107 protein-coding genes and 1 riboswitch (2 of these 108 only partly in view) are annotated in these 114,003 nt (G+C 56.2%); of the genes, 50 read left to right on the top strand and 57 right to left on the bottom strand.

Annotated features, from left to right (window positions below):
• From ndk to SERS4_RS0119140, 11 genes are all read left to right on the top strand, one after another.
• Positions 1-401: the 3' portion of a nucleoside-diphosphate kinase gene (gene ndk, locus SERS4_RS0119190; RefSeq protein WP_012146321.1), read on the top strand. It extends 25 nt beyond the left edge of the window; the window shows 401 of its 426 coding nt (coding positions 26-426); the start codon falls outside the window, past its left edge; the stop codon is at positions 399-401.
• Between the two features lie 298 nt (positions 402-699).
• A complete protein-coding gene (locus SERS4_RS0119185) occupies positions 700-1,896 on the top strand; it encodes a bifunctional tRNA (adenosine(37)-C2)-methyltransferase TrmG/ribosomal RNA large subunit methyltransferase RlmN (protein WP_012146320.1) in 1,197 nt (398 codons plus the stop codon).
• Between the two features lie 87 nt (positions 1,897-1,983).
• On the top strand, positions 1,984-2,733 hold the full coding sequence (gene pilW, locus SERS4_RS0119180) for a type IV pilus biogenesis/stability protein PilW (protein WP_017893687.1): 750 nt from the start codon (positions 1,984-1,986) through the stop codon (positions 2,731-2,733).
• Complete coding sequence (gene rodZ, locus SERS4_RS0119175) at positions 2,723-3,694, top strand: cytoskeleton protein RodZ (RefSeq protein ID WP_017893686.1); 972 nt, start codon at positions 2,723-2,725, stop codon at positions 3,692-3,694. Before pilW ends, rodZ begins: the two co-directional genes overlap by 11 nt.
• Before the next feature lie 47 nt (positions 3,695-3,741).
• Positions 3,742-4,863: a flavodoxin-dependent (E)-4-hydroxy-3-methylbut-2-enyl-diphosphate synthase gene (gene ispG / locus SERS4_RS0119170; RefSeq protein ID WP_012146317.1), complete on the top strand. Its 1,122-nt coding sequence runs from the start codon at positions 3,742-3,744 to the stop codon at positions 4,861-4,863.
• Between the two features lie 138 nt (positions 4,864-5,001).
• Positions 5,002-6,276 (top strand): histidine--tRNA ligase, encoded by a 1,275-nt coding sequence (gene hisS / locus SERS4_RS0119165; protein WP_017893685.1) that lies wholly within the window; start codon positions 5,002-5,004, stop codon positions 6,274-6,276.
• Positions 6,277-6,289: 13 nt separating this feature from the next.
• Positions 6,290-6,910: a YfgM family protein gene (locus SERS4_RS0119160; protein ID WP_012146315.1), complete on the top strand. Its 621-nt coding sequence runs from the start codon at positions 6,290-6,292 to the stop codon at positions 6,908-6,910.
• A gap of 11 nt (positions 6,911-6,921) precedes the next feature.
• A complete protein-coding gene (bamB, locus tag SERS4_RS0119155; protein ID WP_017893684.1) occupies positions 6,922-8,103 on the top strand; it encodes an outer membrane protein assembly factor BamB in 1,182 nt (393 codons plus the stop codon).
• 130 nt (positions 8,104-8,233) lie between these two features.
• A complete protein-coding gene (gene der / locus SERS4_RS0119150; RefSeq protein WP_012146313.1) occupies positions 8,234-9,718 on the top strand; it encodes a ribosome biogenesis GTPase Der in 1,485 nt (494 codons plus the stop codon).
• Between the two features lie 102 nt (positions 9,719-9,820).
• A complete protein-coding gene (locus SERS4_RS0119145) occupies positions 9,821-10,777 on the top strand; it encodes an AEC family transporter (protein ID WP_012146312.1) in 957 nt (318 codons plus the stop codon).
• A gap of 13 nt (positions 10,778-10,790) precedes the next feature.
• Entirely contained in the window at positions 10,791-11,012 is a 222-nt protein-coding gene (locus SERS4_RS0119140; protein ID WP_017893682.1) for a zinc ribbon domain-containing protein, read from the top strand.
• A 4-nt stretch (positions 11,013-11,016) separates the two neighbouring features.
• Here the strand turns inward: SERS4_RS0119140 and SERS4_RS0119135 are convergent, their stop codons facing one another.
• From SERS4_RS0119135 to SERS4_RS0119125, 3 genes are read right to left on the bottom strand one after another with little or no spacing between them, the layout of a single operon-like run.
• Positions 11,017-11,358 carry a protealysin inhibitor emfourin gene (locus SERS4_RS0119135; RefSeq protein WP_017893681.1) on the bottom strand — a complete coding sequence of 114 codons (342 nt, stop codon included), beginning with the start codon at positions 11,356-11,358 and terminating at the stop codon, positions 11,017-11,019.
• Positions 11,358-12,419: a M4 family metallopeptidase gene (locus SERS4_RS0119130; RefSeq protein ID WP_017893680.1), complete on the bottom strand. Its 1,062-nt coding sequence runs from the start codon at positions 12,417-12,419 to the stop codon at positions 11,358-11,360. Before SERS4_RS0119130 ends, SERS4_RS0119135 begins: the two co-directional genes overlap by 1 nt.
• A gap of 41 nt (positions 12,420-12,460) precedes the next feature.
• A complete protein-coding gene (locus tag SERS4_RS0119125) occupies positions 12,461-13,543 on the bottom strand; it encodes a LacI family DNA-binding transcriptional regulator (protein ID WP_017893679.1) in 1,083 nt (360 codons plus the stop codon).
• 365 nt (positions 13,544-13,908) lie between these two features.
• On the opposite strand from SERS4_RS0119125, the gene SERS4_RS0119120 reads away from it, so the two are divergent.
• Together SERS4_RS0119120 and SERS4_RS0119115 are read left to right on the top strand one after the other, a co-directional pair.
• Positions 13,909-15,216, top strand: coding sequence for an MFS transporter (locus SERS4_RS0119120; RefSeq protein ID WP_017893678.1), 1,308 nt, complete (start codon positions 13,909-13,911; stop codon positions 15,214-15,216).
• A gap of 11 nt (positions 15,217-15,227) precedes the next feature.
• A complete protein-coding gene (locus SERS4_RS0119115; protein WP_017893677.1) occupies positions 15,228-17,594 on the top strand; it encodes a TIM-barrel domain-containing protein in 2,367 nt (788 codons plus the stop codon).
• A gap of 6 nt (positions 17,595-17,600) precedes the next feature.
• On the opposite strand, the gene xseA is transcribed toward SERS4_RS0119115, so the two are convergent.
• Positions 17,601-18,977 carry an exodeoxyribonuclease VII large subunit gene (gene xseA / locus SERS4_RS0119110; RefSeq protein ID WP_026142492.1) on the bottom strand — a complete coding sequence of 459 codons (1,377 nt, stop codon included), beginning with the start codon at positions 18,975-18,977 and terminating at the stop codon, positions 17,601-17,603.
• A gap of 170 nt (positions 18,978-19,147) precedes the next feature.
• Between xseA and guaB the strand changes: the two genes are divergently transcribed.
• The 4 genes from guaB (at position 19,148) to SERS4_RS0119090 (ending at position 24,293) form a co-directional block, all read left to right on the top strand.
• A complete protein-coding gene (gene guaB, locus SERS4_RS0119105) occupies positions 19,148-20,611 on the top strand; it encodes an IMP dehydrogenase (RefSeq protein ID WP_012146304.1) in 1,464 nt (487 codons plus the stop codon).
• Between the two features lie 101 nt (positions 20,612-20,712).
• Positions 20,713-22,290, top strand: coding sequence for a glutamine-hydrolyzing GMP synthase (gene guaA, locus SERS4_RS0119100; RefSeq protein ID WP_012146303.1), 1,578 nt, complete (start codon positions 20,713-20,715; stop codon positions 22,288-22,290).
• A gap of 198 nt (positions 22,291-22,488) precedes the next feature.
• Positions 22,489-23,670 (top strand): MFS transporter, encoded by a 1,182-nt coding sequence (locus SERS4_RS0119095; RefSeq protein WP_026142490.1) that lies wholly within the window; start codon positions 22,489-22,491, stop codon positions 23,668-23,670.
• A gap of 83 nt (positions 23,671-23,753) precedes the next feature.
• On the top strand, positions 23,754-24,293 hold the full coding sequence (locus tag SERS4_RS0119090; RefSeq protein ID WP_017893674.1) for a GNAT family N-acetyltransferase: 540 nt from the start codon (positions 23,754-23,756) through the stop codon (positions 24,291-24,293).
• An 11-nt stretch (positions 24,294-24,304) separates the two neighbouring features.
• Here SERS4_RS0119090 and SERS4_RS0119085 read toward each other — a convergent pair whose 3' ends face one another.
• Positions 24,305-24,679: a helix-turn-helix domain-containing protein gene (locus SERS4_RS0119085; protein WP_017893673.1), complete on the bottom strand. Its 375-nt coding sequence runs from the start codon at positions 24,677-24,679 to the stop codon at positions 24,305-24,307.
• A 126-nt stretch (positions 24,680-24,805) separates the two neighbouring features.
• Here SERS4_RS0119085 and SERS4_RS0119080 point away from each other — a divergent pair, with 126 nt between their 5' ends.
• Positions 24,806-25,639 carry an enoyl-CoA hydratase/isomerase family protein gene (locus SERS4_RS0119080; RefSeq protein WP_017893672.1) on the top strand — a complete coding sequence of 278 codons (834 nt, stop codon included), beginning with the start codon at positions 24,806-24,808 and terminating at the stop codon, positions 25,637-25,639.
• Positions 25,640-25,715: 76 nt separating this feature from the next.
• On the opposite strand, the gene SERS4_RS0119075 is transcribed toward SERS4_RS0119080, so the two are convergent.
• Complete coding sequence (locus tag SERS4_RS0119075; protein WP_017893671.1) at positions 25,716-27,500, bottom strand: hybrid sensor histidine kinase/response regulator; 1,785 nt, start codon at positions 27,498-27,500, stop codon at positions 25,716-25,718.
• Positions 27,500-28,129, bottom strand: a complete 630-nt coding sequence (locus SERS4_RS0119070; protein WP_017893670.1) for a response regulator transcription factor — start codon at positions 28,127-28,129, stop codon at positions 27,500-27,502. The genes SERS4_RS0119075 and SERS4_RS0119070 overlap by 1 nt, the downstream gene beginning before the upstream one ends.
• 177 nt (positions 28,130-28,306) lie before the next feature.
• On the opposite strand from SERS4_RS0119070, the gene SERS4_RS0119065 reads away from it, so the two are divergent.
• Entirely contained in the window at positions 28,307-28,621 is a 315-nt protein-coding gene (locus SERS4_RS0119065) for a hypothetical protein (protein WP_012146296.1), read from the top strand.
• A gap of 217 nt (positions 28,622-28,838) precedes the next feature.
• The gene (locus tag SERS4_RS0119060; protein WP_017893669.1) at positions 28,839-31,874 is read left to right on the top strand and encodes an autotransporter domain-containing protein; all 3,036 of its coding nucleotides are present in this window, start codon (positions 28,839-28,841) and stop codon (positions 31,872-31,874) included.
• A gap of 22 nt (positions 31,875-31,896) precedes the next feature.
• Here the strand turns inward: SERS4_RS0119060 and rluF are convergent, their stop codons facing one another.
• Entirely contained in the window at positions 31,897-32,697 is an 801-nt protein-coding gene (gene rluF, locus SERS4_RS0119055; protein WP_017893668.1) for a 23S rRNA pseudouridine(2604) synthase RluF, read from the bottom strand.
• Between the two features lie 198 nt (positions 32,698-32,895).
• Between rluF and SERS4_RS0119050 the strand changes: the two genes are divergently transcribed.
• Positions 32,896-33,204: a YcgJ family protein gene (locus SERS4_RS0119050; RefSeq protein ID WP_051071215.1), complete on the top strand. Its 309-nt coding sequence runs from the start codon at positions 32,896-32,898 to the stop codon at positions 33,202-33,204.
• On the opposite strand, the gene SERS4_RS0119045 is transcribed toward SERS4_RS0119050, so the two are convergent.
• Positions 33,201-33,674 carry a helix-turn-helix domain-containing protein gene (locus SERS4_RS0119045; protein WP_017893666.1) on the bottom strand — a complete coding sequence of 158 codons (474 nt, stop codon included), beginning with the start codon at positions 33,672-33,674 and terminating at the stop codon, positions 33,201-33,203. The genes SERS4_RS0119050 and SERS4_RS0119045 overlap by 4 nt on opposite strands.
• A gap of 95 nt (positions 33,675-33,769) precedes the next feature.
• Here SERS4_RS0119045 and SERS4_RS0119040 point away from each other — a divergent pair, with 95 nt between their 5' ends.
• From SERS4_RS0119040 to SERS4_RS0119025, 4 genes are all read left to right on the top strand, one after another.
• A complete protein-coding gene (locus SERS4_RS0119040; RefSeq protein ID WP_017893665.1) occupies positions 33,770-35,005 on the top strand; it encodes an MFS transporter in 1,236 nt (411 codons plus the stop codon).
• A 115-nt stretch (positions 35,006-35,120) separates the two neighbouring features.
• Positions 35,121-35,828 (top strand): UTRA domain-containing protein, encoded by a 708-nt coding sequence (locus SERS4_RS0119035; RefSeq protein WP_017893664.1) that lies wholly within the window; start codon positions 35,121-35,123, stop codon positions 35,826-35,828.
• 9 nt (positions 35,829-35,837) lie between these two features.
• Positions 35,838-36,815: a sugar phosphate isomerase/epimerase gene (locus SERS4_RS0119030; protein WP_017893663.1), complete on the top strand. Its 978-nt coding sequence runs from the start codon at positions 35,838-35,840 to the stop codon at positions 36,813-36,815.
• Between the two features lie 107 nt (positions 36,816-36,922).
• On the top strand, positions 36,923-38,188 hold the full coding sequence (locus tag SERS4_RS0119025) for an MFS transporter (RefSeq protein WP_026142488.1): 1,266 nt from the start codon (positions 36,923-36,925) through the stop codon (positions 38,186-38,188).
• A gap of 41 nt (positions 38,189-38,229) precedes the next feature.
• On the opposite strand, the gene SERS4_RS0119020 is transcribed toward SERS4_RS0119025, so the two are convergent.
• Positions 38,230-38,655, bottom strand: a complete 426-nt coding sequence (locus SERS4_RS0119020) for a GNAT family N-acetyltransferase (protein WP_017893661.1) — start codon at positions 38,653-38,655, stop codon at positions 38,230-38,232.
• Positions 38,656-38,723: 68 nt separating this feature from the next.
• A riboswitch (TPP riboswitch) is annotated at positions 38,724-38,815 on the top strand.
• A 36-nt stretch (positions 38,816-38,851) separates the two neighbouring features.
• Between SERS4_RS0119020 and thiM the strand changes: the two genes are divergently transcribed.
• From thiM to SERS4_RS0119005, 3 genes are all read left to right on the top strand, one after another.
• The gene (thiM, locus tag SERS4_RS0119015; protein WP_017893660.1) at positions 38,852-39,646 is read left to right on the top strand and encodes a hydroxyethylthiazole kinase; all 795 of its coding nucleotides are present in this window, start codon (positions 38,852-38,854) and stop codon (positions 39,644-39,646) included.
• The gene (gene thiD, locus SERS4_RS0119010; RefSeq protein WP_017893659.1) at positions 39,643-40,443 is read left to right on the top strand and encodes a bifunctional hydroxymethylpyrimidine kinase/phosphomethylpyrimidine kinase; all 801 of its coding nucleotides are present in this window, start codon (positions 39,643-39,645) and stop codon (positions 40,441-40,443) included. The genes thiM and thiD overlap by 4 nt, the downstream gene beginning before the upstream one ends.
• Positions 40,444-40,529: 86 nt before the next feature.
• Entirely contained in the window at positions 40,530-40,988 is a 459-nt protein-coding gene (locus SERS4_RS0119005; protein ID WP_012146284.1) for an inhibitor of vertebrate lysozyme family protein, read from the top strand.
• 61 nt (positions 40,989-41,049) lie between these two features.
• Here SERS4_RS0119005 and gutQ read toward each other — a convergent pair whose 3' ends face one another.
• The 16 genes from gutQ to SERS4_RS0118925 form a co-directional block, all read right to left on the bottom strand.
• On the bottom strand, positions 41,050-42,021 hold the full coding sequence (gene gutQ, locus SERS4_RS0119000) for an arabinose-5-phosphate isomerase GutQ (protein ID WP_017893658.1): 972 nt from the start codon (positions 42,019-42,021) through the stop codon (positions 41,050-41,052).
• The gene (locus SERS4_RS0118995) at positions 42,014-42,787 is read right to left on the bottom strand and encodes a DNA-binding transcriptional repressor (protein ID WP_012146282.1); all 774 of its coding nucleotides are present in this window, start codon (positions 42,785-42,787) and stop codon (positions 42,014-42,016) included. Before SERS4_RS0118995 ends, gutQ begins: the two co-directional genes overlap by 8 nt.
• Positions 42,788-42,870: 83 nt before the next feature.
• Positions 42,871-43,227, bottom strand: coding sequence for a transcriptional regulator GutM (gutM, locus tag SERS4_RS26545; RefSeq protein ID WP_071593037.1), 357 nt, complete (start codon positions 43,225-43,227; stop codon positions 42,871-42,873).
• 51 nt (positions 43,228-43,278) lie between these two features.
• Positions 43,279-44,058, bottom strand: a complete 780-nt coding sequence (gene srlD / locus SERS4_RS0118985) for a sorbitol-6-phosphate dehydrogenase (protein WP_017893656.1) — start codon at positions 44,056-44,058, stop codon at positions 43,279-43,281.
• 10 nt (positions 44,059-44,068) lie between these two features.
• Complete coding sequence (srlB, locus tag SERS4_RS0118980) at positions 44,069-44,431, bottom strand: PTS glucitol/sorbitol transporter subunit IIA (protein WP_012146279.1); 363 nt, start codon at positions 44,429-44,431, stop codon at positions 44,069-44,071.
• Between the two features lie 22 nt (positions 44,432-44,453).
• Positions 44,454-45,434: a PTS glucitol/sorbitol transporter subunit IIB gene (locus SERS4_RS0118975; protein WP_017893655.1), complete on the bottom strand. Its 981-nt coding sequence runs from the start codon at positions 45,432-45,434 to the stop codon at positions 44,454-44,456.
• A gap of 15 nt (positions 45,435-45,449) precedes the next feature.
• Positions 45,450-45,998, bottom strand: coding sequence for a PTS glucitol/sorbitol transporter subunit IIC (locus SERS4_RS0118970; RefSeq protein WP_004941528.1), 549 nt, complete (start codon positions 45,996-45,998; stop codon positions 45,450-45,452).
• Positions 45,999-46,263: 265 nt separating this feature from the next.
• Positions 46,264-47,313 (bottom strand): class I fructose-bisphosphate aldolase, encoded by a 1,050-nt coding sequence (gene fbaB / locus SERS4_RS0118965; protein ID WP_017893654.1) that lies wholly within the window; start codon positions 47,311-47,313, stop codon positions 46,264-46,266.
• Positions 47,314-47,527: 214 nt separating this feature from the next.
• Entirely contained in the window at positions 47,528-48,214 is a 687-nt protein-coding gene (locus SERS4_RS0118960; protein WP_017893653.1) for a GntR family transcriptional regulator, read from the bottom strand.
• 127 nt (positions 48,215-48,341) lie between these two features.
• Positions 48,342-49,814: a mannitol dehydrogenase family protein gene (locus SERS4_RS0118955; RefSeq protein WP_017893652.1), complete on the bottom strand. Its 1,473-nt coding sequence runs from the start codon at positions 49,812-49,814 to the stop codon at positions 48,342-48,344.
• 58 nt (positions 49,815-49,872) lie between these two features.
• Positions 49,873-51,162, bottom strand: a complete 1,290-nt coding sequence (locus tag SERS4_RS0118950) for an MFS transporter (protein ID WP_012146274.1) — start codon at positions 51,160-51,162, stop codon at positions 49,873-49,875.
• A gap of 88 nt (positions 51,163-51,250) precedes the next feature.
• A complete protein-coding gene (locus tag SERS4_RS0118945; protein WP_017893651.1) occupies positions 51,251-52,267 on the bottom strand; it encodes a Zn-dependent oxidoreductase in 1,017 nt (338 codons plus the stop codon).
• 14 nt (positions 52,268-52,281) lie between these two features.
• Complete coding sequence (gene manD, locus SERS4_RS0118940; protein ID WP_012146272.1) at positions 52,282-53,496, bottom strand: D-mannonate dehydratase ManD; 1,215 nt, start codon at positions 53,494-53,496, stop codon at positions 52,282-52,284.
• A 181-nt stretch (positions 53,497-53,677) separates the two neighbouring features.
• Positions 53,678-54,595 (bottom strand): lipid kinase YegS, encoded by a 918-nt coding sequence (gene yegS / locus SERS4_RS0118935; protein WP_017893650.1) that lies wholly within the window; start codon positions 54,593-54,595, stop codon positions 53,678-53,680.
• A gap of 488 nt (positions 54,596-55,083) precedes the next feature.
• Complete coding sequence (gene yegQ, locus SERS4_RS0118930; protein WP_026142487.1) at positions 55,084-56,436, bottom strand: tRNA 5-hydroxyuridine modification protein YegQ; 1,353 nt, start codon at positions 56,434-56,436, stop codon at positions 55,084-55,086.
• A gap of 178 nt (positions 56,437-56,614) precedes the next feature.
• Entirely contained in the window at positions 56,615-56,953 is a 339-nt protein-coding gene (locus tag SERS4_RS0118925; protein WP_017893648.1) for a YegP family protein, read from the bottom strand.
• A gap of 352 nt (positions 56,954-57,305) precedes the next feature.
• Between SERS4_RS0118925 and SERS4_RS0118920 the strand changes: the two genes are divergently transcribed.
• Positions 57,306-57,569, top strand: a complete 264-nt coding sequence (locus tag SERS4_RS0118920; protein WP_012146268.1) for an antitoxin — start codon at positions 57,306-57,308, stop codon at positions 57,567-57,569.
• Positions 57,570-57,571: 2 nt separating this feature from the next.
• A complete protein-coding gene (locus tag SERS4_RS0118915; RefSeq protein ID WP_012146267.1) occupies positions 57,572-57,958 on the top strand; it encodes a type II toxin-antitoxin system VapC family toxin in 387 nt (128 codons plus the stop codon).
• On the opposite strand, the gene baeR is transcribed toward SERS4_RS0118915, so the two are convergent.
• From baeR to SERS4_RS0118885, 6 genes are read right to left on the bottom strand one after another with little or no spacing between them, the layout of a single operon-like run.
• Complete coding sequence (baeR, locus tag SERS4_RS0118910; RefSeq protein WP_017893647.1) at positions 57,955-58,671, bottom strand: two-component system response regulator BaeR; 717 nt, start codon at positions 58,669-58,671, stop codon at positions 57,955-57,957. The genes SERS4_RS0118915 and baeR overlap by 4 nt on opposite strands.
• Complete coding sequence (gene baeS / locus SERS4_RS0118905) at positions 58,671-60,053, bottom strand: two-component system sensor histidine kinase BaeS (RefSeq protein ID WP_017893646.1); 1,383 nt, start codon at positions 60,051-60,053, stop codon at positions 58,671-58,673. The genes baeR and baeS overlap by 1 nt, the downstream gene beginning before the upstream one ends.
• On the bottom strand, positions 60,053-61,483 hold the full coding sequence (locus SERS4_RS0118900) for an MFS transporter (protein ID WP_017893645.1): 1,431 nt from the start codon (positions 61,481-61,483) through the stop codon (positions 60,053-60,055). Before SERS4_RS0118900 ends, baeS begins: the two co-directional genes overlap by 1 nt.
• Positions 61,484-61,493: 10 nt before the next feature.
• Positions 61,494-64,574 (bottom strand): multidrug efflux RND transporter permease subunit MdtC, encoded by a 3,081-nt coding sequence (gene mdtC, locus SERS4_RS0118895; protein ID WP_017893644.1) that lies wholly within the window; start codon positions 64,572-64,574, stop codon positions 61,494-61,496.
• On the bottom strand, positions 64,571-67,690 hold the full coding sequence (locus SERS4_RS0118890) for an MdtB/MuxB family multidrug efflux RND transporter permease subunit (RefSeq protein ID WP_017893643.1): 3,120 nt from the start codon (positions 67,688-67,690) through the stop codon (positions 64,571-64,573). The genes mdtC and SERS4_RS0118890 overlap by 4 nt, the downstream gene beginning before the upstream one ends.
• Positions 67,690-68,931: an MdtA/MuxA family multidrug efflux RND transporter periplasmic adaptor subunit gene (locus SERS4_RS0118885; protein ID WP_026142486.1), complete on the bottom strand. Its 1,242-nt coding sequence runs from the start codon at positions 68,929-68,931 to the stop codon at positions 67,690-67,692. Before SERS4_RS0118885 ends, SERS4_RS0118890 begins: the two co-directional genes overlap by 1 nt.
• Before the next feature lie 270 nt (positions 68,932-69,201).
• On the opposite strand from SERS4_RS0118885, the gene SERS4_RS0118880 reads away from it, so the two are divergent.
• Positions 69,202-70,155 carry an aldo/keto reductase gene (locus tag SERS4_RS0118880; RefSeq protein WP_017893641.1) on the top strand — a complete coding sequence of 318 codons (954 nt, stop codon included), beginning with the start codon at positions 69,202-69,204 and terminating at the stop codon, positions 70,153-70,155.
• A 5-nt stretch (positions 70,156-70,160) separates the two neighbouring features.
• Here the strand turns inward: SERS4_RS0118880 and SERS4_RS0118875 are convergent, their stop codons facing one another.
• Genes SERS4_RS0118875 through yegD form a run of 3 tightly spaced genes read right to left on the bottom strand, consistent with a single transcriptional unit; the run spans position 70,161 to position 72,628 of the window.
• The gene (locus SERS4_RS0118875; protein ID WP_017893640.1) at positions 70,161-70,670 is read right to left on the bottom strand and encodes an AAA family ATPase; all 510 of its coding nucleotides are present in this window, start codon (positions 70,668-70,670) and stop codon (positions 70,161-70,163) included.
• On the bottom strand, positions 70,664-71,227 hold the full coding sequence (locus SERS4_RS0118870; RefSeq protein ID WP_017893639.1) for a GNAT family N-acetyltransferase: 564 nt from the start codon (positions 71,225-71,227) through the stop codon (positions 70,664-70,666). The genes SERS4_RS0118875 and SERS4_RS0118870 overlap by 7 nt, the downstream gene beginning before the upstream one ends.
• 48 nt (positions 71,228-71,275) lie before the next feature.
• Positions 71,276-72,628 (bottom strand): molecular chaperone, encoded by a 1,353-nt coding sequence (yegD, locus tag SERS4_RS0118865; protein ID WP_012146257.1) that lies wholly within the window; start codon positions 72,626-72,628, stop codon positions 71,276-71,278.
• A gap of 166 nt (positions 72,629-72,794) precedes the next feature.
• Between yegD and alkA the strand changes: the two genes are divergently transcribed.
• Positions 72,795-74,291 (top strand): DNA-3-methyladenine glycosylase 2, encoded by a 1,497-nt coding sequence (alkA, locus tag SERS4_RS0118860; RefSeq protein ID WP_017893638.1) that lies wholly within the window; start codon positions 72,795-72,797, stop codon positions 74,289-74,291.
• A 5-nt stretch (positions 74,292-74,296) separates the two neighbouring features.
• On the opposite strand, the gene SERS4_RS0118855 is transcribed toward alkA, so the two are convergent.
• The 3 genes from SERS4_RS0118855 to SERS4_RS0118845 all read right to left on the bottom strand — a co-directional run bounded on the left by SERS4_RS0118855 (position 74,297) and on the right by SERS4_RS0118845 (position 76,716).
• Positions 74,297-74,647, bottom strand: coding sequence for a DNA-binding protein (locus tag SERS4_RS0118855; RefSeq protein WP_012146255.1), 351 nt, complete (start codon positions 74,645-74,647; stop codon positions 74,297-74,299).
• 265 nt (positions 74,648-74,912) lie between these two features.
• Complete coding sequence (mgtE, locus tag SERS4_RS0118850; protein ID WP_012146254.1) at positions 74,913-76,346, bottom strand: magnesium transporter; 1,434 nt, start codon at positions 76,344-76,346, stop codon at positions 74,913-74,915.
• A gap of 190 nt (positions 76,347-76,536) precedes the next feature.
• Positions 76,537-76,716: a YfgG family protein gene (locus SERS4_RS0118845; protein WP_012146253.1), complete on the bottom strand. Its 180-nt coding sequence runs from the start codon at positions 76,714-76,716 to the stop codon at positions 76,537-76,539.
• A gap of 398 nt (positions 76,717-77,114) precedes the next feature.
• Here SERS4_RS0118845 and SERS4_RS0118840 point away from each other — a divergent pair, with 398 nt between their 5' ends.
• Positions 77,115-79,334 carry a GGDEF domain-containing phosphodiesterase gene (locus tag SERS4_RS0118840; RefSeq protein ID WP_037410756.1) on the top strand — a complete coding sequence of 740 codons (2,220 nt, stop codon included), beginning with the start codon at positions 77,115-77,117 and terminating at the stop codon, positions 79,332-79,334.
• Positions 79,335-79,366: 32 nt separating this feature from the next.
• On the opposite strand, the gene ppx is transcribed toward SERS4_RS0118840, so the two are convergent.
• Positions 79,367-80,917 (bottom strand): exopolyphosphatase, encoded by a 1,551-nt coding sequence (gene ppx / locus SERS4_RS0118835; protein ID WP_012146251.1) that lies wholly within the window; start codon positions 80,915-80,917, stop codon positions 79,367-79,369.
• A gap of 10 nt (positions 80,918-80,927) precedes the next feature.
• Positions 80,928-82,991, bottom strand: a complete 2,064-nt coding sequence (ppk1, locus tag SERS4_RS0118830; protein ID WP_017893636.1) for a polyphosphate kinase 1 — start codon at positions 82,989-82,991, stop codon at positions 80,928-80,930.
• 394 nt (positions 82,992-83,385) lie between these two features.
• Between ppk1 and SERS4_RS0118825 the strand changes: the two genes are divergently transcribed.
• The 3 genes from SERS4_RS0118825 to pstB are packed head-to-tail and all read left to right on the top strand — an operon-like array spanning position 83,386 to position 88,050.
• Positions 83,386-85,560 (top strand): ABC transporter permease subunit, encoded by a 2,175-nt coding sequence (locus SERS4_RS0118825; RefSeq protein WP_017893635.1) that lies wholly within the window; start codon positions 83,386-83,388, stop codon positions 85,558-85,560.
• Positions 85,557-87,209: a phosphate ABC transporter permease PstA gene (pstA, locus tag SERS4_RS0118820; protein ID WP_017893634.1), complete on the top strand. Its 1,653-nt coding sequence runs from the start codon at positions 85,557-85,559 to the stop codon at positions 87,207-87,209. Before SERS4_RS0118825 ends, pstA begins: the two co-directional genes overlap by 4 nt.
• Positions 87,210-87,237: 28 nt before the next feature.
• Entirely contained in the window at positions 87,238-88,050 is an 813-nt protein-coding gene (pstB, locus tag SERS4_RS0118815; RefSeq protein ID WP_012146247.1) for a phosphate ABC transporter ATP-binding protein PstB, read from the top strand.
• Positions 88,051-88,128: 78 nt separating this feature from the next.
• Here the strand turns inward: pstB and speG are convergent, their stop codons facing one another.
• From speG to purM, 3 genes are all read right to left on the bottom strand, one after another.
• Positions 88,129-88,683 (bottom strand): spermidine N1-acetyltransferase, encoded by a 555-nt coding sequence (gene speG / locus SERS4_RS0118810; protein ID WP_012146239.1) that lies wholly within the window; start codon positions 88,681-88,683, stop codon positions 88,129-88,131.
• Between the two features lie 133 nt (positions 88,684-88,816).
• Positions 88,817-89,455 carry a phosphoribosylglycinamide formyltransferase gene (purN, locus tag SERS4_RS0118805; protein WP_017893633.1) on the bottom strand — a complete coding sequence of 213 codons (639 nt, stop codon included), beginning with the start codon at positions 89,453-89,455 and terminating at the stop codon, positions 88,817-88,819.
• Positions 89,455-90,492, bottom strand: a complete 1,038-nt coding sequence (purM, locus tag SERS4_RS0118800) for a phosphoribosylformylglycinamidine cyclo-ligase (RefSeq protein ID WP_026142483.1) — start codon at positions 90,490-90,492, stop codon at positions 89,455-89,457. The genes purN and purM overlap by 1 nt, the downstream gene beginning before the upstream one ends.
• A 255-nt stretch (positions 90,493-90,747) precedes the next feature.
• Between purM and upp the strand changes: the two genes are divergently transcribed.
• Together upp and uraA are read left to right on the top strand one after the other, a co-directional pair.
• On the top strand, positions 90,748-91,374 hold the full coding sequence (gene upp / locus SERS4_RS0118795; protein WP_017893631.1) for a uracil phosphoribosyltransferase: 627 nt from the start codon (positions 90,748-90,750) through the stop codon (positions 91,372-91,374).
• 62 nt (positions 91,375-91,436) lie between these two features.
• On the top strand, positions 91,437-92,729 hold the full coding sequence (gene uraA / locus SERS4_RS0118790) for a uracil permease (protein ID WP_017893630.1): 1,293 nt from the start codon (positions 91,437-91,439) through the stop codon (positions 92,727-92,729).
• 49 nt (positions 92,730-92,778) lie between these two features.
• Here the strand turns inward: uraA and SERS4_RS0118785 are convergent, their stop codons facing one another.
• Together SERS4_RS0118785 and SERS4_RS0118780 are read right to left on the bottom strand one after the other, a co-directional pair.
• Positions 92,779-93,027, bottom strand: coding sequence for a GlsB/YeaQ/YmgE family stress response membrane protein (locus tag SERS4_RS0118785; RefSeq protein WP_006316897.1), 249 nt, complete (start codon positions 93,025-93,027; stop codon positions 92,779-92,781).
• 29 nt (positions 93,028-93,056) lie between these two features.
• Positions 93,057-93,572: a hypothetical protein gene (locus SERS4_RS0118780; RefSeq protein WP_012146232.1), complete on the bottom strand. Its 516-nt coding sequence runs from the start codon at positions 93,570-93,572 to the stop codon at positions 93,057-93,059.
• A 228-nt stretch (positions 93,573-93,800) separates the two neighbouring features.
• On the opposite strand from SERS4_RS0118780, the gene hda reads away from it, so the two are divergent.
• Positions 93,801-94,502 (top strand): DnaA inactivator Hda, encoded by a 702-nt coding sequence (gene hda, locus SERS4_RS0118770; RefSeq protein WP_026142482.1) that lies wholly within the window; start codon positions 93,801-93,803, stop codon positions 94,500-94,502.
• 51 nt (positions 94,503-94,553) lie between these two features.
• On the opposite strand, the gene arsC is transcribed toward hda, so the two are convergent.
• Positions 94,554-94,907 carry an arsenate reductase (glutaredoxin) gene (arsC, locus tag SERS4_RS0118765; RefSeq protein ID WP_017893628.1) on the bottom strand — a complete coding sequence of 118 codons (354 nt, stop codon included), beginning with the start codon at positions 94,905-94,907 and terminating at the stop codon, positions 94,554-94,556.
• 20 nt (positions 94,908-94,927) lie between these two features.
• On the bottom strand, positions 94,928-96,391 hold the full coding sequence (locus tag SERS4_RS0118760) for a M48 family metallopeptidase (RefSeq protein ID WP_012146229.1): 1,464 nt from the start codon (positions 96,389-96,391) through the stop codon (positions 94,928-94,930).
• 349 nt (positions 96,392-96,740) lie between these two features.
• On the opposite strand from SERS4_RS0118760, the gene SERS4_RS0118755 reads away from it, so the two are divergent.
• Entirely contained in the window at positions 96,741-97,283 is a 543-nt protein-coding gene (locus tag SERS4_RS0118755) for an Rrf2 family transcriptional regulator (RefSeq protein ID WP_017893627.1), read from the top strand.
• Positions 97,284-97,430: 147 nt separating this feature from the next.
• Entirely contained in the window at positions 97,431-98,639 is a 1,209-nt protein-coding gene (locus SERS4_RS0118750; RefSeq protein WP_017893626.1) for an NAD(P)/FAD-dependent oxidoreductase, read from the top strand.
• Between the two features lie 45 nt (positions 98,640-98,684).
• Here the strand turns inward: SERS4_RS0118750 and SERS4_RS0118745 are convergent, their stop codons facing one another.
• Complete coding sequence (locus SERS4_RS0118745) at positions 98,685-99,146, bottom strand: Lrp/AsnC family transcriptional regulator (protein ID WP_017893625.1); 462 nt, start codon at positions 99,144-99,146, stop codon at positions 98,685-98,687.
• A gap of 193 nt (positions 99,147-99,339) precedes the next feature.
• Between SERS4_RS0118745 and SERS4_RS0118740 the strand changes: the two genes are divergently transcribed.
• Together SERS4_RS0118740 and SERS4_RS0118735 are read left to right on the top strand one after the other, a co-directional pair.
• Entirely contained in the window at positions 99,340-99,957 is a 618-nt protein-coding gene (locus SERS4_RS0118740) for a LysE family translocator (protein WP_012146225.1), read from the top strand.
• 168 nt (positions 99,958-100,125) lie between these two features.
• Positions 100,126-101,196, top strand: a complete 1,071-nt coding sequence (locus SERS4_RS0118735) for an AI-2E family transporter (RefSeq protein WP_017893624.1) — start codon at positions 100,126-100,128, stop codon at positions 101,194-101,196.
• A gap of 49 nt (positions 101,197-101,245) precedes the next feature.
• Here the strand turns inward: SERS4_RS0118735 and bcp are convergent, their stop codons facing one another.
• Entirely contained in the window at positions 101,246-101,710 is a 465-nt protein-coding gene (gene bcp, locus SERS4_RS0118730; protein ID WP_012146223.1) for a thioredoxin-dependent thiol peroxidase, read from the bottom strand.
• 2 nt (positions 101,711-101,712) lie between these two features.
• The gene (locus tag SERS4_RS0118725) at positions 101,713-102,318 is read right to left on the bottom strand and encodes a glycine cleavage system transcriptional repressor (RefSeq protein WP_197724626.1); all 606 of its coding nucleotides are present in this window, start codon (positions 102,316-102,318) and stop codon (positions 101,713-101,715) included.
• Between the two features lie 110 nt (positions 102,319-102,428).
• Here SERS4_RS0118725 and dapA point away from each other — a divergent pair, with 110 nt between their 5' ends.
• The 6 genes from dapA (at position 102,429) to ypfH (ending at position 109,271) form a co-directional block, all read left to right on the top strand.
• The gene (gene dapA, locus SERS4_RS0118720) at positions 102,429-103,310 is read left to right on the top strand and encodes a 4-hydroxy-tetrahydrodipicolinate synthase (protein WP_012146221.1); all 882 of its coding nucleotides are present in this window, start codon (positions 102,429-102,431) and stop codon (positions 103,308-103,310) included.
• A gap of 16 nt (positions 103,311-103,326) precedes the next feature.
• On the top strand, positions 103,327-104,379 hold the full coding sequence (gene bamC / locus SERS4_RS0118715) for an outer membrane protein assembly factor BamC (protein WP_017893621.1): 1,053 nt from the start codon (positions 103,327-103,329) through the stop codon (positions 104,377-104,379).
• A gap of 126 nt (positions 104,380-104,505) precedes the next feature.
• Positions 104,506-105,219, top strand: coding sequence for a phosphoribosylaminoimidazolesuccinocarboxamide synthase (gene purC / locus SERS4_RS0118710; RefSeq protein WP_012146219.1), 714 nt, complete (start codon positions 104,506-104,508; stop codon positions 105,217-105,219).
• Positions 105,220-105,383: 164 nt separating this feature from the next.
• The gene (locus tag SERS4_RS0118705) at positions 105,384-106,250 is read left to right on the top strand and encodes a neutral zinc metallopeptidase (RefSeq protein WP_012146218.1); all 867 of its coding nucleotides are present in this window, start codon (positions 105,384-105,386) and stop codon (positions 106,248-106,250) included.
• A gap of 201 nt (positions 106,251-106,451) precedes the next feature.
• Entirely contained in the window at positions 106,452-108,464 is a 2,013-nt protein-coding gene (locus SERS4_RS0118700) for a tRNA(Met) cytidine acetyltransferase TmcA (protein WP_017893620.1), read from the top strand.
• Between the two features lie 117 nt (positions 108,465-108,581).
• On the top strand, positions 108,582-109,271 hold the full coding sequence (gene ypfH / locus SERS4_RS0118695; protein ID WP_017893619.1) for an esterase: 690 nt from the start codon (positions 108,582-108,584) through the stop codon (positions 109,269-109,271).
• A gap of 153 nt (positions 109,272-109,424) precedes the next feature.
• Here ypfH and SERS4_RS0118690 read toward each other — a convergent pair whose 3' ends face one another.
• From SERS4_RS0118690 to SERS4_RS0118675, 4 genes are read right to left on the bottom strand one after another with little or no spacing between them, the layout of a single operon-like run.
• Positions 109,425-109,610, bottom strand: coding sequence for a YpfN family protein (locus tag SERS4_RS0118690; RefSeq protein ID WP_012146215.1), 186 nt, complete (start codon positions 109,608-109,610; stop codon positions 109,425-109,427).
• A gap of 2 nt (positions 109,611-109,612) precedes the next feature.
• Positions 109,613-110,287 (bottom strand): M15 family metallopeptidase, encoded by a 675-nt coding sequence (locus SERS4_RS0118685; RefSeq protein WP_017893618.1) that lies wholly within the window; start codon positions 110,285-110,287, stop codon positions 109,613-109,615.
• Positions 110,284-111,411, bottom strand: coding sequence for a succinyl-diaminopimelate desuccinylase (gene dapE, locus SERS4_RS0118680; RefSeq protein ID WP_012146213.1), 1,128 nt, complete (start codon positions 111,409-111,411; stop codon positions 110,284-110,286). The genes SERS4_RS0118685 and dapE overlap by 4 nt, the downstream gene beginning before the upstream one ends.
• Positions 111,408-111,773: an ArsC family reductase gene (locus SERS4_RS0118675; protein WP_017893617.1), complete on the bottom strand. Its 366-nt coding sequence runs from the start codon at positions 111,771-111,773 to the stop codon at positions 111,408-111,410. Before SERS4_RS0118675 ends, dapE begins: the two co-directional genes overlap by 4 nt.
• Before the next feature lie 229 nt (positions 111,774-112,002).
• Between SERS4_RS0118675 and SERS4_RS0118670 the strand changes: the two genes are divergently transcribed.
• Complete coding sequence (locus SERS4_RS0118670; protein WP_012146211.1) at positions 112,003-112,428, top strand: GNAT family N-acetyltransferase; 426 nt, start codon at positions 112,003-112,005, stop codon at positions 112,426-112,428.
• Positions 112,429-112,518: 90 nt separating this feature from the next.
• On the opposite strand, the gene SERS4_RS0118665 is transcribed toward SERS4_RS0118670, so the two are convergent.
• From SERS4_RS0118665 to SERS4_RS0118655, 3 genes are all read right to left on the bottom strand, one after another.
• Complete coding sequence (locus SERS4_RS0118665; protein WP_017893616.1) at positions 112,519-112,950, bottom strand: GNAT family N-acetyltransferase; 432 nt, start codon at positions 112,948-112,950, stop codon at positions 112,519-112,521.
• Between the two features lie 11 nt (positions 112,951-112,961).
• A complete protein-coding gene (locus tag SERS4_RS0118660; RefSeq protein ID WP_017893615.1) occupies positions 112,962-113,441 on the bottom strand; it encodes a tetratricopeptide repeat protein in 480 nt (159 codons plus the stop codon).
• A gap of 130 nt (positions 113,442-113,571) precedes the next feature.
• Positions 113,572-114,003, bottom strand: the 3' end of a protein-coding gene (locus SERS4_RS0118655) for a TonB-dependent siderophore receptor (protein ID WP_026142479.1). The gene runs 1,740 nt beyond the window's last position; the window shows 432 of its 2,172 coding nt (coding positions 1,741-2,172); its start codon lies off the right edge, out of view — the gene reads right to left on this strand; its stop codon occupies positions 113,572-113,574.

The following is a 114,003-nucleotide window of genomic DNA, read 5'->3' as shown; positions in this document are numbered from 1 at the left end:
TCATTAAACCAAACGCTGTAGCTAACAACGACATCGGCGCAATCTATGCTCGCTTTGAGCGTGCCGGTTTCAAAATCATCGCATCCAAAATGCTGCGTCTGACTCGCGAACAAGCCGAAGGCTTCTACGCTGAGCACAAAGGCCGCCCATTCTTCGATGGCCTGGTTGAGTTCATGACCTCTGGCCCGATCGTGGTTCAGGTTCTGGAAGCAGAAAACGCAGTACAGCGTAACCGTGACATCATGGGCGCAACCAACCCGGACAACGCACTGGCCGGCACCCTGCGTGCTGACTACGCGGACAGCTTCACTGCCAACGCCGTACACGGTTCTGACGCAGTAGAATCTGCACAGCGCGAAATCGCGTATTTCTTTAATGAGAGCGAAATCTGCTCACGTTAATTTGCTCGTCGCCTTTCAAGCTGTAGGGGGCGATATATTCGCCCCGATTGGCTCAGGCGCAGCATGCAGCGCCGCTACTCGAATTTTTCATTCATCGGCTGAAACAATAAAAATGCCCTGAATGTCTTTCAGACGTGGAAAGCTGCTACTAAAATTTGTACAATGCCGCGCCCCTGATGAGGCTTCTTGTCAGGGGCGCGCTTTTAGCGCCGTCACCGCAATTTATGCGGGTTGAACGACGCACTTACTTTCCACTCTTTCGCGCCGTAACGTGTAACAACGAGGCCAGAGATCAATTATGTTAGAACCCATCACGTCCGAGCACATCGTGTCTGAAAATAATTCGCTGACTACTCAATCCGTTAACGCGGAACAACCGGCTGTGGCCAAAATTAACCTGCTGGATTTGAACCGTCAGCAACTGCGTGAGTTTTTCGCCAAAATGGGCGAGAAACCCTTCCGTGCCGATCAGGTCATGAAGTGGATGTACCACTATTGCTGCGATGACTTTGAGCAGATGACCGACATTAACAAGGTCCTGCGCAATAAATTGCAGAGCGTCGCCGAGATCCGTGCGCCAGAAGTGGCGGAAGAACAACGCTCAGCCGATGGCACCATTAAATGGGCGATCAAAGTGGGCGATCAGCAGGTCGAAACCGTGTATATCCCAGACGGCGACCGTGCGACCCTGTGTGTCTCTTCCCAGGTGGGTTGTGCACTGGAATGCAAATTCTGTTCGACCGCGCAGCAAGGCTTTAACCGCAACCTGCGCGTGTCGGAAATCATTGGTCAGGTTTGGCGTGCGGCGAAAATTATCGGTGCGCTGAAAGTGACCGGCGAACGTCCGATCACCAACGTGGTGATGATGGGCATGGGTGAGCCGTTGCTCAACCTGAACAACGTGGTACCGGCGATGGAAATCATGCTGGACGACTTCGGTTTTGGCCTGTCCAAGCGTCGTGTGACCCTGTCTACTTCCGGCGTGGTGCCGGCACTGGACAAGTTGGGCGATATGATCGACGTTGCACTGGCAATCTCGCTGCATGCGCCGAACGACAAGATCCGCGACGACATCGTGCCGATCAACCGTAAATACAATATCGAGACCTTCCTGGCGGCGGTACGTCGCTACCTGGCAAAATCCAATGCCAACCAGGGGCGGGTAACGGTTGAATACGTGATGCTGGACCACATCAACGACAGCACCGACGACGCGCACCAGCTGGCAGAAGTCCTGAAGGACACGCCATGCAAGATCAACCTGATCCCATGGAACCCGTTCCCGGGGGCACCTTACGGCCGCAGCTCCAACAGCCGGGTGGATCGTTTTTCCAAAGTGTTGATGGAATACGGCTTTACGACTATTGTTCGTAAAACCCGTGGTGATGATATCGATGCCGCCTGCGGGCAACTGGCGGGTGAAGTGATCGACCGTACCAAGCGTACCCTGAAAAAGAAAATGGCCGGGGAACCTATCTCTGTACGTGCGGTCTGAATCCTATAGCATGATTTTTTTGTTATCTTACAGTCTGTTATGTGAATGGACGTCAAGGTGACATCAGACAAGGAAATGAATGCAGGCATGAAGCTGACTCTGTGGGGAACGTTGCTGGCGGCTGGTTTATTGGCCGGCTGTTCCGGTTCAACGCCGGAAGAAAAAGACGCGCAGTCACAAGCGGGCCAGACGCGTTTGCAACTGGGTCTGGAATATCTCAAGCAGGGCGATTTACCCGCCGCGCGACAGAATCTGGAGAAAGCGGCAGACGCTGCCCCACAGGATTACCGTACCCAATTGGGCATGGCGCTTTATGAGCAGCGGATGGGCGAAAATAGCGCGGCCGAACAGCGTTATCAGCAAGCGCTCAAACTTGCGCCGAACAATGGCACCGTGCTGAATAATTACGGTGCGTTTCTTTGCAGTTTAGGGCAGTATGTACCGGCACAACAGCAGTTTAGCGCTGCGGCAGTAGCACCGGATTACGGTCAGGTTGCCGACAGCCTGGAAAACGCAGGTTACTGTTTTCTCAAGGCCGGACAGAACGATGAAGCACGTACCTTGTTAACGCGTGCCATGAAGATCGATCCGGACAAAGGCACTCCACTGTTGGTGGAGGCAGAAAAGCAATTTGGAGAAGGGAAGCGCGCACAGTCGCAACTTTTACTCGATAGTTATCAGCATGTTCTGCCGGCTAGCGCCGACAGCTTATGGTTACAGATTCGTTTCGCCGCGTTAGCCGGGCGCCAGGATAGCGTGCAACGCTATGGCAAGCAGTTATCGCGAAGTTTTCCACAATCCAAACAGTACCAGCAGTTCTTAGCTAATGAATACTGAAGCCTCCCAAGATAAAACTGTATCAATGACGACAGGCGAACGTCTGCGTCAGGCCCGTGAACAACTCGGGTTGAGTCAACAGGCCGTTGCAGAACGCCTGTGCCTCAAAATGTCTACCGTGCGCGATATCGAAGAAGACAATCTGTCCGCAGATTTGGCTTCAACCTTCGTGCGGGGTTATATCCGTTCCTACGCCAAGCTGGTGCGTTTGCCAGAGGATGAACTGCTGCCGATGCTGGCCAAGCAGGCTCCGTTGAAGGTTGCGAAAGTTGCACCAATGCAGAGTTTTTCATTGGGCAAGCGCCGCAAAAAACGCGATGGCTGGCTGATGAGCTTCACCTGGCTGATCGTTTTCGTGGTGGTTGGCCTGACCGGCGCCTGGTGGTGGCAAAACCACAAGGCCCAGCAGGAAGAGATCGTCACCATGGCCGATCAATCCTCTGCGCAGCTTTCACAAAACAATGAAGGCCAGTCAGTGCCGTTGACCGACAGCAATGCCGACAACAGCGCGCCTCTGGCTGACAATGGTTCCACGCCGGTAGATACCGGCGTTGCTCCACAGCAGTCTCAGACTCCGACCGTTAGCGGCAGTGCAACCGCGCAGCAGCCTGCGGTGGTTTCACCAAGCCAGACGACGCTGCCTGAGACCACGCCTGCGGCTCCAACTGCGCCGTTACCAACTGCCGACGCGGGCGTGACTGCCCCGGCTGTTGATCCTAACGCGCTGGTTATGGAGTTCTCCGCCGATTGTTGGTTGCAGGTGAGTGATGCCAACGGTAAAACGTTGTACAGCGGCAGCCAGAAAAGCGGCGGCAAGTTGAGCCTGGCGGGTACCGCGCCGTACAAACTGACCATTGGCGCCCCGGCTGCAGTACAGATTCAATATCAAGGTAAGCCGGTTGATTTAAGCCGGTTTGTTAAGTCAAACCGTGTTGCTCGTCTGACCGTTGCCGCGCAGTAATTGCGCGGCCATTGTCGTTAAGTCAGGGCAACAATGGAGAGTAAGTAATGCATAACCAATCGCCCATCATCCGTCGAAAATCAACGCGAATTTACGTCGGCAATGTGCCTATTGGTGATGGTGCGCCGATTGCCGTGCAGTCGATGACTAACACCCGTACCACTGATGTTGAAGCAACGGTTAATCAGATCAAAGCGCTGGAGCGCGTGGGCGTTGATATCGTCCGCGTTTCAGTCCCCACCATGGATGCCGCCGAGGCGTTCAAACTGATCAAGCAGCAGGTTAACGTGCCGCTGGTCGCCGATATCCACTTCGATTACCGTATCGCGCTGCAGGTTGCCGAGTATGGCGTAGACTGCCTGCGTATCAATCCGGGCAATATCGGTAACGAGTCGCGTATCCGTTCAGTCGTAGACTGCGCGCGCGATAAAAATATCCCAATCCGTATCGGGGTGAATGGTGGTTCGCTGGAAAAAGACATCCAGGAAAAATACGGTGAGCCTACGCCGGAAGCGCTACTCGAATCCGCCATGCGCCACGTTGATATCCTTGATCGTCTCAACTTCGATCAGTTCAAAGTGAGCGTTAAAGCCTCCGATGTGTTCCTGGCGGTGCAATCCTATCGTCTGTTGGCTGCGCGTATCGATCAGCCGTTGCATCTGGGCATCACCGAAGCCGGTGGCGCACGCAGTGGTTCAGTGAAGTCGGCGATTGGTTTGGGGCTGCTGCTGTCGGAAGGCATTGGCGATACTCTGCGCATCTCATTGGCAGCCGATCCGGTGGAAGAAGTTAAGGTCGGTTTCGACATTCTGAAATCGCTGCGCATCCGCGCTCGCGGCATTAACTTTATCGCGTGCCCGACCTGTTCACGTCAGGAATTTGACGTTATCGGAACGGTCAACGCGTTGGAACAGCGTCTGGAAGACATCATCACGCCGATGGACATTTCGATTATCGGCTGTGTGGTCAATGGCCCGGGCGAAGCGTTGGTTTCCACGCTCGGCGTTACCGGTGGCCATAAAAAGAGCGGTTTCTACGAAGATGGTGTGCGCCAGAAAGAACGTTTCGACAACGAGCAGATGATTGACCAGCTGGAAGCCAAAATTCGCGCCAAGGCGTCGATGATGGATGAAAGCAATCGCATCGCGGTCAACCTGCTGGAAAAATAAGCATTACACCGATACGGCGGGCTTTTTAGCCCGCTTGTTTATGAACCCGGGAGCAGAACTCGGTATTCGCGTTGAATACGGGGCGGCAAAGTCCCTATAATCGGGTTCATTTTTATAGACAACGGACAGAGAACTCACGTGGCAAAGAACATTCAAGCCATTCGCGGCATGAACGACTACCTGCCGGAAGAAACGGCATTATGGCAGCGTATTGAAGGCATCCTCAAGCAGGTGCTTAGCGGCTACGGTTACAGCGAAATCCGCTTGCCGATTGTAGAGCAGACCCCGTTATTCAAACGCGCGATCGGCGAAGTGACCGATGTCGTGGAAAAAGAGATGTATACCTTCGACGATCGCAACGGCGAAAGCCTGACGCTGCGTCCGGAAGGCACGGCTGGTTGCGTTCGCGCCGGCATCGAACATGGTCTGCTGTACAATCAGGAGCAGCGTCTGTGGTACGTCGGTCCGATGTTCCGCTACGAGCGCCCGCAAAAAGGCCGCTATCGCCAGTTCCATCAACTGGGGGCCGAAGTGTTTGGCCTGCAGGGCCCGGATATTGACGCTGAGCTGATCCTGCTGAGCGCCCGCTGGTGGAAAGCGCTGGGGATCGCCGAGCACGTCAAGCTGGAGCTGAACTCCATCGGTTCACTGGAAGCGCGCGCCAACTACCGCGATGCTCTGGTGGCCTTCCTGGAACAGCATCAAGAGAAGCTGGACGAAGATTGCAAACGCCGTATGTACAGCAACCCGCTGCGAGTACTGGACTCGAAAAACCCGGAAGTGCAGGCGTTGTTGAACGACGCGCCACGCCTGTCCGAGTATCTGGATGCAGATTCCAAAGCCCACTTCGAAGGTCTGTGTGAACTTTTGGCGCAGGCAGGCATCCCATATACCATCAATGAACGCCTGGTGCGCGGTCTGGACTACTACAACCGCACGGTATTCGAATGGGTGACCACCAGTCTGGGCGCTCAGGGTACGGTGTGTGCCGGTGGTCGTTATGACGGCCTGGTAGAGCAACTGGGCGGGCGTGCAACGCCGGCGGTCGGTTTCGCCATGGGCCTGGAGCGCCTGGTGTTGCTGGTTCAGGCGGTTAACCCAGAGTTCAAGGCCGCGGCGACCATCGACGTGTATGTGATCTCCTCCGGTGCCGGTACTCAGAGTGCAGCAATGCAGCTGGCGGAGCGCGTGCGTGATGCGGCGCCACAGCTCAAACTGATGACCAACTACGGCGGTGGTAACTTTAAGAAGCAGATCACCCGTGCGGATAAGTGGGGCGCGCGCGTCGCCTTGATCCTGGGTGAGAACGAAGTCGCAGCCCAGCAGGTGGTGGTTAAGGACCTGCGCAGTGGTGAACAAGAAACGCTGGCGCAAAGCGAAGTCGCAGTGCGCCTGGCTCTGATGTTAGGTTAAGGAGAAGGACACCGTGGAAGTCTATACCACTGAAAACGAACAAGTCGACGCCGTGCGTCGGTTCTTTGCCGAAAATGGCAAAGCGCTGGCAGTGGGCGTGGTGCTCGGAATTGGTGCCCTGGTCGGCTGGCGTTACTGGCAGAGCCACGAAAACTCCAACATGATGGTTGCGTCCCAGTCCTATCAGGAAGCCAGCGATCGTCTGGCTAGCGGTAAGCCGGACGATGTAGCCGCCGCGGAGAAGTTTGCCCAGGCCAACAGCAACAGCTATGGCGTGCTGGCCTCCCTGGAGCTGGCGAAGCATTTTGTTGAGCAGAATGAGTTTGCCAAAGCGAGCCAACAACTGGTGTTGGCTCAGGGCCAGACCAAAGACGAAAACATGCTTTCGATGATTAACCTGCGTCTGGCACGTGTCCAGCTGCAGGAGAAAAAGCTGGATGACGCGCTGAAAACGCTGGATGGCGTGAAAGGCGAAGGCTGGGCGGCGATGGCGCAAGATACGCGCGGCGACGTGTTGTTGGCTAAGGGTGACACCAAAGGTGCACGTGAAGCTTACAGTAAAGGCATTGAGTCTAACGCTTCTCAGGCGCTGCAGGTTCTGCTGCGCATGAAATTGAATAACTTGTCCAGCTAAGGGGAATTCCCATGCAATTGCGTAAAACACTCTTGGTCGGACTGGTTTCCGTTGCCTTGCTGAGTGGTTGCTCACTGTTCAACAGTGAAGAAGACGTGGTTACCATGTCGCCGCTGCCGAAAGTTGAAAATCAGTTCACGCCGAACAAGGCGTGGAGTACCTCGGTCGGTGACGGTGTTGGTGAGTTCTACTCTCATCTGCGTCCTGCTTTCCAGGACAACACTATTTACGCAGCCGATCGTCATGGCATCGTGAAAGCACTGGATGCCGATAACGGTAACGAAAAGTGGAAGGTTGATCTCTCTGAGAAAACCGGCTTCCTGTCCAGCAACCTGCCGGCACTGCTGTCGGGCGGTATGGCGGTCGCGGGCGACAAGGCTTATGTCGGCAGTGAGAAAGCCGTGGTTTACGCGCTGAATACCTCAGACGGTACAGTAGCCTGGCAGACCAAGGTGGCCGGCGAAGCGATTTCACGCCCGGTGATCAGCGACGGTATGGTACTGATCCACACCTCCAACGGTTTGCTGCAGGCGCTGAACGAATCTGACGGCGCGGTGAAGTGGACGGTTAACCTGGACATGCCTTCACTGTCGTTGCGCGGTGAGTCCGCACCGGCCGTTGCCTTTGGCGCAGCCATTGTTGGCGGTGATAACGGTCGCGTCAATGCCGTGCTGATGCAGCAAGGTCAGTTGATTTGGCAACAACGTATTTCCCAGCCAAGCGGCGCGACCGAAATCGATCGTTTGAACGATGTCGACACTACGCCGGTGATTGTTGAGGGCGTTGTCTACGCATTAGGTTACAATGGCAACCTGACGGCGCTGGATCTGCGTTCCGGCCAGATCATGTGGAAGCGTGAACTGGGCTCGGTGAACGACTTTATCGTTGATGCAGGTCGCATCTACCTTATCGATCAGAACGATCGCGTGGTGGCGTTGAGCACCGAAGGTGGCGTGACCGTATGGACGCAGAGCGATTTGCTGCACCGCAACCTGACTCCGCCGGTGATGTACAATGGTTTCCTGGTGACCGGTGACTCTGAAGGTTACCTGCACTGGATCAACACCACGGACGGCCGTTTTGTTGCTCAGCAGGAAGTGGATAGCTCCGGCTTCCTGTCTGCGCCGGTGGTAGCTGGCGATAAGCTGGTCATCCAGGCGAAGGGCGGAAAAGTTTACGCTTTCACCCGCTAACGCCGATCGTCGCACGGATTGCCAACGGCTCCTGAATGTTCAGGGGCCGTTTCGTATTTTTATAAGCTGCACTCCTGGTGTCTATCCAAAGTGTAGTAACGCATTGATTATTAAGTAATGAGGCTTCACAATGATACCTGTCGTCGCGCTAGTAGGGCGCCCGAATGTGGGTAAATCCACCTTGTTTAACCGTTTAACCCATACGCGCGATGCGCTGGTGGCGGATTTCCCCGGGCTAACGCGAGACCGCAAGTATGGTCGTGCTGAGGTTGAGGGTAATGAATTTATTATCGTCGATACCGGGGGCATTGACGGCACCGAAGATGGCGTTGAAACACGCATGGCCGGTCAGTCGCTGCTGGCGATCGAAGAAGCAGACATCGTGCTGTTTATGGTCGATGCTCGCGCCGGTCTGATGCCGGCCGATCTGGGCATTGCCCAGCATCTGCGCAACCGTCAGAAAGCCACCTTTCTGGTCGCCAACAAAACCGACGGTATGGATCCAGACATGGCCGCCGCCGATTTCTATTCGCTGGGCCTGGGCGACGTGCATCCGATCGCGGCTTCCCACGGTCGTGGCGTAGCGCAGTTGATCGAGCACGTACTGGTGCCGTTTGTCGGTGAAAAGCCGGAAGAAGTCGAGCTGACCGAAGAAGAGGCTAACGCCGCTTATTGGGCCGAGCAAGAAGGTGAAACCCTCGAAGGCGCAGAAGAAGAGCCGGAAGACGACTTCAACCCGCAGGATCTGCCAATCAAGCTGGCTATCGTGGGTCGTCCTAACGTAGGTAAGTCCACACTGACTAACCGCATTCTCGGCGAAGATCGTGTCGTGGTCTACGACATGCCGGGCACGACCCGTGACAGCATCTATATCCCGATGGTCCGCGACGAGCGCGAATACGTGCTGATCGATACCGCCGGGGTACGTAAGCGCGGCAAGGTTACGGAAACCGTAGAGAAGTTCTCGGTAATCAAAACCCTGCAGGCGATTGAAGACGCTAACGTGGTGTTGCTGGTCGTGGATGCACGCGAAGGCATTTCCGATCAGGATCTCTCGCTGCTCGGCTTTATCCTCAATAGTGGGCGCTCACTGGTGATTGTCGTCAACAAGTGGGACGGCATGAGCGAGGAAGATCGCGATCACGTGAAAGAGATGCTCGATCTGCGTCTGGGCTTTGTCGATTTTGCCCGCATTCACTTTATCTCTGCCCTGCATGGTAGCGGCGTTGGCAACTTGTTCGTGTCGGTACTGGAAGCTTACGAGTGTGCGACCCGCCGCGTGAACACCTCAATGCTGACCAAAATCATGCAGATGGCTGCCGACGATCACCAACCGCCGTTGGTACGTGGCCGCCGCGTGAAGCTGAAATATGCGCACGCCGGTGGGTATAACCCGCCGATTGTGGTGATCCACGGCAACCAGGTGACCGATCTGTCCGATTCGTACAAACGCTACCTGATGAACTACTTCCGTCGTTCTCTGAAGGTTATGGGTACGCCGATCCGCATCCAGTTCAAAGAGGGTGAGAACCCGTTCGCCGGTAAGCGCAACCTGCTGACGCCGAACCAGATGCGCAAGCGTAAACGTCTGATGAGCCACCTGAAGAAAGGCTAATCATAAGAATGAGGGGCGCGGTATCACTACCGCGCCCCTTTTTTATTGGATCGAAATCGTTTTATTATCTGACTATTACCGCCGTTAGCCTGAAGGAACATCATGTCCTGGGAAACCTGGAGTTTTGCATTCAACGTCACCGTACCCAATCTGTTAATGATGTTGCTGGGCATATTGCTGCGCCACTGGCGCTTGATGGACGACCGTTTTATTGATGGAGCCACCAAGCTGGTGTTTAACCTGGCGCTGCCCTGTTTGTTGTTCTTCAGCATCGCCACCAACCACCCGCAGTTGCTGGGCAACCTGCCGCTGGTAATCTTTGGCGCTATTGGCACCGTGGTCACCTTCCTGCTGCTGGAAGTGGCGGCTATCTGGCTGGTTAAAGAGCCACGTGAGCGCGGTGTCTTTGTGCAGGGGGGCTTCCGTGCCAATACCGCCATTGTCGGCCTGGCCTATGCCATGACTGCTTACGGCAGTGAGGGCGTGGCGTTAGGGTCACTGTACCTGACGGTGACGGTGATCCTGTTTAACATACTGTCAGTGATCACCCTCACGCGTAGCCTGCAGGGCGGGCAGGGCAAGAGGATCAGCCGTTTGTCGCTGTTGCGCAGTATTGTCACCAATCCGCTGATTATCGGCCTGGTGTGCGGACTGGCTTATGCGCAGACCGGTCTGGGAATACCTCAGGTGATCCGGCAGACCGGCAGCTATATCTCCGCACTGTCGTTGCCACTGGCCTTGCTGTGCACCGGCGCCAGTTTAGACCTGCGCGCCATGTTTCGTTCGTCCAACGTGGCGGCGCTGTCCTCTTCGGCCAAGCTGTTTGTCGTGCCAGTGATAATGACGCTGAGTGGCTGGCTGTGCGGTTTTCACGGCGCGGCGTTGGGGATTATTTTCCTGTTCTCGGCCACGCCAACGGCTTCTGGCAGCTATGTGATGACGCGTGCGATGGGGGGAAACGCCACGCTGGCGGCGAATATTATCGCCATCACCACCGTCGGCTCGTTTTTCACTACCGCGTTGGGCATCTATTTCTTACGCTCATGGGGCGTGATTTAACCAGGGAGTGACTATGGAAGCGCAGTGTCCACAATGCGATCAAACGATGGAGTGGGTGAATGGTCACTACCATTGCACCGCCTGTAACAGCGATTATCAGCAGTTGGCCCACTGCCCGGATTGTGGGCAGCCATTACAAGAACTCAAGGCCTGCGGAGCGGTGGACTACCTGTGCCAGAACGGCCATGGGTTGATATCCAAAAAGCGGGTTTTATTCAGTTATCAGCCGTTGTAAGCGTTCACTCATCCACCTGACCGGTTTTCCACAGGTCGATCAACGCCTGCGGGGCGCTGGTTTCCGGGATCAGCAGTACGATTTCGCTGCGTAAAGTTTGGCTGTAGTAGCTGATCTGCACGCGAAAATAACGTTGGTCACCGCAGCCGGGAGAGTCCGGTTGCCCCTCTTCCTGGGCGTAGGGCAGCGTCTGGTTCAATAGTTGATTCAGGCGCTGCCGTTGTTCTGGCGTAATGTCGGCCAGCGCAATGCGCCGCTGGCCCGCCAGTTTGGGAATAAAGGCGAAGCCGCCTTCACGCGCCAGCTCAATGACCGTGTCCTGATTGAGTGCCGGCAAGGGTTTCATTACGCCACCCCTACCTGTTGCCAGGCCTGCTGTACCTTATCCACCCCTACCTGTTGCCAGGCCTGCTGTACCTTATCCGCCACTTTACTGTCGAAGCGCTGTTTGGCATGTTTCACCGTGGTACGGGCAAAGGTGGCGAAGTCAGCGTCCTGCGGCAGTGTCTTGTCGCAAAGCGTGTCGTACCAGATGTAACCGGCTTTCTCCCAGGCAAAGCCGCCCAGAGCCGTGGCCGCCAGATAGAAGGCGCGGTTGGGAATGCCGGAGTTGAGGTGGACGCCGCCGTTATCCTCTTTGGTCTGAATGTAGTCTTTCATGTCGGCAGGCTGCGGATCTTTCCCCAGCAGCGGATCGTCGTAGGCGGTACCGGGTGCCGACATCGAACGCAGGCCCTTGCCATTAATGCCTTTCGCCAGCAGGCCTTCGCCAATCAGCCAGTCGGCCTTATCCGCGGTTTGCTTGAGGTGGAACTGTTTGACCAGAGAACCGAACACGTCAGACAGCGACTCATTCAGCGCACCGGCCTGTTGGAAGTAAATTAGTCCGGCCTCGCTTTCGGTGACGCCGTGTGCCAGTTCGTGGCCAACCACGTCAATGGCGATGGTAAAGCGGTTAAAAATTTCGCCGTCACCGTCGCCGAAGACCATTTGCTGGCCGTTCCAAAAGGCGTTCTGGTATTCCTTGCCGTAATGCACGCTGCCGGTCAGCGGCAGGCCCCGGTTGTCCAGCGAGTTGCGTTTGAATGCCTGCCAGAAGAAATCATAGGTGACGCCGAGGTAGTCATAGGCTTCATCCACCGCCACGTCATGATTACTGGCCTGGCCCTCATTACGTACCTGTTTGCCGGGCAGTTGGGTGCCGTTTTCGGCATCAAAAATATCGCGGATGACTTCGCCACCGGTCGAGGTTTTCGCCCCGGGGGCGCGTAACGGCTTGTTGCCGAGCAGGCTTTGAACGTGGTTCAGGGTGTGTAATGCGCAGTCGCGCTGCGGCAGGCTGCCGTGCTCAATGATCCGACGCAGCATATAAGGGGGAATGACCGAACGCGCTGTCAGGGTCGGCATAGTGGCTCTCCTTGAATAAAGATTCCGCCACTAAGTGTAGTTCAGACATCGTAAAGACGGTGATCGTGAGTGCTTACCGCCGGGCTGGTTTTATGGGGGCTGACGCGTTTGACCGAGGCGCGAACCGCCAGCTTGCCGTGCAGCAGCAGGTTGCACGGGGGCGCATCGGCGCGCAGCATGCGGCGTTGCAGTAGCTGAATGGCCTCATAGCCCAACTCGTCGCGCGGCACGTGTACCGAGGTGAGCGGCACGTCATGAATTTCCGCCAGATTAAAACCGTCGGTGCTCATCACCGAAATATCGCCTGGCACGCTCAACTGCAATTTGTTGAGTGCCTTGACCGCGCCGACCGCCATATAGTCGCCACCGGCAAGAATGGCCGTCGGCAGTTGTGAGCGCTGACTGACCCGGTTGATAAAGGTAGTGAGCGCCTGTTCGGCCTCTTCGCTACCGAAACCGGAGGTGGTGACCAAATGGCGACCCTCGTCAAAGGCGATGTTGTGCCGCGCATAGGCTTGTTTAATGCCCGCCAGCCGCAGCTCCATGGTGTGCCGACGCAGGCACTGCAGGTTCAGAATATGGCTGTGCCCCTGCTGGAACAGGTAATTGGCAGAGAACTCGCCAATCAGCTGATGATCGGGTGACACGCTATCGAGCCGCATTTGCCGGTCGCTGCAGTTAATCAGTACGCAGGGTTTATTCAGATCGGCGGCTAACTGGTGGATATGCTCGTCATCGATACCGATAATCAGCGCCGCCTGGGTCTGCGGATCGCTCATCTTTTCCAAAAACAGCGCGCCGTCGCTGTGCAGTTCCTCAAGCCCGCAATAGCGAATACGCACCTCATGTTCTGCCAGCGCAGCGGTGATGCCCTGGATCACCTTGTAGTAAAAAATATCGGTACGTACGTCAAAGGCGCGTTGTGGCGCGAAGACCATCACGCTGTTCAACATCAGTCGACCGCTGGAAATCCCTTGCAGAATGCCGTTCTGTTGGGCGCAGGCCAGCACCTTCTGGCGTGCTTCGGCGCTGGTATTGGATTTGCCGGCTAAAACGCGTGAAACGGTGCTGATCGACAACCCGGTTTGGTGGGCGATCTCCTGTATTTTCAGCTTTCCGTTCATTCTGTGATCTCCTTCAAATTTGGTGATGAAAATATTTTCACTGCATTTTTTCAGCGTACTGTCAGGTTTCGGTGGCCATTATGGCGAGCTTTTATCCTTCGTATGAAAATTTTTGCAAAAAACCACGTTTCGCTCACGCTTCCGGCTGGCTAGTCTGAATTGGTATACCAACTTTATAGATTTATCAGTCCAATTAATGGGCTGAATTATAAATAAAATGAAAATAAATCATGTGGTTGTGAAGGACATGCGCCTGCTTCTGGCAAGCATAATGCAATTTAACACCACCCATACCTTCGCCAACCAAACGTACCCTACCAAAAAGCGCGCTGTGTCACCGGGCAGCCGTCGTGGAGAGAAGACAGATGAGTGTGGAAATTAATCAAAGGGTCGTCGACAGCGGCCGGCGTAAATTTAAATCACTGCGCTGGTGGATGCTGGCGCTGTTTCTGCTGGGTGTCACGGTTAACTACATCACTCGTAACTCGCTGGGCATCCTGGCACCTGAGCTGAAAACCAGTCTGAACATGACCACCGAGCAGTATTCCTGGGTGGTGGCATCGTTCCAACTGGCCTATACGGTGTTTCAGCCGATCTGCGGTTGGCTGATCGATGTGATTGGCCTGAAGATGGGGTTCCTGATCTGCGCCAGCATCTGGGCGGTGGTTTGCATGATGCATGCCGGGGCCGGCACCTGGGTGCAGTTGGCGATCCTGCGCTTCTTTATGGGCGGGGCAGAAGCAGCGGCTACGCCAGCCAACGCCAAGGCGATTTCCGACTGGTTCCCGAAGAAGGAACGGCCCATCGCCGCCGGTTGGGCGGGCGTCGGGTTTTCTATTGGCGCCATGCTGGCACCGCCGATCATTGTTATTGCCCACGTCTCCTTTGGCTGGCAGGGCGCTTTCCTGTTTTCCGGCGCGCTGGCGCTGCTCTGGGTGGTGCTGTGGTGGCGGTTCTACCACTCGCCGCAGCAGCACCCCAATCTGAGCCAGCAGGAGCTGGATCTGATCCGCGAAGATAACGAGCCGGAGTTACCCCGACTGCCATTCTTCAAATCGCTGGCCATTCTCTGCCGCAACAAAAAGTTCTACGGCATTGCCATTCCGGCCTTTCTCGCCGAGCCGGCCTGGGCGGTATTCAGTTTCTGGGTGCCGCTGTATTTGGCCACCGAACGTGGCATGGATTTAAAACACATCGCCATGTTTGCCTGGCTGCCGTTTTTGGCGGCGGACATCGGCAGCGTCGCCAGCGGCTATCTCACCACTTTGTACCGTAAATGGTTCGGCTGCAGCCGCGTCAACTCGGTGGTTGCCAGCTCGGTCACCGGCGCATTCATGATGGTCTCGCTGGCGTTCGTCGCGATCACCAAAGATCCCTATGTGGCGATCGCTCTGATCTCGATCGGCGGTTTCGGCCATCAGGTGATCTCCTGCATGCTCAGCGCGCTGGTGGTGGAATCATTCGATAAAAATCAGGTAGCGACGGTCAACGGCATGCGCGGCTCCAGCGCCTGGATCGCCAGCTTCCTGTTCACGCTGCTGATCGGCGCGGTCTCCGACACCGTCGGCTTCAACCCGCTGTTTATCGCCATGGGCTTCTTCGACCTGATCGGCGCCGTATTCCTGATTGCCTTGATCGCCGAACGTGGCGGTAAAAAAACACTTAATAGTTAAGTTGGATGCCTATGAAAACCTTAAAAAATTGGACGTTGGCCGGTCAGTATGCCGATCGCATTGAGCTGTTGGTCGATGAACGTCACCTGTTCTGCCTGTACGTGCTGGAAAACAGCCTGTTCCGCGTGTTGATTAAACGCAATGGCGAGTTGGCGCTGGATCGCACCTGGAGCATTGCGCCGGAAAGTGACGTGCCCTGGGAAGGGCGTGATCGCTTGAGCGTGGCCGGCTTCGGCCTGCCGGGTTATCAGTTGCAGCAACATGAGGATCGGCTGGTGGTGACGACGTCTGCACTGCGCGTTACCGTGCATCAGCCGCTGTGGCTGGAGTGGGAGCACTGCAACGCCGCCGGTGAATGGCGTCCGCTAGCCGCCGATCGGCCAACCAGCGCTTATCTGCTGAACCCGCACGGTGATGGCGTGGCCCACTACCAGCGCCGTCAGGCCGCCGAGCGGTACTATGGTCTGGGTGAGAAGGCCGGTGATTTGGAACGCAGCGGCCGCCGCTTTGAAATGCGCAACCTGGACGCGATGGGTTACAACGCCGCCAGCACCGATCCGCTGTACAAGCACATTCCTTTCACCATCACCCGTGGGGAAGAGGCCAGTTTCGGGCTGTTTTACGACAACCTGAGCAGTTGCTGGCTGGATCTGGGCAATGAGATCGATAACTACCATCTGGCCTATCGCCGCTATCAGGCCGAAGCGGGGGATCTGGATTATTACCTGTTCCTCGGCCCCAAAGTGCTGGACGTGACCAAGGCGTTTGTACGCCTGACCGGCAAGACTCACTTTGGGCCAAAATGGAGCCTGGGCTACAGCGGTTCCACCATGCATTACACCGATGCGCCGGACGCCCAGCAGCAGCTACAGCAGTTTATTCAGCTCTGTCGCCAGCATGATATTCCCTGCGACTCCTTCCAACTGTCGTCGGGTTATACCTCGATCGGCAACAAGCGCTATGTATTCAACTGGAACTACGACAAGGTGCCGCAGCCTCAGCTACTGAGCCAGGCGTTTCACGACGCCGGGTTAAAGTTGGCGGCCAACATCAAGCCGTGCCTGTTGCAGGATCATCCGCAGTATCAGCAGGCGGCGGAGCAGGGGTTGTTTATCCGGGATTCCGAAAGTGATCGGCCGGAGCGCTCCAGCTTTTGGGACGACGAAGGTTCGCACCTCGACTTCACCAATCCGGCGGCGGTGCAATGGTGGCAACAGGGCGTGACGCAGCAGCTGCTGGAGATGGGCATTGATTCCACCTGGAATGACAATAACGAATACGAAGTGTGGGACGGAGAGGCGCGTTGCCACGGTTTTGGCACGCCTATCGCCATCAAGCATATCCGCCCGGTGATGCCGTTACTGATGATGCGCGCTTCAATGGAGGCTCAGCAACGCTTTGCTCCCGAGCTGCGGCCCTACCTGATCTCGCGCTCCGGTTGCGCCGGTATGCAGCGCTATGTGCAGACCTGGAGCGGCGACAACCGCACCAACTGGCAGACTTTGCGTTACAACATCCGTATGGGGTTGGGCATGAGCCTGTCTGGCCTGTATAACCTGGGGCACGACGTCGGCGGTTTCTCCGGTGACAAGCCGGACGCCGAGCTTCTGGTGCGCTGGGTGCAAAACGGCGTGATGCATCCGCGTTTTACCATTCACTCCTGGAACGACGACGCCACGGTTAACGAACCCTGGATGTATCCGGCCGCCACCCCGGCGGTACGCGAGGCGATTAACCTGCGTTACCGGTTGATGCCGTATTTCTACACCCTGCTGTGGCAGGCCAGTGCCGACGATGAGCCGATGCTGCGCCCGACCTTCCTCGACCATGAGCATGACGAACAGACCCTGAAAGAAACCGATGATTTTATGATTGGTCGCGATCTGCTGGTGGCCAACGTAGTGGAGCAGGGGCAACGCCAGCGGCCGGTGTATCTGCCGGATAACGGCGATGGTTGGTATTGCTTCTACAGCGGCCAGTGGTTCAGTGGCGGCCAGACGGTGGTGCTGGAAGCCCCGCTGGAGCGCTTGCCGCTGCTGGTGCGTGCCGGTGCGGCATTGCCGTTGTCATCCCGCCTGGCGCATGTTGACGTAACGGCGGACGATCGACGTGAGCTTAAGTTGTACCCGCTAAAAGGCTGTGGCAGCGCTTCTGGGCTGTTATTCGAAGATGACGGCGAGAGTTATGGCTGGCAGCAGGGCGACGCGCTGTGGCTGCGCTGGGAGATGCTCAGTGACAATCAGCGCATCACGCTGAATATCACCACCGAGGGCCGCTTTAAACCGGCATGGCGAACCCTGACCTTCTGCTTGCCTGCCGGAGAAGCGCGCGAGTTGTGGATCAACGGCGCGCCCGGCAACAGTTTTACGCTGGAATAAGCGGAATTATTCAGCCGCGCGCTTTTTGCGCGGCTTTTTGGCCAGGGTGATGGTTTTCACCTCGCTTTCCACCCAGCCATCCTGCAGACGGGTTTTCAGCAGTTCACCCACCTGTGCCTGTTTGGTGGTTTTCAGCAGTTCGCCGCGTGGCGTTTGCGTCACGCTGTAGCCACGCGCCAGCGTTGCCAGCGGGCTGACCGCCTCAAGCTGGCTGCAGGCCACACCAAAGCGTTGACGCCAGGCGTTGAGCCGCCGCTCCAGCGCCTGCTGCAAACGGTATTCCTGCTGCTGCACGCGTTGCTGATAGCGATGAATGCGTGCCTGTGGCTGCATCTGCGCCAAGCGCTGTTGCGCCCGCTCGCCGCGGCGTGAAGAGACTCGCAGTTGGTTCTGCATACCATCTTCCAGCCGGCGCTGCAGTTTGAACAACAGCGTCTGCTGACGCGCCAGGCGCAGGTGCGGATGCTGTTGCTGCAAACGGTGGTTGATACGGGTGAACTGCTGCTGGCGCTGTGCCAGGTAGTAATCCATCGCCATTTCCATCCGCTGCTGCTGGGACTGCAACTGGCGCAGCAGCTCCAGCTGATTGCGGCTGACCAGTTCGGCGGCGGCGGAAGGGGTTGGTGCACGCAGGTCGGCGACAAAGTCGGCAATGGTGACGTCGGTTTCATGGCCGACGGCGCTGACGATCGGAATGCGGCTGGCGAAAATTGCCCGCGCCACGCGTTCGTCATTAAAACTCCACAGATCTTCCAGCGAACCGCCACCACGGCCGACGATCAGCACGTCACACTCGTCGCGACGGTTAGCCGTTTCGATGGCGCGCACAATCTGCAATGGCGCTTCTGCGCCCTGCACCGAAGTAGGGTAAATAATGATAGGCAGTGAAGGATCACGCCGTTGCAGCACCTGCAGCACATCGTGCAGCGCCGCACCGCTGGCGGAGGTAATAACCCCGACGCGTTTGGCCGGGCTGGGCAAGGGTTGCTTGAACTGTTGGTCGAACAGGCCTTCGGCGCTCAGGCGCTGTTTCAACTGGTCGAACTGCTGTTGCAACAGGCCGTCACCGGCAGGCTGCATGCTTTCGGCAATCAGTTGGTAGTCGCCGCGGGGTTCATACAGCGTAATGCTGGCACGAACCAGGACCTGTTGGCCATTCTGCGGACGGAAAGTGGTGCGGCGGTTAGTGTTGCGGAACATCGCGCAACGCACCTGCGCCCGATCGTCTTTCAGCGTGAAATACCAGTGGCCGGAAGAGGGTTGGGAGAAGTTGGAAATCTCGGCGGAGAGCCAAATCTGGCCCATTTCCATTTCCAGCAGCTGTCGAACCGTCTGATTCAGGCGGCTTACGGTAAAAATAGACGGCGAAACAGGTAGCGACATGTGACCCAGATCAAATTTCAAAACAAGCACTTAATTGGTCGATACTACATGGCTGAAAAAGGTAATCAAGAGTTTTTGTGCGAAAGTACTGGAGGCAACCGATTACGCTCTGTATAATGCCGCGGCAATATTTTATCTTTTTCACAGCCCACTCTGGTGAGATATTGCCCATGCTACGCATCGCAAAAGAAGCACTGACATTCGACGACGTTCTCCTGGTTCCAGCTCACTCTACGGTTCTGCCTAATACCGCTGAGCTCGGCACCCAATTGACCAAAACCATCCACCTGAATATCCCTATGCTGTCCGCAGCCATGGACACCGTTACCGAAGCCAATCTGGCTATCGCGCTGGCGCAGGAAGGCGGTTTAGGCTTCATCCACAAAAACATGTCCATCGAGCGTCAGGCTGAAGAAGTCCGCCGCGTGAAAAAACATGAAAGCGGCGTGGTCACCGATCCACAGGCCGTGACTCCGACTACCACCCTGAAAGAAGTGAAAGAACTGACCGCGCGTAACGGCTTTGCCGGCTACCCGGTCGTGACCGAAGAAAACGAACTGGTCGGCATCATTACCGGCCGTGACGTTCGCTTCGTCACCGATCTGAACCAGCCTGTTACCGCCGTGATGACGCCGAAAGAGCGCCTGGTTACGGTGAAAGAAGGTGAAGCGCGTGAAGTCGTGCTGCAGAAAATGCACGAAAAACGCGTAGAGAAAGCGCTGGTGGTAGACGACCAGTTCCATCTGCTGGGCATGATCACCGTCAAAGACTTCCAAAAAGCGGAACGCAAGCCAAATGCCTGTAAAGACGAGCATGGCCGTCTGCGCGTTGGTGCTGCGGTTGGCGCCGGTGCAGGTAACGAAGAGCGCGTTGATGCGCTGGTCGCTGCCGGCGTTGACGTCCTGCTGATTGACTCCTCCCACGGCCATTCCGAAGGCGTATTGCAGCGCATTCGTGAAACCCGCGCCAAATACCCGGATCTGCAGATCGTTGGCGGTAACGTCGCGACCGCTTCAGGCGCCAAAGCGCTGGCTGATGCCGGTGTTAGCGCAGTTAAAGTGGGTATCGGTCCTGGTTCCATCTGTACCACTCGTATCGTTACCGGCGTTGGTGTACCGCAGATCACCGCTATCGCCGACGCGGTTGAAGCGCTGGAAGGCACCGGTATTCCGGTTATCGCCGACGGCGGCATCCGTTTCTCCGGTGACATCGCCAAAGCCATCGCGGCTGGTGCATCCTGTGTGATGGTCGGCTCCATGCTGGCGGGTACCGAAGAATCTCCGGGCGAAATCGAGCTGTATCAGGGCCGTTCGTTCAAATCCTATCGCGGTATGGGTTCACTGGGCGCGATGTCCAAAGGCTCTTCCGACCGTTACTTCCAGACCGATAACGCCGCCGACAAACTGGTGCCGGAAGGTATCGAAGGCCGCGTGGCTTACAAAGGCATGCTGAAAGCGATTGTTCACCAGCAAATGGGCGGTCTGCGCTCTTGCATGGGCCTGACCGGCTGCGGCACCATCGACGAGCTGCGCACCAAGGCTGAATTTGTGCGCATCAGCGGCGCCGGCATTCAGGAAAGCCACGTGCACGATGTGACCATCACCAAAGAGTCACCGAACTACCGCATGGGTTAATGCTTTAACTTCTCCTGCGGGAGAAGCCGGGGTGGGGCGTAACGCTTCACCCCGAAAACACTATTTTCGCTCTTTTTCTCTGTTGCTGGAATTCGCCTCACATGACAAAAAATATCCATAAGCATCGCATCCTGATTCTGGACTTTGGTTCGCAATACACTCAACTGGTAGCACGCCGCGTGCGCGAAATCGGCGTTTACTGTGAGCTGTGGGCCTGGGACGTTAGCGAAGAGCAAATCCGCGAATTCAATCCAAGCGGCATCATCCTGTCCGGCGGCCCGGAAAGCACCACCGAAGCCAACAGCCCGCGCGCGCCAGAATACGTGTTCACCGCCGGTGTCCCGGTGCTGGGCGTATGCTACGGCATGCAGACCATGGCGATGCAGTTGGGTGGCCAGGTAGAAGGTTCCAACGAGCGTGAGTTCGGTTATGCCCAGGTGGAAATCACCACCGAAAGCGCATTGGTGCGCGACATCGAAGACGCACTGAGCCCGGCCGGCAAACCGCTGCTGGACGTGTGGATGAGCCACGGCGACAAAGTGACCGCTATCCCGGCCGACTTCGTGACCGTTGCCAGCACCGATACCTGCCCGTTTGCCATTATGGCCAACGAAGAAAAACGCTTCTACGGCGTGCAGTTCCACCCGGAAGTAACCCACACCCGTCAGGGCCAGCGTATGCTGGAGCGTTTCGTGCTGGATATCTGCCAGTGTGAAGCCCTGTGGACCCCGGCGACCATCATTGAAGATGCGGTAGAACGTATTCGTCAGCAGGTAGGTGAAGATCACGTGATCCTCGGCCTGTCCGGCGGCGTGGATTCTTCCGTTACCGCGATGCTGCTGCACCGTGCCATCGGCAAACGCCTGACCTGCGTGTTTGTCGACAACGGCCTGTTGCGCCTGAACGAAGCCGAACAGGTACTGGAAATGTTTGGTGACCACTTCGGCCTGAACATCGTTCACGTGGCGGCGGAAGATCGCTTCCTGAGCGCCCTGGCCGGTGTTGACGAGCCGGAAGCCAAGCGCAAAATCATTGGTCGCGTGTTCGTTGAGCTGTTCGACGAAGAAGCCTGCAAGCAATCTGAAGTTAAATGGCTGGCGCAAGGCACCATCTACCCGGACGTGATTGAATCCGCCGCTTCTGCCACCGGCAAAGCACACGTGATCAAGTCGCACCACAACGTGGGCGGCCTGCCGAAAGAGATGAAGCTGGGCCTGGTCGAACCGCTGAAAGAGCTGTTCAAAGACGAAGTGCGCAAAATTGGCCTGGAACTGGGCCTGCCGTACGACATGCTGTTCCGCCACCCGTTCCCGGGGCCAGGTCTGGGCGTGCGCGTGCTGGGCGAAGTGAAGAAAGAGTATTGCGACCTGCTGCGCCGCGCTGATGCCATCTTCATTGAAGAATTGCACAAGGCCGATCTGTACAACAAGGTCAGCCAGGCATTCACCGTGTTCCTGCCGGTACGTTCCGTTGGCGTGATGGGCGATGGCCGTAAATACGACTGGGTTGTTTCACTGCGCGCAGTGGAAACCATCGACTTTATGACCGCGCATTGGGCGCACCTGCCGTATGATTTCCTCGGCCGCGTCTCCAACCGCATCATCAACGAAGTGAACGGCATTTCCCGTGTAGTTTATGACATCAGCGGCAAGCCACCGGCTACCATTGAGTGGGAATGATTTGACGTTCGACAGCAACTAGCGAAGAACATAACCAAGCCCGCGTAAAAGCGGGCTTTTTTTTGTCTTTTTTCCGGCGCAGCCTGGCAATATTTGGCATCGCCAAGCACCACTTTTTTGTGGCATGGTAGCCGCTACGAGTCAGGGTATCCTCGCAGGAGGACTCACAATGGCTCCGTCATAAACAGGAATGGACAGATGCCCAACTCAACTTTGCGGATATGGTGTGCGGTCAGTGTGTTGTGTGTGGCTTCGTTCACTATGGTGACCTCCGAATTCGCTCCCATTGGCTTGTTATCGCAGCTATCAAACGACCTGAATCAAGATCCATCAACCATTGGGCTGACAGTAACGTTATATGCATGGATCGGTGCTGCCAGCGGCCTATTATCAAACTGGTTAAACCGTTGGATCCCGCGCAAGGCACTGTTGATCGCATTGATGTTTATACTGGCCGTCTCTAACGGCCTGGTGGCGTTATCCCCCGAATTCTCTATGTTGCTCGGTGCCCGCGCCGTCGGTGCATTGGCCCATGGCGTGTTCTGGGCCATCGTGGCTGCCACTGCCGCGCATATTGTGCCGACACACCGAATGGGGCTCGCCACCTCGATTGTTTTGGGGGGCATCACCATTGCTACGGTTATGGGCGTCCCGCTGATCAACCTGGTTGGCCAATACGATGGCTGGCGCACGGCCTTTCTATGCCTGGCCCTGCTGTGTGTCGTCAGTGCCGGTGCTATGGTGTTGGTGCTACCTACTATGCACATTCATTCTCTAGCCAAAGGTGTCGGATTCGCGGTGGTACTGCGCCGTAAGGATCTCTTGATTACGTATGTCATTACCGGACTGACGGCGGCCGCGCATTTTTGTGCCTATACCTTTGTCGAACCTTTTATTGGCCAGGTACCGGGCATGACGTCGTACTTGATTGCTGCCTTGTTGTTTGCCTTTGGGGCAGCCGGTTTCCTGGGTAACTTGCTGAGTGCACTCTTTATCGATCGCTACTTAAAGGTTTTCATTCTGGTGGCGTTGATGGTGATGGCGCTGGCCTTGGTGACTTTAGGCATCTACGGCCCGCCACTGGGTATTGTGGCCGTAGTGATCTTGCTGGTGATTTGGGGCGTGGCCATTTCCGCTTTGTTTACAGGTCTGCAGACCTGGGTATTGAGGATTGCCGGTGATCACACTGTACCGGCAACCGCGATCCATACGGCTGTATTGAACAGCGCGATTGGTCTGGGTGTGATTATTGGCGGGGAGGCGCTGAGTGTAGCTGGCTTTAAAGGTGCCATGTTGTCAGCCGGTGTAGTGGTTGTCCCTGCCATTATTCTGATGATGGCCTCGATTCCACGATCTCGAACAGAACCTGTTTCCTCGTAATCGCGCCTAAATTACAGTACGTTATATTTCTGCAACGGCGGTTAGCTAGACCGCCAGGTTTTGAAAAATCCGCCGGAGGTTTGATGACGACATTGCCAACACGAATACCACTGCCTGAAGAGCTTTACGCGTCATTAAGGCCGCTGAGATTAGACGATGTTGATGCGTGGTCGGCGTATTTGAGTAAACCTGGCGTGATTGAACATACCAGCTGGGGGGATGTCGGCCCGACAAACCTCGAAAAGTTGATTGCTGACTATGCCGAAGGCAAAGACTCGCTTCGTTGGGCCATTGTGGATCAGAGTGACAGTTTGCTCGGCACGGTAGGGTTGAACGAAATATCCCGCGATCATGGCCGGGCGGAAATTGCCTACGATCTTGACCCGAGCCACTGTGGCCGGGGCTTGGCGACTGAGGCGGCGAGTGCCGTTATTCATTGGACGCACACCGTTCTGGGCCTTCAGCGTGTTCAGGCTACGGTTCTTGATAGCAATATATTGTCGATTGCCGTCCTGGAGCGAGTGGGCATGCAGCGCGAAGGTTTAATCAGGCAATACCGCCGCGTGCGCGGGCAGGCCAGAGATTATTGGATGTACGCGGCCATTAATCGCACGGGGAATTGAGGCTGCCAACCTCAATTTTCATCCTGTTGGCTTTGCTCATCATATTTTTTCTGGCAGTCCTGAATCGTCTCCATATTCCCCAGCGTCCAATTAAACAGGATTGCAAACGGCTCCTGTAACGATTGGCCGAGTGGGGTCAGTGAATACTCGACGCCCAGTACCCGCCCATCCAACACCCTGCGTTTTACCATGCCGTTGCGCTCCAGCTTGCGCAGTGTCTGGGTCAGTACGCGCTGAGTGACGCCGTCAAGGCGGCGCTTAATCGCGTTGAAGCGCCGTGGCTCGCGAAGCACTTCCAGCACCATCATCGACCATTTATCCGCGATCTGGTCGAGAATGATTCGGCTTGGGCAGTCGGCCCGGTAGATAGGATCTGTCTCGTTCATAGGTATCCTCCAGCATCCCTGGGATGTTTAAAGTGCGTAATTGACCCTAGGTATGCAAAGTATACCATGCGGTGAACAGCACCCAAACCCGGTGCCACTTTCTTCCCCACCACCCAGGATATTGACATGACAGATACAGATTTCGGCAGGCTGAGTATTTCCCATGACCATGGCGTATCGACGATCACGATCGACAATCCTCCGGTCAACGTGCTTGATGTGTCTTTGATGTCGGAGATCAGCCGCTTTCTTGTTGCTGTTCGTGACGATCCGGACACGCGAGTGTTGGTATTCCAGAGCGCAAATACCGAGTTTTTTATTGCTCATGTCGACATGACCTTAATCGATGAGCCGCACGCTTTCGATGAGCTTGCACGCCATGCTCCAGAAGGCCTTAATCCGTTCCAGGCATTCGGTGAGCTTCTGCGGGAGCAGCCGCAGGTCACGATCGTCAAGCTTGCCGGGCTGGCACGCGGCGGTGGTGCCGAGTTTGTTGCGGCGGCCGACATGGCGTTTGCCGCCGAGGGGCTGGCGGGGCTTGCCCAGTGTGAGGCCTTGATGGGCATCACGCCCGGCGGTGGCGCTACCCAGTATCTGACCAGCCGGATGACGCGCGGTCGTGCGCTTGAAGTGATCCTGGGTGCCGAACTGATCGACGCCGCTACGGCGGAACGTTACGGATGGATCAACCGTGCATTACCTGCTGCCGAACTCGATGATTTCGTCGATCGGTTGGCTCGCAACATTGCGGCATTGCCCGAGGGCGTTATTGCGGCGGCCAAACAGGCGATGCCTGCACCAGATCTGCGGGAAGGCTTTTATCGTGAGCACGATGCCTGGGCTGGGCTGTTCGCACGGCCCGCAGCAGAAAAACTCATTCGGGGCGGATTGAAGGCAGGTGCCCAGACCCGGATTGGCGAGCGCAACCTTGAGGGCCTGCTGCGCGGCCTCGAGATCTAAAGGAATGCCACTCCTGAAATCGGACCCATGGGGAAACGGAATTCCGGCATGGGTTCACCGGTATAAAGCCTCCCGGCTAACTGGAGGCTGCCCATTGCGACAGCAATGCATAGAGTTTCGCGGGTTCCAGCGGTTTTCGCAGTACCAGATAACCTTCCTGTTCGGCCTCTTGCAAAGTGGGTGAGTTAAATTCCCCGCTGACCATGGCACCGCTGGTATTCGGCAGGCGTTCAAACAGCGCTTTCAATATATCGAACCCGCTCTCGCCAGAGCGGAGCCGTTGATCGCACAGCACGGCAAAAGGGCTGAAGCCTTCATCGATAATCGCAAATGCCTCCTCTGCACAGGCCGCACAGCGTACGGTGAGGCCCCAGGTGCTCATCAAACTCGACCAGGCGGAAGTCACCAGTGGGTCATCGTCCACCACCAGACAGGAACCGTACAGCGGCGCATAGCGGATGGGAGTGAGGCTATTTGAGTAACTGTTTGCGCTTTCTGGTAGCTCGCATTCGCCGTTGTAAAGGGCAAAGCGCATCCAGAAACGGGAACCCTTGCCTTCAACGGATTGCATGCCGTATTTCACCTTCATCAGTTTGGCGCAGCGTGCCACTACCGCCAGCCCTAATCCGTGGCCGGCACTATCGATTTTCCACGCCAGCTCAGGGCGATAATAGGGGGAAAAAACTTTGCCTTTCTCTTCGTCGGCGATGCCAACGCCGGTGTCCCAAACTTCAATTAAGCATTCCGCTCCCTGAGGGCGAATGGCTATCAGCACGCCTCCTTTTTGCGTATAACGCAGTGCATTTTGTATCAGGTTAATCAGTGATTGCCTGATGAGTAGCTGATCGCCCATCACATAAATTCGGCGCTTGGGCCGCCATGCCCGTAATGATAATGCCCGGCTGTTCGCCTCTTCGCGAAACAGGGTCATCACCGAGTCGAGCAGCATTCCAATGTCCACATGGGTCGTTGCCGTGCTGACGTTGCCGGATTCAATCTTGCTGAGATCGAGTAGGGAATTAAACATAAGATGCACGGATCTTACGCTTTGCTGCAGATCCAATAGCTGGGGGATGAGCGTGACATCGCGGTTTTTATGGATAATGGCTTCGATCAAAAAACCCATGGCGTGCACTGGTTGACGCAAATCATGACTGGCGGTAGTAAGAAATTGGTTTTTATCCAATAAGGCCTGCTCTGCTTCCTCTTTGGCCTGCCTGAATTGTTCCGCAAGACGGGAGCTTTCCTCTTCGAGGCGGGCTTGCTGGATAAAGAATTTATGGGAACTCAATGCGTGGCGGTAGATGGCGAACCCATAAAGCAGGTTAAGCATCAGCACAATAAGCATGACATCGTTTAATCGCCAGATGATGCCAATATTCAGTACGCTCCAGCAGGAAAAGAAAAACAGGGTAAAGGTGCTAATGACTGGCGTTAAATGTGTTGCGTTGGCCGCAACGATAGCCGCGATACTGATGTTCAATAATAAGAAAAAGTCAAAATTGTTTATCTGTGGCGTGATTATATATAACGAAGAAATACCCAGGCCATGAACGAAGGCAACTTTATTGATATGGGGTAGCCAGCGGCGAAGAATAACGTCTGCATCTTTTTTTAGTGTTTCTTTCTTATAGCTGCGATGCCATAACCTGATGGCGACGGCGCAGAACAAATATAAGACTATCCAAAGGCTAATCGGCCATAGGTTTTCACCCAGTAAATAAATCCAAATAGCGAAAGGAATACCAACAAAGGGCACTGCGCTGAAGCTAAATACCAGGCGTATAAATGTATTGTCCAGCAGACGGATTTGCGCACGGGGAGAAATACCATCATCTTGTAAAGATTGAAGTAACCTCATTATAATGGCCCCGATCTGCCGTGGAGCAGGGTGATCGCCTCTACCCGACTATTCACCCCTATTTTTTTCAGAATATTACTGATGTGCTCTTTAACTGTGGGCTCTGAAATTGAAAGTTGCGAGGCTATTCTTTTATTAGGAAAACCACGCAACATCATGGCAAGCACTTCAACCTGTCGCGGCGTTAGATTTAAATGTTGCAAATGGTTTTGGACGGGCGTTACACCCGTCGCATTATCCTGAGGAAACCATAGTCGATTGTCTGTGAGTGTGGCTACGGCTTTGGCGAATAATTCAGGAGATTCATTTTTAAGCACGAAACCGTGACCACCGGCTGCTCGAACCTTTTGCCATATTTCATTGTTGTCGTCGCCACTGACCACCAATAAGCGAATTTGTGAATAACGTTCATTCATCTCTTTGAGGAATTTAAGCGCCGTGCCATTGGATAGCCAAAAATCTATAACCATTAAACGAGGAGGGCCATTTAGCATAATGTGGCGATAGCAATGATCTTCGTTGGTCGCCATGTGGACATGTTTAAATCGACAATGCGTATTAAGAAAATTGGCGATGCCACTTGCCACCAAAGGATGGTCATCAACGACCAGTGCATACTCCTGTCCCAAAGCTAGCTCCTTCGTATAAACGTATCGGATGGTTCCGGTAATCTTTTATTATCCACCCTCCCTACTTTAGGAGGGTTTTTTCGTTTAGGAAAGAGAAATATATTATGCGGGGATTTGGATAAGATAAAACATAGAGCCATTCAGCGTTTGGATCTGTTTGGTTGAAAAGGATAATTTATGAAGAAACCATTTATCGCTCTGGCCGTTACTTTACTGGTCGCCGGTTGTTCAACGTTGAAAACCGATCAGGCAATACCTTTGCTGCAGGCGGAAACGGCTAAAATGCTGGGTCTGGGCTCATCAGACGAAATTACCGTGACCAATGTTAACGGCGCCCAGCCCGACGCACTCGGTGGACAAAAACTCACTTACCGCGCCACCACTGAAAAAGGGCGAATTTTCGACTGCTCTTCGATGATGATGCCAGGGTTTTTAGGATCTGCGCCATCGCTGACCGCCCCGAGCTGCACCCCGGTTGTCACGCATAAATAATCTCCTGTGGGCGTGAGCCGAGGGGAAAATCAGTATTGATCCGCAAGCCCAATAAGTTTGGCATCGAGGCGTTAGCGCTGGGGGGCAATAAGCTTGCGTCTCGATGGCAATCAGTTTGTGTTTGCGGCATTACGCACTCTACACCCTCTAATACATTGAATTTTTCATATAAATAATAATTTTGATGGCTCTAAGTTAATTAGGCCGGAGAGAAAACATGAAAGATAAAATATCGCATCATTTAGCGGTAAGAAAACCGCTTTCCAAAATTTACCTCGCACTTTTTTCCGCGCCATTGCTATTGATGGGGTCTGCCGATATGGCTCGGGCCGACGATGTCATATTCGATGGTGAATCCAAAGTGACAGAACCCTTAGCCTACAGCGGGAATGTTTACGTCGGTCGCAATCAAAGTGGAAACCTGTTGATAGATAATGGCCAGGTCGGCGGCTATAACATCAATATCGGCACCCGCTCAGACGGCAAAATTTATGAAAGCCTGGTCACGGTCAGAGGACCTAATGCGATATTGAGTGCCGTAAACGATCAAAATGTTCTGCGTGGCAGTTTAAACCTCGGCCAGGGGACATTGCGGGTTGAAGATGGCGGGCTGGCCAGTGCGAAAGAAATTATCGTCGGTACCACCGGAGGTTACGACAGCCATTTGAATGTTAAAGGTGCCGGTTCCAGGGTTACCAGCGACAGGCTTGGCATCGGTTTTGGGCAGGGCGCGCGCTCCACCCTGCTGATTGAAGATGGCGGGGTGGTGACAACTACGGCTGCCGCCAGAATAGACAGCGGATTCAAGCCTGATGAGGCCGACAAGCTGAACCCCAAAGCCACGGTGACGGGTAAAAACTCGCAGTGGAACATCAGCCAAACGCTCACGGCCAACGGCGATGTGGACGTGCTCAATGGCGGCGTGGTTAACGTCGGCAGCGCGGAAATTGCCGGCGTTTCCGGCTCGCGCAAAACTGCCGAGCTTTATATTGCTGGTGAAGGCTCGCGCTTTACCAGTGCCGGCAGCGTCAACGTGGGAGATTATGGCAACGGCGTGCTGTCGGTGGTGGACGGCGGAACATTCTCCGCCGGGGCTAACGAGCTGCGGTTGGGCGATACCGGCTCCGGTTCGAACAGGGGCGCGCTAATCATCGGCAGCCGCGGCAATATGGATACCGGCACCGGCCTGACCGAACCCACGCTCGGTGCGGCGGGCGGCGCGGGTACCCTTGATGCCCAAACGGTGGTCAATCTGCGCGGTGGGTTATTCGGTAGCTATGTGTACTTTAACCATACCTCCGACAACTATGATTTCCGCAATAAGATGGTTGGCGAAGGTGAGGTGATCAACACCGCCGGGCAGACGACGCTGAGCGGGGATCTTACCCAGCTTAAGGCGAACGTAACCGCCCGTGGCGGTAAAATCATCATTAACAGCGATATCAATACGCAGCCAGAAGACAGTCCTTTCGACGTGCAGACCCTGAATGCCGAGAATGGCGGTACGTTGATTCTTAATGCGACAGCCGGCTCCGACGTCAGCAATGGTCTGGGTTACAGCAGTGCTGCGTCAATCAAATCCGGCGGCACGCTGGGCGGCAATGGCACTTTAGGTCAGACAGAAATTCAGTCCGGTGGTCACATTTCCCCTGGCGACGGGAATATTGGCACTCTGACGCTGAAACGCTATCTGAACTTCATTGGTGAATCTTTCTACGACGTTGATATCGCCGGTGATGGCAGTAGTGACAAACTGCTGGTTACGGGTAAAACCACTATCAGCGATCAAGCGAAGGTGCTGGTGACTGCGCTGGACTCGCAAACCAGCTATCAGACCGGCCAAAGCTATCGTATTTTAACCTCGGAAGGGGGAATTGACGGGCAGTTCGCCGAAGCGGTCTCAAAATCTGCGTTCCTGGACGTTGCGCTCAAACACGAGGCTAACGCCGTGGATTTGACGATTGCGCAGAAAGGCGGCGGTGAGAACCCCGGCGGTGAAAATCCGGGTGGTGAGAACCCAGGCGGCGAGAACCCAGGCGGTGAAAATCCGGGAGGCGAAAACCCTGGCGGCGAGAATCCGGGGGGTGAAAACCCAGGCGGTGAGGGGCCGGGAGAAGGCAGCGGCAAGCCAGGTATTTTCCAGACGGTGGCACAAACCGACAACCAATGGAATACCGCGGGTGCGCTCTCGACTCTGGCGCAAGGTGGCCCTTCATTGGCCCTGTACAACTCACTGTTGTTATTGAGTGCGCCCGAAGCTCGTGAGGCATTCAATCAACTTTCTGGTGAGGTCTATCCCTCCATGCAATCTAATCTGATTGCCGGTAGCACCATGCTGTTCAATGTGCTCAATCAGCGCATGTTGCGCGCTTTTGATAACGATACGTTGCCCGTTCCGCCATTGGCGATGACGCTGGTTCAACCGGCGCAGGCCGAAAACAGTGGCGTGTGGGGGCAGACGTTTGGCTCATGGGCAAGAAACAGCGGTAACGACAACGTTGGAAAACTCGATGGCAACACCAGCGGCTTCCTGCTGGGGGCAGACCATAAATTAGCCGATAGTAGTGTTCGCGTTGGTGGATATTTTGGTTATAGCCGCGGTGATTATGATATCGATAGCCGCAGCTCCAAGTCCGACAGCGATAATTATCACCTCGGTCTGTATGCCGCAGGGCAGCAAGGCGCCTTCTCGTTACGTGGCGCGTTGGGTTACACCTGGCACCGGCTGGAAAATGAGCGCAACGTTAATTTCGGTAATTACTCGGATCGGCTTAAGGCAGACTATGATGCCGACTCGCTGCTGGCGTTCACCGAAGCGGGCTACCGTTTTGGGCAGTCGGACGCGAACCTTGAGCCATTCGTCAATCTGAGCTACATCCGTCTGCATACGGATAACTTCAAGGAAAGTGGCGGTGCCGCAGCGCTTAGCGTGCGTAATGAAACGATGAATACCTTCTATTCCACGTTAGGCGTGCGCGGTACGGTTGAACTGCCGCAGAACGTCAGTCTTTACGGCTCACTGGGTTGGCAGCATGCCTACGGCGATAAAACCACCTCTTCGCGTATGGCCTTTGCCGGCAGCGATGCGTTTACCACGCAGGGCACCGCAGTTGATGACAACCTGATGGTGGCGGACGTCGGGGTGAGCGTGAAGCTGTCGCGCTCCACTAGCCTGGATCTCGGCTATCAGGGGCAATACGGTTCCGATACCCAGGTTAATGCCGTTAATGCCAACATCCGATGGTCATTCTGATTTCTTGATAAATTCGGTTTTGTTATAACGGGGTATCGTTGGGTAACAGATTATCGTTGCCTGGCGGTATCTCGTCTCTCTGTGGCAGGTCTGGGTCCTCGGACGAAGAGTGCTCAAGCAGCTTAAATAATTCGGTTCGTTCATCCTCGCTCAAGTCCCGCCATTCGCCCAGCGCTAACCCTTCCAGACTGATGTTCATAATGCGCACGCGCTCAAGTTTGGTGACTTGATAGCCAAAGTATTTACACATACGGCGGATTTGGCGGTTAAGCCCCTGCACCAGCGTAATGCGTAACACCTGCGGAGCTTCTTGCTCCACCTGGCATTTATGGGTCACCTTGCCCAATATCGGCACGCCCGCGCCTATGCCCTGAATAAACTCATCGGTCAGCGGTTTGTCGACGGTGACCAGGTACTCTTTTTGGTGATTGTTGCCGGCGCGCAGGATCTTATTGACCAGTTCACCGCGGTTGGTCAGAAAAATCAGCCCCTGAGAGTCTTTATCCAGGCGGCCGACGGGGAAGGTGCGCTGGCTGTGGTTAACGAAATCACCGATGTTGTTCGGCACGTGTTTACCCATGCTGGTGATGATGCCCACGGGTTTATTCAGCGCGATCAGCACCAAATCTGCATCATTACGCGGCTCTATCCGTTGCCCGTTAACACTCACAACATCCCCAATAAATACCGGCGCACCCACCTCGGCCAGGTTATCGTTGATAAAAACCTTACCCAGTTTGATATAGCGATCGGCCTGACGGCGGGAACAGATACCGCTGTCGCTAATGTATTTATTCAGGCGAATGGATGATTGAGTTGGCATGGTGTCCCCGTAAAACGCGGACTATACATCACCCGAGGGGCATTGCGAAGATTGCTTAAAATTGCACATCGTCAAAGGCCTGTTTTTCATGGCAGTATAGTGCTCCCAATAACGGGCGCTCTGCCATTAAACGAGGCTGACTCATTGAATAAAATAGCACTTTCGTTCTCACTGACTCTACTGCTTGCCGCATCCGTGATGCCTGCGCAAGCGAAGCAAAACTCATCCCTCAAGTCGCCAGCACCAGGCGTGTTGTGCGACCGTTATGCCTGTGCGAATGGCACCGATGGCATTTCCCGCCCATTGACCGAAAAGTATCTCGGCAAGAAAGTCGCCAGCAAACTGTATTCGCAAGGTGACTTCGACCCGACCGAATTCACCTTTGCCAATGGCATTTTCTGCGATGTCAAAGAGCGACTGTGCCGCGAGGATCGCTACTACGGCGAAGGCGGTAAACGCACCGGAGCCGTTTCCAGGAAATACACCGAGCTGCTTTTCGGTCATTAATGACCCAGCATGTGCCTGGCTAAGGCTCCGTCGACCTTCACCACCCGAGTATTCAGTGGCGTAAGAACCTGCCCGGTGCTGCCGGTCGGCGTCATGCGCGGGATCGGCTGGCCGCTATCGCTTTCTACCAACGTTGATCTTGCCTCTTGTGCGTCAAACAGATAATCCTCCCCCCACTGGCGCAGGCCGACGATAACCGGGAACAGGGCGCGCCCCTTGTCGGTGAGAATATATTCCTGATAGGCGCTGCCGTCCGAGGCAGGGGCAATCTCCAAAATGCCGTGCGCCACCAGGGTACGTAGCCGGGTGGAGAGGATATTCTTCGCCATCCCCAGTCCCTTTTGAAACTCACTGAAGCGGCGCACGCCGTCGAAGGCATCGCGCACAATCAGCAGCGACCACCAGTCACCAATCACATCCAGCGTACGTGCCACCGGGCACTGCGCATCTTCCAGACTTTTACGTTTCATGGCTTTCCATTCCTGTAGCGACAACTGGTTGCATTATAAAACCTCTGTGCGTAAAGTTCATTGGGTTTAATAATGAAACCACTTTGGAGCGAACGATGAGTGATAAAACGCTGGATCCGATTTGTGCCGCGCAGAGCAGAGCGCTGAGTCGCCTGCCAGCATCGCTGGTGTTATTGCTGGCGGGGGCCAGTGCCTTTAGCGTGGCGAATGTGTATTACGCACAACCTTTACTGGACGCCATTGCTCAGGATTTTCATATCAGCCTGGCGTCGGTGGGCATGGTGATCACCGTCACTCAGTTAGGCTGCGCATTGGCATTGTTGCTGGTGGTGCCGTTGGGCGATCGGGTTAATCGTCACCGGCTGCTGGCGGTTCAGCAACTGCTGCTGATTACCGCACTTTGTGTGGTCGGTTGGGCGAACAGCAGCCTGTTATTACTGGTCGGCATGCTGCTGGTGGGGTTACTGGGTACCGCCATGACCCAGGGATTGGTCGCCTTCGCCGCCACCTTGGCAGCGCCGCATGAGCGGGGACGGGTAGTGGGTGCCGCGCAAGGCGGTGTGGTTCTTGGGTTGTTATTGGCGCGCACGCTTTCCGGCGCAATGGCGGATATCGGCGGCTGGCGCGCGGTTTACTTTTTCTCGGCGGCGGTAACCCTGCTCCTGTTGCCGGTGCTTGCGCGTCTGTTGCCCGTCCCGCACACAGCGCCTTCAACACTCAGTTATCCGGCGCTGTTGCGATCAATGCTGACGTTGCTGTGGCGCGATCGCACGCTGCAGATCCGCGGCATGCTGGCGCTGCTGATGTTTGCGGCATTCAGCATTTTCTGGAGTGCTCTGGTTCTGCCACTCAGTCAGGCGCCGTTTAATTTTTCACATTCGCTGATTGGTGCCTTTGGTCTGGTGGGGGCGGTGGGTGCGCTGGCGGCGGTTCGTGCCGGACATTTGGCCGATCGCGGTCTGGGGCAGTTGGCAACCGGTATCTGTCTGTTGCTGTTGGTGCTGGCCTGGGTGCCGCTCGGCCTGCTGAGTTACGGGCTGGGATGGCTGGTTATAGGCATTGTGCTGCTCGATCTGGCCGGACAGGCCATTCACGTGTTGAATCAGAGCCTGATTTTCAGCGCACATCCGCAGGCTCACAGTCGGTTAGTCGGCTGCTACATGCTGTTCTACGCGGTGGGTAGCGGGCTGGGTGCCTTTGCCAGTACCCACGTATTCGCAGTGGCGGGCTGGTACGGCGTGTGTTGGCTGGGGGCGAGCGTCAGCCTGGCGGCCTTGTTGTTCTGGGGGCTGACGCTGCGTGCCATGCCGGCCTCAGATGCGGCGCATTAGCGGCATCCTTTCGGTTCTGGGACAGGAGTCACATATAAAATTCAGTACCCCCATTGTTTGTCATAATTCACCGCGATACTGTTATGTAATCTGGTTTAAACCAATAAAGTGAGCTATGGAAAACAACTCTACCGTTGAACTGGCCAAGCAAAGGCTTAATGACTGGCTGAGTCAGGGCGCAATAGCCCCCGGCGACAAGCTTCCTTCGGAGCGAGAGCTGGGGGAATTGCTGAACATTAAACGCATGACGCTGCGTCAGGCGCTGCTGTTCCTGGAAAGTGAGTCGAGGATATTCCGTAAGGATCGTCGGGGTTGGTTTGCAGCATTGCCACGCTTTAACTACAACCCCAATTCGTCTACCAGCTTCAAACAGGCGGCCATTGAGCAGGGCCGTTCTCCTTCCTGGGGCTATATGACCAAGGAGCGGGTTTTGACGGCACCGGCGGCCATTTGCGATTTACTGCAGCTTAGTGAAGGGGCGGAGATCTACAAAATCTGTGGCTGGGGAGCGCTGGATAATCACATCGTGTTTTATCACGAAACCTTTATCAGTCCGCGGGTGGCACCCGACTTCATCGAACGCCTGGGTGAGAACTCGTTTGCCGATGTATGGGAAAACGCCTACGGAACCGCGACTCGCACCCATCATTTGGCTTTTAAGCCGACCCGATTGTCCGGTGATGCCTGCAAGGTGATGGGCGGCAACGCCAGCACGCCGTCGATTCTGGTAGAGAAGCATCGTGCCGATGCCCAGCGCCGTATCGTGCAGGTGGATATCGAATACTGGCGCTTCGAGTCGGTGGATTTTTTCATTAACTTATAGGTGAACACCATGGATCGTTTAACGGCGGAGAAAGTTCTTCTGCGGGCGCAGAATTTGCCACTTTATCTGCATGCCTACGCCTTTCATCTCAATATGCGCATGGAGAAAATCCTGCCTGAGGATCTGCTGACCATTGCTCATCAGCAGCAACTGCGCGGCGTGAAAGTGCATGTATTGGATGGGGAAAGTCAGGCGCTTTGCCACGCCGATGATGCCCGCCTTCGCAACTTTGGTGAGCAGGCACAGCGCTATGGGTTGGATATCCATATCGAAACCAGCGCTTCCGACTCGCAGACCATCGATCAGGCGGTGAACATTGCCCTTAAATCCGGTGCCAGTTCGGTGCGCTTCTATCCGCGCTATCAGGGGGCATTGCAGCAAGTGTTGGCGCGCATTGCCGAAGATATTCAGTACATCAAGCAGCGTTATCAGCACAGCGGTCTGAGCTTTACTTTGGAGCAGCACGAGGATCTTAAAAGTCATGAACTGGTTAGCCTGGTTCGGGCGGCAGATTTCCCGCAGCTTTCCCTGTTATTTGATTTCGCCAACATGATCAACGCCAATGAAGAGCCGCTGACGGCATTGGCGGTAATGGCTGAAGATATCACCCAGGTACATATCAAGGACGCACTGATCGTGCGTGAAGATCAGGGAATGGGGCACCGGGCCTGTATTTCCGGGCAGGGGGATTTACCCTTCCGGGAATTGTTGCTGGGGCTAATTTGCCTGGGCGAAGAGCGGCCGCAGGTTACCGCTTATGGGTTGGAGGAAGAAGTGGATTATTACGCGCCGCCATTTCGTTTTAACGGAGAGGGCGATAACCCACATATTCCATGGCGGGAGATGAGTGAAACCGCGTTACCGGAACAAGGGCTGGAGGAACGGCTTAAAAAAGAGGTTCAGGATGCATTAAATCAAATTCACCATGTTCGCACCATTACTGACAGTTTGATAAAGCAAGCCCGGGAGCTGCTAACCCCGGCATAATATAATAAATAAATTTATAAATAACACATTCTCAATGATGTGGAGAAACATTCGTCCTGTCACTGAGGTAACAACACCGCTTATTATCTAATGGCTGTGAGGGGATTATGCTGACTAAAAAAAGATGGGCACTATTTAGCTTGTTGGTCTTATGTGGCGGGACAATATATAAATTACCCTCCCTTAAGGATGCGTTTTATGTGCCGATGCAAGAATACTTTCACCTGAGTAACGGGGAAATTGGTAACGCCATGTCGGTCAACTCGATTGTGACCACCATTGGCTTCTTCTTGTCGATTTATTTCTCTGATCGCCTGCCGCGCCGCTTTACCATGTCGTTTTCACTGATCGCCACCGGCTTGCTTGGTATTTATCTATCCAGCATGCCGGGCTACTGGGGTATTCTGTTTGTCTGGGCGTTGTTTGGGGTCACCTGTGACATGCTGAACTGGCCGGTGCTGCTCAAATCGGTGAGTATGCTGGGGGACAGCACTCAACAGGGGCGGCTGTTCGGCTTTTTCGAAACCGGTCGTGGCGTGGTGGATACCGTGGTGGCGTTTTCCGCACTGGCGTTGTTTACCGCTTTTGGCAGCGGCTACCTTGGCTTCAAGGTTGGGATACTGTTTTATTCAGCGATCGCCATTATCGTCGGGATTATTATTCTGTTGGTGATGAAGGAAAGCCCGGAGGAAAAAACAACCTCTAAGAGCGAAGCGCCAGCCGATAAAAAACCGGGCATGAGCAGCGTATTAAAAAATAAAACGGTTTGGCTGATTGCCTTCAGCGTCTTCTGTGTATATGCCGTCTATTGCGGGCTGACGTTCTTTATTCCTTTCCTGAGCCATGTCTATGCATTGCCGATTGCGCTGGTGGGTGCCTATGGGATTATTAATCAGTATTGCCTGAAAATGGTCGGTGGGCCGATTGGCGGTTTGATCGCGGATAAAGTATTAAAGTCCCCCAGCAAGTATTTATTCTACACCTTTATTATCAGCGCCATTGCGCTGGCATTATTGATCCTGTTGCCACATGAGCAAATGCCGGTGTATTTGGGCATGGCCTGTACGCTGGGATTTGGGGCGGTGGTCTTTACCCAACGCGCGGTGTTCTTCGCCCCGATCGGTGAGGCGGGGATTGATGAGGAACATACCGGTGCGGCGATGGCGTTGGGTAGTTTTATCGGCTATGCCCCGGCGATGTTTTGCTTCAGCCTGTACGGCCACATTCTCGATGCCTTCCCAGGGCTGACCGGCTACAAGATTGTCTTTGGCCTGATGGGCATGTTTGCCTGCGCCGGGATCATCGTGTCGGGGCTGCTGGTTAGAAATATCCGCGCACGCGGCAAATTGACCCCGGCGGTTTCTGCCGTCTGACCTGGTGTTTATTAAAGGGGGCGCCACAGCACGGCGCCCCTTTACTTTGTCAGTGAGTGCATCAGGTAATAGTCTTCCGCGCCGTCATTGCCGGTAGCGATCGTCCGCCAGCCGTGTTTGTGGTAAAAGGCCTGCGCCTTCTCATTCTTCACCAGGCATTTCAGCGAGCCGGTGGCAGTGAAGGTTTGCTCCGCCGCCTGCAGCAGGGCGCTACCGACGCCAAGAGGCGGTAGCTGAGGGTCGACATACAGATTGTGAATAAAGTTATCCTGACGATAAATCGAGACGAACCCCAGCCGCTTGCCGTTTTCTTCCGCCACCCAAATGTCCTCACCCAGCGTCGAGCGATCGAAATCCTCCAGTCGGTAATCTTCGGTATCACGCCAGGGAAACGCCGCCTTGCGCGATGCCAGATACAGGGTGCGCAGGAAGGGACGATCGGCCTCTTGGTATTTTCTTATTCGCATGGCGGCTCCTTTTTATTTTTTTGTCACTATAGCGCGATTGACCTCACCGGCGGCAACCCCAATAATGGCCGTCTGACTCGGGGTGCCTCTAGGGGCTGAGATTTTACCCGTATTACCTGATCTGGATTATGCCAGCGTAGGGAAGTCTCGGTGCCCCAACCGGTACCCGCCTTCTTGAACGCCGGTTGGGAGGAATATGCTCGCTCGACCTGATGTTTTCCCCGGCGCCCGCGCCGCGGCCTGTTTAACTCAATTTAAACGCCAATCCCCATTGATTCACTGCCTGACCAACGAAGTGGTGCAGGAACTGACGGCTAACGTGTTGCTGGCGCTCGGTGCTTCCCCGGCGATGGTAGTGGAGCCGACCGAAGCGGCACAGTTCAGCCGTTTGGCGGATGCCTTGCTGGTCAATATTGGCACTCTCAATGCCTCGCGAGCCGAATCCATGCTGGCGGCGATAGAAGCTGCCAATGCGGCAGGTACTCCCTGGACGCTGGATCCGGTCGCCGTCGGTGGGCTGGCGTATCGCACCGCCTTTGCCCAACGTTTGCTGGGCGAAAAGCCGGCGGCAATCCGCGGTAACGCTTCTGAAATCATGGCGCTGAGTGGCCTGCAGGCGAGTGGGCGCGGCGTCGACAGCGCTGACGATTCACTGGCGGCGTTACCGGCTGCGCGGGAGCTGGCGCGAAGCAGTGGGGCCGTGGTGGCGGTGACCGGCGTGGTGGATTACATCACCGACGGCCAGCGTGACTGGGCGGTTGCCGGGGGCGACGTGCTGATGACGCGAGTGGTGGGTACCGGTTGCGCACTTTCGGCCGTGGTGGCGGCATTCTGCAGCCTGCCGGGCGATCGCCTGGACAACGTGGCGACTGCCTGCCGGGTGATGTCACTTTGCAGTGAGTTGGCCACGCGCCGCGCCGCCGGGCCGGGCAGTTTTACCCCGGCATTCCTCGACGCTCTGTACCAACTGCGTCCGGAGGATCTGCAATGAAACGGATTAACGCGTTGACCATCGCCGGTACCGATCCGAGCGGGGGGGCCGGCATCCAGGCCGACCTGAAAGCCTTCTCCGCGCTGGGGGCCTACGGTGCCTCGGTAATTACCGCGCTGGTGGCGCAAAATACCCGCGGCGTGCAGTCGGTGTATAACATCGAACCGGCTTTTGTCGCTGCCCAGCTTGATTCCGTGTTCAGCGATTTGCGTATCGACAGCACCAAGATTGGCATGTTGGCCAACGCCGATATTGTGCAGGCGGTCGCGGAACGTTTACGTCACTATCAGCCGTCGTTTGTGGTACTGGATACGGTGATGCTGGCGAAAAGCGGCGATCCTCTGCTGGCGCCGGAGGCGGTGGAATCGATTCGCCGCGAGCTGTTGCCGCTGGTGTCGATCATTACGCCGAACCTGCCGGAAGCGGCGGCCCTGCTGGAATGCGCCCCGGCGGAAAATGAACGCCAGATGCGTGAGCAGGGGCGAGCACTGTTGGCGATGGGTTGCCAGGCGGTATTGATGAAGGGTGGCCATCTTAGCGAAAGTGAAAGCCCGGACTGGCTGTTCAGTGCGGGACTGGAGCAGCGCTTTACTGCACCGCGCGTAGCGACCCGCCATACGCATGGCACCGGCTGCACGCTGTCTGCCGCATTGGCCGCCCTGCGTCCGCGTCACGACGACTGGGCAGGTACGGTGGCTGCTGCCAAGGATTATCTGCAAAAAGCCTTGCAGCAGGCCGATACGCTGGAAGTGGGGCACGGCATCGGGCCGGTGCATCATTTTCACGCCTGGTGGTGAGCCAACTTTTTGCTACCCTTGTGGTCTGACTAGATCCAGGCCCGGTATTGGCCGGGTGCGATTAAATTTTATCAAGGGAGAAGGCCATGACAGGACAAAACGCACTTCGCGGCGCCATCTTCGGCGCGTTGCTCAGCTTCAGCGTGGGGGGCTTTGCCCAGCAGATCGTCACGACTTCTGATGTGATCCAGCAGCCTGGCTATCAGAGCAGTTGGCAGAATATGGTGAAGGGACAGGCCCGCTTGCCTGGCTGGGCACGCAAAGGGGTGGGGACTTCGACCCCGGCGCAAAGCCTGAGCTGGAAAGGGCAAAACTATCTGGTGGGTAATATCTGTAAACCCCACGACTGCGCCAACAACTTTATGATGGTGGCGTTTAAAGAAGACAAGTCGCAGGCCTGGGCGGTACGCGTCGAGGTGGCGAATAAGCCGGAAGCGATTGATCATCCGAAGAAATACGCCAAATATCAGTGGTTGGGTAAACCGAACGACGACATGAAGGCGCTGCTGAAGCAACAGTTCGAGAATAATCCGGACTGGAAATAAGCGGACTAGAAGCCCCTCTCCCAAAGGAGAGGGGACAAACGGGCAGCATTAGTTAATGCGGTCAGCCGATACCGGCCTGATGCAGGTCGTGCAGGTTGATGGCACCCACCAACACCCCCTCAAGATTGACCACCGGCGCAGCGCTGATGTGCTGTTCGTGCAACGCTTCCAGTGCTTCTCCGGCGCGCCATTGTTCCGGTAAACGGTAGCCGGGGCGGGTGATCGCCGGGCTTAACGCATCCTGCAGGCTATTGCCTTTCACCAGCCAGCGACGCAGGTCGCCGTCGGTAAACACCCCCACCACTTTTTGCTGCGCGTCGCACACTGGCACCAGTCCCAACCCGGTACGGCTCAGTTCCAGCATCGCTTCCATTACGTTGGCGCTTTCGCTGACCTGCGGCAGGCGATCGCCGGTGCGCATCAGGTGATGTACCCGGTTTAGCAGGCGTGCGCCCAGGCTGCCGCCCGGATGCGAACGAGCAAAGTCTTCGGCGTTGAAACCGCGTTGACGCATCAGCGCCATTGCCAGTGCGTCGCCCATCATCAGCGTATTGACCGCGCTGGAGGTTGGCGCCAGCCCCATCGGGCAAGCCTCACGTTCAACGCTGATGTCCAGCATGCAGGCCGCCGCTTGGGCCAGCGGTGACTCTTTGCCGCCGGTAATGGCGATCACCGGGATGTTATTTTCCGCCAGCAGCGGCAGGATCAAATCCAGCTCTTTGGCACGGCCAGAGTAGGAGATAAACACCACCACGTCGTCGGCACCGATCATCCCGAGATCGCCATGCAGCGCTTCCGCCGGGTGCACGAAGAATGACGGGGTGCCGGTACTGGCCAGCGAGGCGGCAATTTTTTTACCGATATGGCCGGATTTACCGATGCCGGAAATCACCGCCTTGCCGCGGCAGTTCAGCAGTAGTTCGCAGGCACAGACGAAGTTGTCGTCCAGTCGTGCCAGCAGGCGTTGTGCTTCGGCCAGCTCAATTTCCAGCGTTTCGCGGGCAAAGGCCAGCAGGGCGGCACTATTACTCATCAGAATCTCCTACCAGAAGGATATTGATGCCTTTCGCTTGCAGCGCGGCGAGATAATCCGGGTTGATGTTTTTATCGGTGATCAGCGTATCGACGGCGCTCAGATCGCAAACCACATTGGGGCTTTTGCGGCCGAATTTTGACGAGTCCACCAGCAGGATAATGCGGCTGGCGGCTTCGCACATCGCCTTGCTGACGTTATGCACTTCGTTAAAGGTGGTGACACCGGCATTGAGATCCACGCCGTCTGCACCGATAAACAGCTTATCAAAGCTGAACTGCTGGAAAGCCGACTCCGCCAGACTGCCGTGGAAGGACGCCGATTTTTTGCGATAAGTGCCGCCGGGCATCAGGATGGTCTGGTCGTTATCCAGCTCCACCAGCGCATTGACGATATGCAGGCTGTTGGTCATTACAGTGATGTTATTGAACTGCGCCAGATGCGGGACCATTTGCAATACCGTACTGCCGGCATCGAATATCAGCGAATCACCGTCGTTGATCAACTTGATGGCGGCGTAGGCGATCTGGCGTTTCTTTTCGGTATTGATATGCGTTTTTCGGTCGATGGGCTGGTCGCCATCGTCGCGGCTGAGCACTACGCCGCCGTAGGTGCGGATCACCTCGCCTTCGTCTTCCAAGAGGGTGAGATCTTTACGAATGGTGGTGCCGGTGGTGGCGAAATGTACCGCCAGGGCATCCACTGCCGTTTTGCCATGTCGCTGCAGATATTCAAGGATAGCGGCCTGTCGCTGCTTTGGTTTCATAGCCCGTCCTGTTCACAAGAGTTGAGCATTTCCCTTTAATGAATAATTCAATATGAAAGGTAATGTCTTTTAATGTGAAAATATCATGATTTAGGGGCAATCGCTAACGATAGTGCTGTCTGGCATGCGCGATCCTCGGGGAAGATCACATCCGGGCTCAGGTCTCTCTGGTGCAGACCATGCAACCGGGCGATTGGCCGCGGTTGGGCAAAAATGGTCAGGCCACGCATCAACATGCTGCCGCAAACTCGCTGTTCCGTATCGAAGGCCAGTGCCAGCACCACCCGTGGCCGAAAGCGCCCACCGGAACGTCCGACACCGACGCTGCCCAATTGGCACAGGCCGTCGAAGGCTCGGTTGAAACGCTGGAGCTGCCACCAACCGAGCGCGATTTGCAGCAGCCAGGCCAGTACGGCGAAGATGATTAATGCCTGGGTCATAGTGTCTCCTGTTTATCTTCCCTCCCCGGACGGAGAGGGAAGTATCGCTAATCAGAACATTACCTGACCGCCGGTAATGTTGATCGACTGCCCCGTGCAATAAGACGCCTTGTCGCTGGCGTAAAACAGCAGGGTATTCAGCACGTCCTGGTAGTCGCAACCGCGTTTTAGCGGCACCTTGTCGGTGTAGTATTTTTCAACTTCATCCGGCGCGATCCCCAGTTTTTGTGCGTATTGCGGCAGTAGCGACTGGAACATTGGCGACTTCAGCAGGTTGCCGAGCATCAGCGAATGCACGGTAATACCGTATTCCGCCAGATCGAGCGCCAGTGACTGGGTCAGCCCGACCCCGCCGAACTTGGCGGCGCTGTAGCCCGAGTTGTGTTTGCTGCCGACCTTGCCGGACTTGGAGTTGATCTGAATGATGCGTCCGGCAAGGCCGTCACGGATCATCAGGCGAGAAAATTCGCGGGCACAGAGAAAATATCCCACCAGATTGACCTGCAGCGAGCGATCAAAATCCCCTAATGGAAAATCGGTGATCGGTGCGGCCTTGGCGATACCGGCGCTGTACACCAACAGATTGGCCTGGCCAAATTTGCTATCCACCGCAGCCGCCAGGGCAATGACGCTTTGTTCATCGGTGGCATCGGCCTGGAAACCCTGCGCGATGCCGGCGCCGTACTGGTGGTTAATCTGCTGCGCCACCTGGTGGGCGTTATCCGCGTTTAAATCGGCTACCGCCACGCGGTAACCCGCCTGCGCCAGTCCCAGGCACAAAAATGCACCTAATGTTTGGCCTCCGCCAATCACTACAGCTACTTCAGACATGGTTTACTCCTTATGCGATAAATTTCAGCGTACTGCCTAACGGGATATCAACCGGCGTGGTACCGGCCACGTGGATAGAGCCGGGAAATTCGGCCTGACTTTCTCCGTCGAAACGCACGGTAAGGTGGCCCAGTTCACGCAGGTTTTGGCTGGCGACGTCGCCAACGGCGGTAATGGGATAACGCTGCTCCGCCAACTCCATCCAGCCGCCTGCCTGCAGTTCGCCGAGGGTATTGCCGTGCCGATGGATGAAGCAAAACTCTTCGATGTCTGCCGGTGCGCCTTCACGGAAGGTGATCAGCATGTCGTCCAGCAGCGCCTCGCGAGCACTGTCGCCAATCTGGGTGATGGTGGTTTGGAAAATAGTGTTCATAGCTAGCCCTTGGCAGTAAAAGTTATTGGTAGATGAAGGCCGAGGCGGCCCAGGCGATCAGCACCGTAGGTGCGCCGGTCAGGAAACGTCCGACCAGAACCGAAGGCACGCCGACCCGCACCGTGTCCTGTTTGGCTTCCGCCAGAGACAGGCCCACCGGGATAAAGTCGCAGGCGGCCTGCGCGTTAATTGCAAATAGCGCGGGCAGCGCCAACTGGGGTGGAATATGACCCAGGCCAATCTGAACCCCGACCAGCACGCCGATCACCTGAGCGATCACCGCGCCAGGGCCGAGGAAGGGCGACAGCAGCGGGAAGGAACAAATCAGCGCCAGCGTTACCAGGCCAATCGGGCTGCTGGCCAATGGCGTCAGGCCGTGGGCAATAAAATCCCCCAGGCCGGAGGCCATGATGATGCCGATCAGCGCCGAGACGAACGCCATAAACGGCAGAATGGTTTTCAGTACCGTGTCGATGGTGTCGCGGCCAGACTGGAAGAACACCGCCACCACCGAGCCCATGCCCATGCCGACTTTTGCCAACAGGCCGTCGCTCTGTTCAGTGATTTTTTTGCTGGTGTCATAATCCCGTCCCTTGGGTTGCGGGGCGGGGGCCGTTTGCGCTGTCTCCGTTGCCGATTCAACCCGGCTGATGTTGCTGTCGCGTACCCCGGAGACGTAAATATCCTCGAGGATAAATTTCGCCAGCGGGCCGGATTGACCGGTAGCGTGGATATTGACCGTCGGAATACGGCGTTTGGGGTACAGACCGCAGCGCAGGGTGCCGCCACAGTCAATGACCATCACGCCAATCTCTTCCGCCGGTGGTTCGCCTTCTTTAAAGCCATCGACGGCCGGCCAGCCGGTCAGTTCGCTAAGCCGGTCGACGATCGACGGGCGAGTACCGGCAGTGATGTACACCACTTTTTTCCCCGGCTCGATCGGTAACTGCAACGGGCCACCCCAGCCGCTATCGCCTTTCTCAATACGGATAAAAGCACTCATGCTGAACTCCACGGATTAAAGTTGTACCTGACGGTCCAGGCGGATGCCCATCTTGCGTTCGAACAGGCTGGTGGTGAGATCGGTTACCCAACCGCGGAAAAAGTTGGTAAACAGGCCAACCAGAAAATAACTCACCGCCAGCGGCCCCAGCGGCAGGCCGAGGGTTGTCAGCCCGCTGGCGATACCGAGGTAAACGAACAGTTCGCCGGGGTTGATATGCGGGAACAGGCCATTCATCGAGTGACAGCTGTAGGACGCCGCCGCGTAGTAGCTGGGTTTGTATTTCTCTGGCATAAAACGGCCGAGGCTGAGAGTCATCGGGTTGCAAAACACAAAGGTGCCGATCAGCGGCAGCAGCAGATAGCGTGAAACCGGGTTCCCCGCGCAGCGCTGCGCCAAGCGTTCGATACGTTCCTGGCCAACAAATTTGATCAGCGCGTTCATAATGACCAACAGGCTGATTAACAAAGGTAAAATGCCGGTCACCATACCGACAAACACTTCACCACCTTTCTGAAACAGGCCGATAAACCATTCGGCGCCGTGGGTGATTAGCTCAATCATTATTGTTCTCCTGAGATGGAAGGTATGGCCTGGAGCGAACGGTGGCTCTGTCGCCATGGGCCTTACACTAATCACTTTATGGATTGATTTGTTTTAAATAGATCACAGTTTGAAAGATAAATATTTTATTGTGAAAGTTAATTATGAAAGAAAAATAAGGTAAAAGCGCGGTAGCCGTCAGGCTAAGCAGAGGGGAGGAGCAGATTAAGGGCATAAAAAAGCCCGGCGAACCGGGCTGGGGGGAACAGGTTTGCGAGTGACGGGATCAGGCGATGGTGACTTTCTTATCCAGATAGGTGTCCTGAACGGCGTTGATCAGCGCGACACCTTCTTTCATTGATTTCTTGAACGCTTTACGCCCCAGAATCAGCCCCATACCGCCTGCGCGCTTGTTGATGACCGCGGTACGCACCGATTCCTGCAGATCGTTTTCACCGGCGGCTCCGCCGGAGTTAATCAACCCGGCGCGGCCCATATAGCAGTTGGCCAACTGGTAACGAACCAGATCGATCGGGTGGTCGGTGGTCAGTTTGCTGTAGACGCGATCGTCGGTATAGCCGAATTTCACCGCGCGGTAACCGCCGTTGTTTTCCGCCATTTTCTGCTTAACGATATCGGCACCGATGGTGGCGGCAATATGGTTGGCCTGGCCGGTGAGATCGGCACTGGAATGGTAATCGACCCCGTCTTTGTTAAATGCCGGGTTACGCAGATAGGCCCACAGCACGGTAACCATGCCCAGTTCGTGGGCGCGCTCGAAGGCGCTTGAGATTTCCTCAATTTGGCGGCGTGACTGCTCTGAACCAAAGTAAATGGTAGCGCCGACCGCGACTGCGCCCATATTGAAAGCCTGCTCGACGCTGGCATACAGGGTTTGGTCATATTGGGTCGGATAGCTCAGGGTTTCGTTGTGGTTCAGTTTGACCAGGAACGGGATTTTGTGGGCATAGCGGCGCGATACCGAAGCCAGCACGCCGTAAGTGGAGGCGACGCAGTTACAGCCGGCTTCAATGGCCAGTTCGACGATATTTTTCGGATCAAAGTACAACGGGTTAGCGGCGAAAGATGCGCCGGCGGAGTGCTCAATCCCCTGGTCAACCGGCAGAATCGACAGGTAACCGGTGCCGGCCAGACGGCCGTGGTTAAGCAGGCTTTGCATCGAACGCAAGACAGTGTTGGGTCGGTTGTTATCGATCATGATCCGGTCGACAAAGTCGGCGCCCGGCAGGTACAGATTTTCAGCAGGGATGGTGGTACAGCGGTGTTGCAACAGGTCTTCCGCTTCCTTTCCTAACAACTGTTCAATATCAGTCATGATTAACTCCTGATTAGCTTCCTAATACACCGGCAGCAAAAAACAGTAAGGTATGAATGGTTGCCCGCGTAGTAAAAAGCAGTGATTGAAGCTGTAAAAACGATAGTAATGAAATCCTGATGGCAAGGAGAAACAATAGATGCGATTGAGAGGAAATGCCATTTGCAAAGCCAAATAGCGGGGGACGATCGCCCCCTGGAAGGTCGGTGCTTGACTATTCGGCGTCGAACCACTCGGTATTTTGCAAAGAGATGGGGGTAATGGAGTAGATCATCTCTTGCAGGTGCTCATGGATGGCACGCTCGGCGGCATCGGCATCCTGGGCTTTCAGCGCGGCAAAAATGCGGTAATGCTGCTGCAGCAGGCTTTCCGGCGGTGATACTTCGCTCAGGCTGAGAAAACGCACCCGGTCCATGGTGGCCTTGATGGTTTCTATGGTCTCCCAGGCTAACGGGCATTCGGCAAACTGGGTGAGCAACTGATGAAATTCATCGTCCAGCGCCAGGAATTCACGCGTCTGCTTGTTCTGCGCCGCCAGCTCCTGACGGTGCAAATTATGCTCCAGCGTCATCAGCTGTTCCTGGGTGATGCGCTCTGCCGCACGGCGCACAATTGCGCATTCTACCGCCTGACGGATAAAGCGTCCGTCGGCCACCCGTTTGGCGGAAATTTTCATCACGAAAGTCCCGCGCTGCGGCAAGATCTGCACCAATCCGGCCTCCGCCAGCTTGATAAAGGCTTCGCGCACCGGTTGGCGAGAAACGCTAAAGCGGGTGGAGATCTCTTTCTCTGACAACAGCGTGCCGGGGGGAATGGTGCAGTCGACGATATCCTTACGCAGGAAACGGTAGATCTGCTGATTAACCGGGAGGCTATTAGTGAGATTGTAGGATTCAGACATGGTGACGATCGGTCATTTGGCTTGGATTTGGATGCCACCATACTAGCAGATTATCTTGCTGCCGCGGCGGATAATTCCTAATGCAACAACCTAACGCTGAGTGGATTCACCCAGCGTTTTATACAGATCAAACTGGCAGTAATCTGGCCACACTCTCTTTGGCCCCCTGCGCCAGCAGCGCCAGATAGGAATCGGTTACGGCACTGACGAATCGTGGGTTATCAGGAAGATCGTGGCCAAACACCGTATCAAGCTGCAGCAGCGCCAGAACCCGCTGCGGGCCTTCGTGGCTGTTGCTGACCAAATCGGCGAGGCGTTCACTTAAGGGATCGCTGATCTCAATCGTCCGGCCTTGTTCATCCTTGCCGCCAACGTAGCGCATCCAACCGGCGACGCCTAAAGCCAGGCAACTGAAATCGCTGCCGTGAGCCAGATGCCAACGAATGGCGTCCAGCATGCGCTGCGGTAGTTTCTGCGTGCCGTCCATGGCGATCTGCCAGGTTCGGTGCTTTAGCACGGCATTGCGGTAACGGGCCAGGAGTGAGTCTGCGTATTGCGTCAAATCCAGGTCGTGAACCTGCAACGTCGATGCCTGCTCTGCCAGCATCAGGTGCCGTGCGGCATTAACGAAACCTTCGTCCTGCATGCAGTCGCTGATATGCGTATAGCCGGCCAAATAACCCAGATAAGCGAGAAACGAATGGCTGCCGTTGAGCATCCGCAGCTTCATTTCTTCGTAGGGCAGCACGTCGCTGACCAGTTCGGCACCGGTCTTTTCCCATGCCGGACGTCCCTGCGGAAAGTTATCTTCGATCACCCATTGGCGGAAGGGCTCACAGGCGACGGCAACCGGATCGGCGATGCCACCGAGTAAAGCCTCGATGTGTTGCCGTGTCTCCACCGTGACAGCCGGGACAATGCGGTCGACCATGGTTGATGGAAACGCGACCTGTTGTTCGACCCAGGTGGCCAGTTCCGCATCCTGCCGCTGAGCCAACTGGCTGAGCAAGTTGCGGGTAACCTGACCGTTGGCCGGCATGTTGTCGCAGGACATCACGGCAAACGCCGGCAGCCCTCGTTCCCGCCGCCGCCGCAGTGCGGCCAGGATCAGACCGGGGGCGGATTGTGGGTGCAGCGGGTGGGCTATGTCATGCTGGATATCAGGATGTTCCGCCAGTAACTGGCCGCTGGCAGGCTGGTAACAGTAGCCTTTTTCACTGATGGTCAGCGAAACGATGGCAACTTCCGGCTGCGCCATGGCCTCGAGCACGGATTCCAGTCCGTCAACCTGCAGGTGTAACGCCTGCCTGACCACGCCGATCACCTGGCCGTGCCAGCCGTCGTTGTCCATTTCGGCGACCGTATACAACAAATTCTGTTGCTGCAGGTCGGCGATTTTTTGCCGGCCGTTGTGCATGCTGATTACGCAGTAACCCCAGTCGCTGGCGTGCTCGTTAGCCAGTTTTTCGGCGTAAACCGCCTGATGCGCACGAAAAAACGCGCCAAAGCCAAGGTGCACGATGCGCGGTTTAATCCTTTCGCGTGAGTAACCCGGTTGCGCAACTGCCGTCGGCAGCAGGCTGTTGCTGGAAAGTGTCATGCTGGAGTTCCTGAAAGTGGGGGCAGAAAACGGGGCGACATTTGTCACCCCGGATGCGTTAGGGTTTTGAGATTTGCGGTTGCACGCTATTGCGTGGCGCTTTGATCACCAGCAGAACCAGCACCGCCCCGAGCGCGGCCACGCCACCCGCCAGCATAAAGGCGCTGTCGAACTTGCCGGTGTTTTGCACAATGTAGCCGGTCACCACCGGGCCAATGATGCCGGAAACGCTGCCGACCAGATGGATAAAGCCGCTGGCGCCACCGACCCGGGATTTATGCACCACGTCCTGGATAATCGCCCAGTAAATCGCGCCGGTGATGTACAGGAAGAAGATCGACACCGACATCAGCATCACCGCCGGTACCACGCTGCTGACGGTACCTGCCAGTGCCACGCAGACAGCCGCCGCCAGCAGGCTGGTGACCAGCACAATCTTGCGTGACAGCAACAGCTTGCCGGTGATATTGAAAATCTTGTCGGAGATATAGCCGCCGAGCGCCAACCCGACAAAGCCGACAATCCACGGGATCATGGTGGTGAGGCTCATTTCCTTGATGTTCAGGTTGTGCGCCTGTACCAGGTAAGACGGGAACCAGCTCAGGAAGAAGAACAGAATATAGTTGTAGCAGAAGAAGGCGAACGCGGTGACCAGAATGATGGGCTGCTTCAGGTAGTAGCCCAGGCCGTGTGCGGCGTTGCTCAGCTCTTCTTCGGCGCTGTGGGTCTCTTCCTTCATCTGGTTAATCAGCGCCAGTTCCTTATCGCTGACGCGTTTGCTTTTCGCCGGGTTATCCGCCACCACGAAGAACCACACCAGCATCCAGACGATGCCGATCGAGCAGATGATCATAAACGCCGGCCGCCAACCGAATGCCAACGCCAGGTAGCCGACGATCGGCCCGGCCACGGCACCGCCCAAAGGGGAACCGGCACTGAGCAGGCCCATCGCGGTCGCCGCCTGTTTCTTCGGGAACCAGCCGTTGATCATTTTATTGGCGGAGGCGCAGATCGGCCCTTCGGCCATGCCGAACAGCACGCGCAGGATCAGCATGGAATAGAAGCCGGTGGCTAATGCCGTCATGCCACAGAAGATAGACCACAGGCCGACGGCGATGCCGAGTACCAACGTCGGGCCGAACTTGTCTACCGCCAGCCCGCCGATAAAGTTAAAGATGGCGTAACCGAAGAAGAAGCTGCCAAAGATGATGCCGAACTGCTCGGCATTCAACATCAGATCCTTTTCGATCATAGGTACGGTGATCGACAGCGCGACGCGGTCGAGGTAGTTGATCATGTAAACCATAAACAGCAGGAATACGATGGTCCAACGCAGGTTTTTAAACATAAATGCACTCCACTTAATGTTGTTTTAATCGCGAAGTTTCATGGTTGTAGAGGGCGCTTTCCTGCCGCCCTCAGCCCTGGTAAATCAATCAGTCAAATTGCAGCAACACCTTGCAGCAGGTGCGCTGATCTTTTTCGAACATTAGCATCGCCTGTTCGACCTCGTTGGCCGGCACGCAGTGAGTAATGAGTTTCTGCGGGTCGATTTTCCCGCTGGCCATCCAATCGATAACCTGTGGGAAGCGTGCACTGTTAAGACGTGAGGAGAAAATCGACAGCTCTTTACTGGTGATGCTTTGTTGGGTAATGGTGCAGGCATCGCCGGAGAACCCCATGATGCCGATGCGCGCTGCCGGGGACGCCAGATTGATCGCCTCTTGCAAAATGGCCGGATGGCAGGCGGCGTCGACGATCAAAGTCGGGCGGATGCCGCGCCGTTCCAGCTCGGCAGGCAATGACGCTTCGGCATTATTGAATGTCCAGTCGGCGCCGTTTTCCTGTGCCATCACCAGTCGTTCATGGATGCGATCGGTGACGATCACCTGTTTCACGCCGTAGACGCCTTTCAGCGTTTGGATCACCGTTAATCCCATCGGCCCGGCCCCGTAGATCAACGCGATATCATCGGCGTTGGGCTGCAGATGGGCAGTGATATTGGCGGCAATGGTGAAGGGTTCGACCATGGCGGCGTGGCGATCGCTGATGCTGTCCGGAATAGGGTAGGCATTGCGCGCTGGGGCACAGGCGTAGTCACTGAAGCCGCCGTCGCGATGCACACCGATCACCTGCAGCTCCGTGCAGACGTTGGGACGACCGATAGAGCAAGGATAGCAATGGCCGCAACTGACAACCGGATCGACCGAGACGCGTTCACCGAGCCGCAGTGGGCTGACATCGCTGCCTACCTGATCAATCACGCCAAAAAACTCGTGGCCGATCACTCGTGGATAGCGGGCGAACGGGTTATGCCCATGGTAAATATGCACATCAGAACCACAGATACCGGCAAATTTAACCTTTACCCGCACTTCGTTGGCCGCCGGTTGCGGCAGGGGGCGCTGTTGGATAGCCAGCAGGCCGGGCTGTTCAATGACCACGCTTTGCATGGCGCTTTCTCCTGTTACCAGTTCCATAGGGTGCCATCCTCCAGGCGCGCGACCGGCAGATAAGCCGGTTCGTACGGATAACGGGCGGCCAGTTTTTCGTCGAACTCAATGCCCAGCCCCGGTTTGTTGCCAGGGTGCATATAGCCGTCGTTAAAGCTCCAGCTATGTGGGAACACTTCAAGCATTTGTTCGGAGTAACCCATGTATTCCTGGACACCGAAGTTCGGCACCCACAGATCAAAGTGCAGCGCCGCAGCCATGCAGATTGGCGACAGATCGGATGGCCCGTGTGACCCGGTGCGCACCTGATACAGCGAAGCAAAATCGGCGATACGGCGCATGCCGGTAATGCCGCCGGCATGGGTGAGGGTGGTGCGGATATAGTCGATCAGTTGTTCTTCAATCAGCTGTTTGCAGTCCCAGATGCTGTTGAACACTTCGCCGACGGCGATCGGCGTGACGGTGTGCTGGCGGATCAGGCGGAAACATTCCTGATTCTCCGCAGGCGTTGGGTCTTCCATCCAGAACAGGCGGTACTGCTCAATGCTTTTACCGAAGCGCGCCGCCTCGATGGGCGTCAGGCGATGGTGCATGTCGTGCAGCAAGTGCTCATCAAAACCAAAGCGGTTGCGCACCGCTTCGAACAGTTTGGGGGTGAAATCGAGGTATTTCTCCGTTGACCACAGCTGTTCTTCCGGCCAGTTGCCCTTGGTGGCGGGCTCGTAAGCCAGCCCCTTGCCTTTGGCCATGCCGTAGGTGGTTTTCATGCCCGGTACGCCGCACTGGGCGCGAATGGCTTTAAAACCCAACTCTTTATGCTTGGCGTAGTCGTCGAGCACTTCGTCGATGGAGTGGCCGGTGGTGTGGCAGTAAACCATTACGCCGGTGCGCGATGCGCCGCCGAGTAACTGATACAGCGGCATGTTGGCGGCTTTGCCCTTGATATCCCATAGCGCCATGTCTACGGCGGAGATGGCAGACATGGTGACCGGGCCGCGCCGCCAGTAAGCGCCTTTATAGAAGAACTGCCAGATGTCTTCGATCTGGTGGGCATCACGGCCAATCAACTGCGGACAGACGTGATCTTTCAGATAGGACGCCACCGGCAGCTCGCGGCCGTTCAGGGTGGCGTCGCCGATGCCGGTAATTCCTTCGTCAGTGGTAATCTTCAGCGTGACAAAATTCCTGCCAGGGCAGGTCACAAAAACCTCTGCGTTGATAATCTTCATACGTCTAATCCTGTTCCCATTGGGCATCATAATGGACGAAAAATACGCCATGAACTAACTACCATACAAGTATGATTTAATGAATTTGCCGGAGAAGATCACATTTTGTCGCGGAAAAAGAGGGGCAGAGCAGATGACCAACAGGGGGCTCAGCGCACAGTCTGAGCCCTATATTAAGCGGTTATTGGGGAGACTGGGTTTGCCCAAGCAGCTCGCAGTTGGGGGGCAGACGGCATTCGATGGCGTTCGGCAGCACTTCAATTCGGAAATGCCTGCCTTTGAGCGGTTCGCCGTCGAGATTAAAGGTCATTTCATGGGGCGCATCGATTTCCAGCCACGGCAGGGCAGCACCGATCACGTTTTTGTTTTCTTCATCGTTAAACAGGCTGGCGATCAGTGTCGGTAACAGTTCGTCAGCAGTCAGCAGCCGCAGTTGCAGCAGGCCATCGTTGATCAGGGCATCCGGGCATAATTGCTGCCCGCCACCGGCCTGCTTGCCATTACCGATACCAATCACCAAAGCGTCACCGGACCAATGGAAATCCGGACCGCGGATCTCGCAGCGATCGGCTTTGAGCGTGTCCATGCGGAGCAAGCCATGGATAAAGTAGGACACGCCGCCCAACGCGGCCTTCAGTTTTTCCGGCGTTTCGGTGGTGATTCGGGTACCAAAACCGCCGGTCGCCATATTGATGAAATAGCGATGATCGTTAACTTTTGCCAGGTCTATCGGGACGGCGCGGCCTTTGACCGCCAACCGCAGCGCCTGTTCCGGCATCAGCGGGATATTGCAGGCCATGGCGAAGTCGTTGGCAGTGCCCAACGGCAGAATGCCCAATACCGGCCGTTCTTTAGCCGGTAACGCGGCCAATGCGGCTGCCACCTCATTGATGGTGCCATCGCCACCACCGGCAATCAGCGTGGCCACCCCAAGTTGACAGGCCTCCTGCACATAGCGCGCGGCGTCACCCTGTTCCCAGGTGACGCGTACGTGCAGGGTTTGGTTCTCATCCCGCAATTTCTGTACCGCCAGGCGAACTTCTTCGTTGCCGGCGCCTTTGCCGTTGATGATAAGCAGCGCTGGTGCTGGTGGATGCATTCCCAATATCTCCCGGCTGTAAACAGATAGGGGGCAACGATAAACTACCCATCAGTGGCAATCCATCAGAATATTCAGTTAATTCTGGCTGGTCGCCGCCTGGCAGAAGTTATTCCTGCAAAATTGACTTAATTTGAGATATGCAAGCTAGATAAGTTAGCGATTATTGTTAATGGATTAATTAATTGCTACCGCATTATTTTTATATCATCAGAAGAACGGCAGATTATTAAAAGTGGATAACATGACGATTTGAATAAGGGAGCGTTATATTAGCGAGGCTATAAGGAATCGTGGGCTGAAACCAAAGAAAAAGCCAGTCCAAGGGAGATTGGACCGGCTAAGGAGGTGGTTCCTAGTATTGCTATGCAAATATTTTTCGTTCTTAGTTTTAAGCAGCCTGATGTTAACCAAGCTGCGCACTAATTGATGTGATCTAATTCTAATATTTGCCAAAAACCAGCATTAAAAGATAGCGGGCGGAATTTTTACACCGCAGGGCTATTGGTATCCGGCAAATTTCGGATCAGCAATGCGTAATTGAGATCGATATCTGACGGAATGGGTAAATAAACGATATGCCCGTTGCCCGGTGCCACGTCGATCGCTTCACCTTTCTTATTTTGCATGCTCTCCAGGGTAAACAATACGTTACCGCCGGGAGTCATCATCTCGACACTATCGCCGACCATGAACTTGTTTTTCACGTCTACTTCTGCCCAACCGTCACGGCGGACGCCGGTGAATTCACCGACAAACTGCTGGCGTTCAGACAGTGAGGAACCGTAATCGTAGTTTTGCTGGGCTTCGTGCACATGGCGACGCAGGAAACCTTCGGTGTAACCCCGGTGCGCCAAACCTTCCAGCGTGGTGAGCAGGGTGGGATCGAATGGTTTGCCCGCGACGGCGTCGTCGATGGCGCGGCGATAGACTTGTGCGGTGCGTGCGCAGTAGTAGAAGGATTTGGTGCGGCCTTCGATTTTCAGCGAATGCACGCCGAGCTGAGTCAGGCGTTCCACATGCTGGATGGCACGTAAATCCTTCGAGTTCATGATGTAGGTGCCGTGTTCATCTTCAAAGGCGCTCATGTACTCATCCGGTTTTTGCGCTTCGGACAGCATAAACACTTTATCGGTCGGCGCACCGATGCCCAGCGTCGGCTCTACGGTTTGTACCGGGATTGGCTCATGCATATGAACGATGTTACCGGTCTCGTCCTCTTTGCCTTCTTCCGCTTTGTACTGCCAGCGGCAGGCGTTGGTGCAGGTGCCCTGATTGGGGTCGCGTTTGTTGATATAACCGGACAACAGGCAGCGGCCGGAGTAGGCCATGCACAGGGCACCGTGGACAAATATTTCCAGCTCCATTTCCGGTACCTGGGTGCGGATCTCGGCGATCTCCTCCAGCGACAGCTCACGCGACAGGATCACTCGCGTCAGCCCCATTTGCTGCCAGAATTTCACCGTCGCCCAGTTAACCGCGTTCGCCTGTACCGACAAATGAATGTCCATCTGCGGGAAGGCTTCGCGCACCATCATGATCAGGCCTGGATCGGACATGATCAGCGCGTCCGGGCCCATGTCGATCACCGGTTTAAGATCGCGCAGGAAGGTTTTCAGCTTGGCGTTGTGCGGGGCGATATTCACCACCACGTAGAATCTTTTGCCCAGCGCGTGGGCTTCGTTAATCCCCTGTGCCAGATTCTCGTGATTGAATTCGTTATTGCGCACCCGCAGGCTGTAACGCGGTTGGCCGGCATAAACGGCGTCCGCACCATAGGCAAAGGCGTAACGCATGTTTTTCAGCGTCCCCGCCGGGGAGAGGAGTTCCGGTGTAAACATAATGAGTCTCGGTCTGATTTCAGGTCAGTACCGCACCACCAAATGGCGCAGTAAAAGCGGGGGATTGTAGCGACAGAGCGGCAAGAAATCAGCAGGTAACCGGATTTATTACAGGGAGATTGATCCTGGTCATAAGAAAAACGCGCGATGGCGACCATCGCGCGTCGCTCAGATGATGTTATGCGCTCAAATCGCGCACGTCGGTGTTCGGGCCGTTTTTGATTACCGACTGAATGCCGTTTTTTGCAGCAGTTTCAGAGCTGTACATTTCGCTGACGCCGATCACCTGATGGTTTTTGGCTTTCAGCACAAAGTAAGGCTGATTGCTGGTGCTGTGCTTGATTTCATATTGCGCTTCGTGGGGAGAATTGGTTTGCACCGAGGCAATGCCATTCTCCGCCGAGGCCTTGCTGGCGTACATCTCACTGGCCAGAATGATTTCGCCATTACTGGCTTTCAGGTTGAAGTGATACTGTCCATTCTTTGCTTTTTTCAGCTCATAGTGACCGTTTGCCATGGTTCCTCTCCTGTGGGTTCCGATAAGTGATGTAAGTGTAGCCAATAGCTTGAAATTGGGCGGCTAATAAACCTGACTTGCGCACCATAGCGCAAAAAACAGGCAATTTTTTTGCGCTGGCGTTGAGTTTCAGCCAGCGAAAAGTGCTGTAGCACGAGAAGCTAATGGCGGATTGTGGTACTAAAAGTTTGCGCAGCTGGCCGCATTATTGCCAAGGCAGTATTTCACCGGCGGCGATGACGCGCTAAGGTTGGCCCACTGTGTAAATAGCGGTTAAAAAATAATCACAGCATCTTGGCATCGAAGCTCAACAGGCATATGCTTAGGCCTATGCCTGTCAGAGGAGATGAAAATGGAAAGAGTCGCGAAGCTGTTTAAAAACGGCAGAAATCAGGCGGTGAGATTACCCGTGGAATTCGAATTCGATACAGATCGCGTGTATATCCGCCGCGATCGGGAGGGAAACGTGATTTTATCGAAATATCCGGCGAAACCTGATAGTTGGGCTCCGCTGCTGCAAATGATCGCACAAACGCAGGTACCGCAGGACTTCCTGACCGCGGAGGATCGTCAGCAGGGGATGGCCACCCGCGATCCCTTTGCCGGGGAAGAATAAGCATGTATATGTTTGATACCAATACGGTCAGCCAGCTCTTTCGCAGGCACCCTCGTCTGCTCGGCTTAATGGAAAAGATCCCGCCTTCTGCGGTCTGCATTTCCAGTATTACCGAGGCTGAATTGCTCTATGGCGTCGCCAAACGGCAGAGTCTGACGCTGAAAGCGACGGTTGCGGCATTCCTTGATTCTGTGACGGTCTATGCCTGGGACAGTGAAGCCGCGCATTGCTATGGCGCTATGCGGGCGGAGATGACAAAAAACGGGCGGGTGATGGGGGCTTTGGATCAGCTTATTGCCGCACACGCCCAGAGCCGCGGTGCGACGATTGTGACTAACGATAAGGCGTTCGCCATGGTGCCAGGCCTGGCAGTGGAAGACTGGACTTAAAGCCCATTCACCAGCCGGCAAGGCTCGGCTTCCCAGCGATAGCCCACGCCGTACACCGAACGGATAAAGGACTTCTCGCCGTCGATCAGTTCCAGCTTGCGCCGCAGGTTTTTTATATGGCTGTCGATGGTACGGTCGGTGACGACCCGATAGTCGTCATACAGATTATTCAGCAGTTGCTCACGTGAGAACACGTTGCCCGGCTGGCTGGCCAGCGTTTTCAGCAGGCGAAACTCTGCCGGGGTGAGATCCAGCATTTGGCCCTGATAGCTGGCCTGAAAGCGCGGTTCATCAATGTGAAGCTGGGTTTCTTCCTGCGTATTCTCCAACGGGCGGTAGCAACGACGCAGAATGGTTTTCACCCTGGCGACCACTTCACGTGGGCTGTAAGGTTTACAGATGTAATCATCTGCGCCGATCTCCAGCCCCAGCAGGCGATCGATCTCCTCGATTTTCGCCGTCACCATCACCACCGGAATATCGGTAAAGCGGCGCAACTCGCGGCAAACCGTTAACCCGTCGCTGCCCGGCAGCATCAAATCCAGCAGGATCAAGGCAGGGGAATGGGCATGTACCGCCGGCACCACCTCACTGCCATTGGTCAGCCAGTGCGTGGCGTATCCCGCAGCCTGCAGGTAGTCCACCAGCAGTTGGCCGAGCTTGGGTTCATCTTCAACAATCATAATTTGCAACGGCTGGTTCTGGGTTTCCATCATGACGCCTTATTCATTACCGGGGTGGCGAATTCTACAGTAATCCGCACGCCGCCCAAAGGCGAGTGCTGTGCGTAGATCTTCCCGTTGTGTGCTTCCACTATGTTTTGACAGATCGATAGCCCCAGTCCGGAGCCGCCGCTGGCGCGATTACGCGAACCTTCGGTACGGTAGAAGCGTTCAAAAATGAGTGCCAGTTGCTCGTCATTGACGCCCGGCGCGCTGTCCTGCCAATAGATTAGCAGGCGGCCCGGCAACGATTCTGCGCCGATCTCCAGCTTACCCTCGGCATCGGTATAACGCAGGCTGTTTTCCAGCAGGTTATTAAACAGTTGGTTAAGCCTGTCGGGATCGCCAAACAGCGGTGCCTGCTCTGGTAGCAGTGTCACGATTTCCAGCCCTTTAGCGTGGAACCGGTCGCGGAAGCTGGCGACCGCAACTTGCAGCAGGTGCACACAGTCGAGCGGTGATTTACGGTAGGCGAGCGCGCCGAGATCGGATAACGACAGCTGGTGCAGGTCATCGACCAGCTTGGTCAGGGTGGCGACTTCCGCCAGCAGTGAGCTGAGTGAGGCCGGGGTGGGCTGGCGCACGCCATCTTGCAAGGCTTCGAGTTCGCCGCGCAACACCGCCAGCGGGGTGCGTAATTCGTGCGAGACGTCGGCCATCACGGCGCGTCGCATCTGCTCATTTTTTTCCAGTGAGGTGGCAAGCTGGTTAAAGTCCAGCGCCAGTCGCCCCAGTTCATCCTGGCTGCTGACCGCCACGCGGGTGCTGAAATCCCCCGCCGCCAGCCGATGGGTGCCCGCTACCAGGCGTTTGACCGGCGCCAGTAGTCCGCGCGACATCAGCCAGGTCACCGCCGCAGCCAACAGGGTGGAGAGGGCGACAATCATCCAGCTGGTGCGTCTTTGCTGTTGGTCGAAGTTGATGTCGGTATTGCGCGTCAGCCTCTCTACCGGGGTGGTGAGCACCCAGCCGACAATTTCATTGTTGTAGCGGATGGGATGACGCGGGCCTTCCTTTGGCAGCGGGCCGGAATGCCCCACCAGCCGGTTAAACTGGCTGTCCACCACCCAGAACTGGGTACGCCAGCCCTTGGGCGGCAGATTGTGGCTGCTGTCGCTGTTTTGTTCGAACGAACGCATGATCTGATAAACCACCTGATCGTTATTGCGCAGAAAGACCCAGTTGCCGTGACGGCTGTACTGTTCTTCCAGCGCTTCACCCAGCATGTTGATGCGTTGTTCGTTGCTGTTTTTGATGTAGTCGATAAACCCGCGCTCGAAGCTGACACGCACACCCCAGTGCATGGTGATTAACACCAGCATGCAGGTGGCGAAAATCGCCATAAACAGTTTACCGGTAATGCCTATTTTCATTATTGCAACCTCGTGGAGCCTGTGCCCGGCTCTTTGGTCAGCGTACGGTTAGTGGTGGTATCAGCCGGGACGCGGGCGAAGGCCAACGCAGGCAGGGCGATGATTAGCGCCATGCAGCAGTAGCTGTAAATAAACGCGCTGTGGATAGCCGGGCTGTCGGTGACCACCTGATGATGGGCGAAGCTGCCGATCAGAATACCGGCGATGCTGACGCCAAGGCTCATCGACAGTTGCATCACCATCGACAGCAGGCTGTTGCCGCTGCTGGCCAACCGGTCCGGTAAATCTTTCAGCGTCAGGGTATTCATCGCCGAGAAGCGCAGTGAGTTAACCATGCCCTGGAAGAACAGCACCACCGGCAGCAGCCAGATCCAGCCGAGCATGGCCACCAGCGGGAAACTCAGGCTGATCAGCGCCAGCATCAGCGTCGCGGCTACCAGCACGTTGCGGTACCCAAAACGGTTAACCACCCGCACCACTATGCGTTTCATCCCCATGCTGCCGATGATCATCGGGATCATCATCAGCCCGGCGTGGAACGGGGAAAAGCCCATCCCGACCTGCATAAACAGCGGTGTCATAAACGGCAGCATGCCGCTGCCGATACGGCCCAGCAGGCTGGCTGTCAGCCCGACCTTATAGGTCCGGGTTTTGAACAGCCGCAGCGAGAACAGGGCCCGGCTGTTGCCGTGTGCATGCCACCAGTATCCCGCTAGCGCCGCTATGCCAGCCACCACCAGCCCGGCGATGGCGGTAACGGACAGCCCCATGCCTTTGTGGCCGTCAAGCGCCAGCGTCAGCGTCGCCATCCCGACTGCCAGCAGGATAAAGCCGCTGATGTCGAAGCGCCGGGTCTGCATGCGGTAGTTGGGCATCAGCAGCAGCGTGGCGATGGCCCCGGCGATCCCCACCGGAATATTAATCAGGAAAATCCAGTGCCAGCTGGCGTACTGCACCAAAAAACCACCCAGCGCCGGCCCCATCAGCGGGCCGATTTGGCCGGGCAGGGTGACGAAGGTCATCGCCGCCATATACTGTTCGCGCGGGACGATTTTCATCACCGTCAACCGGCCGACCGGCACCATCATTGCGCCCCCGATGCCCTGAACCACGCGTGAGGCGATCAGTTCGTTGAGCGTTTCGGAACGGGCGCACAGGATCGAACCCAGCGTGAACAGCACGATAGCGCTGAAGAACACTCGCTGGACGCCAACCCGATCCGCCAGCCAGCCGCTGGCAGGCAACATGACCGCCACCGTCAGCACATAGGAGACGATCACCGACTGCATGCGCAGCGGGTTCTCCCCCAGGCTGACGGCCATCGACGGCAGGGCGGTGTTGACGATGGTGGTGTCCAGCGTCTGCATAAAAAAGCCGAATGCCACAATCCAGAGTTGCCACTGTACGGAGGCGGTGTGTTTTATAAGCATCGATCAGCCATTATTGGGGCAAAGGATCCAGTTTCTTGCCGCGACGGAACTTCATCTGCAGCCGGTCAAAATACAGGTAAACCACCGGGGTGGTGTAGAGCGTCAACAGTTGGCTAACGATCAGGCCGCCCACGATGGTGATACCGAGCGGTTGACGTAACTCTGCGCCGTCGCCGTGGGTCAACACCAATGGCAGTGCGCCAAAAAGCGCCGCCAGTGTGGTCATCATGATCGGCCTGAAACGCAGCAGGCAAGCCTGGAAAATGGCGTCATGTGCGCTGATACCGCCGTTGCGTTGTGCATCCAGGGCAAAGTCGACCATCATGATGGCATTTTTCTTCACAATGCCGATCAGCAGCATAATGCCAATCAGCGCAATCAGGCTGAACGGCGCGCCGAACAGCTCCAGCGCCAGCAGTGCGCCGACCCCGGCAGAGGGCAGGGTGGACAGGATGGTCAGCGGGTGAATATAGCTTTCGTAGAGAATGCCGAGCACGATATACACCGTGGCGATGGCGGCGGCGATCAGCAGTAACTGGGATTTCAGCGTTTCCTGGAATACCTGAGCGGTACCGGCAAAGGCACCACGTACCGTAGCCGGGACGCCGAGCGCCGTCATGGTGCGCTCTACGGCGGCGGTGGCGTCAGACAGGCTGCCGCCATCCGGCAGGTTAAACGAGATGGTCGAGGCGGCCGACAACCCCTGATGGTTGACCGACAGCGGTGCATTGGCCGGTCGCCAACTGGCGAAGTAAGACAGCGGGATCGCCTTGCCGTCCTTGTTGATCACGAACATCTTGTCCAGCGAACTGACGTCCTGGGTATAGGGCGGTGCGACTTCCATCACCACTTTGTACTGATTGAGCGGCTGATAGATGGTTGAGATCTGGCGCTGACCGAAGGCGTTGTTCAGCAGATTATTGGCATCGGAGACCGAGATGCCCAAACGAGCCATAGTCTCGCGATCGTAAACCAGATCCATTTCCGAGCCTTTGTCCTGCTGATCGGAGTTGACGTCCGCCAGTTCCGGCAAGGCAGCCAGCGCGGTGCGGATTTTCGGTTCCCACTCGCGTAGTGCGGCGAGGTCATCTGCCAGCAGCGTGTATTGGTAGCTGGCGTTAGCCTGTCGGCCACCGACGCGGATATCCTGTACCGCCATCAGGAACAGGCTGGCACCCGGCTCTTTGGCCAATTTGGCGCGCAGGCGGGCGATCACTTTCTGCGCGTCATCACTACGCACCGACAGGGGTTTCAACGAAATAAACATCGAGCCGCTGTTGGTGCGTGAACCGCCGGTAAAACCGGTGACGTTTTCCACATCCGGATCTTCACGCACGATTTTCATGAAATCTTCCAGTTTAACGCGCATAGCCTGGAAGGAAATGCTCTGATCGGCCTGGATAAAGCCCATCAGCCGGCCGGTATCCTGTTCCGGGAAAAAGGTTTTTGGAATACTGACGTACAGCCACACGTTGAGCGCGATGGTGGCCAGAAATACCGCCAGCACCCAGCGCGAATGGCCAAGCACCCAGCTTAGCGAACGGCCATAACCCTTTTGCAACGCCAACAGCATTTTACCGAAGCCGCGAATGCGCCGCTGCGAGCGCGGCGGCTGGTGGCGCAGCAGGTAGGCGCACATCATCGGCGTCAGCGTCAGCGAGATAATCAGCGACAGCCCGATCGACACCGACAGGGTGACGGCGAACTCACGGAACAGGCGGCCAGGCAGGCCTTCCATCAGCAGCAGCGGAATAAACACCGCCACCAGCGACACGCTCATCGACAGCACGGTGAAGCCCACTTCACGCACCCCGACCAGCGCCGCATTAATGGGTTTCATGCCGGCTTCGATGTGGCGAGAAATATTCTCCAGCACCACGATAGCGTCGTCGACCACGAAGCCGGTAGCGATGGTCAGTGCCATCAGCGACAGGTTATTCAGACTGAAGCCGCACAGATACATGGCGGTGAAGGAGCCGATCAGCGAGACAGGCACCGCTACCGCCGGGATCAGCGTAGCGCGGCCGGAACGAAGGAAGATGAACACCACCAGGATCACCAGCCCGATGGCGATCACCAGCGACTGTTCGACCTCGGCCAGTGAGGCGCGGATGGTCGGTGAGCGATCCTGGGCGATATTCAATTGGATCGACGCCGGAATATTGTCTTGCAGCGCGGGCAGTTCGGCGCGAATGCGATCGACGGTTTCAATGATATTGGCATCCGGCGCCCGGCTTATGGCCAGAATAATCGCCGGTTTGGCATTGGTCATCCCGGCGTTGCGGACATCCTGCACCGAATCGTTAACCTCGGCCACGTCGCTCAGGCGCACCGCCGAGCCGTTGTTGTAGTGGATAATCAGCGGCCGATAGGCATTGGCGGTTTTCAACTCGTCATTGGCCTGGAGCTGCCAGCGCTGCTGTTGATTTTCCACCGACCCTTGTGGCCTGCGCACGTTGGCATTACTGATGGTCTGGCGCACCGCATCGAGCGATATGCCCTGATTGAACAGGGCGCTCGGGTTGAGTTCGACCCGCACCGCAGGCAGTGAGCTACCGCCGACCGAAACGTCGCCCACCCCTTCGGTCTGGGCGATTTTCTGTGCCAATTGGGTAGAGGCAAAGTCGTAAAGTTGACCCTGGCTGTAGGTATCTGAGGTCAGCGTCAGGATCATGATCGGCGCGTCGGACGGGTTGACCTTACGGTAGCTGGGGCGGCTTGGCATACCGGTGGGCAACAGGCTTTGCGCGGCGTTGATTGCCGCCTGTACGTCACGTGCGGCCCCGTTGATATCACGATCGAGATCGAACTGCAGAATCACCCTGGTGCTGCCCAGCGAGCTCATTGAGGTCATCTCATTGACCCCGGCAATCCGGCCCAGCGCCCGTTCCAACGGCGTCGCTACCGACGAAGCCATGGTCTCTGGATCGGCACCCGGCAGCGAAGCGCTGATTGAAATCACCGGATAGTCGACCTGCGGCAGCGGCGAGACTGGCAGCAGGCTGAAGCTGATCACGCCGCTGATGGCGATAGCCAATGTCAGCAGCGTAGTGGCGACCGGCCGGTAGATGAACAGGGCGAAGAATTTCACGGCAGCTCCTGCGCATCCGGCTGGTGACGAGTGTTGCGCGCCAGCTTGTCAAACAGCAGGTAGATAACTGGCGTGGTGAACAGCGTCAGGATCTGGCTCATCACCAGCCCGCCGACCATACAGACTCCGAGTGGGTGGCGCAGCTCCGCGCCGACGCCGGTGCTGAGCATCAGCGGCAGTGCGCCCAGTAACGCGGCCAGTGTGGTCATCAGGATTGGCCTAAAACGCAGCAGGCAGGCCTGATAAATTGCGTCATACGGCGTCATTCCCTGTTCCCGCTCGGCGGCCAGGGCAAAGTCGATCATCATAATGGCGTTTTTCTTCACGATGCCGATCAGCAGGATGATGCCGATAATGGCAATCACGTCCAGTTCGCTGCCGGCCATCATCAACGCAAGTAAGGCACCGACCCCGGCGGTGGGCAGGGTGGACAAAATGGTCACCGGGTGGATAAAGCTCTCATACAGCACGCCCAGCACGATATACATCGCCACCACCGCCGCCAGGATCAGCCACAGGGTGCCGCCCAACGCTGCCTGGAACGCCAGCGTCGCGCCCTGGAACTGGGTGGTGATGTCTTTCGGCAGGTTGAGGTTTTTTTCTGCCAGAGTGATGGCGTCAACCGCTTCACCGAGGGAATAATTGCCTGCGACGTTAAAGGAGATGGTGGCCGCCGGGAACTGATCCAGATGGTTAACCGACAGCGGCCCGAAGCGCTGTTCAATTTTGGCGATGGTGCTCAGTGGCACTATGGTGCCGTTGCTGCTGGTCAGACGGATATCATTCAGCGCCGCCAGCCCTGGCGTAGTGCTGACGTCATGTTCCAGCACCACGCGGTACTGGTTGGCCTGGGTGTAAATGGTGGAGATCAACCGCTGGCCAAAGGCGTTGTACAGAGCATTATCTACGTCGCTCATGCTGATGCCGAGGCGAGAGGCCGAATCGCGATCGACATTGACATAGGCCACCAGGCCCTGATCCTGCCAGTTACTGGTCACGTCCGCCAACTGCGGCGTTTGTTTCAGTTCAGCCATCAACTGCGGTACCCACAGGCTGAGATCGTCCAGCGACATCGCCTGCAGGGTGAACTGGTATTGGGTGCGGCTGACCTGAGTATCGATAGTCAAATCCTGTACCGGCTGCAGATACAGCTTCACACCGGGGAACTGGGTACTCATCTGTTGCAGTCGGGTGATGATGGCCGGAATACGCTCGCTGCGTTCGCTTAAGGGTTTGAGGTTGATCTGCAGCCGGCCGCTGTTGAGCGTAGCGTTGGTGCCGTCGACGCCAACAAACGACGTCAGGCTTTCCACCGCCGGATCCTTGAGAATTTCTGCCGCCACCTGCTGCTGGCGCTCGGCCATATTGCTGAACGACACGGACTGCGGTGCTTCCAGCGTGCCCTGAATGATGCCGTTGTCCTGCACCGGGAAGAAACCTTTCGGGATCAGCAGGTACAGCAAGATGGTGAGCAGCAGCGTGCTGAATGCCACGCCGAGCGTCAGCCACGGGTGGTTGAGCACCGTTTTCAGCCATTTGCCGTAGCGGGCGATAACCCGATCAAAGAAACGCTCGGAAGCCGCGGAAAAACGGTTCTGCTTACGCAGCGATTCGTGGCTCAGCATGCGTGCGCACATCATTGGCGTCAGCGTCAGTGAAACCACGGCGGAAATCAAAATCGCCACCGCCAACGTCACGGCAAACTCGCGGAACAGTCGGCCGACGATATCCCCCATAAACAGCAGCGGGATCAGCACTGCCACCAACGAGAAGGTCAGTGAAATGATGGTGAAGCCGATCTCACCGGCTCCTTTCAACGCCGCATCGAGCGGTTTTTCCCCCTTTTCGATATAGCGCGAAATGTTCTCAATCACCACGATGGCGTCATCGACGACAAACCCGGTGGCGATGGTCAATGCCATCAGCGTCAGGTTGTTAATGGAGAAACCGAGGAAGTACATGGCGGCAAAGGTACCGATCAACGACAGCGGTACCGCGACGCTCGGAATAATGGTGGCCGGCACGTTGCGCAGGAATACGTAAATCACCATCACCACCAGTGCCACCGCCAGCAGCAGTTCGAACTGCACGTCGCTGACCGAGGCGCGAATGGTGGTGGTGCGATCGGTCAGTACCTTGACGTCGACCGATTTTGGCAGGCTCTTGATCAACTGGGGCAGCATCTCGCGGATGCTGTCGGCGGTGGTGATCACGTTCACCCCCGGCTGACGCTGGATGTTCAGCACAATGGCCGGTTGTTTGTTGGCCCAGGCCGCCAGCCGGGTATTTTCTGCGCCCTGTTCGATGGTGGCGACATCCTGCAGGCGGATCGCCGCGCCGTTTTGGTAGGCGACAATCAGTTGGCGATAATCGTCGGCAGACTTCATCTGGTCATTGGCGGACAGCGTGACCGAGCGCGTCGGGCCATCCAGGCTGCCTTTGGCGGAGTTGACGTTGGCATTGCTGATGGCGGTGCGGATGGTTTCGCTGTCCAGTCCGTAGGCAGCAACGGCCGCGGCATTAAGTTTTACGCGCACCGCCGGCCGCTGGCCGCCGGAGATGGTGACCAGCCCGACGCCGGTGACCTGGGAGATTTTCTGCGCTACGCGGGTTTCCACCATGTCTTCCACCTGAGTCATCGGCATGGCGGATGAAGTCACGGCCAGCGTCAGTATCGGTGGATCGGCAGGGTTAACCTTGCTGTAGATCGGCGGGTAGGGCAGATCGCTGGGTAACAGGTTGGTGGCGGAGTTGATCGCCGCCTGCACTTCCTGTTCGGCGACGTCGAGCGGTAGCTCAAGCTGGAATTGCAGCGTCACGACCGAGGCGCCGCCGGAGCTTTGCGATGCCATCTGTTTCAGGCCGGACATCTGGCCAAACTGGCGCTCCAGCGGGGCGGTAATGGCTGAAGTGACCACGTCCGGGCTGGCACCGGGGTACAGCGTGACCACCTGAATGGTCGGATAGTCAACTTCCGGCAGGGCGGAAACCGGCAGGGCGCGGTAACCGATAATCCCCGCCAGCAGGATCGCCACCATCAACAGCGTGGTCGCGACCGGGCGCAGAATAAACAGGCGGGATGGGCCGCCGCCGGGGTTAGGTGGCATCACCTGCATCAGGATTTCCCCTGAGCGCGAGTTGGTTGGCTCGGTTTAGCCGCTGCCGAAGCCGTCTGCGGCGTCACCACTTCTACCTGCATGCCTTCAGTCAGACGATCGATACCGTCGGTCACCACCCGATCTCCGACGTTCAGGCCGGCGGTGATCACCACCTGTTGGCTATCCTGCATGCCGGTGGTGACCAGGTGTTTGTTGACTTTGTTCTCTTCACTCAGGGTCCAGACGAAGTTGCCTTCGTTGCCCATCTGTAGCGCTGCGGTCGGGATGACCATGGCATCGTGCAGCGTCGCCACCTTCAGGCGTGCATTCACAAACTGGTTGGGAAACAGCGCATCGTCCTCGTTGGTGAAACGCGCCTTGAGTTTGATGGTGCCGGTGGTGGTGTCGATTTGGTTATCCAGGCTCAGTAATGAACCGGTGGCCAGTTGATTTTGGTTGGTGCGATCCCAGGCTTCGACGCTAACCGGGCCGGCTTTTTGCGCTTTGATCAAGTCGCTGATATTGGCTTCCGGCAGGGTAAACACCACGTCGATAGGATGAGTTTGGGTGATCACCACAATGCCGGTAGTGCTGCCGCTGGTGATGTAATTGCCGACATCCACCAGTTTCAGGCCGACGCGACCGTCGATCGGTGCGGTGATGCGACTGTAGGTGATTTGCAGTCTGGCGCTGTCCACCGTGCCCTGATCGGCTTTGATCGCCCCCTCAGTCTGCTGCACCAATGACAATTGGGTATCCAGATCCTGCCGCGAAACCAGATTGGTTTTGGCCAGTTGCTGGTAACGCGCCAAATCGCGCCGGGCATTAGCGAGCGTGGCCTGGTCTTTTGCCAGTTGCCCCAATGCCTGAGTCAGTTGCACTTCAAACGGGCGCGGGTCGATTTCCACCAGCAGATCGCCTGCCTTGACCTGTTGGCCTTCGGTAAAGTGGATCGCCATCAGTTGGCCGTCAACCCGGCTGGTGACGGTCACGGTGTTGGCGGCGGTGGCGGTGCCCAGTCCGGACAGATAGCGTGGCACCGTCTGCTGCGTGACGGTGGCCGCCTGTACCGGTGACATCGGTGCCCCGCGTCGGCCACCGGCAGCCTTGCCATTAGCTGCATGGCGGGCACCCGGCGCGGCATCCGTCGCCGGTTGCGAAGCGCTGAAGTGACGCCAAATCAGCACGGCGGCAATAACCACAATGACCACCACCAGCAGGCGCAGTATCAGTGAACGACGTGGGTTTTTTGCATTCATGGTGGTGAAAATATCTCCAAAAGGCAGGCGTGCGGGCACTCATTGCCAAAAAAGTTACACTCCTTACAGGATACTAGTTTAGCCAGTCAAGACGGCATAAAAATGAAGGAAATATGGAGTAACCGTCAGCATTGTCCTAATAAGTTGCAGATTTGTGCATGCCCGCCTTATAAGAGACTTAATCCGGCTTATAGCCAATACGTTTTGGCCTATTTCTCGGTTTGGCGCTAATAATTACCCTGCGAATCATTAATTCCCTTGGAGCATACAATGAGCAACAGAGAGCTGGGCCGTTCGGGCATTAAAGTGCCGGCATTGACCTTCGGCGGTAACGTGTTTGGTTGGACTGCCGATCGCGAAACCTCATTTAGCCTGCTGGATGCGCTGGTGGAGAACCAGCTCAATTTCATTGATACCGCCGACGTGTATTCCAGCTGGGCGCCGGGCAATCAGGGCGGAGAGTCGGAGACCACCATTGGACAATGGCTGAAAAAAACCGGTAAGCGCGACCAGGTCATCATTGCCACCAAAGTGGGCAAGCCGATGGGCGAAGGCAAACAGGGGCTGTCGCCGCGCTATATCCAGCAGGCGGTTGAGGATTCACTGCGCCGTTTGCAGACCGATTATATCGACCTTTATCAATCGCATGATGACGACCGGGACACGCCACTGGCAGAAACTCTGGCGGCGTTTGATGCGCTGATCAAGGCCGGCAAGGTGCGAGCGATAGGTGCTTCCAACTATCAGGCCGATCGTCTGGAAGAAGCACTGAACGTCAGCGAGCGGGAAGGGTTGGCGCGTTACGAAACCCTGCAGCCGGAATATAACCTGTATGCGCGAGAAGGCTATGAGCAGGGGCTGGAGGTGGTGGCGCAGCGCCATGGACTGGGAGTGATTAACTTCTTCTCGCTGGCCAGCGGTTTCCTGACCGGCAAATATCGTAGCGAGCAAGATATCGGCAAGAGCCAGCGTGGCGACAGAGTGATTGGGCAATATCTTAATCCGCGCGGTTTAAAAATTCTGACGGCGTTGGATAGCGTTGCGGCGAAGCACCAGACTTCACCCGCGCAGGTTTCATTGGCCTGGCTGATAGCGCGGCCGAGCATTACTGCACCGATCGTCAGCGCTACCTCGTTAACGCAGTTGGATGAGTTGGTTAGCGCTACCCGTCTGCGGTTGGATGCCGAGGATATCAGCACCCTGAACCAGGCCAGCGCCTGGTAATCGGGTTAGCTGCGCACAGCGTTAATCAATGACAGCAACTGCGTCAGGCAGGCTTCAACGGTGCGCCCAGCGGTATCAATCGTCACCACCGGTGTGCTCCAGGGCGTGTAATCATGGGCGGTGACACTTTCCCAATTGGGCAACCGTAACCCGGCAATATCACCGTCGCGGGTTTCGACTCGTCGGCGGTGTTCCGTGCGGTTGGAACAGACCACTTCAATATCCAGGCAGGCAGTGCCAGCCCGTAGTGCAACGCTATGCCAGTCCTCACGCGTGACCGGCAGCGGATTGACTGAGTCGGCAATCACGGTGTGACCCAGGCGCAGGTTATCTTCGGCGACGCCATAAGCGGCAAAATATCCCGCCGGGCCAATGTCATTGGCCAGAGATCCGCTGTTGCGGATCGCTTGTTCAAGGGTATCGATTCGCAGATGCATTGCGGGTAATGCGCTAGCCAGCGCCCGCGCCAGTGTAGTTTTACCGCTGCCCGGCAGACCGGAAAAAACGATCAGCATTGTTGCTCCCGCCAGTTTTGTTGTGTCAGCCGATACAGGACATGTTTTTGCAGCGGATGGCCCTGCGGCAACCGTGGATGCAGGAAGTTTTCACCGTTGGAGCTCATGCCAATACGTTCCATAACCCGGCGTGATGGCCCGTTGTTTTCGGCGGTAAAAGACACTACTTCAGCTAAATCCAGCCGTTCGAAAGCGTAGCACAGTGCGGTACGGGCGGCCTCAGTGGCGTAGCCTTTTCCCCAGTGCGCTGCCGCTAACCGCCAGCCGATTTCTACGCAGGGAGAGCAGGGCAGATCGTCCGCCGGGATCGCCAGCCCGACAAAACCGATAAAAGGCGCGCCGTCTTTTTCTTCCACCGCCCACAAACCCCAACCGTTTTGCTGCATGAATTGACGAATTTTGTCAGCCTGCGCGTGGCTTTGTTCGGCTGTCAGCGGGGTAGGGAAATAACGCATCACCTGGGGATCGGCGTTGAGGGCGGCAAATGCCGGCAGATCTTGGTCGCGCCAGGCGCGCAATAGCAACCGGTCGCTTTCCAGGGGGAGTATTTCATACATCACTGACCTCCAATGACCAGGGGCGCGGCAGGCCGCGCCCTCGGACGATTAACGGAACAGCGTTTGCGCCCAGCGTGCCAGCCCGGCGGTGACCGAGCCAAAATCGTTGCCCCCGACGATAGGAATGCCCGGCAACTGCTGTTGCAGCGCAGCGCGCAGCAGCGGTGAACGTGCGCTGCCGCCGGTGAGATAAATCACCTGTGGCGCGGTCTGGCTGCTGGCCAGTGCGGCGCTGACCTGTTCCTGAATGCGCAGTAGCGGCTGCGAAATAGCTTCGGCAAGCTGATCCTGGCTGATGGTTTCCGTCAAATCAGCCTGGACGAAAGCCAGCGGTGCGCTGATGTTTTGCTGTGCGGACAGGGCGATTTTACTCTCCTCCGCCGCGCGCACCAAACGGTAGCTCAGACGTTGCTGGTGAACTTTCAGCAGGCGTTTGACCTTTTCCGGCTCGGCGGCATCGCGGATCAGATCACGCAGCATGCGGCCGTTGGCGACGCTGTAAAAGTCGTTCTGCGCCGGCACGTCGTTGGTGGCGACGGCGTTCCAGTAAGGCAGCGCAGGCAGAGCGATACCCTTGCCGGTTTCGCCGCCCATGCCGAACAGTGGCATCAGCTGTTTGAATGCCAGCATGATATCCAGGTCGTTACCGCCCACGCGGCAACCGCTGTGCCCCAGCAGGCTTTGCTGGCGTTCGGCACGGTCACGCCATTGTGGCCCCATCAGCAGTACCGAGCAGTCGGTGGTACCGCCGCCGATGTCTACCACCAGCACGGTTTTCTCTTCGGTCAGCGTGGCTTCGAAGTCCAGCCCTGCCGCGACCGGCTCGAACTGGAATTCAATGTCTTTGAACCCGGCACGCTCGGCAGCGCGTTGCAAAATGCCCTGCGCCTGCTGGTTGGCATCTTCACCGCCCATGCCCTGGAAGTTGATCGGGCGACCGATGACCGCCTGACTGATGCTGTCCTGCAGGACGTTTTCCGCCTGGCGCTTGATGTGGAACATCATGGCACACACCAGATCTTCAAACAGCGCGATCTGCTGTGGCTTCAGGCCGTTGGCGCCGAGGAAGGATTTCGGTGAACGAACAAAATACACCTCTTCCGGATCTTCAACGTAGTGTGCCAGCGCTTGCAGGCCGAACAGCACGCTGTTGCTGGCGACCGGGATGTCTTCTTCACGGTTGTAGTTGATTGCCCGGCGCAGCAGTTGCTGGTTCTCTTCGCTGCCGGTGGGCACTTGCCAGTGACGGTGCAAGCACTCGCTCACGGCTTCACGCGTCGGTGCGCACAGCATCGACGGCAGATAGGGTTCGTTGTTTTCCAACGTCAGCAGCTCGGGGCCGTTATCACGCATCACTGCAACGGAACAGTTGGCCGTTCCGTAATCGAATCCAATAAACATGTCTTTTCTCACTCCCCATGCCGATGAAGGGGGGCGACTTTACCCGAGACTTGCCCCTCGGGCAACGTGCCAGCGCATAACTGACGAAAATTTTAGTGACTAACGGGAGCGCGTGCTTAACTTAATGTCCGAATCCCGCACGTCAGCGCACCAGCCGAGTCGCATAATGAACAAAAAACTGACCCCGAGCCTAGCCATGAAAAACCAACAACAGGCGCTGTATCAGGCACTGAGTGCGCGCGATCGTAAATTCGACGGCCGCTTTTTTGTCGGCGTTTCTTCGACCGGTATTTATTGCCGCCCGGTGTGCAGTGCCCGCACGCCGAAAATCGAGAACTGTACCTTTTACCCTAGCGCGGCGGCGGCGGAGCTGGCCGGGTTTCGCCCCTGCCTGAAGTGCCGGCCGGAGTTGGCGCCGGGGCTGGCGTTGATTGATCTGGGTAATCGCTATGCCCAGGTGGCGGTACAGTTGATTGAACAGGGCTATCTGTCGGAGCACAGCTGTGAGCAACTGGCCGCGCGGTTGGGCATTTCCGACCGCCACCTGCGGCGTATCTTTGCCGATCAGTTTGGCGCGTCACCGATTGATTATGCCCAGTCGCACCGGCTGTTACAGGCCAAAAGGCTGCTGGCGGATACCGATATGCCGCTAAGTGAGGTGGCGTTTGCCGCCGGTTTCGGCAGCCTGCGGCGTTTCAACGAGTTGTTCAAGGCACGCTACCGGCTGATCCCCTCGGCGCTGCGCAGCAGCAGCGGCCGTAATGAACGCACCGTCGCCAGCGGGCTGGTCTTTCATCTGGGTTACCGTCCGCCCTATGACTGGCCGCGGATGCTGAGTTTTTTGCAAACCCGTGCGGTAAGCGGAGTGGAAAAGGTGGAGGGGCAACAGTATCTGCGGGCGATCGCCATCACCCAGGGCGGCATTGATTATCACGGCTGGGTCAGCGTGCAGCCGGAAGAGAGCCACAATCGAGTGCGGGTGGAGATTGCCCCCGCCCTCAGCCGGGTGACCACGGAAGTGCTGCGTCGCATCCGGCAGCTGTTTGATCTGGACGCGGCGCCAGATCTGATCGTCCAGGCCTTGGGGCGGCTTGCCGCCGATGCGCCGGGCCTGCGTTTGCCCGGCTGCGTCAACGGCTTTGAGCAGGCGACCCGGGCGGTGCTTGGACAGTTGGTCAGCGTCAAGATGGCGGCGACCTTTGCCGGACGCATGGCTGAACGCTGGGGAACGCCGCTGGAACAGCCTTACGCCGGCATTACCCATGTGTTCCCCAATGCCGAACAGGTGGCGCGGTTGCAACCCGAGGAACTGCGCCCGCTGGGGGTGCAACTGAAACGCGCAGCGGCGCTGATCGCCATCGCACGGGCGGTCACCGAAGGGCGGCTGCAGTTGGAAAACGTGCTGGATATTGAGCAAGGGATCAAGGCGCTGACCGCGTTGCCGGGGATTGGCAGTTGGACGGCCTGTTACATCGCGATGCGCGCCTGGTCATGGCCGGATGTGTTTCTGACAGGGGATTATCTGATCAAGCAGCGCTTTCCTGGGATGACGCCACGCCAGATTGAAAACTATGCCGAATGCTGGCGGCCCTGGCGCTCTTATGCCACGCTGCATCTGTGGCATAACCAGGGTTGGGTACCGTCAACGGAGATCGACGAGTAGCCGCGTTATTCTTCGGCAGCAATCAGCGCCAGCAGGCTGTCGATCCCTTCACGCATCAGGAAGGTGAGTACTTTTTCGCGCTCGCTTTCGCTCAGGTGATAGTAATACTCAACCCAGACTGCCAGCGGATCCTGGCGTTCAAGTTGATATTCTGCGGGATCTTCTTGCAGTACCAACAGGCTGCGCGCGCCGATCGGCAGGCTATTGATGTGGTATTCCACCGCTTTGCCCTGCACGCCTTTTCGGCGGCGACTGATCCAGCCTTCGCGGCGGGCCATCAAATTGATTCCCTGCGGCGAGGAGGGCAGTCCTGCAATGCCGGTAAGCTCTCTGGCGGCAAACCACTCGTTTTTCATAGCCATTATCCCTGAGCAATCACGTTTAAAGATGGTGGTGGAAATTAACGCGCGTGCTGATTTCCGTATCGAGGTTTTGTTCAAACGATTAACTTTAACTCGTTAGTTATACCACTAACCTCAGGTTGGCTAAGCAAAAAAAACGTGATCGGGGGCATGTGGCCAATGACGCCACGGCCTGAAAGACAGGAGAATGAGGCTGAATAGAGGGGGACGGTGTTAGTGAACGGCAGCAAAAGCCGGCGTTGCCGCCGGCCATCAGAGATTACAGCAGGAAGAGGGTGGCCAGACCGAGGAAGATAAAGAAGCCGCCGGTGTCGGTCAGCGCGGTAATCAAGACGCTGGAACCGACCGCCGGATCTCGTCCCATTTTTAGCATCGCCATCGGGATAACCACCCCCATCAGCGCCGCTACCAACAGGTTGAGGATCATCGCCAGCGTCATTACCCCGCCCATCGCCCAATCGCCATACAACAGCCAGGTGACGATGCCCATGATACCGCCCCAGACTACGCCGTTGATGATGGCAACCCCCAGTTCCCTGAACATCAGGCGGGAGATATTGCCGACCTCGATTTGATGCAGGGCCAGTGCGCGGACGATCATGGTGATGGTCTGATTACCGGTGTTGCCGCCGATACCGGCGACAATCGGCATCAATGCCGCCAGCGCCACCAGTTGTGAAATGGTGTGTTCAAACAGGCCGATAACGCGCGAAGCGATAAATGCGGTACACAGGTTGATCGCCAGCCATGCCCAGCGGGTTTTCACCGCTTTGCTGACCGGGGCAAACACGTCTTCCTCCGGGCTTAAGCCCCCCATACGGCGCAGGTTGCTGTCGCTTTCCTCGTTGACCACGTCGACGATCTCTTCAATGGTCAAGCGGCCCATCAGCTTGCCTTTGGCATCGACCACCGGGGCGCTGATCAGGTCATAACGTTCGAACGCGCTGGCCGCAGCCTCGGCTTTCTCTTCCGGCAGAAAACGGGTGGGATCGCTGTCCATCACCGCCTGTACCAGAGTTTCCGGGTCATTGAGCAGCACCGCGGTGAGCGGCAACTCACCCAATAGCGTATTTTTACGGTCGGTGACAAAGAGCTTATCGGTGGCCGCCGGTATGGTTTTGCGCAGGCGCAGGAAGCGATGCACCGCACCGAGGGTGACGTCCGGGCGCACCGTGACCAGTTCAAAATCCATCATCCAGCCGACGGTGTCCTTGCCGTAGTGGATCATCTCGCGCACCTGAGCGCGCTGCTCCGGCTCCATCGAGGTCAGCAGGCGGCCCATCAGGTTACGCGGCAGGTATTGCGCCAGATAGGCCTGTTCATCAACGTCCAGCGTTTTGATGGCTTTGAGCAGGTCTTTATCGCTCATTTCTTCGATCAGGCTGTCCCACACCGGCTCGGCGACTTCCACCAGTGCCTGGCCGCGCTTGGCGTTACCCACCAGCCGCCACAACGCCAGACGTTCGTCCTGCGGCAGCGCTTCGAGCAAGTCAGCCAAATCGGCGGCATGCATATCGTCGAGCAGGCCGGTAATTTCAGCGGTCTGGTTGAGCAGCTCACTTTTGCTAAGGGCGTTTTCGTCACCCGGTCGGCCGAGAATGCCGTCGACCAGGTCTTTGTTATTTAACAGCAGGGAAATAATGCGCTGGCGGTGCTCAGCGACTTTTTTAACATTATGCGTTGCGGCTGACATGATATTCCTTACTGGCACTCAGGGGTCCTTACAGACAAGCTCTGAACAACAGAGAGCTTAGTGAATGCAGACGTCATTTTTATGAAATGGCAGCAGAAGCTGAGGAATAAGTAAGGGGCCTGGCATGCCGAAACGCCGGCAGGCTGCTTAACTATTCGCAAGCCCTGCAAAGTAGCCTGGGTCTTTGAAGTCAGGGAGCGGTGCCCTGGTTTTCGCCGCCTGTTTCGGTGGTTGTTTGATAAGGGGCGAGCTTTTTTTCCTGATGATGGGGTACTGCGACCACCGCAGCATACAGCAGACGGCCAACCAAAATGATAAAGCTGACAAACAGTACTATTTTTGTCATCTGTCCGGTGGTTTTTTTACGCATATATCACCCGGCATGCCGGTTTCCTGTGTCATTCAACGACGGTGAAAGCCGATAAATTGTAAACGGAATTTTAGCTATCGATGACAAATATTGTCCATTTATTTCCAGTTGGTACCGTCGGATATTTCACTTATGTTTAGCAAGAGTTTTAGTTTGTCTATTGGATCATGGACTTAAGAAAATACCCAAAATAGGCTTACACATATTTACCCAACTTTTCCTCCATGATTGATCGCAGTCAAACCCTTGCTGACCCTGCCGCATAAAATTCCACTCCATTCTCCTGTCGCATATGTTACTTTCACTTTGCCTCATGAATGGATAGAGGTACGTAAAGGAACCTGCCTTATTACCTGAACGCGCGAATGGAATTGCGCCCTGACGGACTCGTTATTTTTATGGTTAAGCCAATATTCTGGAAGCATTTACGCGAGCGCTGGTGGGGTTATCCCCTCATCTGGGGCTTGTTGTTGATCCCGTTCGCCGGTTGGTTGTCGCCGCGCATTATGTTGCCAGAGGGCAAAGTCTATCTGCTCTATCTGCCACTGGCAGCCTGCATTGCGTTGTTGATGGTCTACGACTGGCGGGCGCTGCCGGGCATTACCCTTGCCATCATGGTGCGATACGCGAGCCGACTGGGGCTGGAGAGCGGCATATTGGTCACCTCGTTGTACCTGCTTTGTCTGATCCTGTGCTGGTTGGGCTATCGCAGCCAGACTCAGCGTCGTTGGTGTGCGGCCCCCGGCGTACCGGCATTGGTCAAAGCGAGGTTGATCTGGTTGGTGGTGCTGCCGGCGTTGCTGTTTGTCTTCGGCCTGAAACTGCTGGTCGCTCTGGCCCAATTGCCTGACGAACTGGGGATGATGCCCGGTAATAGTGATTATTTGTTGGCCCTGGTCAATTTTCAGGCGCTGCTGCTGGGTTGCCTGTCCGCTATGCCGCTGTTCTACTTTATGTTGCGCCTATTGAACAAGCCCAGGTTCGCACTGACGCTGTGGCGACGTTTTGGCCGTGAAATGGCCCCCCAGGCCGATAAAAAAGAGTTGTCTCTGTGGTTGCTGGTGCTGGTCAGCATGGTGGCCTTGCTGTCTTACTACGCCAAAAATTCCAATCCTCTGCTGCTGGGGGGCTATGGCCTGATCCTGTTGCTGCCGGTGATGCTGTATGGCGCGATGCGCTTTGGCTACCAATTCAACTGCATTATCTGGTCTTCTTCGCTGCTGGTGCTGTTTTTCCATTATCCCGGTTATGCGCAGCGCGACAATTTATTGCATAACCTGGCAGTCATCTCTTCGATGATGGTGGTGTTTACCCTGTGTATTTACCTGATGTCGGCGCTCAATACCCGCCAGCGATTAAGCCATGCCAGGGCGCAAAGCGCTGCGCTGCAAGATCCGGTGATTGGCTTGCCTAACCTGCGCGCCCTCAAGCGCGATCTGACCTTGTCATTACCTTCAACGCTGTGTTTCCTGCGCGTTAGCGAGCTGGATTTGCTGAGCCGCAACTACGGTATGCAATTGCGCATTCGTTTCAAACAGCAGTTGGCGGCGCTGCTGCATCAGGTATTGGCACCCGGTGAGGGCGTATATCATCTGCCAGGTTATGATCTGTTGCTGCGGGTGGATGGCGAAGACAGCGAAGAAAAGGTTTTGCAGATCTACCACGCGCTGGAGAAATTCCGTCTGATATGGAACGGGTTGCCGCTCCATCCGCCGCTGGGGTTAGGCTATTGCAGCGTGAATGCCGATTTCGAACATCTCTACCTTCTGCTGGGGGAGCTTAGCTCGTTGGCGGAAGTATCATTGACCAGCGGCAAACCGGAGAGTGTGCAAAACGGTGGGCAATGGGTACAGGAAGAAATCAAACGCAAAGTCGAGTTACTGCATGGTGTACAGCATGCGTTGGATAACGATGGGTTCATTTTGATGGCGCAGCCGATCGTGGGCCTGCGCGGTGACCGATATCATGAAATTCTGCTGCGCATGCGTGACGCGTGCGGAGAGATCATATCGCCTAATGATTTTCTGCCGGTGGCACATGAGTTCGGCCTGGCGTATCGGCTGGATCTGTGGGTGTTGCGCAATACGCTGAAATTTATGGATCTGTACCGTGCCGAACTGCCCAGTGCGCGCTTCGCGGTTAATTTGTCACCTTCTTCGCTGTGCCGGCCTATGCTGCGCCACGATGTCAACAGCCTGCTGGAGCAGTACCAGATTGAGCCCTATCAACTGACGCTGGAAGTGACCGAATCGCATCTGTTGCAGGATACGGCCTATGCCGGGGCCAATTTGCAGGCACTGCGTGAGATGGGGTGTCGCATTGCGCTGGATGACTTCGGTACCGGCTATGCCAGCTACGATCGGCTGAAGATGCTGCCGGTCGACATGTTGAAAATCGACGGCAGTTTCGTGCGTGACATGCTGACCAATCCGGTGGATTTCCAGGTCATTACGTCTATCTGCAAGGTTGCGCGCATGAAGCGGCTGGCGATAGTGGCTGAATATGTGGAAAGCATGGAGCAGTTGGTCGCGCTGAAAGGGGTTGGCGTGGACTATATGCAGGGCTACTTCATTGGCGAGCCACAACCCTTGCTGGCGCTGTTACCGACACCGCGTTGAGTTTGCCCCCCGGCAGGCAGGGGGCGAAAGACTCAGGCAGTACGTTGCTCGTTTTGGGTCTCTTCTTCTTCGCAAATCAGCTTCCAGCCGACGACGTCATTCCAGTAGGCCTGCTCACGTTCAAGATCCAGTTGTACCAGGTTGTTTAACGCCAGATAACCGGCCGGGAAACGCAGCGTCCAGTGATTATCGTCAGTACTCAGGCGCAGCGTCTCGGGGGTGGTGGTCGACTGACGCTGGTTATTGAGCAGGGTGCTCAAACGCAGCAGTTGGATCAGCGGCAGGTAATGCTTTTTCTTGAACAGGTTCAGCCGCGGCAGTTCTTCCAGCTTGATACCCTTGCGGTGGAAACGCACCAGCGCTGCCAACAGCAACTGCTGCTCCTGATTAAAGCCGGGCAGGTTGGTGTTTTGCAGAATATAGGCCGAGTGGCGATGCATGCCGCTGTGGTTGATGCTCAGCCCCACCTCATGCAACATGGCGGCCCATTTCAACAGCGCTTCCAACTGCGGATTTGCCAGCTTGGTGTTTTGCGCCATCCACTGTGCGTACAGCAGTTCGGTGGTGTCCAGCACCCGCTTAGCCTGCTCACGGTCGATATTGTAGTGATCGGCCAGGCTTTTTGCGGTACGGCTGCGGATATCCTGATGGCGGAAACGGCCCTCCATTTCGTACAGTACGCCTTCGCGCAGTGCGCCGTCAGAAAGACGCAGGTCGCGGATTGCCAGCGCGTCGAACACGCCGCACAGGATAGCCAGACCCGGTACAAACACCGACTGACGGTCTTCCGACAGCCCCGGCAGGCTCAGGGAGCTGAAGCTTTTAAACTGCAACACCTGCTCCGTCAGCATCTCCAGCCGTTCCAGGGTGATCAGGCCGTCTTTTTCGCCCATCGCCACCAGCACTTCGTGTGCGGCCTTGATGGTACCGGACGCGCCCAGAGCATACTGCCAACCCTGAATACGGTACTGCCAGGCCAGGGTTTCCAGCTTCTGTGCCGCTGCCAGGCGCGCACGCTTGAAATTGTTTTTACTGATTTCACCGCCTGGGAAAAACTGCTGGGCGAAACTGACGCAGCCCATACGGCGGCTTTCCGCCAGCAGCGGCTCAAAGTCTTCACCGATCACCAGCTCAGTAGAACCACCGCCGATATCGATCACCAGCTTGCGGCCTTTTTCCGGCTGGGTGTGCTCCACACCCATAAAGATCAGACGCGCTTCTTCCTGTCCGGCGATGATTTCAATCGGGTAGGGGATCACTTTAGCTGCACGTTTGAGAAACACTTCCGCGTTAACGGCCTGACGCAGGGTGTGAGTACCGACGATGGTGACGTTATCCGCCGGGAAGCCCTGCAGCCGTTCGGCAAACAGCGCCAGGCAGGCCAGTCCACGTTCTATTGCCTCTTCACTGAGCACATTGTTGCTGTCCAATCCATCGGCGAGGTGGACCCGTTGTTTTAAACGGCCCAATACCTGTAAAGCGCCGTTGACGACGCGGGCAATCACCATATGGAAGCTGTTCGACCCGAGGTCGATGGCAGCAATTTCCTGCGGTTTATTTGTTGCAGTGCTTTTTAGCGGCATAGTTGCTGGCCTACTGTCCTGGTTGTTCCAGAGCTTTTAAATACTCGTAAATGGCAACCTGAGAACGGACTTTACGGCGGTTGCCGCGCGGTACGTACTGGTTGCTCAGTTCTTTATCGAGGTAACGTGCCTTGACCGTGTCGCTGAACAGAATTTCCAGAATATCCAGAACTCGTTGTTTCAGGGTTGGATCCAGCAGCGAGACCGCGACTTCGATGCGGTAATCTATGTTACGGGTCATCCAGTCGGCAGAGGACAGATAAACCAGTTTGTCACCTTTGTTTTCGAAAACGTAAACCCGGTCGTGTTCCAGATAGCGGTCGACGATGCTGATTACTTGAATATTGTCACTGATCCCCGGCAGGTTGGGAATCAAAGAACACATACCTCGCACCAACAGGCGGATTTTTACACCGGCGCCGGATGCGGTATATAACCGATCTACCAGCCCTTTATCCACCAGATTGTTGATTTTCAGCATAATGCCGGCGGGAAGCCCGGCCTCGGCATTGGCAATTTCCCTGTCGATTAACTCATACAGCTTCAGGCGCGAGTTCTGCGGCGATACCATCAGGTTGTCGAAGGTGACCGGCCGGTACGGGTTTTCGATAAAGTTAAACACCCGACGCACTTCGTTGGTGATGCGTGAGTCGGCGGTCAGTAATGAATAGTCGGTATAAATACGCGCGGTTTTCTCGTTAAAGTTGCCGGTACCGATATGAGCATAGCGCACAATCTCGTCGCCTTCACGGCGTGAGATCAGGAACAGTTTGGCGTGGATTTTCAGGCCTGGAGCAGAGAAGATTACGTGCACGCCGGCTTCCGTCAGGCGCTTGGCCCAGTGGATGTTGGCCTCTTCATCAAAACGTGCCTGCAGCTCTACCACCACCGTGACTTTCTTGCCGTTGTGGGCGGCGTGGATCATCGATTCGATAATGCGTGAGTCTTTCGCCACGCGGTAAATATTGATTTTTATCGCCAGCACGCTAGGGTCAAATGACGCCTGACGCACCAGTTCCAGCACGTGTTCAAAGGTGTGGTATGGGTAGTAAAGCAGCACGTCCTGTTCGCGGATGGCGTCAAAACCGTTGCGGAACTTTTCGAACCAGGTATGGCGCAGGCGTGGCAGCGGTTTGTTGACCAGATTGGCCTTGCCGACGTTCGGGAAGCCGATAAAGTCTTTAAAGTTATGATAGCGGCCGCCGGCGATCACCGAGTCATAGCTGGAGATACCCAGCTTGCCGCGCAGCAACTCCACCATTTCATTCGGCATGTCGCGCTGATAAACAAAACGTACCGGCTCGGCGGTCAGGCGCTGTTTCAGGCTGGAGGACATCAGTTCCAACAGGCTCGATTCCATCTCAGTGACCAGATCGTATTCCGCGTCGCGGGTCATTTTCATCGAATAGGCATTGAGCGCGTCGTAGTCGAAGAAGCCCTTGAAAATATCGTCCAGGCAGTAGCGCAGAATGTTGTCCAGCAGGATCATCGGTTTGCGACGGCGCGGGGCTTCCGGCGGCAGGTTGACGAAGCGCGGCACCTTATCGGACGGGATCTCCAGCAGCGCATAATCGATGCGTATGCCGCGAATAATCTCCACCGCCAGATAGGTGTAATCGTCTTTCAGGAACTGCACCAGGTTGGTTTCGTGATTGATCAGGATGGGCGTGATGTGCTGACGCAGGTGCTGTTTGAAGTATTGTCGCAGCCAAATTTGCTGGTTCTCCGACACCTGACGTTCGTTGATCAGGAAGATCTGATTACGCGCCATTTCCAGCAGCAAATCGTTATACAGGCTGTCGAATTCTTGATCGGTTTTTAATACCTTGGCCTGGATCTTTTTCAGCAGATGGCGTGAAGCGCCACCAGAGCCTTGCTCTTCGCTGATCAGAATGCGTCGTTTGAGATCGGCAAAGCGGACCTTATAGAACTCGTCAAGGTTATTGGAGTAAATGCCCAGAAAACGCATGCGCTCAATCAGGGGATTGCTCTTATCTGCGGCTTCCTGCAATACGCGTTCATTAAAGGATAACCAGCTTAGTTCTTTTTCGATGTAGAGCTTTTCCTGACCCATTGCCACTCCAGTTCAATTTTAGAAAAGGATCCGGGACGCAGCCCGGATGCCGCTTCAGTGTCCTTCATCATTATTGCGAGAGATTGACAGGAAAGTCCAACATATCCATTACCCTGGCGAGAGGCATTTTAAGGCGTAAAAATATTTTCTGCGGCGTTGGGACTGCGTGCCATTACCAACTGGCATAAAATCCCGCATTTCATGCTTTGTGTTTATAGATATGATCGGGTTTATCATCATTTTTCAGCAATATATGTGATTAATAATGCTTATGTGTAGCCTAAAGTTCGACGCACTCGGCGGGCAACTTTGTCATGCAAACGTCATAAAACTGACATAAGATGCCCGGTTATTCTATGGCGCAAGCCTGCTTACTTCAGCGACAGTGAGAGACATGGCACAGACTACGGTAAACCAACATCCCCGGGATCGGCTGCGTGCGCGCATCGACCGTAGCGTGCAGGCGGCCGTGACCGTCAGCGGGCTGCTGGTGCTGATGACGTTAATGCTGATCTTCGTTTACCTGCTGTTTGCGGTGCTGCCGCTGTTTAAACCGGCGGCGATGGGGCAGGCAAAGCCGTTACCGATTAGCGCCACCGCGCCTGCGCTGGCGCTGGGTATGGATGTGCAGCAGCGTATCGGCTATCGCATTGATACGCAGGGAGCAGGGCAGTTTTACTCCCTGACGCAGCAGGATCCCGCCGGCACCGGCAAGCCATTAACGCAGCAGCCATTGCTGACCAAACCGGCGTTGCTGACCCAGGCGGCCGGGGAACGTGACCTGTTTGCTCTGGCGCAGGCCGATGGTCGCTTTATCGTTGCCAGTGCGGATTTTGCCGCCGCGAGCGCCTCTGCACCACAGTGGCTATTCCCACTGGGGCAACGACCATTGGCGCTGGATAAACAGGGGCGGCCCCTGGCATTGTTGGCACTGTCCGAAGCGCGGCACGGGCAGTATCTGCTGGCCGGGGTTACCGAAGACCGGCGTTTGGTGTTTGGCCGTTTTGGCAGCGACCAGGCGCCGCAGCTCAGCGAAAGCCCGCTGGAGAGCGCGGTACAACAGTTGGTGCTGACGCCGGACGGCCGTCAGTTGTACCTGCTGTCGGGTAACCGACTGGCGCGCTATCAAATTAACGACACTCAGTTACAGCTTAAAGAAACGCGTATTCTCGGCGATCGCACTCCTTATCAACTGACGGCCTTGCCCGGTGGCAGCGCCTTATTGATTGAAGCGGCTGACGGTAGCCTGCGTGAGTGGTTTGATGTTGAAAAAGGGCAGCGCTGGCAACTGACGCCGGTGCAGCATTTCGACCATCAGTCCGAGCCACGGGATTTGCTGGTGGCTGAACCTTATCGTCGGGTGTTCGCCACACTTAGGCGCGACGGGGGCTTCTCGCTGTTTTCCAGCATTCAGTCACAGCCGTTGTTGAATGGCCGGTTGAGCACCGGGGTGCAACAGATGGCGTTTGCTCCACGTGGTGACGGCCTGCTGCTGGAAACGGCGCAGGGTTGGCAGCATTATCCGATCGATAACCCTTATCCCGATGTCACCTGGCGCTCGCTATGGCACAAGGTGTGGTATGAAAATTACCCCGAGCCCGCCTATGTTTGGCAATCCACCTCCGGTGAGGACAGCTATCAGGCCAAGTTCAGCCTGATGCCGGTCATTTTTGGCACCTTTAAGGCAGCGGCTTACGCCATGCTGTTTGCCATTCCGCTGGCATTGGCCGGGGCTATTTATACCGCCTATTTCATGTCGGCCGGGCTACGGCGGGTGATCAAGCCGGCGATTGAGGTGATGGGTGCACTGCCAACGGTGGTGATTGGGCTGGTGGCCGGTATCTGGCTGGCGCCGGTGATTGAACACTATCTGTTGGCGGTGCTGTCACTGCCGCTGTTGTTGGCGGCAGTGGTGCTGGCCTGCGGCGCTCTGGTGAACAAGCTGGCACCGCGCCGCTTGCCGCCGGGCATGGATCTGCTGATCCTGCTGCCGTTGATGATATTGACCGTCTGGTTGGCGTTCAGCGTGGGGCCGTGGCTGGAGGTAAAACTGTTTGGCGAGCCGCTGCATTTTTGGCTGGGCGATGATTACGACCAGCGCAATGCGCTGGTGGTGGGGGTGGCAATGGGGTTTGCACTGGTGCCGATCATCTTCTCACTGGCGGAAGACGCCTTGTTCAGCGTGCCGGCTACCCTGAGCCAGGGATCGCTGGCGTTGGGTGCGACCCAGTGGCAAACCGTGATGCGGGTGGTTCTGCCATCGGCCAGCGCCGGTATTTTTTCGGCACTGATGATCGGCTTTGGTCGTGCGGTGGGCGAAACCATGATTGTGCTGATGGCGACCGGCAACACGCCGGTGATCGACGGTAGCCTGTTCCAGGGCTTGCGCGCCCTGGCGGCCAATATCGCCATCGAAATGCCGGAGGCGGTGGCCGACAGCAGCCATTATCGGGTGCTGTTCCTGACCGCACTGGTGCTGTTTATTTTCACCTTTGTCTTCAACACGCTGGCGGAAGCGATCCGTCTGCGCCTGCGTGAGCGCTATACCCTGAATCAGGAGGCGCCATGAGGCTTTGGGCCAAGAGCGGCTCGCCGTGGATCTGGCTGACAGCCGGATCGGTGGCCGTCAGCCTGCTGGCGTTGATCGGCATTATGCTGCTGCTGGCCGGGCAGGGGATGCGCTATTTCTGGCCCAGCCCGGTCTACCAGTTTGAACTCAATCAGAGCGCTGCAGGATCGGTGACCATGATTGGCGAACTGTACCAACAGCAGAGCATTCCGCGCCGTCAATTGCAGGAGTCCGGGGTTGCCTTGCCGCCAGGAGATGCACAGAGTTTTGAGCGCTATCTGATCAAAGTAGGTAATCGTGACAGCGAAGGGCAGGACTTCCGTACGCTGCTGGCCGGTGACATTCTTCGCAAGAGTACGCCGCGCAATTTGCTGGTACTGGAACGCAACAGTAATGGCACCGCTTATGGTTATCTGGCGGGCATGCTGGAGGACGGCCAGCCGTTGACCGGGCGTAATCTCAGCCAGGCGCTGTTGCAGCGTTTGCCGCAAATTGCCGCGCTTTCCCGTCAGGCGCATGATATTCAGTTCCGCGATATGGCGCGTATCAACCAACGGTTTGATGCGCTGCGCCTGCGGGAGAAAAGCCTGCAGCATGACGACAAGCTCGACGCCCGTGCGCAGGCGTCCATCAACGCTGAGAGACTGGAACTGCAACGTCAGTATCGGTTGTTGTCTGACCGACTGGAAGGCTTGAACCGCGATCGTCACCGTGATGCGCTGCTGCTGCGTGATATGCACGGCCAGGTTCATACTATTGCGCTTAGCCAGGTGCGCGATGCCTGGTATCCCAATGCGATGAATACCACCCAGAAGCTAGTGCACTGGGGCGAGCAGGTAAAGAAATTCCTTACTGACAGCCCACGTGAGGCCAACACCGAAGGCGGCGTATTCCCGGCCATTTTTGGCACGGTGTTGATGGTGATCCTGATGTCGATTGTGGTGATGCCGTTCGGCGTCATTGCCGCGGTTTATCTGCACGAGTACGCCGGTAATAATTTGCTGACACGGCTGATCCGTATTGCGGTGGTGAATCTGGCTGGCGTACCCTCGATTGTCTATGGGGTATTTGGTCTGGGCTTCTTTGTTTATATGATTGGCGGCACGCTCGATCAACTGTTCTTCCCGGAGTCGCTGCCCAACCCGACCTTTGGCACGCCGGGCGTGCTGTGGGCGGCGTTGACGCTGGCGCTGCTGACCTTGCCGGTGGTGATTGTCGCTACCGAAGAAGGGTTGTCGCGCATTCCTGCCTCATTGCGTCAGGGATCGCTGGCATTAGGTGCCAGCCGGGCGGAAACGCTGTGGCGCATTGTTCTGCCAATGGCAGCACCTGCCATGATGACGGGGTTGATCCTGGCGGTAGCACGCGCCGCTGGAGAGACCGCACCACTGATGCTGGTGGGCGTGGTGAAATCCGTGCCGGTGTTGCCGGTGGATGATATTTTCCCGTATCTGCATCTGGAGCGGAAGTTTATGCACCTGAGCTTCCAGATTTACGATATGGCCTTCCAGAGCCCGAGCGTAGAAGCCGCCCGGCCGCTGGTGTTTGCCACCGCCTTCCTGTTGGTGGCGATCGTGGTGGGGTTGAATCTGGCGGCGATGGGCATCCGACATTCGCTAAGGGAGCGGTATAAAGCATGGTCGCAGTAACAATGAAGCTATTGCTGGAGAGTGCCCAATGGGTTTGATGACGCCAGGCAGTTTGCCCCGGCTGGATGTCCAGCATCTTGATGATGAAGATACCGCGTTGGCGGTAAAGGATCTCAAGTTGTTTTATGGTGAGAAGCAGGTACTGCACGATATTTCACTGCGTATCCCAAAACACCGGGTGACGGCGCTGATCGGCCCCTCCGGCTGCGGTAAATCGACGCTGCTGCGTTGTTTCAACCGCATGAATGATTTAGTGGACAACTGCCGGATTGAAGGCGAACTACAACTTAACGGCCAGGGCATCTCTGGAACGCAGATCGACGTTGCGGCGCTGAGGCGGCGGGTCGGCATGGTGTTCCAGCGTCCGAATCCCTTCCCGAAGTCGATTTATGAAAACGTGGTTTACGGCCTGCGGCTGCAGGGCGTGCGCGATCGGCGGATCCTGGATGAGGCGGTGGAACGTTCGCTGCGTGCCGCAGCGCTGTGGCACGAGGTAAAAGACCGGCTGCGCGAGAACGCGTTTCGCCTTTCCAGCGGTCAGCAACAGCGGCTGGTGATTGCGCGGGCAATCGCCATCGAACCGGAAGTGCTGCTGCTCGATGAACCGACCTCGGCACTGGATCCGATCTCCACGCTAACCATTGAAGAGCTGATTTCCGCGCTAAAACAGCACTACAGCGTGGTGCTGGTGACGCACAACATGCAGCAGGCGGCGCGAGTATCCGATTACACGGCGTTTATTCACCAGGGCCGATTGGTGGAATATAACGACACCGACGACATCTTCACCTCACCGCGCCAGCGCCGTACCGAGGATTATATTACCGGGCGCTATGGTTAATGGGGTTAGCGCTTTCTGCCGGTGAAATAACCTCCAGGCCTTCATTCAGTTGAAAACCCGCTTTCGCGGGTTTTTAGCTTACTTCACCAGAGGTTTATCGCTGGCAGCGGTTTTGAATTTTGCCATGTACTGCGGCTGGAAGATGCACATGCGCAGCACTGTGCGGTATTCGCCGTTAACGAAGAATTCGTCAATCAGCTCACCTTCTACCTCGAAGCCCAGCTTGCTGTAAATGTGGATCGCCTTCGGGTTCTCTTTGTCGACGATCAGATACAGCTTGTACAGGTTCAGTACCGAGAAACCGTAATCCATCGCCAGCTTGGCGGCGATAGTGGCGTAACCTTTACCCTGATGAGTCGGATCAATAATGATCTGGAATTCTGCGCGGCGGTGGATGTGGTCGATCTCCACCAGCTCCACCAGCCCGACTTTGGCGCCCTGGTGTTCGATAATAAAGCGGCGTTCGCTCTGGTCGTGGATGTGCTTGTCGTACAGGTCGGAAAGCTCAACAAAGGCTTCGTAAGGTTCTTCGAACCAATAGCGCATCACGCTGGCGTTGTTGTCCATCTGGTGGACGAACGTCAAATCATCCCGTTCCAGTGGGCGTAGCTTGACGTTGGTAGGGCTGGACATGGGGGTTCCTTATGTCGTTATTGTAAGGGATCGCGCTTTATATTGTGGGCAAGTATAGCGCTGGCGGTGCCGATGCTGCGAAAAAAAACGGCGCCGTTAGAGGCGCCGTTTAGAAAATGTTCAGTTTTACATTTTAGTCCGCCGCATGCCCTTGTTCGGGCAGGCGCTTGCCATCGAGCCAGGCCGCGTCATCACGCATCGCCAACCGACCTTCGACAAACCAGTTCACCACCAGCGGGTAAATCAGGTGTTCCTGTGTTTGCACTCGTTCGACTACCTCATCCTCCTCGTCACCGGGGAAGATCGGCACCTTGGCTTGCAAAATGACCGGGCCGCCGTCGAGCTGTTCGGTCACGAAGTGCACCGAGGTGCCGTGTTCGCTGTCACCGTTGTCGATGGCTTGCCGATGGGTGTGCAACCCAGGGTATTTCGGTAGCAGGGAAGGGTGAATGTTCAGCATGCGTCCAGCAAAGTGCTGCACGAACTGCGGGCTGAGAATGCGCATATAACCCGCCAGCACCACCAAATCCGGTTGATACTGGTCAATGGCTTCTGCCAGCGCGACGTCAAACGCCGCACGGTCGGCATAGGCCTTGGCATCCAGCGCATGGGCGGCAATGTCTGCCGCTTGCGCACGTTGCAGGCCATAAGCCTGCGCCCGGTTGCTGAATACCGCCACAATTTCGGCGGCAATCCGGCCCTGCTGGCAGGCATCAATCAGCGCCTGGAGATTACTCCCCTGGCCGGAGACCAACACCACGATCTTTTTCATCAGTTGATGACCACTTGTTGTTTGTCAGAAGAAGCGGTCAGTTTACCGATCTTCCACGCTTTTTCACCGGCTGCGGTCAACAATGCGATGGCGGATTCAACCGATTCTTCCGGCAGAGCGATCACCATGCCCACGCCACAGTTAAAGGTGCGGTACATTTCGTGACGGCTGACGTTACCGGTTTGCTGTAGCCAGTTGAAGACGGTCGGCCACTGCCAGCTGGATTCGTCGATCACCGCCTGCATGCCTTCCGGCAGTACACGTGGGATGTTTTCCCAGAAGCCGCCGCCGGTCAGGTGAGCGATAGCGTGCACGTCGATTTTCTCGATCAGCTCCAGCACGGATTTCACATAAATTTTGGTTGGTGCCAGCAGATGGTCAGCCAGTGGTTGGCCTTCCAGAACTGTAGTGGTTGGGTCGGTGTTGCTGACTTCCAGAATTTTGCGCACCAGCGAGTAGCCGTTGGAGTGCGGGCCGGAAGCGCCGAGGGCGATCAGGGCATCGCCTGACTGCACCTTGCTGCCGTCGATGATTTCGGATTTCTCGACCACGCCGACGCAAAAGCCGGCCACGTCGTAATCTTCGCCATGATACATGCCTGGCATTTCGGCGGTTTCACCGCCCACCAGCGCACAACCGGACTGCTTGCAGCCCTCGGCGATACCGGTGATCACGCTGGCCGCGGTGTCCACGTCCAGCTTGCCGGTCGCGAAGTAATCCAGGAAGAACAGTGGCTCAGCGCCCTGTACCACCAAATCGTTCACACACATTGCAACCAGATCGATGCCGATGGTGTCGTGTCGTTTCAGGTCCATCGCCAGACGCAGCTTGGTGCCTACGCCGTCGGTACCGGAAACCAGTATCGGCTCGCGGTATTTCTGCGGCAACGCACACAGGGCGCCAAAACCGCCCAGACCACCCATGACTTCAGGGCGGCGGGTCTGTTTAACTACACCTTTGATGCGGTCTACCAATGCATTGCCAGCATCGATATCGACACCTGCGTCTTTATAGCTGAGAGAGGTTTTGTCGGTCACTGCGCGATCCCCACGACGGTTTGCGGTTTGAAAACTGTGCATCCGGCATTGATTCCGGACTAAGGCGCGGCAATTCTAACAGCGCAGGCAAACGTTTGCGAGTGGCTTGTGAACCAGCTCCGATTTTTCGTCATCTATACTGTTATTCAATCTTTTGTTGATCCCGATCGGGCTATTGTGGGTGGCGCAGTCGGCAAAAGGAGGTATAATCCGGCGATTTTTTTGGCCGTCAACCACCTTAATAGGAGAAAAATGATGAAGATCGTTGAGGTGAAACACCCGCTGGTGAAACACAAGCTTGGTCTGATGCGTGAAAATGACATCAGCACCAAACGCTTCCGTGAGCTGGCTTCGGAAGTGGGTAGTTTGCTGACCTATGAAGCGACCGCCGATCTGGAAACGGAGAAAGTGACCATCGATGGCTGGTGTGGTCCGGTTGAAATTGACCAGATTAAAGGGAAAAAAATTACCGTCGTACCTATCCTGCGTGCCGGTCTGGGCATGATGGAAGGGGTATTGGAAAACGTCCCTAGCGCGCGCATCAGCGTGGTTGGCGTTTACCGTGACGAAGAAACCCTGGAGCCGGTACCTTATTTCCAAAAGCTGGTTTCCAACATCGAAGAGCGTCTGGCGCTGGTGGTTGACCCGATGCTGGCGACCGGTGGCTCGATGATCGCCACTATCGATCTGCTGAAGAAAGCCGGCTGCAACAGCATCAAGGTGCTGGTACTGGTCGCGGCACCGGAAGGTATCGCTGCGCTGGAGAAAGCGCACCCGGACGTCGAACTCTACACCGCTTCTATCGATCAATGCCTGAATGACAAGGGCTACATCGTGCCGGGCCTGGGTGATGCGGGCGATAAGATATTTGGTACCAAATAAAAATTGAAGCCGACGATGAGTCGGCTTTTTTTTGACCGGAAAATAATTAGAGGAAAAACCCCATGACACGTCGCGTCATCGGCGTCAGTGAACGCCCGCCGCTACTGCAGACCATTCCGCTCAGCTTCCAGCATCTGTTCGCCATGTTTGGTGCTACCGTGCTGGTGCCAATCCTGTTCAAGATCAACCCGGCGACGGTGTTGCTGTTTAACGGCATCGGCACGTTGCTGTATCTGTTTATCTGCAAGGGCAAGATCCCAGCCTATCTCGGTTCCAGCTTTGCCTTTATCTCCCCGGTACTGTTGCTGCTGCCATTGGGTTATGAAGTGGCGTTGGGCGGATTTATCATGTGTGGGGTGCTGTTCTGCCTGGTGGGGCTGCTGGTCAAAAAAGCCGGTACCGGCTGGCTGGACGTGATATTCCCGCCGGCGGCGATGGGGGCGATTGTCGCGGTTATAGGTCTGGAATTGGCGGGCGTGGCGGCCAATATGGCGGGCCTGCTGCCAGCCGACGGCGTCAGCGCGGATACCTCGACCGTAACCATTTCCCTGGTGACGCTGGGCGTGACGATCCTCGGCTCAGTGCTGTTCCGCGGTTTTCTGGCAATTATCCCGATATTGATTGGTGTGCTGGTGGGTTATGCGCTGTCGTTCTTTATGGGCGTGGTGGATTTAACCCCGATCCGCGAAGCGCACTGGTTTGCACTGCCGACTTTCTACACGCCACGTTTTGAATGGTTTGCCATCTTTACCATCCTGCCCGCGGCGCTGGTGGTGATCGCCGAGCACGTCGGCCATCTGGTGGTGACGGCCAATATCGTGAAAAAAGATTTGCTGCGTGACCCTGGTTTGCACCGTTCCATGTTTGCCAACGGTATCTCGACGGTCATCTCCGGCTTCTTCGGCTCAACGCCAAATACTACCTACGGTGAGAATATCGGCGTGATGGCCATCACCAAGGTTTACAGCACCTGGGTGATTGGTGGCGCGGCGGTTCTGGCGATCCTGCTTTCCTGCGTTGGTAAGTTGGCGGCGGCCATTCAGGCGGTGCCGGTGCCGGTTATGGGCGGTGTATCTCTGCTGTTGTACGGGGTGATCGGCGCGTCCGGTATTCGCGTGCTGATCGAATCCAAGGTGGATTACAACAAGGCACAGAACCTGATCCTGACGTCGGTGATCCTGATTATCGGCGTCAGCGGTGCCAAGGTGCATATCGGTGCCGCCGAGCTGAAAGGCATGGCGTTGGCGACCATTGTTGGCATCGGTCTCAGCCTGCTGTTTAAGGTGATCAGCCTGTACCGCAAGGAAGAGGTCGTGCTCGAAGAGCCGGATGAACCTGCCGAACAGAAAAAATGAATAAAAAACGGGCAGCCCATGGGCTGCCCGTTTTATTCATACGCAATAATTAGCTGCGGATTTTACGGTAAACAAACAGCACCACGATGGCACCAATCACTGCCACCACGAAGCTGCCGAAGTTGAAACCGTCCACTCTGCCGTAGCCAAAGAAGGTGCTGATATAGCCCCCAACCACGGCGCCGACAATACCCAACACTATGGTCAGGATAAAACCGCCACCGTCTTTGCCCGGCATGATCCACTTGGCTAAAATACCGGCGATCAGGCCGAAGATGATCCAGGAAATAATTCCCATTGACTGCTCCTTTCTTTGATATCAACTAATTATTGTTGTGTCGCCGGCTGAGTACTGTTTGCTCCTGCAGCATCGGCATCACTTTTTAATTCTTCTGCTTTATTCTCAGCGCTATTTTTAATCGCTTCGGTTTTCGCTTTCGCCTGTTCGGTCAGGTCGTTGGCACCATTAATGGCGTCGTTCTTAATGGCTTTGGCCTGATCGACCAACTGCTGGCTTTGTTTGCTGGCGTCGTCTTTGATGGCATCGGCCTTGGCTTTGGCATCATTGGTGATGGCATCCGCCTGCTTGCTGGCATCGTCTTTAATCGCCGAGGCCTTGTCTTTAAGCTGGTCCGCCTGAGTGGTAGCCTCTTTCTTGATGTCCTTGGCCACGGCTGCGGCTTTATCAGTCAGATCGTCCGCTTTTTTCTGGGCGGCGTCTTTCATTTGCTCTGCGCTGTCTTTGGCTTTTTCAAGATTGGCGTCGACCTTGGATGAGTCATCACAACCGGCAAGCACTAGCCCAATGAGTGAAGCCAAAAGCACTTTATTCCATACTTTCATCGTCTATATCCTTGTAGAAACCTTGTTTATGGTAACTGCGTTTCGCCTTTCTATACTAGGATAAGTCTTGGATAAAATACAAATTTTACCCATGCCCCCCTTGGGGAGCTTGGCTTTCTCAGGCGCCTTTGTTCACTATTACGGCATAAAATCCTGCCGGTTCAACAGAGCCCGCTTTCTGTGGTAGACTTACCGCGTTTTCCTGCCAGTTTTGGTTGAGGTGCTTTTCTGAATACGCCGGCACAGCTTTCACTGCCACTTTATCTTCCCGATGATGAAACTTTTGCCAGTTTTTATCCGGGGGAGAACCCATCCCTATTGAGCGCGATCCAGTCTGCCGTTCGTCAGGAACATGGCAGCTATATCTATTTCTGGTCACGCGAGGGTGGTGGGCGCAGCCACTTGTTGCATGCGTCCTGCGCGGAGCTTTCGCTGCGTGGCGAGGCCGTAGGCTATGTGCCACTGGATAAGCGAGCCTATTTCGTGCCTGAAGTATTGGATGGCATGGAGCAGCTGGCCCTGGTGTGTATCGATAATATCGAATGCATTGCCGGTGACGAAGAGTGGGAAATGGCCATCTTCAATCTCTACAACCGCATTCTGGAAACCGGCCGTACGCGCCTGTTTATTACCGGCGATCGCCCGCCACGCCAATTGAATCTCCATTTGCCCGATCTGGCTTCACGCCTGGACTGGGGGCAAATCTACAAGTTACAACCACTGTCGGATGAAGAGAAACTGCTGGCGCTGCAACTGCGTGGCAAACTGCGCGGCTTTGAATTGCCGGAGGACGTGGGCCGTTTCCTGTTGAAACGCCTGGATCGCGAAATGCGCACGCTGTTTATGACGCTGGATCAACTCGATCATGCTTCAATCACCGCCCAGCGCAAGCTGACCATCCCGTTTGTGAAAGAGATCCTGGGGCTGTAACAGCTTCACTTCGAAAATTTTGGGCACCGTAATCAGTGCCCACTATCACGTTTACAGAATCTCCAGCACCTGCTCCGGCGGTCGGCCGATACGCGCCTTGTTGCCGTTAACCACAATAGGGCGTTCGATCAGCTTCGGATTCGCCACCATGGCCGCTAACAATTGGGCTTCGCTCAGGCTTTCATCCGCCAGTTTCAATTCCTTGTACAGATCTTCTTTCTTGCGCATCAGCTCGCGTGCCGAAGTGAAACCCAGTTCCTTCAACAGTTTTTTCAACTGCTCCACCGACGGTGGTGTCTCCAGGTACAGCACCACTTCAGGGGTTACGCCATGCTGTTCCAGCAGCGCCAGGGTTTCGCGGCTCTTTGAGCAGCGCGGGTTGTGGTAAATAGTGACGTTTTTCAATTAACTCATCCTTTTCAAAATCAGCTGCGCTGGTACTGGCGGAACCGCTCCTGCAATTGGCGCAACTGGTCGATGCGCGCATCATAGCGCGCCTGTTTCAGACTGCCGAGTTTTTGCAATGAACTGGCATTGCTGAGCAGGCCTATGGCCTGATCGAGACGGCCGGTTAGCGCCAGGCTTTCAGCGCGGGCGGAAAGTTCTTCATCGCGCAACCCCTGCGCGGCACTGGCCTGGGCCAGCAGATCCCAGGCATTGGGATCGTCAGGGTGGGCGAAGGTATAACGGTTAAGAATTTTGGATGCCTGAGCCGGCTGGTTGCCTTCAACATAGGCGTTAGCCAGGTTGAGCTGCAGCACCGGATTGTTGCTTTGGGCCGCATTGGCGGCCTGCAGACGAGCGATGGCCTGCGGCGCACGTTTCTGACCGAGATCGATGTCGGTCATCAGGTCGAGCAGCCAGACGTTTTTTGGATCTTGCGTCAGAAGTGGCTGAATGATGTTACGGGCGTCGTCATATTTCTTCGCCTCATAGAACAAAATGGCGCGGCCATACTTGGCGGCGGCCTGCTCACGGATATTGCCTTTGCTGTAGGTATCGAGCAGTTCTTCGCGTAGCCCGTAACCTTCGGAGCTGTACATCCCCAGAGAGCGCACTTTGGCCATCAGGTAATCCTGGGTGGACTGCACCAGATGCTTGGGCATCTGGTTGGCGCGGTTGCGTGCGTCAGACAGGCGGCTGTCAGGCAATGGGTGGGTCAGCAGCATTTCCGGTGGTTTAGACGCGTAGCGCGACTGGTCAGACAGTTTTTGCAAGAAGTCAGGCATGGCTTCCGGATCAAATCCGGCACGTTGCAATACCTGAATGCCGATGCGGTCGGCTTCCTGTTCGTTCGACTGGGTAAAACTGATCATGCCCTGTTGGGTACCGGCCAGGGTACCGCTGAGCGCCGCCATGCCCATGGTAGGGTTGGCCATCGCCAGCAGGATTGAACCGAGGGCACCGACCCAGGTCAGCGGGGCATTGCGTTGCTGGTCTTCCATAGCCCGCGCCAGGTGGCGTTGGGTCACGTGCGAGATTTCATGCGCCAGCACCGAAGCCAGCTGGCTTTCGTTGTCGGTTTCGCGGAACAGGGCAGAGTGCAGCACTACGTTGCCGCCGAAGAAGGCGAAGGCGTTGATTTCGTCGTTACGCACCAGATAGAAATGGAATGGCGTACGCACCGAATAGGCGCTTGCCACCAGCCGGTTGCCCAACTGGTTAATATATTGAGTCAGCAACGGGTCATTGATCAGCGGTGCGCTGGCGCGAAGCTGACGCACGTAGAAATCCCCCATGGCCATTTCCTGGCCAATGCTTAGGGTACCGCCCGCAGAGGTGCCCATATCCGGCAGTTGATCCTGGGTTTCCGCCAGCACCGGCGCCGTGGCGTTGAGCGTGCCAAGCAACAGTACTGCAATCGCTGTTTTGGTCAACCGGGTGGTCATAGTCAGGCGTTTCCCTTAAATAGTCATTTCTAAGACGTCAGCATCACCTAAGAGTTCTTGTTCCCTGCCGGACTCGCTAAAACAATCAGTGCGAAAGCGTGTTGGCTCACAAAAAATGCACGCGTTGCGGCGGCCGGTTGGCAGTTAACATCATAGTCAGCCGGATGCGACAATGAAACTTCTGTTCGGCAATATTCGACCAGAAATGCTTTATTTTTCATTTCTCAATATTGCCATTCGGGTCATTAGACAAAACAAAGACAAAGTTTGTCCGCGTTTTAATTGACAGGATAAACGTGGACTAATATAGTCTGTGTTATTGAATTCATAGGTGCACCTCAAATCCAATATGGCTTACATCACTACCAGCGTTGAATATGGCATTCACTGCCTGCTTTGGTTAGTCGGCGACAATCAGCGCGCGCTCAGCAGCCGTGAGCTTGCCGAACTGCAGGGGATCTCACCGAGTTTCCTGGCCAAAATTTTCCCCAAGCTGGAGAAAGCGGGGATCGTCGCCGCGAGCGAAGGCGTACGCGGCGGCTATCGGTTGGCCCGTCCGGCGGATGAGATCACTTTCCTGGAGATCATCGATGCCATTGAAGGGCACAAGCCGTTGTTCGATTGCCAGGAAGTGCGCGGCCGTTGCGCGGTTTTTGACGACAACCCACCCGACTGGGCGCTGTCCGGCAAGTGTGCGATCCATGCAGTGATGCTGCAGGCCGAAAAGGCCATGCGCGATGCACTGGCGGTACAAACTCTGGGGGCCGTCGCCACTCGTTTCGGGCGCAAGGCGCCAGAGGGTTTCTTTGGTGAGGTCAACCTGTGGATGGATGAGCGCATGAGCGAACGTACCACCCGCAGCGGCAAATCGGCCCGCACCAAGCCTAAATAACGTCTCAGCAGTTTCTCTGATTCTTTTCCCCGCCTGTGTGCCACAGGCGGTAGCCCTTCTGCACCCTTTTAACAGGCAGCGGAACGGCGCCACTCGCCTGGAAAATAGTACGGGCATCTGATTAAACCTGTAGGAAGGAGTTATTCCATGACGCAAAAAATAGTGATCGCCGGTTCTGGTTTTGCTGGTTTTTGGGCTGCAGTTTCCGCCATGCGAGCGATAGCGCAGGCCGGTAAGGAAGGGGAGATCGAAGTCACGATGGTTTCGCCGACGCCGAATGTCACCATTCGTCCACGCTTGTATGAAGCGGTGCTGGAGAACATAAGCCCGGATATCTCGGCACAGCTCGCCGCTATTGGCGTTCGCCATTTGGCCGGTTTGGTTGAGCAGATAGACAGCGAAAACCAGACGCTGGTGGTGGAAAACGCAGAGGGGAAAAAGCTCCAGCTGGATTATGACCGTTTGGTTCTGGCGACCGGTAGCCAGCTTTCTGTTCCACCGGTTGCCGGTTTCGCCGAGCATGGGTTCAATGTGGATACGCTGCAAAGCGCGCAACGACTGGATGCGCATTTGAAGGCATTGGCGGCACAACCGGAAACCCCGGCGCGTAACACCGTGGTGGTGGTCGGTGGTGGGCTAACCGGGTTGGAAAGCGCCGCCGAAATGCCAATGCGCCTGCGTGCCATTCTGGGCAGCGAAGCGAACATCCGCGTGGTGATTGTTGATACTGCGGCGGAAGTGGGGGCGGGTATGGGGGCCGAACCTGGCGTGGTGATCCGACAAGCATTGGAAGAATGCGGCGTTGAGCCACGGGCCGGGATGCGCGTGACGGCGATCGATGCTGACAGCGTCACGCTGTCGAGCGGTGAGCGTATTGCAGCCAACACGGTGATATTGGCTGCCGGTGTACGGGCAAATCCATTGGTCGCTCAAATTCCGGGTGAGCGCGACGGCTCTGGTCGCATTGTCGGCGATGCCTTCTTGCATGCGCCGGCGGCGGCTGGCGTTTTTGTTACCGGAGATACGGTCAAGGCAGCGACCGACGCGTTGGGCAACCATAATCTGATGACCTGCCAGCATGCGATGAGCCTGGGACGCGTTGCCGGGCACAATGCCGCAGCGGAACTGGTGGGATTGCCGCTGCACCCTTATAGCCAACCCAAGTATGTGACTTGCCTCGATCTCGGTGCCTGGGGTGCGCTTTACACCGAAGGCTGGGATCGCCAGGTGCTATTCACACGTGCAGAGGGCAAAAAGATCAAACAGGAAATCAACACCCAGTGGATTTACCCACCGGCGGCGGATCGCGATGCTTTGTTTGCCGTCGCCAATCCAGATTTTGTGATTGTGCCTTAAGGCTTGAGTCTTAAGTATCCAACGGGAGCGGAAACGCTCCCGTTGTTATTTCCCCAGGGGTAAAAAAGAGCGCTCCGGCACCACGGTTTTCATCACCAGCGTGGAGCTGAGGCGCTGAACGCCGGGCAGGGCAGAGAGCTTCTCGTCATACAACTGCTGGAAAGCGGGCAGATCGCGGGAGATCACATGCAGCAGGTAATCGGGGTCACCGAACAGCCTTTGCGCCTGAACCACCTGAGGAATATCGGTCATCGCATCCTCAAAGGCGGCGACGGCATGGCGATCGCCTTCTCTCATGGTGACGAAAACCAATGCGGAAAAGTTAAACCCCAGGCTGGTGGGTTCAAGCTGGGCGCGATAGCCCCTGATCACCCCTGATTCTTCCAGAGCCTTCACCCGGCGGTGGCAGGGCGAAACGCTAAGCCCGACACGTTCGGCCAGTTCGGTGACAGAAAGTCGCCCATCAGTTTGTAGTTCGGCAAGAATTTTGCGGTCTATCTTATCCATTTAGAAGAATTTCCCAAAATTTGTAGTTTTCAGGCAAGTCATTGGCAGCACATTTTAACGCCCTAAAGATATTCTTTCCAATAATTAAGCGGCCGGGGCCGATCGCACTTAACGCGGTTTGCAGGCCCTATGATGAGGAAAGTCAGGTGAAAATACGCATAACAGAACAATCTCGGCAGTGGAGCAATCTGTCATGACGCTGGCCATTTTTGCCGCCTTCTGGGCAGTTTCGATTCTGTTTGTCATCACGCCGGGCATGGATTGGGCATACGTAATATCGGCGGGTATACGCGGCAGGGTGGTAGTACCGGCAGTCGCCGGATTACTGTTTGGGCATCTGCTGGCGATTGTGGTAGTGGCGGCCGGTGTCGGCGTGTTGGTTGCCGGTAACCCGCTGATCCTGACGGGGCTTACCGTCGTGGGTGCAACCTACCTGCTGTGGATAGGTATCAATCTGTTGCTGAATCCTCCGGTCCCCAGTTCCGCCGAGAAACAGAGCTCAGATTCATGGATGCGCTGGGCAGGCAAAGGAATTTGCATCAGTGGCATGAATCCAAAGGTTTTTTTGTTATTTCTGGCCCTGTTGCCGCAATTCACCGATCCACATGCCCTGTGGTCGATTCCGATGCAGATCCTGGCACTCGGCCTGCTGCATCTGGTCAGTTGTGGGCTGGTTTATCTGCTGGTGGGTTATGGTTCGCAGTCAGTATTACAGACGCGCCCGCAGGCGGCCCGGGTTGTCAGCCGTATTTCCGGTATCGCGATGACCCTCATCGCCGTTGTCTTGTTAGCCGAGCAGGCGCTTAAATGAGGGCGAATATTTAGAATGATTCGACAGTGATAGCTGGATGGCAAATGGCCGGCATGGTACAACGATACGCTTGAACCCCGGTTAATACCGGGGGGAGTAATAAGTTAAAAAATATCCCACCACAGGAACCGCAATGCCTGCCAGTCAAACCTCTAGGAGCACTCTCTGATGCTGGAGATGTTATTACAGTGGTACCGTCGTCGTTTTACCGATCCGCAGGCCATCGCGCTGTTGGTGATCCTGGTTGTCGGCTTCCTCATCCTCTATTTTCTGCATGGCATTCTGACCCCACTGTTGGTGGCGATAGTGCTGGCGTACCTGCTGGAGTGGCCGACCGCACGCCTGCAACGTATCGGTTGTTCGCGTAACTGGGCGGCGAGCATGGTGATGATCATGTTTGCCGGCATCGCAATGCTGCTGGTGTTTGTGGTGGCGCCGACCGCGTGGCAGCAGGGCATTAACCTGATGACCGATCTGCCGGGGATGCTCAATCAGTTCTATAACTTTGCCGCGACGCTGCCGAAGCGTTATCCGGCGCTGGTGGATGCCGGCATCATCGATATGATGGCGGAAAACCTGCGTGGACGTCTGTCGGGCATGGGCGAGTCGGTAGTGAAATTCTCACTGGCTTCTCTGGTCGGGCTGCTGACCCTGGCGATTTACCTGATCCTGGTGCCGATGATGATGTTCTTCCTGCTGAAGGACAAAGAGCAAATGCTCAACGCGGTACGCCGTGTGTTGCCGCGTAATCGTGGGCTGGCCGGACAGGTATGGATCGAGATGAATCAGCAGATCACCAACTATATTCGCGGCAAGGTGCTGGAGATGGTGATCGTCGGCGTCGCGACCTATCTGGTGTTCGTGGTGCTGGATATGCGCTATTCGCTGCTGCTGGCGGTGTTGGTCGGTTTCTCGGTGCTGATCCCCTATATCGGTGCGGTGCTGGTGACCATTCCGGTGGTGGTAGTGGCGATGTTCCAGTGGGGTGTCGGTGCCGACTTCTGGACGCTGATCGTCGCCTATCTGGTGGTGCAGGGGCTGGATGGGAATCTGCTGGTGCCGATTCTGTTCTCTGAGGCGGTTAACCTGCATCCGCTGGTGATCATTTTGTCGGTGATTATTTTCGGCGGATTATGGGGTTTCTGGGGCGTGTTCTTCGCTATCCCGCTGGCGACCCTGGTGAAGGCGGTGATCCACGCCTGGCCGGACGAACTGCGGGTGGAAACGGAAGCGGAATAAACGGGAAAAACGAAGCGCAGCAGGATCAGGTTGCTGCGCTTCGGTTCAATTATTGCTGCAGATAGCTCAGAACGATGTCGTGATGATTGGTGGTCTTGAAATCATCAAACACTTTTTCAACCTTGCCTTTGCCGTCGAGCAGGAAGCTGATGCGGTGAATACCATCATAGGTTTTGCCCATAAAGGTTTTCTCACCCCAAACGCCGAACTGCTGCGCTACCTGATGATCCTCATCAGATAACAACGTGAAGTTTAACAACTCTTTCTCGGCAAAACGCGACAGCTTCTCTGGTTTATCCGTGCTGATGCCCAGAACTTCGACACCTGCTTTTTTCAGTTCATCCATGTTATCCCGCAAACCGCAGGCCTGTACGGTACAGCCCGGCGTCATCGCCTTGGGATAAAAATAAACCAGTACTCGTTGTCCCTGGAAGTCGGCCAGATTAATTTCCTCACCGTCCTGGTCAGGCAAACTAAAGTTTGGCGCTGTGTCACCGGCTTTCAATGGGGTCATCACTACTCTCCATCTTTCTCATCATGCTGTGGATAGTTCACAACGCTAATACTGCCTTGTGCTTTCAATTCTGTACATAGGCGATGAAAGGCTTGCTCAATATTTGATGCATCGGCGTTGCCAGGGCTGTGTGCGGTGATCTGGATATGAAGCTGGGGCGGCAGGTCGCTTTCTGCCGGTTGGGTGCGCGACACCAGCTCGGCAATGTTCATCTGGCTGGAGTGGAACAGATCGGTAAAACGCTCAATGATGTGCGGGGAGTCCTTGACCTCAACCTGCACCCACACCGTAGCCGGCATCGGCGGCCTCTCGTGCGAGTTGGTGCGCTTCATCACAATCAGCAGTTCCAGCTCCGCCCCTTTTTGCGGCAGGGTAGATTCAATCAGGGTTATGGCGTTCCAGCTACCGGAAAGCAGCATGATGAACGTGAACTCCTCACCCAGCATGGCCAGACGGCTATCTTCGATATTGCATCCGCAACTGCTGACGTGGCGGGTGATGGCATTGACGATCCCGGGGCGGTCGGTACCGAGCGCGGTAATCACGAGATAGTGTTCATCTGGCTTAGGCAAAATGGGGCTTCCTGTCGTGCACAATGGGGTTACCATGGTAAACATAAAAAAAACCGCCTGCCAAGCGCTTACAACACCGTTGTTTGCTTGCTTTTGGATAGGCAGCAAAAGTACCATGAGTGACTTGTTTGTGGAGGGGACGGCCAATGTTTACGGGAAGTATAGTTGCACTGGTTACGCCGATGGACGACACAGGTGCTGTCGATCGCGCGAGCCTAAAAAAATTGATTGATTATCATGTAGCCAGTGGAACTGCGGCCATCGTTTCCGTAGGGACTACCGGCGAGTCTGCAACGCTTGCCCATGACGAGCACGTTGACGTGGTATTGCAGACGCTGGAACTGGCTGCAGGCCGTATTCCGGTGATCGCCGGTACCGGCGCCAACGCCACCGCCGAAGCCATTTCGCTGACCCAGCGCTTCGAAAATAGCGGCGTAGTGGGTTGCCTGACTGTCACGCCTTACTACAATAAACCGACTCAGGAAGGGCTGTATCAGCACTTCAAGGCCATTGCCGAAAGCACCGCACTGCCACAAATCCTCTATAACGTGCCTTCTCGCACCGGGTGTGACATGCTGCCGCCGACGATTGCGCGCCTGGCAAAAATCAAGAATATTGTTGCTGTTAAAGAGGCAACAGGGAACTTAAGTCGTGTAAGTCAGATCCAAGTGCTGGTTGATGATGAAGATTTCATTTTGCTGAGCGGCGATGACGCCAGCGGTCTGGATTTCATGCAACTGGGTGGCAAGGGCGTGATTTCCGTGACGGCCAACGTGGCCGCACGTGAAATGGCGCAACTTTGCGCGCTGGCAGCACAGGGCAACTTTGCTGAGGCACGCCGCTTAAATCAACGCTTGATGCCGTTGCATCAGGATTTGTTTGTAGAAGCAAACCCAATTCCGGTGAAATGGGCCTGTAAGGCATTGGGATTGATGGCAACCGATACGATGCGTCTGCCTATGACGCCGTTGACCGACGCTGCCCGTCCGGTAGTGGAACGCGCGTTGAAAAGCGCCGGTTTGCTGTAACTCTAAGGGAAATTTGATGGTTTATTCATTGCAAAAGTCGACGGTAGCAAAAGTCGTGGGTATTTCGCTGGTTATGATGCTGGTCGGTTGTACCACCGACCAACGCTACAAACGCCAGGTTAGCGGCGATGAGTCTTACCTCGACGCGTCGGTGCTCAAGCCACTGAACGCACCCGCAGGTATGATCCTGCCGGTGCAAAGCGGTAATTATGATGTTCCGGCCACCACGCTGAAAGGCGGCGTCGGCAAGCAACTGGATATTCGTCCGCCGGTACAGCCACTGGCATTGCTGAGCGGTTCACGCGCGCAATATGCCGGCGACAGCGGTACGTTGCTGCTTGAAAACAGCCCGCAGAACCAGAACCTGTGGTCTCGCGTTACCAGCATGCTGCAAACGAAAAACATTGCGATAGCCTCACGTCAGGACGCTACTCAGACCCTGACTACCGACTGGGTGAAGTGGAACCGTCTGGATGAAGACAACCAGTACGAAGGCCGCTACCAGATCAGCGTACAGCAGCAGGGTTACCAGCAGGCGCTGGTGGTGAAAACCGTCGGCCTGCAGCAGCAGGGCAAAACCGATCAGGTGACCGACCCGTCCGAAGTGCAGCGCTACAACGGCATGATGATGAACACCATCGTCGAAGGCCTGGACAAGCAGGACAACCTGGCGAGCAACCAGTCTGCCAACCGTTTCGGCGCGCTGGACGTGCAGAGCGGCGCGGATGATACCGGCCTGCCGATGTTGGTCGTGCGTGGTCCGTACACCGTGGTGTGGGATCGCCTGCCGGCGGCGTTGGAAAAACTGGGGATGAAAGTGGGTGACCGCAGCCGTCCGCAGGGTACCGTCGCCGTGACCTACAAATCCCTGAGCAGCAGCGACTGGGATGCGTTGGGCGTCAAGGATCCTGAACTGAAAGAAGGCGATTACAAACTGCAGGTCGGTGACTTGAACAACCGTTCCAGCCTGCAATTTATCGATCCTAAAGGGAAGCCATTAACCCAGTCGCAAAACGACGGCTTGGTTGCGGCATTCCAGTCAGCATTCAGTAAAACCAGCGTTAAATAACGGAAAAGGGGCTACGGCCCCTTTTTTCTTTGTTCAATACGGTATCGTTTGCGTCACGGATTTGGCACAATAGACCCCATCATCCTTGAAGCGTTTTTAAATAATTCTTTTATTGGAGTAAGTCAGATGCAAAAGCTAGCTGAGCTGTATCGCGGAAAGGCAAAAACCGTCTACACCACTGAAAATCCTGATCTGCTGGTGTTGGAATTCCGCAACGATACGTCAGCACTGGATGGTCAGCGCATTGAGCAATTTGATCGCAAGGGTATGGTGAACAACAAGTTCAACCATTTCATCATGAGCAAACTGGAAGAAGCCGGCATCCCGACGCAAATGGAACGCCTGCTGTCAGACAACGAAGTTCTGGTGAAGAAGTTGGACATGGTGCCGGTAGAGTGCGTGATCCGCAACCGTGCTGCCGGTTCACTGGTGAAGCGTTTGGGCATTGAAGAAGGCCTGGTACTGAATCCACCGCTGTTTGACCTGTTCCTGAAAAACGATGAAATGCACGATCCCATGGTCAACGAATCCTACTGCGAAACCTTTGGTTGGGTGAACAAACAGCACCTGGCACGCATGCGTGAGCTGAGCTACCAGGCGAACGACGTGCTGAGCAAGCTGTTTGACGACGCAGGCCTGATCCTGGTCGACTTCAAGCTGGAGTTCGGCTTGTTCAACGGCGAAGTGGTGCTGGGCGATGAATTCTCGCCGGATGGCAGCCGCCTGTGGGACAAAAACACCCTGGACAAGATGGACAAGGACCGCTTCCGTCAGAGCCTGGGTGGCCTGATAGAAGCCTACGAAGAAGTGGCTCGCCGCATCGGCGTCAAACTCGACTAAGCCCTTTCCCGCTATACGGGGCCGTTTGGCCCCGTCATTTCCCTGACTTTCCCCGCCGTCTGTTCCTTCTGTCTACATTTCCAGAAAAATTCTACATTTCCTTTGCCGCTGAGCATTTATAATGATCTAAGTAACATGACAAAAACCTAATCTGGAGTTTACTTATGCGTTGGCAAGGGCGTCGGGAAAGTGACAATGTTGAGGATCGTCGCGGGCAGTCTTCAGGTCTGGGTGGCGGCGGTGGCGGTTTCCGCGTGCCTCGCGGCAAAGGCGGTATCGCCATTCTGGTGGTGGTATTGGTGGCCGGCTATTACGGCATCGATCTTTCACCGCTGTTGAACGGCGGGGACGTTAGCCCGCAAACACAGCAACAAAGCGCCAGCATCAGTCCAAAAGACGATGAGCTGGCCAAGTTTACCTCGGTGGTGCTGGCCTCTACCGAAGATAACTGGAAAGAAGTTTTCCAGCGCATGGGTAAAACCTATCAGCCACCCAAATTGGTGATGTATCGCGGCGTAACGCGTACCAGCTGCGGCACCGGTCAGGCGGCGATGGGGCCATTCTATTGTCCGGGCGACAAAACGGTGTATATCGACCTGTCGTTCTATCAGGATATGAAAACCAAACTGGGTGCCGGCGGTGACTTCGCCCAGGCCTATGTGGTGGCGCACGAGGTGGGCCATCATGTGCAGAACCTGTTGGGCATTGAGCCTAAAGTGCGTCAAATGCAGCAGGGTGCCAGCCAGGCAGAAGTGAATCGTCTGTCGGTGAAAATGGAACTGCAGGCGGACTGCTTTGCCGGCGTGTGGGGCAAATATGCCGAGAAGCAGCAAATGTTGGAAGAGGGCGACCTGCAGGCGGCATTGAACGCTGCGCAGGCGATCGGCGACGATCGTTTGCAGCAACAAGGGCAGGGGCGCGTGGTACCGGACAGCTTCACCCACGGGACCTCACAGCAGCGCTACACCTGGTTTAAACAGGGCTTCGACAGCGGTGACCCTAACACCTGCAATACCTTCGCATCCCGTTAACATGCATGCCGGAGCCTGACTCCGGCATTATGTTGTTGACAAAGTGGGGAAAAAGCGTGGTTTTTCCCCACTTTGTGGCTATCAGCCGAAAATCAATAAATTGATTTTCCTGGGTTTTTAGTTTGTGAATACTGACATTCCAACTTTCCGTTGGGGGTGTCAGCGGTCTGGGCACTTTTTTAGCTCTGGGTCTGGATACTGATGTTACAGGCAATGCAACAACTTATGCAGCAGCAGGGCATCAGACGCCTGCTGGTGCTCAGTGGCGAGCCGCAATGGTGTCGCCAGCAAGCGCACCGGCTGGCGACAACCCTGCCGGGTGACTGGCCGTGGGTGGGGGAAAACCCGCCCAGCGGCATGCAGTCGCTGGCCAGTGGTGCGGTACGGACATTGCTGGGGCAGGAACGATTACATGCCGTGTATGACGCGACCGATGGTTTGGATGTTGAAGCGCTGGCCGCGCTGGCCGGTACGCTGCGAGCCGGCAGTTGGTTGTTGCTGTTAACCCCACCCTGGCAGTCCTGGCACCAACAGCCGGATAGCGACAGCCTGCGCTGGAGCGATTGCCCACAGCCGATCACTACCCCAAACTTCATTCACCATCTGCAGCAACACTTGGTGGCGGACAGCGAAGTCACGCTCTGGCGACAGGATGAGCCGCTGACGTTGGCACCTTTGCCGGTCCGCCCGCAGTGGCAAGCGCCGAATGGCCAACCGACTTTCGAGCAGCAAGCGTTGTTGACGCAATTACTCGGCGCTGAGCCAGGCGTTTGGGTGCTGACCGCCGCCCGTGGGCGCGGCAAGTCAACGCTGGCGGGGATGCTGGTGGCCAACACGCCGCTGACCTGCTGGCTCACCGGGCCCAGCCGAGCGGCTACCGAGGTTGCTGGTGAATGGGCGCAGGGCCGTGCGCAATTCTGGGCACCGGACGCGCTGTTGGCCCATTGTCGCGAACATGATGTCAGCGACGTGGGTTGGCTGTTGGTGGACGAGGCGGCGGCGATCCCCGGCCCGTTATTACGGCAGTGGGTTAACCATTTCCCCCGCATTCTGCTGACGACCACGGTACAGGGCTATGAAGGCACTGGCCGGGGTTTCTTGCTCAAGTTTTGCGCCGGGCTGCCTGAGTTTCAGCCGCTGGAGTTGCAGCAGCCCATGCGTTGGGCGCCGGGTGATGCGCTGGAGCGTGTCATCGATAACGCGTTGCTGTTCAACGAACTCCCGCCGTGGCAGGCGACTGATAAGCTCGTCAGTATCACTGGGGCCGAACAAAGGACGCTGTGTGCCGATCCTCAACGATTAATGCGTTTTTACGCCCTGTTGAGCAGCGCCCATTACCGGACTTCACCGCTCGATTTACGGCGGTTGATGGATGCACCGGGTATGCATTTTGGCCTGGCGCAGGTTGAGGATGAGGTCGTCGGCGCGTTGTGGCTGGTAGAAGAAGGCGGGCTGAGTGCCGAACTGGCGCACGAAGTCTGGGCCGGCAGGCGGCGACCGCGTGGCAATCTGGTGGCCCAATCGTTGGCGGCGCACGGTGGCCAGTGGTGGGCACCGACGCTGCGTTCAAGACGCATTACCCGCATTGCGGTATTACCCGCTATGCGTCAGCAGGGCATCGCCCGCAGGCTGATCGAGCAGCAGCGTCAGCAGGCACAAGGGCTGGATTATCTTTCGGTCAGCTTTGGTTACACCGAGCCGCTGTGGCGCTTTTGGCAGTCCTGTGGCTTTGAGCTGGCGCGTATTGGCAGCAAGATCGAAGCCAGCAGCAGTTGCTACAGCGTCATGGCCATTCTGCCCTTGAGCGAGCAGGGTGAGGCGCTGCGTCATGCGGCACACAAGCATCTGGCGCGTGATTGGCGCTGGTTGCAGCCGCGCATCGATCTGCAACTGGAAGTCACCGGTGACGACGGCGACACCCGGCTGGGCGAGGACGACTGGCGTGAACTGGCCGGATTCGCCTTCGCCCATCGGCCGCTGGAGGCCAGCCTGGGGGCGTTACAGCGTTTATTGTTAGCCAGCGCTTTGCCGCTGCCCGCACTGCGGCTGCATCTGCAACAGCAAACGACATCGGCAGGTTGCGTGGAGCTACTTGGTTTCAGCGGCCAGAAAGCCTTGCTGCGTCGCTGGCGACAAGAGACGGGAATGGCGCTTGAACAGCTCGATGCGCAGCATTGCCTGCGCTGGCACGACTGGTCGCAGTCATTGCAATAAATTGAAGATGTTGCTCAATAAAACCCGATTTTCCTGAATTCTCAGCGGCGTATAGTAGCTGGCAGGAACCGGGGCATCTGGCGCCGGGCAGAATTTGATCAACACGAGGAGTCACCGATGAAACATGAGCATTTTGTTGTACAGAGCCCGGCAACCCCGGCTGCGCAGCTGATCCTGCTGTTTCACGGTGTTGGCGATACTCCGGTGGCGATGGGTGAGATTGGCAGCTATTTCGCCAAAGACTTCCCGCAGGCGCAGGTAGTCAGCATTGGTGGCCCTGTTGCCTTCGATACCGGTGGCGGTCGCCAGTGGTTTTCGGTGCAGGGTGTGACCGAAGAAAACCGTGCCGAGCGCATTGCTGAAGTGATGCCGAAGTTTATCGAAACCGTGCGTTACTGGCAGCAACAAAGCGGCGTGAATGATGCCGGTACCGCGCTGGTCGGTTTTTCTCAGGGCTCAATCATGGCGCTGGAAGCCTTGAAGGTGGAACCCCGGCTGGCCGGCCGCATCGTGGCTTTCAGCGGGCGTTTTGCCGGTTTGCCTGATAAAGCGTTCGGTGACAGCGTGGTGCATTTGATCCACGGCGAACAGGATGCGGTAATTAGGGTGCAACATGCCAGGGCGGCGGCTGAGCGGCTGCAGGCTATCGGCGTCGATTTCACGCTGGACGTGGAAGAAGACGTGGGGCACGCCATCAATCAGGGCATGATGAATGATGCCCTGGAACGGTTGCATTACTACGTCCCGCAACGCTACTGGGACGAAGCGATGTTTGGCAAGCGCGGCGATTTGGTGGCCTTTAAATAAACTTCAGGGCGCTTATACCCGTCGCCTTTCAAGTTGCAGCGTTGTTACCTGCACTCGCTCACCCCAGTTACTTACTCGAGTAAGCGCCTGGGGATGAGCGAGCTGGGCGCCTAACTGCAACTTGAAATTCATAGGGTATAATGCGCCCTGATATCATTTTTTCTTCGGCCAGTCGTCGTCGTCGTCCCACTCGGCGTTATTATCGCGGTGCGGAGGCAACTCCGGCTTATCGGCCAGATAGCGTTTGACGTCAACGCGGCGTAGCTCTTTGATCCCACTGATAATCATCCCGACTAAAATCAGCAGGATAATCCACCAATAATCTGCTAACCATTCCATATTCACTCCTTTCCTTCAGGGCGTATAAAACGCGAAAATAGCGATGGCAAATGCTCTTCAAGCCATTGGGCACCGGCGACGTCCTTATTTTTCCAGGCCGCCAGCAGCAGCTCCGGCGTCAGCAGATGCTCGGCTTCAAGCGCCAGCGGACGGTAGCTCAGATGCCAGGGCTCTACCGCCACGCCGTCACCCTCTTCGGTGAACGGCCGGTAAAAGCCAAATTCGGCCATATGTTCCGTCATCCACTGATTGAGTGGATAAAAATAGCCGCCTTGTTGGTATTCCCAGGGCTCCAGCTGCAGTTTTTGCCCGGCAGGCAAGAGTGAAGGATCGTAGACATCCAGATCGCTGCCCCAGTGATGGCGACTGGCGCCCGGCAAGGCCGACCAGCGCAGGATCGCTTCGCAAAGTTCGCCGGTGGACAGCAGCGTGATGTCGATTGGCTGACTGTCCTTATCTAATACTGGGCGCTCGCCGCAGAATTTTCCATTCCAGATCGCCTGTTGCCGGCCAAAATCACGAAATGTGCTGGCGGGCTGCAGATCAAAACCGGCCTCCAGCGCCGCCTGCTGCATGGCGAGGAATGCAGCCACCGCGGCGGGCTGCAGCCGGTGGTTACCGCTCAGTGGTGCCAGATGCTCGGTTGAGCACCCGGTCAACATTTCCGGTGTGATCATGCGACCAATTGCTCCATGATGCGCTGGTACATACGGCTCAGTAGTTGCAAATCGGCCGCGTGTACGCATTCGTTGACCTTATGGATCGTCGCGTTGACTGGCCCCAGCTCAACCACCTGCGCGCCCATCTGGGCGATAAAGCGGCCGTCGGAGGTGCCCCCGGTGGTCAGCAACTGCGGCGTCAGCTCAGAGTAGTGTTCGACGGCGTTAACCACCGCATCCACCAGCGCGCCACGTGCAGTCAGAAACGGCTGGCCCGACAGGCGCCATTCGATGCTGTAGTTCAACTGATGGCGCTCAAGCAGTTCCTCTACGCGCTGTTTGATCGTCGCGTCGGTCGATTCGGTACTAAAGCGGAAGTTGAATTGAACGAACATCTCGCCCGGGATCACGTTGTTGCTGCCGGTACCGGCCTGCACGTTAGCAATCTGCATGCTGGTCGGCGGGAAGAATTCATTGCCGCGATCCCACTCGATCGCCACCAGCTCATTGAGGGCCGGCATGGCGCGGTGCACCGGGTTATCCGCCAGATGTGGATAGGCAACGTGGCCCTGAATGCCGTGAATGTGCAGGTTGGCGGTGATCGAGCCGCGACGCCCGTTCTTCACCACGTCGCCGACGCGTTCGGTACTGGACGGCTCACCGACCAGGCAATAATCCAGGCGCTCATTGCGCGCCATCAGCGCTTCCACCACTTTCACCGTGCCATGGGTCGCGCTGGCTTCTTCATCGGAGGTGATCAGGAATGCCAAACGGCCCTGATGATGCGGATTGGCCGCGACGAAACGTTCGGCCGCCACGACCATTGCCGCCAGCGAGCCTTTCATGTCTGCCGCGCCACGGCCATACAGCATGCCGTCGCGGATAGTCGGCTCAAACGGCGGGTTGTCCCAGCGTTTTTCGTCGCCGGTTGGCACGACGTCGGTGTGGCCGGCAAACGCCAGGGTTTGGCCTTCGCCACGCCAGGCCCAGAAATTCAGGGTATCGCCGAAAGGCATCGGCTCAACGGTAAAACCAATGGCTTCCAGACGTTCAATCATCAGTGCCTGACAGCCTTCATCGTGCGGGCTGAGCGACGGGCGCTTGATCAACTGTTGAGCCAGTTCGATAACCGGGCAAGTCATGCTGCCACCTCGGAAATAAATTGCTGGTAGCCTTCGGCGCTGAAGCCGAGCAGGGCGTGTCCGTTGCCGTCGTCCAGCAGTGGGCGTTTGATGATTGCCGGCTGCGCCAGCATTAGCGCGATGGCGGCATCGGCATTGTTGCAGGCGGTGCGCTGCGCTTCATCCAGCTTGCGCCAGGTGGTACCGCGGGTATTGAGCAGCGGTTCCCAACCGAGACGTTCGACAAAGCCGCGCAGTTGCTGTTCGTCCAGCCCGTCGGCGCGGTAGTCGTGAAATTGGTAAGCCACACCCTGTTCTTCCAGCCAGCGGCGTGCTTTTTTGATGGTGTCACAATTTTTGATGCCGTACATGGTCAACGTCATGGAGTAAGAACCTTCTCTGCAACCTGACACCGGCGCGTGGGGCCGGTGGTAAACCGCCGGTGGCGGTGAAATAAATGCCAGCGACCAGCATGCCGAAAAATGGCGGGGAGTTCCACCGTACAATGGTCTGAAAGACCGGGGAAAGCTGAAAAAATCCCGATCGCGTTTATTGCGGTGCTTTTTTGCTAATCTCAATGTGCTACTCAGTTACCCTACATAGAAGAAGACTATGGAAAATTACCGAATTGAAGTTACCGAAAGCGGCATTGACGAAATAGAAGCGCTGATTGCAGAAGGGCTGAATCAATATAACGATGAAGTTACCGGCACCAACGATCGTCGCCCGTTGGCGGTGGTGGTGAGAGACCCGAACAGCGGCGAGGTGCTGGGCGGCATTAGCGGGCGTTCATCGTTGGGCATGCTGTTTGTCGATCTGTTTCATCTGCCAAAATCGCTGCGTGGCTCAGGATTGGGCAGTGAGTTGCTGCGTCGTTTCGAATTGGAAGGGCGGCGCAGGGGCTGCGTTTCCGCCGTGCTGTACACCATCAGCTTTCAGGCACCAAAGTTTTATGAGTTGAACGGCTGGACGCGCTTTGGTGAGGTGCCCTGTCTGCCGGCAGGCACCAGCCGAGTCTTTATGATGAAGACGCTGTAGATGACTGGCCGGAAATTATTCTCCGGCCTGACGTAATTTATAACTCAGGCTTTTTTCTGATCTTGGGAGCAATGTTCCTTTAAGGTTTTTTCAGCGGACATAACCATTGTGCTGCAGGCGTTCCAAAGCCGCGCTATCGGCATAGACCATGCCGGTGGTCAGCTCACGGAAGTGATACTTTTTGTAGAACTCCAGCTTGTCGGGTACCGAGTAGATAAACACTTTGCCGAGCGGGGCCAGATCCTGCATCACCCGATCCATCAATTGTCGTCCCAATCCCCGGCCCTGAAAATCCGGATGCAGGGCTACGTCGGCCAGATAGGCCACCGAAGTCATGTCGCTAATGGCGTGGGCGGTGGCGATCAGTCGGCCATCCAGGTAGCCCCAGTAGCAAAATTGGCTGTGCTGATAAACGCGCTGCAATACCAGCGGATCGCGCTGGCCCAATCCGGCGGTTTCCAGTAGCCCGGCCAACTGCAGCCAGTCGACGCCGTAGCGGTTCGGGTCAGTCACTATTTCCATATCAGCCTCACTTAGCCAATCCGATCCAGATCGGCGGCGTATTGACGGATCGCACGCTGGTAACTGCTGATGTCGCTATGCGAGGAAGTTTCTGCCAGCAGTAACAGCAAATCCGCGACCGCCTGTTTGGTTTCACCCAGGTTATACAGCGTCATGGCGCGGAACAGCGTGAGTTCTTTGGCCTGCGGGAACTCGCTCAATCCGTCGTCGAAGGCGGCCAGCGACTGTTGGTACAGGCCTAGCGCCCGGTAGGTACTGCCCAGGCCAAGCCAGGCTTCCTGCCGCTGCGTCGCCGGCAAATTGCGCGCCAGTGCCGCGAGGTAGCAGGGAATGGCCTGCTGCTCAAACCCCTGAACGTCGTACAGGCAAGCCAATTGGTAGTGCAGCCCGGCGGCTTCCGGTTGTTGCAGTAACTGTTGTTGCGCCAGTTCGGTCGCTTCCTGATAGCGGCCCAACTCTTTCAATTGTTCGATGGTCAGCGTAGGAGACATCATATGGCCTTGGGTGAGTAAGGTTTTTGTATCTTTTGCACGCTACTACGGAAGAATTCATCGCACAAGGGCTAAGGCATTACAGAGGGAAGGTTGGCCCCGTAGTCTGGGGCCAGTTTACTGCGGATAATCAGAACTCGTGTTTGAGCGTAAGCATGAAGTTACGCGGTTCGCCATAGTTGCGGGTACTGTAGAAATTAACCTGCGAGTAGTATTTCTGGTCGAAAACGTTGTTCAGGTTAAGTTGCACCGAGGTTTGCGGCGTTAGCCTGTAGCGTGCCATTGCATCGACCAGGACATAAGATCCTTGCTCGGCTTTGCGCTGCACCATTTCACCGTTATCGGCCCCGCTAACGTTGGCGTAAACCTTGCTCTGCCAGCGTGCGCCGCCGCCCAGCGTCAGGTCGCGCAAGGCACCCGTCAGTTGGTAGGTGGTGAACAGGTTGATACGAGTGCGCGGCTGCTCGGTGTTGAGATCAACCTTATCCTTGTCCTTCAACGAGAAGTGCGTGATGCCAAACTGCGCGTTCCAGCCCTGGGCCAGCTCACCGTTCAGTTCGAA

This window comes from Serratia sp. S4, from assembly GCF_000347995.1.
In the GTDB taxonomy this organism is placed as follows: domain Bacteria; phylum Pseudomonadota; class Gammaproteobacteria; order Enterobacterales; family Enterobacteriaceae; genus Serratia; species Serratia quinivorans.
The sequence above is the reverse complement of the archived record's forward strand: the minus strand, read 5'-3'. Positions and strand labels throughout refer to the sequence as shown.

Bases quoted from the DNA above. Each gene is read 5' to 3' on its own strand.
- SERS4_RS0119185 (WP_012146320.1), top strand. From the start codon at position 700: ATGTTAGAACCCATCACGTCCGAGCACATCGTGTCTGAAAATAATTCG.
- pilW (WP_017893687.1), top strand. From the start codon at position 1,984: ATGAAGCTGACTCTGTGGGGAACGTTGCTGGCGGCTGGTTTATTGGCC.
- rodZ (WP_017893686.1), top strand. From the start codon at position 2,723: ATGAATACTGAAGCCTCCCAAGATAAAACTGTATCAATGACGACAGGC.
- ispG (WP_012146317.1), top strand. From the start codon at position 3,742: ATGCATAACCAATCGCCCATCATCCGTCGAAAATCAACGCGAATTTAC.
- bamB (WP_017893684.1), top strand. From the start codon at position 6,922: ATGCAATTGCGTAAAACACTCTTGGTCGGACTGGTTTCCGTTGCCTTG.
- der (WP_012146313.1), top strand. From the start codon at position 8,234: ATGATACCTGTCGTCGCGCTAGTAGGGCGCCCGAATGTGGGTAAATCC.
- SERS4_RS0119145 (WP_012146312.1), top strand. From the start codon at position 9,821: ATGTCCTGGGAAACCTGGAGTTTTGCATTCAACGTCACCGTACCCAAT.
- SERS4_RS0119140 (WP_017893682.1), top strand. From the start codon at position 10,791: ATGGAAGCGCAGTGTCCACAATGCGATCAAACGATGGAGTGGGTGAAT.
- SERS4_RS0119135 (WP_017893681.1), bottom strand. From the start codon at position 11,358: ATGAAACCCTTGCCGGCACTCAATCAGGACACGGTCATTGAGCTGGCG.
- SERS4_RS0119130 (WP_017893680.1), bottom strand. From the start codon at position 12,419: ATGCCGACCCTGACAGCGCGTTCGGTCATTCCCCCTTATATGCTGCGT.
- SERS4_RS0119125 (WP_017893679.1), bottom strand. From the start codon at position 13,543: ATGAACGGAAAGCTGAAAATACAGGAGATCGCCCACCAAACCGGGTTG.
- SERS4_RS0119120 (WP_017893678.1), top strand. From the start codon at position 13,909: ATGAGTGTGGAAATTAATCAAAGGGTCGTCGACAGCGGCCGGCGTAAA.
- SERS4_RS0119115 (WP_017893677.1), top strand. From the start codon at position 15,228: ATGAAAACCTTAAAAAATTGGACGTTGGCCGGTCAGTATGCCGATCGC.
- xseA (WP_026142492.1), bottom strand. From the start codon at position 18,977: ATGTCGCTACCTGTTTCGCCGTCTATTTTTACCGTAAGCCGCCTGAAT.
- guaB (WP_012146304.1), top strand. From the start codon at position 19,148: ATGCTACGCATCGCAAAAGAAGCACTGACATTCGACGACGTTCTCCTG.
- guaA (WP_012146303.1), top strand. From the start codon at position 20,713: ATGACAAAAAATATCCATAAGCATCGCATCCTGATTCTGGACTTTGGT.
- SERS4_RS0119095 (WP_026142490.1), top strand. From the start codon at position 22,489: ATGCCCAACTCAACTTTGCGGATATGGTGTGCGGTCAGTGTGTTGTGT.
- SERS4_RS0119090 (WP_017893674.1), top strand. From the start codon at position 23,754: ATGACGACATTGCCAACACGAATACCACTGCCTGAAGAGCTTTACGCG.
- SERS4_RS0119085 (WP_017893673.1), bottom strand. From the start codon at position 24,679: ATGAACGAGACAGATCCTATCTACCGGGCCGACTGCCCAAGCCGAATC.
- SERS4_RS0119080 (WP_017893672.1), top strand. From the start codon at position 24,806: ATGACAGATACAGATTTCGGCAGGCTGAGTATTTCCCATGACCATGGC.
- SERS4_RS0119075 (WP_017893671.1), bottom strand. From the start codon at position 27,500: ATGAGGTTACTTCAATCTTTACAAGATGATGGTATTTCTCCCCGTGCG.
- SERS4_RS0119065 (WP_012146296.1), top strand. From the start codon at position 28,307: ATGAAGAAACCATTTATCGCTCTGGCCGTTACTTTACTGGTCGCCGGT.
- SERS4_RS0119060 (WP_017893669.1), top strand. From the start codon at position 28,839: ATGAAAGATAAAATATCGCATCATTTAGCGGTAAGAAAACCGCTTTCC.
- rluF (WP_017893668.1), bottom strand. From the start codon at position 32,697: ATGCCAACTCAATCATCCATTCGCCTGAATAAATACATTAGCGACAGC.
- SERS4_RS0119050 (WP_051071215.1), top strand. From the start codon at position 32,896: ATGCCTGCGCAAGCGAAGCAAAACTCATCCCTCAAGTCGCCAGCACCA.
- SERS4_RS0119045 (WP_017893666.1), bottom strand. From the start codon at position 33,674: ATGAAACGTAAAAGTCTGGAAGATGCGCAGTGCCCGGTGGCACGTACG.
- SERS4_RS0119040 (WP_017893665.1), top strand. From the start codon at position 33,770: ATGAGTGATAAAACGCTGGATCCGATTTGTGCCGCGCAGAGCAGAGCG.
- SERS4_RS0119035 (WP_017893664.1), top strand. From the start codon at position 35,121: ATGGAAAACAACTCTACCGTTGAACTGGCCAAGCAAAGGCTTAATGAC.
- SERS4_RS0119030 (WP_017893663.1), top strand. From the start codon at position 35,838: ATGGATCGTTTAACGGCGGAGAAAGTTCTTCTGCGGGCGCAGAATTTG.
- SERS4_RS0119025 (WP_026142488.1), top strand. From the start codon at position 36,923: ATGCTGACTAAAAAAAGATGGGCACTATTTAGCTTGTTGGTCTTATGT.
- SERS4_RS0119020 (WP_017893661.1), bottom strand. From the start codon at position 38,655: ATGCGAATAAGAAAATACCAAGAGGCCGATCGTCCCTTCCTGCGCACC.
- thiM (WP_017893660.1), top strand. From the start codon at position 38,852: ATGCTCGCTCGACCTGATGTTTTCCCCGGCGCCCGCGCCGCGGCCTGT.
- thiD (WP_017893659.1), top strand. From the start codon at position 39,643: ATGAAACGGATTAACGCGTTGACCATCGCCGGTACCGATCCGAGCGGG.
- SERS4_RS0119005 (WP_012146284.1), top strand. From the start codon at position 40,530: ATGACAGGACAAAACGCACTTCGCGGCGCCATCTTCGGCGCGTTGCTC.
- gutQ (WP_017893658.1), bottom strand. From the start codon at position 42,021: ATGAGTAATAGTGCCGCCCTGCTGGCCTTTGCCCGCGAAACGCTGGAA.
- SERS4_RS0118995 (WP_012146282.1), bottom strand. From the start codon at position 42,787: ATGAAACCAAAGCAGCGACAGGCCGCTATCCTTGAATATCTGCAGCGA.
- gutM (WP_071593037.1), bottom strand. From the start codon at position 43,227: ATGACCCAGGCATTAATCATCTTCGCCGTACTGGCCTGGCTGCTGCAA.
- srlD (WP_017893656.1), bottom strand. From the start codon at position 44,058: ATGTCTGAAGTAGCTGTAGTGATTGGCGGAGGCCAAACATTAGGTGCA.
- srlB (WP_012146279.1), bottom strand. From the start codon at position 44,431: ATGAACACTATTTTCCAAACCACCATCACCCAGATTGGCGACAGTGCT.
- SERS4_RS0118975 (WP_017893655.1), bottom strand. From the start codon at position 45,434: ATGAGTGCTTTTATCCGTATTGAGAAAGGCGATAGCGGCTGGGGTGGC.
- SERS4_RS0118970 (WP_004941528.1), bottom strand. From the start codon at position 45,998: ATGATTGAGCTAATCACCCACGGCGCCGAATGGTTTATCGGCCTGTTT.
- fbaB (WP_017893654.1), bottom strand. From the start codon at position 47,313: ATGACTGATATTGAACAGTTGTTAGGAAAGGAAGCGGAAGACCTGTTG.
- SERS4_RS0118960 (WP_017893653.1), bottom strand. From the start codon at position 48,214: ATGTCTGAATCCTACAATCTCACTAATAGCCTCCCGGTTAATCAGCAG.
- SERS4_RS0118955 (WP_017893652.1), bottom strand. From the start codon at position 49,814: ATGACACTTTCCAGCAACAGCCTGCTGCCGACGGCAGTTGCGCAACCG.
- SERS4_RS0118950 (WP_012146274.1), bottom strand. From the start codon at position 51,162: ATGTTTAAAAACCTGCGTTGGACCATCGTATTCCTGCTGTTTATGGTT.
- SERS4_RS0118945 (WP_017893651.1), bottom strand. From the start codon at position 52,267: ATGCAAAGCGTGGTCATTGAACAGCCCGGCCTGCTGGCTATCCAACAG.
- manD (WP_012146272.1), bottom strand. From the start codon at position 53,496: ATGAAGATTATCAACGCAGAGGTTTTTGTGACCTGCCCTGGCAGGAAT.
- yegS (WP_017893650.1), bottom strand. From the start codon at position 54,595: ATGCATCCACCAGCACCAGCGCTGCTTATCATCAACGGCAAAGGCGCC.
- yegQ (WP_026142487.1), bottom strand. From the start codon at position 56,436: ATGTTTACACCGGAACTCCTCTCCCCGGCGGGGACGCTGAAAAACATG.
- SERS4_RS0118925 (WP_017893648.1), bottom strand. From the start codon at position 56,953: ATGGCAAACGGTCACTATGAGCTGAAAAAAGCAAAGAATGGACAGTAT.
- SERS4_RS0118920 (WP_012146268.1), top strand. From the start codon at position 57,306: ATGGAAAGAGTCGCGAAGCTGTTTAAAAACGGCAGAAATCAGGCGGTG.
- SERS4_RS0118915 (WP_012146267.1), top strand. From the start codon at position 57,572: ATGTATATGTTTGATACCAATACGGTCAGCCAGCTCTTTCGCAGGCAC.
- baeR (WP_017893647.1), bottom strand. From the start codon at position 58,671: ATGGAAACCCAGAACCAGCCGTTGCAAATTATGATTGTTGAAGATGAA.
- baeS (WP_017893646.1), bottom strand. From the start codon at position 60,053: ATGAAAATAGGCATTACCGGTAAACTGTTTATGGCGATTTTCGCCACC.
- SERS4_RS0118900 (WP_017893645.1), bottom strand. From the start codon at position 61,483: ATGCTTATAAAACACACCGCCTCCGTACAGTGGCAACTCTGGATTGTG.
- SERS4_RS0118890 (WP_017893643.1), bottom strand. From the start codon at position 67,690: ATGCAGGTGATGCCACCTAACCCCGGCGGCGGCCCATCCCGCCTGTTT.
- SERS4_RS0118885 (WP_026142486.1), bottom strand. From the start codon at position 68,931: ATGAATGCAAAAAACCCACGTCGTTCACTGATACTGCGCCTGCTGGTG.
- SERS4_RS0118880 (WP_017893641.1), top strand. From the start codon at position 69,202: ATGAGCAACAGAGAGCTGGGCCGTTCGGGCATTAAAGTGCCGGCATTG.
- SERS4_RS0118875 (WP_017893640.1), bottom strand. From the start codon at position 70,670: ATGCTGATCGTTTTTTCCGGTCTGCCGGGCAGCGGTAAAACTACACTG.
- SERS4_RS0118870 (WP_017893639.1), bottom strand. From the start codon at position 71,227: ATGTATGAAATACTCCCCCTGGAAAGCGACCGGTTGCTATTGCGCGCC.
- yegD (WP_012146257.1), bottom strand. From the start codon at position 72,628: ATGTTTATTGGATTCGATTACGGAACGGCCAACTGTTCCGTTGCAGTG.
- alkA (WP_017893638.1), top strand. From the start codon at position 72,795: ATGAACAAAAAACTGACCCCGAGCCTAGCCATGAAAAACCAACAACAG.
- SERS4_RS0118855 (WP_012146255.1), bottom strand. From the start codon at position 74,647: ATGAAAAACGAGTGGTTTGCCGCCAGAGAGCTTACCGGCATTGCAGGA.
- mgtE (WP_012146254.1), bottom strand. From the start codon at position 76,346: ATGTCAGCCGCAACGCATAATGTTAAAAAAGTCGCTGAGCACCGCCAG.
- SERS4_RS0118845 (WP_012146253.1), bottom strand. From the start codon at position 76,716: ATGCGTAAAAAAACCACCGGACAGATGACAAAAATAGTACTGTTTGTC.
- SERS4_RS0118840 (WP_037410756.1), top strand. From the start codon at position 77,115: ATGGTTAAGCCAATATTCTGGAAGCATTTACGCGAGCGCTGGTGGGGT.
- ppx (WP_012146251.1), bottom strand. From the start codon at position 80,917: ATGCCGCTAAAAAGCACTGCAACAAATAAACCGCAGGAAATTGCTGCC.
- ppk1 (WP_017893636.1), bottom strand. From the start codon at position 82,991: ATGGGTCAGGAAAAGCTCTACATCGAAAAAGAACTAAGCTGGTTATCC.
- SERS4_RS0118825 (WP_017893635.1), top strand. From the start codon at position 83,386: ATGGCACAGACTACGGTAAACCAACATCCCCGGGATCGGCTGCGTGCG.
- pstA (WP_017893634.1), top strand. From the start codon at position 85,557: ATGAGGCTTTGGGCCAAGAGCGGCTCGCCGTGGATCTGGCTGACAGCC.
- pstB (WP_012146247.1), top strand. From the start codon at position 87,238: ATGGGTTTGATGACGCCAGGCAGTTTGCCCCGGCTGGATGTCCAGCAT.
- speG (WP_012146239.1), bottom strand. From the start codon at position 88,683: ATGTCCAGCCCTACCAACGTCAAGCTACGCCCACTGGAACGGGATGAT.
- purN (WP_017893633.1), bottom strand. From the start codon at position 89,455: ATGAAAAAGATCGTGGTGTTGGTCTCCGGCCAGGGGAGTAATCTCCAG.
- upp (WP_017893631.1), top strand. From the start codon at position 90,748: ATGAAGATCGTTGAGGTGAAACACCCGCTGGTGAAACACAAGCTTGGT.
- uraA (WP_017893630.1), top strand. From the start codon at position 91,437: ATGACACGTCGCGTCATCGGCGTCAGTGAACGCCCGCCGCTACTGCAG.
- SERS4_RS0118785 (WP_006316897.1), bottom strand. From the start codon at position 93,027: ATGGGAATTATTTCCTGGATCATCTTCGGCCTGATCGCCGGTATTTTA.
- SERS4_RS0118780 (WP_012146232.1), bottom strand. From the start codon at position 93,572: ATGAAAGTATGGAATAAAGTGCTTTTGGCTTCACTCATTGGGCTAGTG.
- SERS4_RS0118760 (WP_012146229.1), bottom strand. From the start codon at position 96,391: ATGACCACCCGGTTGACCAAAACAGCGATTGCAGTACTGTTGCTTGGC.
- SERS4_RS0118755 (WP_017893627.1), top strand. From the start codon at position 96,741: ATGGCTTACATCACTACCAGCGTTGAATATGGCATTCACTGCCTGCTT.
- SERS4_RS0118750 (WP_017893626.1), top strand. From the start codon at position 97,431: ATGACGCAAAAAATAGTGATCGCCGGTTCTGGTTTTGCTGGTTTTTGG.
- SERS4_RS0118745 (WP_017893625.1), bottom strand. From the start codon at position 99,146: ATGGATAAGATAGACCGCAAAATTCTTGCCGAACTACAAACTGATGGG.
- SERS4_RS0118740 (WP_012146225.1), top strand. From the start codon at position 99,340: ATGACGCTGGCCATTTTTGCCGCCTTCTGGGCAGTTTCGATTCTGTTT.
- SERS4_RS0118735 (WP_017893624.1), top strand. From the start codon at position 100,126: ATGCTGGAGATGTTATTACAGTGGTACCGTCGTCGTTTTACCGATCCG.
- bcp (WP_012146223.1), bottom strand. From the start codon at position 101,710: ATGACCCCATTGAAAGCCGGTGACACAGCGCCAAACTTTAGTTTGCCT.
- SERS4_RS0118725 (WP_197724626.1), bottom strand. From the start codon at position 102,318: ATGGTAACCCCATTGTGCACGACAGGAAGCCCCATTTTGCCTAAGCCA.
- dapA (WP_012146221.1), top strand. From the start codon at position 102,429: ATGTTTACGGGAAGTATAGTTGCACTGGTTACGCCGATGGACGACACA.
- bamC (WP_017893621.1), top strand. From the start codon at position 103,327: ATGGTTTATTCATTGCAAAAGTCGACGGTAGCAAAAGTCGTGGGTATT.
- purC (WP_012146219.1), top strand. From the start codon at position 104,506: ATGCAAAAGCTAGCTGAGCTGTATCGCGGAAAGGCAAAAACCGTCTAC.
- SERS4_RS0118705 (WP_012146218.1), top strand. From the start codon at position 105,384: ATGCGTTGGCAAGGGCGTCGGGAAAGTGACAATGTTGAGGATCGTCGC.
- SERS4_RS0118700 (WP_017893620.1), top strand. From the start codon at position 106,452: ATGTTACAGGCAATGCAACAACTTATGCAGCAGCAGGGCATCAGACGC.
- ypfH (WP_017893619.1), top strand. From the start codon at position 108,582: ATGAAACATGAGCATTTTGTTGTACAGAGCCCGGCAACCCCGGCTGCG.
- SERS4_RS0118690 (WP_012146215.1), bottom strand. From the start codon at position 109,610: ATGGAATGGTTAGCAGATTATTGGTGGATTATCCTGCTGATTTTAGTC.
- SERS4_RS0118685 (WP_017893618.1), bottom strand. From the start codon at position 110,287: ATGATCACACCGGAAATGTTGACCGGGTGCTCAACCGAGCATCTGGCA.
- dapE (WP_012146213.1), bottom strand. From the start codon at position 111,411: ATGACTTGCCCGGTTATCGAACTGGCTCAACAGTTGATCAAGCGCCCG.
- SERS4_RS0118675 (WP_017893617.1), bottom strand. From the start codon at position 111,773: ATGACGTTGACCATGTACGGCATCAAAAATTGTGACACCATCAAAAAA.
- SERS4_RS0118670 (WP_012146211.1), top strand. From the start codon at position 112,003: ATGGAAAATTACCGAATTGAAGTTACCGAAAGCGGCATTGACGAAATA.
- SERS4_RS0118665 (WP_017893616.1), bottom strand. From the start codon at position 112,950: ATGGAAATAGTGACTGACCCGAACCGCTACGGCGTCGACTGGCTGCAG.
- SERS4_RS0118660 (WP_017893615.1), bottom strand. From the start codon at position 113,441: ATGTCTCCTACGCTGACCATCGAACAATTGAAAGAGTTGGGCCGCTAT.